Consider the following 91,867-nt stretch of genomic DNA (forward strand, 5'->3'; position numbering starts at 1 on the left):
TGCGTGGTGTTGGTATAAAGCGTGAGCCATCAAGGGGTATTGCGAACCTTGTCCGGTGAACAAAAACGCAACTTCTGGAGCAGCATTTGCCGAAGATTGTTCAACAATAATGGGACTAATCAGTTGCGAAATCAGTGCTTCTCTACTCACACCACTAAACGTTTTATGCACACCTTTAAGCGGCACTTGCTCGGCATTTTGTGCGCAGAAGTCATCAAATGCTTGAGGAGTCAAACTCGACAATCGTTCACTATAGTGACCAGCAAGTTGCTGCAATGCAGCTTTAGATTTAGCAGCGAGAGGCAATAGATAAAACGAAGGCGGTGTTACTTCAGCTTGCGTGTCGGGTTTAGGCGCAGGCGCTTGTGCGCAGATCACATGCGCATTAGTACCACCAAAACCAAAGGAGCTTAATCCAGCGGCTCTTATTCCCCCATGTTCTGCAGGCCATGTCTGCATGTTTTGCGGCACCATAAACGGGAGCTTTTGCCATGGAATATGTGGATTTAACACCTCACTATAACGCTGCGCAGGAATTTGCCCATGCTGTAAACACAGTAGCGTTTTGATAAGCCCAGCAATACCCGCACCGGACTCAAGGTGACCAATATTCGCTTTTACCGCACCGAGAATAACCGGATCATGACGACTATGGTGTTCTCCATACGTGCGGTTTAATGCTGTGATCTCGATAGGATCGCCAAGCTCCGTACCCGTACCATGGGTTTCCACATAGTGAATATCTCCCGCCAGCATCTTGGCATTACCAAGGGCTGCATTGATCACAGCCTGTTGCGCGGCACTATTCGGCGCGGTAATGCCATTGCTGCGGCCGTCTTGATTAATTGCACTGCCTTTGAGTACACCAACAATCGGGTCGTTGTCTGTCATGGCTTGTTGTAGCGGCTTTAACATCACCACCCCAACACCTTCACTTCGCACATAGCCATCCGCTGCCTGTGAAAAGGTTTTACAATGGCCGTCAGCTGCCAACATTTGTGCGTTTTCACAGGCCTTAGTCACATCATCGCTCAGAATTAGATTAACGCCCGCCACCAATGCCGCGTTTGTTTCTCCATTTCTTAGAGCTTGAATTGCATGATGAAGCGCCACCAGCGATGACGAGCACGCCGTATCAATTGCCACACTTGGGCCGGTAAAATTAAAACTATAAGAAATGCGGTTTGCAGCAATGCTCAGCGCAGTGCCCGTGCCTAAATACGCGGTACTTTTTTGCTGTTGTTGCGACAATAAAAAGTAGTCATTTTGCGATATACCAACATACACGCCAATATCGCTACCAGCGAGCGTGGCGGGTTGGTAGCCAGCGTGCTGTATGGCGTGATAAGCCGTTTGAAGCAATAATCTATGCTGTGGGTCGATATGCTTAGCTTCGAGTGGCGAGATACCGAATAATGCAGCGTCAAACTCATCGACATTCTCTAAATAGCCACCGAGTCGGTCAGCTTCAAGGTTAAGGCAAAGCTGCTGACGCTTAGGATCTGGCGTAGTGATCCCATCGCCCTGCTGGCATAACAGCTGCCAAAATGCATCGAGTCCATTTGCTGAAGGATAACGACAAGCCATGCCAATCACGGCAATATCTGTATCCGCAATATCTTCAGTTCGGCGAGAGGCTTGCGTCTTATTCGCTTGCTCAGTGGCGCCTTTCGACTCGTTAAGCTCTGTCTGCCCTAGAGCTTGAGTAAGCGTACTAAACTGACTTAGATACTGGGCTAGTTCGCGAATTGAGGGATATTCGTAAAGTACCGTAGGCTCAAGATCTAGCTCGTGTACTTCCATTAATTCCCCTGAGATCCGTACCGCTTTCATCGAATCCACACCTAATGCCAAGAATGGCGCGTCGATATCCAAACTACGCGCGGGCTTATCTATTTCTTGTGCGACTAAATCTTGTAATAACCGCTGAATTTGCTGTAGTGACGACGAGGACGATGGCGCCTCAGCTTGTTGTCGCGTAGCTTCTTCACGGGCGCGCGCAATGACTTCAAAGTTATCGGCTAAATAACTGCGCTTATTCTCTTGGCGCTGAATTTTACCGCTCGATGTTTTATGAATGCGACCGGGTTTTATCAATACGATGTCATAAGGCGTAATGCCGTGGTGCTCAACGATCGCAGCGGTGATCTGCTGTAATACCTGCTCAGCATTTAACTTTCTTAGCGCAGTACGCTTTACTTGTTGCACGATAACCAAACGCTCTTCATCGCCATTGGAAGCTACCGAAAACGCCGCACCGCCATTTTGCTCTAAGCTATCGCTTGCTTCTGTAACCGTAAGTTCTATATCTTGCGGGTAGTAGTTTTTACCACGGAAGATAAGCACGTCTTTGGCGCGTCCTGTAACGAACAATTCCCCACGCTGGATAAAGCCTAAATCACCGGTACGCAGATAAGCCCGCTCGTCAACACCTTTAATTCTGGCATGAAACGTAGCCTCGGTTGCCGCTTGGTTATTCCAATACCCCTTTGCTACACTTGGGCCAGTTACCCAAATTTCTCCGGTTTCACCATCATTGCAGGCTTCAAAAGACTCAGGATTAACAATCGCAATACAATGCTCGCCCCAACTCACGCCAGAAGATACGGCGTAATAAGGCTGCTGTTCATCAGCCACATCTAACGCATAAAACGTATCTACTGTATCTTCATCTGCGACTCGTTCGGCTTTACCCTGCTGTAGCTTGGTCGCATCAATACGTAATATCCTTGGCTGTTCTAGAAGACGTCCACCAGATGCAAATAAGGTGGTTTCTGCCATGCCGTAACAAGGTGCGATACTCTCTCTTTGTAAGCCACACACTTTAAACTTTTGATAAAAACGCTCTAATGTGCTGGCACGCACTGGTTCTGCGCCATTTAATGCCGAGCGCCAATGAGACAAATCTAAGTCTTTAAGATCTTCATCTTTGACGGTGTCCACACACAAGTCATAGGCAAAGTTTGGCGCACTTGACGTTAATGCTTTGGTTTGTGAAAGCAGTTTTAGCCAACGTAGTGGTTTTTGCAGGAAATAAGCCGGATTCATCAGTGCCGCTGTCGCACCGATGTAGATTGGGTGCATAATGCCAAAAATCAGTCCCATATCATGGAAATGAGGCAACCAACTTACAATCGAAGAGTTGCTATCGTGACCAAACGCTTCTTTCATTAGCGCCTGATTATCAAGAATATTGTCGTGGGTTACCATTACGCCTTTAGGTGTGCCCGTCGAGCCTGAGGTATATTGCAAAAATGCCAGTTGCTCACCAAGGAGTTGTGCACGAGGCCACTGTTGAGTGGTCGATTTAAGTGCAATGTTATCGGTAGTAAATAGTGCTAACTGCGCTAGACTTGGCTCAGAATCAAGCAATGGCTTGGCGATTTCATTGATCTTTTCACTGGTAAGCGCACCTTTGGCACCTGCGTCTTCGATGATGGCACGCAGACGATCAACATTTTGATTCTTTTTAGGGGGATAAACCGGTACCGCAATTATCCCTGCGTATAAACAAGCAAAAAAAGCTTCAATAAATTCAAATCCAGAGTTGTACAGTAATAATGCTCTGTCACCCGGTTCAAAATATTCACTCAATGTCTCAGCAATAGAGGCTGCACGCTCATGCAGTTCTTGGTAGGAAATGGTTTTACTTGGTAATGCCTCATCGTAAAAATACTGATAGGCAATATCTTGAGATCGAGTACGCGCTAAACCCGCGAGTATAGTAACAATATTTGTATTCATGCCATCCCCATAACTTGGTTGGGATTCCTTTGGCAACAGCGCGAGCAGTATCAATTTGGCTTGCGACAGTTAACCATCAGTAACGTTGTAAAAAACCAATCAATTACTTAACCGCAACAAACACAGTACCCACTTAAGTAGGAAAACGTTTGTAGGGTATATCTATAAAGGTTAACTAACCGCTAAAACCGCGAGCCAAGTTAATCAACAGCACCTTTTGCTATTTGCTTGCAGCATATATACAACATTGCTGTAATCACTCACTGTCACTTTAACGCTTGAATATGGCAACTTTTTTACCATCCTTGTACGCGAGGGTGACGACATCAAAGTCTCAAATAGAGTTATAAAAAAGACCATACTGAAGCTGGTAAATCACACACAACTTGTGTGGCTTTACATCAACGACTCATGATCTGTACTGAAAAAGGCTAGCACAAGAAACTGATAAATAAACCGCTTTATTAACAAAAAAGTAAATTTATCCATTACACAAGATTACACCGAACCGTTTTTAGGAATTTTTTATTAGGTAGTAACAGGAAAGTCAGAACGATTTGTTTACTTATTGAACAAACCTCTGTTTTAGAAACACTTTTGGTAAAACTCAGAAATACAATTTAGTCTGATATCGAGGTAACGAAAATAAAACCAGTGCAAGTTTTATATTTATTTACACTGGTCTTACAGCATCAAACTATTACTTTTGTAATGTACTTAATATTACTTTAGCGAAGGCGAGGTAGTGAACGGCTTCACTCCAATCGCTTGGTAAATTTCAGCAGGCTTAAACGCTTGCTCACCTTTGATCACCAATGTCGCTTTTTGCAGTGCCGTAATGTCCTTAAGTGGATCGCCGTCTATCAATACTAGATCTGCCACTTTACCCTTGGCAATTGAACCGGTTTGATGTGCAACGCCCATCAATTTGGCGCTTTCTAGCGTTGCCATATTCAGCACATCAGCCGCTGGAATGCCCGCATCAACGTAAAGCGCCAGCTCACGGATCAAGGTAAAGCCTGCAATATTATCCGTTCCAGGTACCATTGGAACACCAGCATCATAGAGCTTTTTCAGCATTTTTTGCATTGCTTCACCCGACTCTTGGTAGCTCAGCTTAAACTGTTCATCAACATGCATCTCAGCCCCTTTTAAACCACGAGCGAATGCAATTGGCATATGCTCTGAAATAGCAGCAAATTCCGGATTGATCTTTTGATCTTCTGCCATCAATAAACTTCTGAAGGTAGATACAGTAGGATCCACAACAATGCGCTTATCACTTAGTAGCTTGATGAATGCATTCATCTCTGGACTATCAAGTGATAAGCCTGAAGCTTGCTCTCCCATCAGTGAAAACCGTTTTTGTGTTCTGGTATCCACTTCTTCACCAGCAAGGAAATTAAGGAACAGCATATTAATGTGCTGAATCTCATCATAGCCATTTGCAATGGCTTGCTCTGCCGTCATAAACGCAGGCACGTGACCGCTAAGTCTCAATCCACGACTGTGCGCACGTTCAGAAATAGGCTTTACCCAATTCGGATCGATAGAAGAATATAGCTTTACTTGAACATAGCCATTATCGGCAAAGAAATCGACCGTCTCGAGTGCTTCTTCCAATGACTTCACACTTAAGCCCGCTGAGTTTTCGCTGTATTTATCCATAAAGCCAGCACGGTACACTCGAGAGCCCAGCACCTGATTGGTGTTAAAGAGCGCTTCAATTTCCATAATATTGTCGTGCTCGTTACCCATGTCCCTAACGCTGGTAACACCGTTCGCAATATTTAAAATACCGTTCTCTTTTGATAAATGACCGTGCATATCCCAAAGCCCTGGGATCAAGGTTTTCCCTTTTCCATCAAGGCTAACCACGCCATTTTGTTTTTTAATATGTTTAGCGATTTCTACAATCTTGCCACTTTTAATCAACACATCATGGTTTTTCAGCAGTTTTTTCTGCTCACCATCAAAGACGGCAACATTTTCAATCAGTAATACAGGGACATCATGTGTCAGCTTGCTTGCGAGGTTTTCTAAATGCTGCTGTTCGGCTTGTTTTTGGATAGCCTCAAGTTCTTCGAACTGTGCTTTGGTGTAGCCGTCGCGCAAGACATACATTGGCCCCCAACTTTGTGCGAAGTAGTTACCATCGTCGTCATACCATGCAAAATTAGGAGTAAGACTAAGGCCACTCGTTACTAATAGATGAACGGTTTGCTCCCCTAACTTCATCGTTTTCATTTTTTCGATAAGCATTTTACCTTGAGGGTAAACATCTAATTCGTATTTATTATTTTTTAGAACATAACGCATCGTCGCGTTATCTAGTGCAAGGTGGTTATTAGACGGTACGTAGAAATCGAGTGTCGCATCAGCCTTAATGCCTGATTCATTGACACTTTTCCACTGCGCAATGCCTCTGTTATAGCTAAACGTTTCGTCAATTGTGGAGCCAAAAGCAGAACGTCCTTTAAGACTAAAATTGATGGGTAGTCCTTTTTCATTCAACTTTAAGGTTTCATCAATTAAGATCCGACGATTGTTCCAGCCAAACTCAATTTTGGCTTTATAGTTTTGCTCGTCGATTTTTTCTTGGGTTAGTGTGCCTGCTAAGCCCTTTTCTGAGTAAACATTATTGGTAATGGTGTCAGCAAATACCACCCAACTTTGGGTAGTTAAAAGCGCCGCAACGAGTGTCGACAAGGCACTTCGCTTTGTTATTATTTTTGTCATGTTCTTGTTCCTTAAATTTCCGTTTAACAACAATGATATTACATCAAGATAACAAAAAGCGAAGCGCTTTAACTGTTACAATTCGTGTTGATTTCACCACTCAATCAGGCTTTTAGTAACCTGCTGCTTGGCCATCTTTCCTTGTTTCAGATGCACCATAGTACGCTCCAGTTTTACCATCTCGCATAATCGCTTGATAACCGCCATAGGGACCAACTGCTTCTTGTAATTTGTGACCCTTTTTTATCAGCTCTCTACGGGTTTCCATGGAAAAACCAGACTCGAGACTAACATACCCTCCATCAGTCATGATTTCACCGGTTGGTTGCGATGAACCACTATGCAAAATTCGAGGCGCATCGCCCGCTTCTTGTAGATTCATACCAAAATCAATCATGTTAATGAGGATCTGCGCATGCATTTGCGGTTGAGTCGCGCCTCCCATCACGCCATAACTCATCCATGGTTTACCATCTTTTGTGACAAAGGCTGGAATAATGGTGTGAAAAGGTCTTTTTCCCGGCGCATAACCGTTGTAATGATTTTTATCTAACGCAAATAGCTCGCCTCTATTTTGCAAGACAAAGCCAAGCTTAGCTGGCGTCATACCCGAGCCCATACCACGGAAATTACTTTGGATCAGCGACACCATATTCCCTTCTTTATCGGCTGTCGTGAGATAAATGGTATCCCCTTCTACAGGCCCTGCATGATCGCGTTTAGCTGCTTTATTTGGATCAATCAATGCACGCCTTTCGTCAGCGTATGCTTGCGAAATAAGCGTCGCGACGGGTATCTCATTAAAGTCTGGATCGGCGTAGTATTTTGCCCTATCTGCAAAGGCAAGTTTTTTTGCTTCAACAAAGGTGTGAATATACTCTGGGCTGTCGAATCCCATTGTCTTGATATCATAGCCCTCTAAAATATTGAGAATTTGCTGGGCGGCAATGCCCTGACCATTAGGAGGTAGTTCCCATAACGTGTAGCCGCGATAATCAGCACTTACGGGGTCAACCCACTCACTGTGGTGCTCAGCCAAGTCTTGGTAACTTAAGTATCCACTATTGGCTTTCATGTAACGGTCAATTTCTTTAGCAATTTCGCCTTTATAAAAGGCATCGCGGCCTTTTTCTGCAAGTAACTCATAGGTATTAGCGAGTGCCGGATTCTTAAATATCTCTCCTTTTTTAGGCATTTCCCCCTCTGGCATAAACACTTCTTTAAATCCGGAATATTGCTCACGGGCCGACACCGAGCGCTGCATATAATAAGCAATCAACTCAGAAACTGGAAAGCCGCTTCTAGCGTAGTCGATACTGGGCTGAAGTAACTGTTTCATTGGCAGTTTGCCAAATTTGTTGTGCAGTTCAAACCAACCATCGACCGCACCAGGTACAGAAACGGGAAGCGGCCCATAGCTTGGAATTGTATCGCCTTGCTGCTGTAATTTTGCTAGCGAAAGGCTTTTTGGTGAGCGCCCAGAAGCATTGAGACCAAATAACTTTTGTTGCTTCGCGTCCCACACAATCGCAAATAAGTCGCCACCAATACCGCAACCTGTAGGCTCCACTAAGCCAAGCATGGCATTGGCTGCAATTGCAGCATCTATGGCGCTTCCGCCTTGCTTCAATACCTCTATTGCGACTTGGGTTGCCAGTGGTTGAGAAGTTGCCGCCATGCCCTGAGTTGCAATCACTTCAGAGCGGCTAGCAAAAGCTTTTCCGGTGATCCTGTCATAAGCGAGAGCCGCTGAGCTTACTGATGCACAAAGCATACTAACCAGCGTGCATTTAACTACCTTATTCATTATTTTCTCTTTTGTTGTTTTCTTTTTAACCAATATAAAAAGCCAAATTGCTTACAGCAATTCATTTGCGGTCAAAGCGAAAGAAAACGAGATTGGACCTAATGCGAAAACTCAACAATCCATTGCCATAGCACTCGCTCTACCACGAGAATATTCGCCCAAATTTGATACAGGTTTTTGCAGCTGGACTACACTAGTGATGGATCACTCTGCAGAAAAAAGTAAACGCGTAAGAGCAAGAACCACAGCCTGGGTAATGGCATTGAAATGAAAACCCTAATCGGGATCGGGGTAATTGAATTGGTTATTTATGAGTAATCGGGTTATTTCTATAAATTTAAAACAAACGCTGACTTGGGGCACGGTACTCTGTGGCTTGGTGATCTCGTCTCTTATCATCTCCATTTCATATGTTAGCCAACGAGACATGCTGCTCGAAAGCTATGAGACCAAACTAAGACAAAATTTAACTCATTTAGGTAAACATCTTTTTACTGAGTTTGTGGAAGGCAACAATAATCAAGTTAGCCTGACTCTCGAGGATTATTATTCTGACAGTAAATATAAAGCACTCTTCCTTATTCAAGGAGAAACGCTCATCAACGAGACCCAACACTCGGCGATTGGACTACAAGTATTTAATCAAGTTATCAGTCAGGCGCAAGCGACAGCAACACTACGCACACTTGATCTCACTGTAACATTTGACCCTAATCAGCAGCACTTTCTCGCAGCCATTCCCATTTCACCGAAAGTGCCCGTCGCTGAGTCCGCTGATGTAGTTAGGCTGGTTGCTATTTATGACGTAAGCACCGTTTTTCTTTCGTTAAAGCAACAATTGATAACGAAGGCGAGTATTTTAGCGGTGTTTTTGATACTCATCATTATTGCGCTACTAAGCTTTACCCATTACTTCATTCATAAACCAATCAAAAGACTGATCCAAGTAGGCGATGCATTATCCACAAAGTCTTTGAGCAGTAGAGCCGACATCGTGGGACATGGCGAGCTTGGAGTCCTTGCTAAGCAATTCAATGTCATGGCACAAACGTTAGAGAAAAACTGGCAACAACAATTACAAAGCACTCAGGAATTACAGCGCCGTCACGCTCTTATTAATAGTGTTTTTGAGGCTTTACCGGATATTTTCTTTATAATCAATACGGACGGTACCATCTTAGAATGCCATACCGGAAAATCAGACGACTTGTATATGTCGCCAGAGCAGTTTATCAACAAGAAAATGGCGGAGGTACTGCCCTCCCACGCAGCTAAACAATTTAGCCAAGCCATCAAGTCTGCCAATCAGCGCCACCAATTAACCCAAATAGAATATCCACTGACAATTGCTGATCAAGCGAAGCTATTCGAAGCTCGGTTATCTCCTATTCCAGGAACAGATCAACTAGTAATCGCAGTGCGCGATATCACCGAGAAAAAACGTCAAGAAGAAGTCATTTTACATCACGCTTTTTATGATTCATTGACCGATTTACCAAATCGCTTTTTAGCGATGGAGCGGCTAGCACAGCAACTGTTTGATGCCGAACGCAACGATGAGCTTGCGGTAGTGTTTTTTATTGATTTAGATGATTTTAAAAGGATCAATGATTCACTCGGTCACGAAACGGGGGATCAAATTCTCATCGCTTCAGGAGAAAGGCTCAAGCAATCGCTACGTGAGCAAGATACCGTGTCACGGCTTAGTGGTGATGAGTTTATTGTGTTGATGGGAGGGTTTAAGCACACTGCAGACATTACCTCTGTTGCCGATATGCTCATCAAACTTTTTCACCATCCCATTATTGTCGACGATAAAGATTTTAATATTTCAGTCAGTATAGGCGTTGCTATCTATCCTTTAGACGCGAACTCCCCCCAAGAATTACTTAGCTGCGCTGATACCGCGATGTACAATGCCAAAAGTAATGGTCGCAACAACTACTGTCTATTTAATCAAAAGATGAGTCAACAGTTATCTCGACGCATTGAAATTGAGGAAGCACTGCGCGTAGCACTGAATGAAAACGAGTTAGAAGTGTTTTACCAACCTCAATTTTATATTGAAGACAGTGATGTATTTGGCGCGGAAGCTTTACTCCGCTGGCACAGTAAAACACTGGGTAATGTCTCTCCTGCGGAGTTCATTCCCGTCGCAGAACAAAGCGGTTTGATCATCGACATCGGATTGTTTGTACTCTCAACTGCTATTAACCAAGCACACCAATGGCAGCAACACTTAGACTCCGACATCCGTATCGCAATCAATTTATCACCTAGGCAGTTTAAAGATCCTAACCTATTGAAACAGATAGAGCTATTAGTAAAAGACATCCCGATTGCCAATCGCTTTATCGAGTTGGAGATCACAGAAGGCGTATTGATCTCAGGACAGGCACAGGTAAAACAGACCTTAACCCAATTACATCAGTTAGGGTTTAAATTATCTTTGGATGATTTTGGTACGGGCTATTCGTCACTGAATTACCTCCGTCATTACCCCTTCGATTTACTCAAAATCGACCGCAGTTTTATCAGCGATATGCTCGCCACTCACGAGTCTAAAGCGTTAGTTAAAACCATTATTGCCATGGCGCATAATTTATCGATGAAGGTAGTCGCCGAAGGCGTGGAGACGCTGGAGCAATTGCGTTTATTGCAGCAGCTGGAATGTGATTTTGGTCAAGGATATCTGATCAGCAAGCCGCTTTCTGCTGCACAGTTTGAATCCTTTTACCATACTAAGATCGAACCAGTTAAGCGCTCTTCTTAGCAAGAAAAACAAAGTGTAAAAGCAACATCGCGCCCGAATATACACTTGAGATAATAAATCAGGGTAAACACAAGACTAATAAAAATAATATGTTAGTATTGCAAGGCAGTGTAAGGATTTTGAATCATGAATATAGAGTTACTAGTTAGCAAAGCCAAGCAAGTATGTGACAACCGTGGTGCACGATTTACTCCAATTAGAGAAAAAGTATTTAGACTACTCGCCTCTAAACAAGGTGGCGTTGGCGCATACGACTTACTTGAAGAGCTCAAGTTGACGGAAGCGGCTGCAAAACCCGCTACCGTATATCGTGCCTTAGACTTTCTTTCTGAGTTGGGTTTTATCCATAAAATTGAAAGTACAAATGCGTTTATGCTTTGCCACCACTTCGACCACACACATCCAGTGCAGTTACTGATCTGTGATAGTTGCGGTAACGTTCAAGAGTTACACTCAAACACGATTTCGCATGAACTGAACAACCTAGCTGCTGAGACTGGATTTGTGGTTACAGAGCAAACCATCGAGGCTCATGGCCGTTGCGAAAAATGTAAAGATTAAGTGCAGTGAGCAAAAAAGCCCACTACACTTATCACTAAGAGCGACACTAATTTATTAAAAATGCGTAAGGGAAAGTCCATATGAATGTAGAGTTCATCAACCCCTTTTTATCATCTCTAATCAATGTATTGGCTACAATGGCGCAAACAGAATTGACGCCGGGTAAGCCAAAAGTGAAGAAAGACGAAGTCGCACAAGGTGATGTATCGGGTCTGATTGGCATGGTTGGTCCACAGACGAAAGGGTCATTTTCGATCACCTTTGAAGAGAACTTAGCGCTAACCATTATGGAGCGTATGCTTGGTGAACGCCCAGATTCCATAAATGAAGACGTCACTGATATGGTTGGTGAAATCACCAACATGGTCACTGGCGGTGCTAAAAACCTGCTCGGCGAAAAAGGCTACGAGTTTGATATGGCAACACCGGTTGTCGTTTCAGGCCCTGGCCATACCATCACCCATAAATGTGATGGCCCTAAACTTATTATGCCGTTCACCTCTCCTGACGGTAATGCCAATATTGAAGTCAGCTTCGACAAACTCGCCTAATAGTTAAAAGCACACGTTACTTTATGAGTTGGACTCAAAAACAAATTACCTTGAAGCCTCGAAAACGAGGCTTTCACTTGGTAGACGACGAGATTATCTCTCAGCTTCCAGAATTACATGACTATCGTTTAGGGCTGCTGCACCTGTTTATACAACACACCTCCGCCAGCCTAACAATTAACGAAAATGCCGACCCAACGGTACGCATGGATATGGAAAGCCACTTTAATCATTTTGTACCACAGAGGCAAAGCTACTACCGACATGACTATGAGGGCGATGACGATATGCCGGCACATATCAAATCCAGCACTTTAGGATGTGAAGTAACCATTCCCATTTCTGAGGGCCGCTTACATTTAGGTACTTGGCAAGGCATTTATCTCGGTGAGCATCGTGACCATGGCGGTGCCAGACGCGTTATCGCAACGCTTCAAGGTGACAGAAAAGGCTAAGCGCTTAGCCTTCGATGTATTCGTAGCTTACTCTTGGGGTGACGTTACACAGCAGCTCATATGGAATAGTATCTGCACATTGCGCTATTTCTTCTACGGGCAGGTTTGGTCCCCACATTTCTACTTCATCACCAACTTGAATGCCATTAGGATTATCACCAATATTCACACTGATCATATCCATAGACACGGTGCCGACTATGCCATAACGCTGGTTACCAATAACCACTGGAGTGCCAATTTTGGCGTGTCTGGGATAACCGTCTCCATAGCCAACACCAATAACGGCAAGATAGGTATCCTGTTCACATTGCCAACGTCCGCCATATCCCACCGCTTGATGCGCTCTCACCCGCTTGATGGCAATAACTTTAGTGGTCAAGCGCATGACTGGCTTTAAACCGTGTTGCTGGCCAACACGCGCAAGCATAGGTGAAACGCCATAAAGCATTAGGCCCGGACGGATCCAGTCGCCATGAGATTCTGGCCAACCTATGATCCCCGCGGAGTTTGCCAAACACAATGGTGCGTGACTTTGGCCAACTAACGACTTAAATAGTACTTGCTGTACTTCGGTTTTATTGTCTTTGATATCATCGGCACAAGCAAAGTGTGTCATTAAGTGGATTTTATCAGCAACATTTTTTGAGCGCTTAAGGCGGGCATAGAATGCTTCAAACTCTTCAGGCTCAACGCCGAGACGATGCATACCGGTATCTACTTTTAGCCACACAGTAAGCGGTGCATCTAAATTAGCACGCTCAATCGCTTCAAGCTGAGAAATGTCATGCACTATAGTTTGCAGATTATTGGCAAGTAGAATAGGTAAATCAGAAGGGTGAAAAAAACCTTCTAACAAGACAATTGGTTTAGTGATGCCACCTGTTCTAAGCGCGAGCGCTTCATCAACTCTCGCCACAGCGAATGCATCCGCATCTTGCAAATGCTGAGCTATTTTAACCAAACCATGACCATAAGCATTGGCCTTAAGTACCGCCATAATCTTACTTTTTGGCGCCAGTTTTTGCGTTAGCTGTAGGTTTTCTCTCAGCGCGGTTAAATCGATTTCAGCACTCGCTAGTCGCATTTCACTACTCAATTGACAGTTAATATTCGTCGTCCATTGCTGGACCCGCATAGTTATCGAATCGAGAGTATTGACCTTGGAAGGTTAACCTAACCTTACCGATCGGACCGTTACGTTGCTTACCTATGATGATTTCGGCCGTGCCTTTGTCTGGGCTATCGTCGTTGTAAACTTCATCACGATAAATAAACATGATTAAGTCGGCATCCTGCTCGATAGAGCCTGATTCACGTAAGTCGGAGTTTACTGGGCGTTTATCTGCACGTTGTTCTAGCGTACGGTTAAGCTGAGAAAGCGCGATAACTGGACACTGCAGCTCTTTGGCTAGCGCCTTTAATGAGCGAGAAATTTCAGCAATTTCAAGCGTACGGTTGTCCGAAAGGCTCGGTACGCGCATGAGCTGCAAGTAGTCCACCATGATCATGCTGATCCCACCATGATCGCGTGCAATTCGTCTCGCGCGTGAACGAACATCCGTTGGCGTAAGACCAGATGCATCATCTATGTACATCTTGCCCTTTTCCATCAGTAAGCCCATGGTGGATGACAAACGTGCCCAATCGTCATCATCTAATTGACCGGTACGTACCTTGGTTTGGTTGATACGGCCGAGTGAGGCGAGCATCCTCATCATGATCTGTTCTGAGGGCATCTCTAGCGAGTAGATCAGTACTGGCTTATCTTGCGTCATCGCGGCATGCTCAGCCAAGTTCATCGCAAATGTGGTTTTACCCATCGACGGACGCGCTGCAACAATGATCAAATCAGAAGGCTGCAGTCCTGCCGTCATCTTGTCTAAATCGCCGTAGCCTGTACTTACCCCAGTAACACCATCTTGTGGAGATTGGTAAAGTTCTTCAATTTTATCAACGGTTTTCTCTAGGATGCTGTGAATACTTTGCGGACCTTCAGTGCTTTTAGTGCGCTGCTCAGCAATCTTAAATACCTTGCTCTCAGCTAAATCTAACAGCTCATGGCTATCTCGTCCCTCAGGATTAAAGCCAGCCTCTGCTATTTCATTCGCCACACCAATCATTTCGCGAACAACCGCACGCTCACGTACGATACTCGCGTATGCATCAATATTTGCAGCACTTGGCGTGTTTTTAGCAATCTCAGCAAGATAGGAGAAACCGCCTATGATTTCTAACTGGTTGTTCTTTTCTAGATTCTCAGAAATCGTGATTAAGTCGATAGGTTGACTAAGCTCTACCAGCTTTTCCATTGCTTCAAAAATCAGCTTATGGGTTCTGGTATAAAAGTCATGAGACACCACCAATTCCGCAACACGGTCGAAGGCTTCATTATCTAGCATCAAGCCACCGAGCACAGATTGCTCAGCTTCAATTGAGTGCGGTGGAACTTTTAAGGTATCGACTTGTATATCTGGTTTAGCCATATCACAACATTGAGAAATTGAAGGCCCTCTATTGTATCTGGTCTACCCATAAGTGCAAATAACAAAAGGCCAGAGTTTGGGGGAAACTCTGGCCTTTTGTTATTTGATGAAAGCGCGTATTAGTTACGCTTTAGCTCAATATTGCCGCTAACGGTATCGATTTCTACATCTGCATTACCACCGTTAAGCACAAACTCAAGTGAACGAGCTGGGCCATATTTGGCTTTTTTAACTTGATCTGAACTTAGCTCATTGGTGATATGGCCGCCTGAATGCGCGTTGATTTCAAACCTTGCTGATACATCCGTAGGGAAATAAAGCTCAATATCGCCACTAACGCTGTCCATATTTATATTGGCGTTGTCCAGTAACTTTGCTGCATATACTGCTATTTCGCCGTTAACGGTGGATAAGCGTAAGTCTTTTAACTCTGCCATCTTCAACTCGACTTCGCCATTGACGTTTTCTAAGCGCAGCTCGGTTGCAGTGGTTTGCGTTTTAATTTCGCCATTAACCGCGTTAAATCTTAGCTTACCGCTCGAAGCGATATCCTCAATGTCCCCATTGACGGTTTCAAACTGAATATTGCCATCTAAGTCACGACTATCAATATCACCATTTACCGTTTCTAGTGCAATTTTACCGCTGATTTTACTCGCTTTAATATTGCCGTTGACCGTTTTGATACGGGCGCCCGCAGTTAAATCAGCAGCTTCAACGTCAACTACCACTCCTTCAAAATTTAATTCGCTGCTACGAGGCATGTAAATAGTGAGTTTAGAGCCATCACCACCGCCCCAACTTTTATAGCGTCTTGGCATCTTCACGATAAACTCGGTTACCTCACCAGAGGTTTCTAGTTTATAGCCCTCGGCTTTATCGTCTAACTCGCCAGTCACTTTAAAAACGTCTTTATCCCATGTTTTTATCGTTACGTCACCGCGCTGATTCTCGATGACAACTTTACCATTTGCAGGAACAGACAGTTCTTTATCGATAGATTCTCCAGCGAACACCATCGCAGGTAGCGCCGCTAGTCCAATAATTAATGCTTTCATCCTAATTCTCCTAAATTTGTTGCCAACGAGGTTGGTGAACCTTATTGATTAAGTCGAGTTGCTGCTGATAAATCTGAGCTAACATTTTTAACAGCGCAGCATTCTCAGGATCTTGCTTTAAAGACAACTTAATCGCTTGTTCCGCCTGCTCGAGCTCTTGCAATTGTGTCTGCCAATCAGAAGTCAGCGCTGGCTGCGTTTCATATTGAACCAGTAAAGACTGCTTTTGCTGCTCAAAAAAAGCGCTAATATTAGCCAGTGAATCTTGCTTAGGCTGATTCATAATGACTTGCCAAGCAAGTAAGCCCGCAATAGTACACGCCGCAATACCAGATAACTTTTGCCAATTATTTTGCTTTGGCGGCTGCATCGGTTGTGCTTGATTGATTGCACGCTCAACGCCTTGCCACAAGTCACGTTGTGGCTTTGGCTGCGACTGTTCGTCATTCAGTGCGGTATGCATAAATTCATCAAAAGATGGTTTAGTCATTGTTGTACCACTCCTGTAATAAGTTACGTGCTCGGTGATATTGCGATTTACTCGACCCTACGGCCATGTTTAACATATTGGCAATTTCCTCGTGGCGATACCCTTCGACAGCATGTAATACGAAGACCAACCTGGCACGTTCCGGCAATCTGACAATGAGTTTATCAAGGCCATTTAGCTCTCCTAGCTGCTCAGCTCCTTGCTCATCCAGTCCGGATTGTTCAAAGCTTACGACCTTTTGTAACCAGTTTTTTTGCTTTCTAAGATAGCTAATAGCAATATTACTGGTCACACTATGAAGCCAAGTCGTAAATTGTGATTGCCCTTTAAATTGGTCTATCTTTTGCCACAGTTGCACAAAAACTTCCTGACATGCATCTTCTGCATGGGCGGGCTCAGCGAGCAATCTAAGACATAATGCATATACGCGACGGTGATGTTGCTCAAATAGTTCGCGAAATGCACCTTGGTCCCCTTGCTGGCACCTAGCCACTAGCGCATCGGTTTGTTCTTGTGTAAATGCCTCTTTGGCATTAATTATCATGCGTCTGTTCCTTTGGGTTGATTCCTTCATCTTCGCATATCGAATGAAACAAACAAAGTCACCAACGCTCAATTGCCAATTTCTACTTTTTATAAAGTACTTATTTAGACGCAGGCGAAATCGGAAATGGTTTAAAAGAGTTGAAAAAAATTTTACTTTTTTATTTAGCAGCAAAAAGTGGAGCCTGACGCTCCACTAAGGAAAGTTACTCAGCGCTTTTAGCTTCACTCTCATCGGCAATTTGGTAGGGTTTATAGTGCCAGCCCTTAAAGACCAATGTCGGCTTTTGTCCCGGAGGCTGTACGCCAATACCTGCATTTTTTAATGCTTGATCAAAGTGGATCCCTGTACCACCGGTACCAGTAATCGATGCCCCTCGAACTGTGCCGTACAATTGCCCACTGCCATTCAACAGAATAGAAGTTAACGGTGAATAAATGGCAGCATATAGTGACGATGCGCCGCTAAATACAAAACCATTAGGACCATCAAATGAAGAATACACACTAAATACCGGCAGTTTGCTCTTCTTGGTTAAGCCTTCTTGCTCAGCAATAACCTTAGCACTTGCGCCAATAGAAACTTTGCCAGTGGTGAACACGGTCAGAGAACTTTCTTTTTCTATCCAGATATGGGTATCGCCAGTTAATGTGAGGTCACCATCAATCAACCAAATCACATCGCCACCTGAGATCTTGATTTTGCCATCCGATCCTAACTTCAACCCTTTAAATGGAAATGCGAGCTGCGTTTTTTCTGTCGCTGTGCCGAGATTCTGATCTACCCCTTGGAACAAATAAATGGTGTGCTCTTTTGCAACATACACACTCGAGCCATTACGTTCATACACTGCCTGTTTTGGTTTAAAGTGTAAGATTTGTTGCGCGCCTACATTTAGAGGAGTGAATCGATTACGAGGATCGATAATGCTATCCATATTAAAAGGCAACGCCAAAGGATCACACTCTTTATTAGGCTTTGCAGGGTCATAGTCGGGAGAATCTGGATCGTACACTTTTACCGGCTCAACCACTAAGTCAGCGACTCTAAATTTAGCATCGGAGTAATGCACACCATCTTGAACTTGCAAGCCAGTATCTTTGAATTGACCACTGCCAGTATATTGAATATCGAACGCATCGCCACTTTGGTTTATGATCTCAGCGCCCCACTCCATTTTCGCGTCACCCATGGCACGCACATAACCTTGGACCTTGCCGCCTCTATGCGTAAAAAAGCCGCGGCTGTAGACATTACCTTCCACTCTAATACCGCTTGATGACGGCGAAATATCTACCCCTGTATTTGACCTAACGTCACCCAAAATCGGTGAAGAACCTTTTAAGTAAATCACACCAGATGCTTCAACATCGCCTTTAATCGGAGAGTGGCCTGATAGCACCACATCTGCATCGCCTACCACAGTGTGTACATCACCATCATGGCTTTTTGTTTCTTCGTAAGTGCCTTTCGATGAGTCGTAGCTATCGACAGAGCCACTACCAGATAGATTCACCCCTTTACAGCCAGTCACCGCATTTTGGAATATGGACTCTTTCGCCGCTGGCTGTAACTCAAAGCGCGCAACTAGCCGATGGTTCGCGTGCTCACCATGACGTTGACCTAAGCTTTCGATTTCAAACTCATTGCCATTGGCATTAACCGAGATCTGATATTGCGAATCAGGAACTGCACCGCTACCCGTTTTGTTTATACCATTTATCAGCACATTGACGTCTTGCGGATTGCCACTTAACGCCGCATCCAGCTTTTGACGATACTCTCTGATCCCTTGTTCAGCCACTAATCTTGCATTAATGTCTTTTTGGAAGTTACCACTTAATCTTTCTTGTACAACACCTTCCTTGAGGGAAGCGAATACCACAACGCTAGCCATGCCGCCGAGCAGCATCACTTTAACCAGTGTAAAACCTTGTTGTTGTTTCATTGTATTAGCTACCTAATCCAGCGTAAAAATTCATCTGTATGCCTGCACCGTATTGTGTCGGAAAACTACTACCCTGTATTGTGACTGTAATTAACTGACCACTGGCATCGGTTGCAAATGTGAGTCCAGTTACCCCCTTCAAAAGATTGATATCACCCGTGCCGCGATCGCACACTAAATACCCATCTTGTAAAAAATAGCGCTCAGTGTAGTCAACCATGGGGACACTGCCATCACAAGCGGGGACCCCTGCCAATTGGCGGATCGTAATATCGGTCGCCGTCACAGTAGGGACTTCCTGAGTTTGCTTGATGCTGCGCATCATCACTCGATTGGTATAGCGAACAATCTCTTGCGATGTTGCAAGCTGCTGGCTTGTCGTCACCGTTTCTTTTATCGACGTGTACGACGTTGCAATCCCCATAACCAATACCAACCCCACAACCATAGCAACCATGAGTTCCAGTAAGGTATACCCATTTATCTGTTTCATGAGCCCCCTCCTGCCGGCGGAGAACAAGTATCCGCAACCTCTGGGTAACTGGTAGTTAAAGAAATTTGGTTTTCAGCAGGGTTTTTTACTCGCTTATCTTCCCAGTTCACCGTAAGCTGCATGTTATTGCTATAGGTCGCAGGCAACACTAACGTAAAGCGACTATCCGCAGGATGCAGCTGTTGAATAAGTGGATTGGCGAGCGTCATATCATTGTTGTTATGTTGCAATTCACATAACAACGGCCATATTCTCTCAATTGCGTTTTGACCATGAATTAACGCCATTGTGTATTGAAAGCTATTGGAGGCAAACTGTAATGACTTAAGCTGCGTCGCAGCCAAACCAAGCAACATTAACCCAGCCACCAACATCGACACCACGACCTCAATGAGAGAAAACCCCTTACTTAACTGCAATTTTGTTCCGCCTCAGCTAACCAACTTTGACCGCTAACCAGCACACATAAACGATAATCCTGGGTATCGGTAATGTTGTCGGTGATCAATATATTGTTTGTCTCCAGCACTTCGCCACTTTCACGTACAACTTGGTCAGCAAGAGCAACTTCTATCGAGCTATGTTTAATGGAAAACCGCCCCACTTCGGTCAGTTGGCCATTTTCATTGGTTTTCACAACCCAGTCGCTGTCCTCAACGACCAGTGACACCTGCTGCTCACGTCGAACCGCTTCACTGCGGGCCAAGCGGTATACCGCCTGCAGTTGGTTAGCATGCGTCGTGAGTCGGTCTTGCTGAATTTGTTTTATAAAACTGGGCGCTGCTACAGAAGCCAATATTGCAAGTATTGCCATGGCAATAAGCAGCTCAAGCAAGGTAAATCCTAAATTTCTATTGCCAGCAATCATTGTTCTTCGGTCCCTGTTCACCAAGATGATTGATACTTAGTGCACCACACTTATCAGTCGCCTGTGCTTTTCCTGCTATTGGCGTGGCTGTAAATTGGTATCCCAAGTTACGGTATTGCCCAACTGCGCCATTTGGTTTATCAATGGGAATATATTTAAACGTGTAAAATTTAGATTCCGGCAGATCTGTAAGTAAACTCGCATCAGGATAGCCACTATTGCGGCTGTATATGCGTTCGATCACCCCCGCCATTTCCAACATTTGCTGCTGTGCTTGCGAACGACGCCCGTCCTGAACGTATTCCACATATGACGGATATGCCACGCTGGCTGTGATCGCCACTATTGCAACGGCAATTAATAGCTCCGTAAGCGTAAAACCTTTATTTACAGACATTTAATTATTCCACCACTAAATTGATAGCGCTGTCATTTTATTCCACTTTATGACAGACAAAAGACAAAGAAAAGGATTAACCTATAATATGTAAACATAACATGGAGCGAAAGTTTCTAAAAAGGAAACTTATTACACCACATTACAACAGTATTACCTTTTGATATAAGGCAAACTTTGAGCGAGAGGATCATCCATGTCACACCTTAAATTGGTATGAATAAGATTATTATTATGATTTTCTTCGAGGGGTTACTTAATTCAACCTAAGATTGGGATAACAACAAAGCTAATATTTTTAAATTCAATACATTCAGCATTAAGAACATCTGTTAGCTAAGCTTTTACTATCCGGTATACGGGCGCATTTAGGTAAATTAAGTGAATAAAAAGCCGTGCATAAAAATACACGGCTTTTTTAAGCTCAATTAAAAATTAAGCTTCAGCAATTACGATTACTTTGATCGTAGCTGTAACGTCAGAGTGTACTTGGATAGCTACATCGAACTCGCCAGTCTCACGGATAGTACCAAGAGGTAGACGAACTTCTGACTTAGATACCTCAACACCTACTGCAGAGATAGCATCAGCAATATCGCGAGTACCGATAGAACCGAATAGCTTACCTTCGTCACCCGCTTTAGAAACTAGAGTTACTTCAGCTAGTGCTTCTAGTTTTTCAGCGCGTGCCTGTGCAGCAACTAGCTCTTCAGCGATTTTCGCTTCAAGCTCAGCGCGACGTGCTTCGAAAGTTTCAATGTTAGATTTAGTTGCAGGAACTGCTTTACCCTTAGGGAATAAGAAGTTACGTGCGAAGCCAGATTTAACATTAACCTGATCACCTAGGCTACCTAGGTTTGCAATTTTGTCTAGTAGAATAACTTGCATGTCTCTACACCTTTTAAAAACTAGTAATCAGCTGCTTACTTGTGTAAGTCAGTGTATGGAAGAAGGGCTAGGTAGCGAGCACGCTTGATAGCAGTTGCTAGCTGACGCTGGTATTTAGCGCTAGTACCTGTGATACGGCTAGGTACGATTTTGCCACTTTCTGTTACGTAGTTTCTAAGAGTAGCCAGATCTTTGTAATCAATTTGTTGTACGCCTTCCGCTTTAAAACGGCAGAACTTACGACGTCTGAAATAACGTGCCATGAGTAATTTCCTCAATTAATTCTTTCAATATGTTGTGCGTGCAATACCAGCTGACTCAAGCCATTTCGGCTCTCGTGGCGATTTATAAAACCGCGAACTTGTAATGCTTGCCCAACGTATAAATGCTCAGTTTGGTTTCGGAACTGTTCTCCACTGGCAACCACTTGAATACGCACGTAGGCATTTCGAGTAAGGTCAGCCTCTAATTGCATTGATTTGTGCTCAAGTACAAATATGCAATGTGGGATCCCAGCTGGGCTTTGACTAAATTTAGGTGTTTTACAAATCACGCCCGAAAGCAGATATTGATTGGTATACAGGTCAACCTGATTACTCACCATTACCTCGAAAGGTTAGTCAAATCCGAAATCAACAACGATTAAGCAGAAGCTGCTTCTTTTTTCTCTTCTTTTGCAAGAGGAGACGCTTCAGTTACCGCGTTTTTAGTACGCATAACTAGGTTACGAAGCACTGCATCGTTGTAGCGGAAAGAAGTTTCAAGCTCGTTGATTACTTCAGTTGGTGCTTCAACGTTCAATAGAACATAGTGTGCTTTGTGAAGCTTTTCGATTGGGTAAGCCAGTTGACGACGACCCCAGTCTTCTAGACGGTGAATAGTACCGCCAGCTTCAGTGATAGCACCAGTATAACGCTCGATCATACCAGGTACTTGCTCACTTTGGTCTGGGTGAACCATGAATACGATTTCGTAATGACGCATGGATATTCCTTACGGTTAGTATAGCCTTGTCCCGTTTCGGCCAGTCGGGGTAAGGCAAGGAACGATAATAGTAAGGCCGAAAGAGCGCGTATTTTACGCGTAGCATTAAAATTAAGCAATCAGTTTGTTATGAAAAATTGGTGGAATAAGACTATATCTGCAAGGTTTTTTTAGAGTGATTGAAAAACAAGGATATTTAGGAGAGTTGGAGCGGCACACGAGGTTCGAACTCGTGACCTCGACCTTGGCAAGGTCGCGCTCTACCAGCTGAGCTAGTGCCGCATCACAATATTTAGCTCTGAATTTGTCGGTAACTACGCTAGGTCGCGTCCTTACCTGTAGCAGCTGAGCTAGTGCTGCGTCATATTTTTTAGTTTATACACCTAAAGTAAGTGTTTGGAGCGGCACACGAGGTTCGAACTCGTGACCTCGACCTTGGCAAGGTCGCGCTCTACCAGCTGAGCTAGTGCCGCATCACATTTTTTAGTTTATACACCTAAAGCAAGTGTTTGGAGCGGCACACGAGGTTCGAACTCGTGACCTCGACCTTGGCAAGGTCGCGCTCTACCAGCTGAGCTAGTGCCGCATTCCATAGTTAGCCCATTATGTTGTCGGTAATTACGCAAGGTCGCGTTGATTACCTACTGCAGCTGAGCTAGTGCCGCATCACATATTTAGCTCTGGATTTGTCGGTAACTACGCTAGGCCGCGTCTTTACCTGTAGCAGCTGAGCTAGTGCCGCATTTCATTTTTAGTTTATACACCTAAAGCAAGTGTTTGGAGCGGCACACGAGGTTCGAACTCGTGACCTCGACCTTGGCAAGGTCGCGCTCTACCAGCTGAGCTAGTGCCGCATTCCATAGTTAGCTCATTATATCGTCGGTAATTACGCAAGGTCGCGTTGATTACCTACTGCAGCTGAGCTAGTGCCGCATTCCGATATAGCTCTTAGTTTTCCGCTGGGCGCAACCTTGAGGTCGCGTCTAACGTTTTAGCAGCTGAGCTAGTGCCGCATCACAATATTTAGCTCTGTATTGTTCGGTAACTACGCTAGGTCGCGTTTTACCTGTAGCAGCTGAGCTTATACTGCTTTAATAATGCTCAAGACCCCCCGCAAGGCTTGTCATCTCAAGCGGGGCAGGATTCTACAAGATAAAATTTGCTTTGCAAGTGTTTTTTAAACTTTGAAGAATTTTTCTTGGTAAACTTTCAGCTCCATGATGGAGTCTTTGATATCATCCAGTGCTAAGTGAGAGCTTTTTTTCTTTATCTCACCCAATAGCTCAGGCTTCCAGCGTCTCGCAAGTTCTTTTATCGTACTGACGTCCAAATTGCGATAGTGGAAATAAGCTTCTAGCTCTGGCATGTATTTGTTGAGGAATCTACGGTCTTGACCAATAGAGTTACCACACATTGGAGAAGCACCTGGCGGCACCCACTCTTTAAGGAAATCTAGTGTTTGCTTAACTGCATCTGCTTCCGTGAACTTACTCGCTTTACAGCGAGCAGTCAGACCTGAGCGACCATGTTGATTGGTGCACCACTCATCCATATTGTCCAACAGCTCATCACTTTGATGAATTGCCACTACTGGACCTTCAGCTAAAACATTGAGATCACCGTCTGTGATCACCGTCGCGATTTCTAAGATTTTATCTGTTTTCGGTTCTAGCCCCGTCATCTCTAGATCGAGCCAGATCAAGTTTGATTCATGAAAAGTCATACTTTACCTTAGCGGTACTTTCCTTTAGATCCAATGCAATTAGATATATCATATTAGTTTAAACACTCGACCTAAAGCTTTTTTTACCATGCGCGGCGTTTTATTGATTTATAGCCTAAATTTGAACGCTCTGCACGCCTAAGCTTAAACAGATTATAAACATGGCAAAGAAAAAGAAACTCAGTAAGGGCCAATCCCGTCGGATTAGAGCCAATCATCAGAAGCGAATCGATAAAGCGAAAGAGACAGAAGTATCTGATGTTTCATGGCAAAACGACAACTTAGGGCCAACAGAAGCCGCAGTGGTGATCAGCCGCTTCGGCCAACATGCGGATATAGAAACCACAGACCAAGAGGTTTTGCGTTGCAATATCCGTCGTACCGTAACAAGCTTAGTTTGCGGTGATGAAGTCATTTTTCGTCGTGCCAAGGTCAGTGATGGTGACTTAGCCGGCGTAATTGAGGCTGTACATGAAAGGCGCACACAGCTCACTCGTCCGGATTTTTATGACGGTGTTAAAGTTGTCGCTGCGAATATTGACCAAATATTGATGGTGTCGGCCGTTGTGCCCGAATTTACCCCTCAAATCATCGATCGCTATTTAGTCGCGTGTGAGGATATGGGGATAGAGCCGATTTTATTACTCAATAAAATTGATTTGCTTGACCAAGAAAGCCTCGAATATATTGATGAAGTCTTAGATATATATCGTGAGCTTGGTTATCGCGTACTGTTAGTCAGTACAAAATCAGGCGAAGGCATTGACGAGCTAAAACACATGCTTGAGGACAAAAATAACATTTTTGTTGGTCAATCAGGGGTTGGCAAATCAACGTTGGTCAATACCGTACTGCCCAATGCAGATATTCTCACCAAAGAAGTCTCCGAAAATAGTGGCTTAGGGCAACATACAACCACAGTATCGCGCTTACACCACTTACCGTCCGGTGGAAACCTGATCGACAGCCCTGGGATCCGTGAGTTCGGCCTATGGCACTTAGACGTGGAACGCGTCACTTGGTGCTTTAAAGAATTTAGAGAGTTTATTGGCGGCTGCCGCTTTAGAGACTGTAAACACCTGAACGATCCGGGATGCTTACTTCGTGAAGCCGTAGATGAAGGTAAAATCAGCGAATTACGTTTTGAAAGTTACCATCGTATTTTAGAATCTATGGCCGATGGCCGCGCAGGTGCGCGCGCGCCTAGAGTCTGATAATATTTGCTAAATTGGCTCAATGACTTGAGCCCGATAGCCACTTCGCAATACAAAAAAGCGAAAGTGACAAGACTAATAATTAGGAACTGTTAAAAGTGAATTTGGATAAACTAAAAATTGCCATGCAATATGCATTACCTAAACATGCGGTTTCTCGTTTGGTTGGTAAGCTTGCCGCAGCAGAAGCTGGCGCCTTAACCACAAAGCTAATTAAGCTGTTTATCAAACAATATAAAATCGACATGAGCGAGGCATTGCACGAAGATCCAGCTCACTATAAAACCTTTAACGAGTTTTTTACCCGTCCACTGAAGCCGGGGATCCGCCCTTTGGCAGAAGAGAGCGATATCCTTGCCCACCCAGTTGATGGTGCAATCAGCCAACTTGGTGATGTCGTCGATGGTCAGATTATCCAAGCTAAGGGTCACAACTACAGCTTACAGACGCTGCTAGGCGGTAAAGAAGAAGACGTTGCGCCTTATGTTGGTGGTAAGTTTGCAACGATTTATCTAGCACCGAAGGATTATCACCGTATCCACATGCCGGTTGATGGTACACTTCGTAAAATGATTTATGTACCGGGCGACTTATTCTCAGTAAATCCACTTACCGCGCAAAATGTGCCTAATTTATTTGCTCGTAACGAGCGAGTTGTTGCTATTTTTGACACTGAGATTGGTCCGCTTTCTATGGTATTGGTTGGTGCAACTATCGTCGCGAGTATTGAGACGATTTGGGCCGGTACAGTGACACCACCAGCCGGAAGAGATGTCTTTACTTGGACATATCCAGCAGAAGGTGACAACGCGATAACGCTGAAAAAAGGCGAAGAGATGGGTCGCTTTAAACTTGGCTCTACCGTGATCTTAGCGTGGGGGGCAAATAAGGCTGAGTTCTTAGATGGCCAAAACCCAGAGACCGTCACACGCATGGGTACGCCTTTCGCAAAAATAGCAGAGTAGACTAATTGGTATTAGTGGCTTGAAACTATCTCAAGCCACAACATTCACACTCGGGGTTTTTACTGAGCCCATACAGCTTTTGCTGCAAACTCATACCCTCTAGCGTACAAAATACACTTCCTTGATGATGTCCAAGTAGCACATTTATGGTCAATAAAGCTTGCTGCGCGCCGATCACTCCCAGTAATGGACTAATGACGCCAAAGTTGTCACAACTCTCCACTGGTGTTTGCGAACCCTCAGGGAAAACGCAAGCATAACAAGGTGACTCAGCCCTAAAATCAAAGCACATGAGTTGGCCTTGTGTAGCGATAGCAGCGCCTGCTATCAACAACTTGCTCGCTTGATGACAATACCTATTGAGCAAATAACGGGTAGTAAAGTTATCGCTGCAATCCAAGACAATATCGGCATCACGGAGCAACTCGGCGACGTTCTTATCAGTCAGTCTCGCATTTATTGGTACTAGTGCGATCTCGTTATTAAGACTTGCCAGCACCTTTCCAGCTGCTTTGGCTTTTTGCTGGCCAAGGTGGTTCACCTTATACAGAATTTGCCTTTGTAAGTTAGACAATTCCACGTCGTCGTCATCAACAAAAGTAAGCTTACCAATGCCACTCGCCGCTAAGTAAAACAACGCAGGGCTTCCCAGCCCACCGCAGCCAACCACAGCCACATGCGCCTGTTTCAATGCGAGTTGGCCTTGCTCACCGACCTCTTTTAACAGCAAATGGCGACTATACCTCAACCGCTCTTTGTCATTGAGTTCAGTCATGTTGCGCCATAGCTTGCTTTAATTCAAGTACAGCCTGTTGTGGATCTTGGGCTTCAGTGATGGCTCTTACAACCGCAATACTAGATACGCCAGTTGCAGCCACTTCTGGCACGCGACTAAGATCAATGCCACCAATAGCGACGGTTGGATAGCTACTTTGCATCAAAGGTACAAAATGTGTCAGCTTTTCCAGCCCTTGGATTTGGCCGGTCATGTCTTTAGTCGTGGTTGGGTAGATAGCACCAAAAGCCAAATAACTTGGGCGATAGTTATGTGCCCGGAGCATTTCATAAAAACCATGGGTTGAAATACCTAAGCGCAGCCCTGCCTCTTGGATGACAACAAGATTAGCTTTATCGATATCCTCTTGGCCTAAATGAATTCCATAAGCGCCGTGTTTAATCGCTAACTGCCAGTAGTCGTTAATAAACACCTTCGCATCGTATTTTTGTCCAAGTGCAATGGCGGTTTGTATTTCAGCTTCAAGATTAGCTTGCTCTGGATCTTTAATTCTCAGCTGCACCGTATCGACACCTAATGCGAGACATTTTTCCACCCAATCAGCGCTGTCCACCACGGCATAAAGGCCAATAGGGTCGTCAACGCTGGCAAAGCCTGCGGCAAAATTAAACTCCTCAGGTAATGCAAACTCTAGTTCATCAGCAAGCCAAGAGCCCGCTTCTATCACTTGCGGGTAATCATTGAGATCAACAGGAAAACTCGTATGCGCAACAGGGCCCACGCCTTCACCATAACGTATCGCCGCTTTTAGCCCTGCATTGATGTATGCCTTAGCGAGAATAAAAGCATCTTTAAATGGGTACTCCTTGGCCATACATGCCGCGATCACTGACGATAAACTACACCCAGTACCATGGCTATGCGGTGTTTGAATTTTCTCATTGCCAAGCCAATACTCGGTATCATCCGCTAAGCCATAATCAATGCAGTAGCCTTTTGGGTAATCCCAATGACCGCCTTTAATGATCACCGACTTTGCACCGAATTCACGCAATTTGGCAGCAGCCTCTTTGACAGCATCAGGACCTATCAAATACACGCCTGTCAGCAGCTGAGTTTCATGTGTATTGGGTGTAATGATATCCACCAGCGGTAATAAATGGGTTTTTAACGCATCCACCGTGTCTTCTTCGGTTAATGAATCCCCGCTCGTCGCGATGGCTACTGGATCATAAACCACAAGCGGCGGCTTTTCCCATGTTGCTTTATAATGCTCGAGGTGTTCAGCAATCAGTTGGATCTGCTGAACATTGGCGAGCATGCCAATCTTTATCACCGTTGCAGGCATATCTTGCGAAAGCGCCGTCAGCTGAGATTCGATAACCGTGGTCGAAACCGGGTTTAACGCTTCCACTCCTAAACTATTTTGCGCCGTCAACGCAGTTACTACGGTACAACAATGAACATTAAAGCTCTGCGTTGCTTTGATATCCGCTTGAATACCAGCGCCGCCGCCAGAATCAGAACCCGCAATACTCCAAACGATGTGTGACAAAGAGAACTCCTTATGTAGTTATCCGCAATTCAAGTTAGTTTGCGTGCCAAAAAGGCATGCCTAAGGTTGGCGTAGAAGGTGATGCCACCTCTTTTTGTGGCATTGCTTTTGCCAAATAAGATAGACGCCCTGCAACCGTGCTGGCTTCAAACGCTTTTGCCATGGTGATAGGACAGCCCGCCCCTGCCACTGCCGAATTCAATAGTACGGCATCATAACCCAGCTCTAGAGCTTGGCAAGCATGAGACGGCAAGCCGAGTCCCGCATCAACAATCAAGGTTTGATGGGGCAAACGTGTGCGAATGGTTTGCAGGTTATATGGATTTAACAGCCCTTTTCCCGTACCAATTGGTGCGCCCCAAGGCATTAAAACTTCACAACCAAGTGCATCTAAACGCTGACACAGCACCAAATCATCAGTGCAATAAGGCAATACCTTAAACCCGTCTTTTAGCAAAACCTCGGTGGCTTCGAGCAGTGCGATTGGATCTGGCTGTAAGTTATATTCATCACCAATGAGTTCAAGTTTAATCCAATCCGTGGCAAACACTTCCCGGCACATCTGCGCCAAGGTCACCGCTTCTTTTACGCTGTGACAGCCTGCCGTATTTGGTAAGACTCGTAGTCCCATCTCTTTGATAAGCGTCCAAAAGTCATCACCCGCCTGCTTAGTTTGCTGGCGTCTCAGCGACACAGTAACAATTTCAGCACCCGAGGTGGCGATAGCCCCCTGCATTACCTCTGGAGAAGGATAAAGTGCTGAGCCAATTAACATGCGGCTAGTAAATTGTTCACCATAAATAGTGAGCTTAGTATCAGTCAAAGACTGCATATTTATCCCCCTTGAATTGGCGATAAAAGCTCAATCTTATCGCCGTCGCTCAATGTCACGCTTGGCAGCTCCGTGCGGGAAACAAAAGTACCATTAAGCGCGACGGCAAAAGGCGGCTTGGCACCTCTGGCTTCAATAAATTCCTGAATATTTTGCTCGCGGTTGATATTAATCGTTTCGCCATTAAATTCGACTTTCATAATAACTCCTTAGATAGTGCTTGTTTCACGATAAGCGGTGCCAGCAGATAACCGTGTCTATATAAGCCATTGATACTGATCACATTACCTTGTTGCTCAATTTTGGGGTGATTATCTTTAAAGGCAGGTCTAAGCCCTGCTAATAAAGACAATACTCGCGCTTCGGCAAACCCACGATGAACCGAATAAGCAGCAGAGAGTAATTCGAGTGTAGAACGTACCGTTATCTCACCATTATCTTGCGACTCAATTTCCGTCGCACCAATAACAAACTGATGGTCTGGCTTTGGCGCAATGTAAATGGGGTATCTTGGGTGCATCAAGCGCACAGGTCGAGTCAAGGTCACTTCTGGGGCATAAATTCTCGCCACTTCGCCGCGTACGCCACGAAGCCCATTACACGAGGCTTTCGCACCAAGACCACGACAATCAATTACCCAGTCATACGCTTGACTAAGCTGCGCCTTTTGCCCTTCATCACAATGGACACCGTAGTTAATCTCTACCCCTTGCTTCGTCAATGTTGCCGCACTACTTTGATAAAACGCCTGATTATCAAGCTGGCCTTCGCAAGGTAAATACAAGCCTTGATGGAAGACACCACCAAGCTCTGGTTCAAATTGTGCGATCTGAGTACCATTTACCACTTCCGCGCTATGATCTCTTAACGGTTTTAAGCGCTGCTGAAAACTCACTAAATCACCACGGTCTTGACCATGTGCCACAATAAGAGAGCCTTGCTGCTGGAAAAATACCGGGCTTTCCAGCTTCGCCAGTAATTGTGGCCACAGTTTCATGGACTCCAGCCCTTGCAGCGCCAATGCTTCATCGCATATCACAGACTCAGCCAACGGCGCTAACATGGCCGCCGCCACACTACCTGCTGAGCTCTCCGTACCTTGCTTTGCTTGTTCAAATACGCTGATTTGATAACGCTCAGCGAGCATCAATGCAGCGATGCGCCCAGTTAAGCCAAAACCCAAGATAGCAACACGTGCTTGAGTAGACATAGCTACACTCCTAAAATTAACCACCCGACGGGCATCAAGGTGGCTATGATGGGATGAGTTATACCAATTTGCTTTATTAAGTGATCTATTTTGAGGCAAGAAAATCTTGTCGATAACAAGGCAAAAGTTTTGCTATTTAGTTGTTCTAAATAAGAAACTTTTAACGCAGTTAGCGTCAGATTTACTCCCTCAAATTGAGCAAGTATTAAGACAAAGTGGTATCATAAGGCTTTGTGGTAAAGCTCAGAGCCTGATTGCTTAAACTCTTCTGATTTTGCTTTCATCTCGGCTTCAACATCCACCATTTTAATGCTGATCTCTTCGCCTACATTATTAGGATCAATGCCTCGCGCTTCTAACTCTTTTGCATAGTCACGCACATCCTGAGTGATCTTCATCGAGCAGAATTTAGGACCACACATAGAGCAGAAATGAGCGACTTTGCCCGACTCTTGTGGCAAGGTCTCATCGTGATATTCACGAGCACGCTGCGGATCTAGACCGAGATTGAACTGATCGTGCCAGCGGAACTCAAAACGCGCTTTAGACAAGGCATTGTCACGAACTTGAGCGCCCGGATGGCCTTTCGCCAGATCCGCTGCATGCGCCGCGATCTTGTAGGTGATCAAACCTTCTTTTACATCTTCTTTATTCGGTAAGCCTAAGTGTTCTTTTGGTGTCACATAGCACAGCATCGCACAACCATACCAAGCAATTTGCGCCGCACCGATCCCAGAAGTGAAGTGATCATAACCCGGAGCGATATCGGTTGTGAGTGGACCAAGCGTGTAAAACGGTGCTTCATCGCAGTGCTTTAGCTGCTCTTCCATATTCTCTTTGATCATATGCATCGGCACGTGTCCTGGGCCTTCAATAAAGACCTGAACATCGTGTTTCCACGCAAGCTTAGTTAACTCACCAAGGGTACGCAGTTCGCTAAATTGTGCTTCGTCATTGGCATCGGCAATAGAACCCGGACGCAAGCCATCACCTAACGAGAAACAAACATCGTATTGCTTTAAGATTTCACAGATGTCTTCAAAGTGCGTGTAGAGGAAGTTTTCTTTGTGATGCGCTAAACACCACTTCGCCATAATTGAACCACCGCGAGACACAATACCCGTCACGCGTTTCGCCGTCATTGGCACGTAACGCAGTAGTACTCCCGCATGGATGGTAAAGTAATCCACGCCTTGCTCAGCTTGCTCAATCAAGGTATCGCGGAAGATCTCCCACGTTAGATCTTCGGCAACACCATTCACTTTTTCTAGTGCCTGATAGATTGGTACCGTACCGATAGGCACTGGAGAGTTACGTACCACCCACTCGCGGGTTTCATGAATGTAACGCCCTGTCGACAGATCCATTACGGTATCTGCACCCCAGCGAGTCGACCATACCATTTTTTCCACTTCTTCTTCGATAGAAGAGGTCACTGATGAGTTACCAATATTGGCGTTAACTTTGACTAAGAAGTTACGTCCGATGATCATCGGCTCAGTCTCAGGGTGATTGATATTGTTTGGTAGTACGGCACGGCCACGGGCAATTTCATCACGCACAAATTCAGGCGTAATAAACTCAGGAATACTGGCTCCAAACGATTGGCCTTTGTGTTGCTGCGCGAGTAATTCTTCACGCAACTTAGCGCGTCCCATATTTTCACGGATCGCCACATATTCCATTTCAGGCGTCACTATGCCTTGGCGGGCGTAGTGCATTTGCGTGACATTTTTACCCGCCTTAGCACGGCGAATTTTAGGTAAATGTTCAAAGCGGATATGATCAAGTCCTTCATCCGCCATACGCTGCTGAGAAAACTGTGACGTCACCGACTCTAGCATTTCGGTATCATCACGCTCAGCTATCCACGCCTCTCTAAATTTAGGAAGACCAGCACGAACGTCAACCGGCACTTCAGGATCTGTGTATGGACCTGAAGTATCATAAACACGAATGGGATCGTTTGATTCAAATACCGGATTTTCTTCGGTGCCACCGACAAACGAATCACTTAGTGTGATCTCACGCATACCAACGCGTACGCCTGCTTGTTCACCCTCCACATAAACTTTATGTGAGTTTGGAAAAGGTTGGCCTTTAAGGTTATGGATAAATTCTGCCGCGGCTGCTCGCGCTTCACGACGACTTAGCTTGCTACTATTGTTTGACATGACGTCCCTCTTGTTTTCATACAAAGGTGTCTTGTCAGATCTCCAACAGGAGAGAGACGAGGATAGTCCTCGGGTAAGGTGGATAGCAATAAACTACTATTGCTACAGACAAACGCAGCGCGTTTGCTGTCTTGTTCCCTACGCAGGCATTAACCTGATCAGGTCCACGGATCCCGCAAAATGCGATCTCAGCCCGACTATCTGCAACAAATTTGCTGCAAAAATTCAAGGCACTCCGACAAGTAACGAATTAGCGCCAGTCTACTTGCTAACACGAAAGCTCGCAAGCACTGACACTGGAATTCTTATTTTCAGCTTATTGTTTAATAAAACTAAACTGAGGTTTTCCTTTTAAGGTCAACTTATTAGCATTTACTTCAAGCAAGACACCAATTTGTAATTGGTTAATAAGCTGCGATTCAACCTGAGCGATTTCTTCACCACAGTACTTACGCGTCATGCCTAAGCTTTTAACTTTTAACTGCCCTTCGACAATTTCGCCTTCGCCAAAAAAGCGATTACAACCCGCAAAACCATTGACTTGCAGTGCATCGATAAAACGAATATCAATAGGCTTTTCACCAAGTCCAGCGTCTGATTGTAATTGCGTAATATGTTGGCCATTAATACTCTGTAACTGCCAAGCGGAATACTTAAGCGCTTCCGTGTCTACCTTCCCTGTCGATATACATCCACTAAGCGCCATTATTGCGCCGATTATGCTGATGAATTTCATGGTAAACCATCTATTTTATGCCCTGAGTTTATTATAACGTTTCAAGATACAAAAATAGCAGTAAAATTCTGTAAAAATCACTCAATTGAGTATTTTACCGTCGCCATGTTTACATATCGTAGTATTTAGGGCCTGACTTGAAAGATAAACAGGCCCTAATTAAATAAGTGTGTAATAGCGTCTGGTAAAAACGGTCTACCGCGCTCATTCACCGAAGTTCCAGTGACCACAGCATCAAGCATGAGTTTATTGTCATGCGCTCTTATCACTTTTTGCTTAAATGCAAACTTTACTCTGCTTTCACGCTCAAGTGCGACTTCAACATAAAACTCATCGCCTGGACGTAACGAGTCTTTGTAATTCATTTCGCTACGAATAACGACTAAGTTCACTTTTTGCTCTGCAAGCGCTGCAAAATCAACGTTATTCGCCAATAAAAACTCATGTCTTGCATGCTCTAAATAATTAAAATACACGCTGTTATTAACTATTCCCTGTAAGTCACACTCATAGTCTCGGACTTTAAAATCAACTTTAAAACTCATATCTGGCCTATTTGTTTAACATTTGCGGGCTAACATATAACACAATTTCACTGTCAACTGGTCTGGCTTTTGTTAAACTGTGCCCAATTAAAAATGGGACAAAGATTAAGCATGAAGTTAAAACTCTCTACGATCACCTTGGCACTGCTGCCATTTTTCTCTCATCAGGTACTTGCCGACGATAACCTAGAAACCATTGTCGTCACTGGCGATTTTCAGAATGAAACTATCCAGACATTAAGTGCAAGCGCTTCGGTGGTTGACGAACTCACTATCGCTAAGCGTGGTGCGCAATATTTAGATGAGATACTAGGTGCCACCGCTAACGTTAACTTTACGGCAGGTGCGTCTCGTGGTCGCTTTATGCAAATCCGTGGTATCGGCTTACGTTCACAGTTTGTTGATCCTATTTATCCCAGCGTTGGCTTATTAATTGACGGTATTAATTATTCTGGATTAGGCGCAAGTGCGCTGCTTTTTGATACTGAGTCAGTGGTGGTGTATCGCGGCCCTCAAGGCACTAAATTCGGTTCAGATGCTCTAGCAGGAATCGTTGAAGTAAATACCCAAGCCGCTACCACAGCGCCATCTTTAAAAGTGAAGTTAGGCGCAGGTAATTATGGTAGCTACGAAGCAGGCCTTGCGGCGGGCACAGGATTAAGCGACGACACCGCTGTGCGCGTCAGCCTTTATCAACGAGAGTCTGACGGTTACGTAGATAACCTCTACCTAAACAAACCCACTCAGCAACAAGACGAGCAAGTAGCAAGAGTGAAACTTAACTCTCAAGTGAGCGATAATCTCGCACTAGAGTTTGCTTATCACCATATTGATACTGAAAACGGGTACGACGGTTTCACCCTGGATAATTCACGTAACAGTGTTGCTGATACCCCAGGCCAAGACAACCTCAGCTCCGATGCGTTTTCACTACGCGGAATTTATACTCGCTCAGACTTATTCAATGTGGAATTTAAAGTATCTGGGCTAGATGCTGATACTTTATATAGCTACGACGAAGATTGGGTCTGTAATGACGCAGCTCAGCCAGCGCTATGCGCAGCAGGATTACACCCTGAAGGATATAGCTCAACCGACGCCTATGAGCGTAACCACGAAAAAGGCAACATAGAGTTTTTACTCAAAGACAAACAAAATGATTGGGTTGTGGGCGTTTTTGCAAAGCGTAACGATGTTGATTTAACCCGTCACTATACTTGGCTTGATAGCCCATTTACGTCTGCCTACACCGTAGAAAGCAAAGCGATTTTTGGTCAATACGTGCATCACCTTTCAGACAAAACTCGCCTAATCGGTGGTCTTCGCGCAGAGCAATATGACGCTGACTATTTAGATAGTAACGGCTTTAGTATCGAAACCGATGATGTAATGTGGGGCGGAAAAGTCGCACTTGAATATCAAGTTGTACCGCGCACTATGATCTACACCAGCCTTACTCGCGGTTACAAAGTCGGCGGTGTAAACGGCGAAGCACTGGCAAAAGCCAAAGATGAAGGTTTAAACATTCCGGCCGAACACCATTACTTTGACCCTGAGTATGTTTGGAACGCTGAGTTTGGTGTAAAAGGTGAGTCTGAAGACAAGCGTCACCTTGTGCGGGTTACCGCGTTTTATATGCAACGCGATGATATCCAGTTAAAACAATGGCAAGTTTCTAACCAGCAATTTGCAGGCTACATCGACAACGCCAGTAAAGGCAGTAACTACGGCCTAGAAGTTGAAGGTAACCTGCAATACACGGACCGTCTTGGTTTTAGCTACAGCGCAGGCTATTTAGAGACCGAGATTGAAGACTTTGTGGCTGCCAGTGGCCTCAACCTTGATGGTCGCAACCAAGCACAAGCGCCAAATTATCAATACTCGTTTGCCGTCAATTACGAGTTAATGGATAACCTAGTGGTTGAATTAGGTGTGGAAGGCAAAGACAACTATTACCTCTCGGATAGTCACAACGAGCAAGCGCGCAATCATAACCTGATCAACGCAAGCCTTAGTTACTATGGCGACAACTGGTCATTAACGGCTTGGGGTAGAAACCTTGCAGACGAAGACATTGTGGTACGTGGCTTTAGGTTTGGTAATAATCCACTAGACGGTTGGCAAGACAATACCTATGTACAATACGGCGAGCCACGCGTTTATGGTTTAAGTTTTACTTACGAACTGTAGTACGACCCGTTTATCGCCTACACATAAGGCGATAAACACGCACAAAAAGAAAAAAGGGGGAACGTAAAATTAGAGTAAAACGTTCCCCCTCACCGCAAAAACTCAAAAAGCAATTACCTTTATAGTTATTCCATGCTTGGGGCACTGGAATACACCAACTCAACCAGATTATTCATCGTTTTTGACTTCTGCATGTAAGCCTTTTCCATATGGGCAAGCTCTTGCAGTTCAAACAAAGTTGTTTCCACCAGTGCTAACCATTTAGTTGTAGTGTCTGGCACCTCGTCACCCTGCCTTGCCGCCTTCTTGAGGGCATCGTAATAAATCGTTAAGTCATGATATTGGCGTAGATAATCCATATTGCTCTCCAACATGTCACTTTATTTCACACTAAAGTAACAAAAGCTTCGAGCAAAAATCTGCGCGAAGAAAATTTTTTTGAATTTATTTGTAAATTAATTAAAAACGCCAAAATCATCATCGCAACACCTCAGTTAAATAATGAGTTACTCATCTCAGGCTTCGCCTAAAAAATCGAGCGAAGACTCATTAAATGCAACAAAATGTTCATTTTTAGACGGACTACTCTTGAAAAAGAAATTTTCTACGATAGACTCGCGTTTACGGTTTAGATACAAAAATGCAACTTGGTTAAGCGAATAATAGAGACAAACAAATAGCGTACATCCGGCTACATAGGGACTGATGCTGTTTGTGACGCGAGTGCGACAGGCAAAAAGGATTGAGTTGGTGGGGAAATTTGATAAGCGCTTTACAGGAGACGACCTGCGCCGCATGCGCAAAGTCGCTGGCAAAACCACGCAAGAAATGGCTAATTTGGTCGGCGTGGAGCGTGGCACTTACGAAAACTACGAAAAAGGCGTAAGCAAATTTCCTTACGAATATTTTGAAGTATGGTGCGACGCCTGCGGCATCAACCTCAATCCACTTAGAGAACAAATCCTTGCCCTAAGAGACAAAATTGACGACGCCAAATTGTGGCGCAAGTCTCCAACACCGCGAAATAGCAAATCAAGTAACGAGGATAACGGCTAATGAAAGACGCGCACTTTCATTGCCCCTCACCACAATGGCAAACAATAAAGTTACGAATAACGTTCATTTGCAACACAATGTTTTCAACTTTATTGTTAAGGAGTAAAGTGGAGTGGAAACTAAACACCGCAAAACTTAACTTAGAAAGGACGTCATTATGCGCTTTTTTATAAAAAATATAGCTAACCGACTCGTAACTTTAACAGCACTTTCCCAAAAACAAGCTAACAGGGTATCTGGTGGATCGCTTGGGCCAAAAGTAAAAGACCCAAAAGTCGAAAGTGACTCAGCAGCGCCAAGTAGAAAGTTATCACTGAATATAAATTCGATCAATCAAGTGACTGGTGGAAGTCATGGAGATAAATTAGATGATCCAAAGCTCGATAAGCCCTCATCTCGCGGAATTACAACTAGTCCATTACTAAAGGGAAATAAATGAAAAACTCTTGGTACTTTTTTCTATTGGTAATCTTAATGACAGCTGCATTTGCAGCTATTCATTATTATACTGATTTTGCCTACCAAATTCACACAATGGTACTTTTGGTTGTTTTGACATGTCTCTCTCGTCAGTTAGTGAATTTGCAACATATATCAGCGGTGCTCCTTGCAATTACAGCCGTTGAATATGTTTTAATCAAGTATATCTTGGAATTAAGTGCCTCAGGGTTACCTGCGTATCAAGGAAATGGTTTTATTTTTGGGAGCCATTTTATTGTAGACTTCGTGACTCTGTTATTTCTTAAATATCGAGTTAGCTTGTCTTTACGCTATATCAAGCATACTAGTTCAAATAATTGGCGTTCCATATATATGACTCATGCAGACCCTATCCTATATGGCATTTACTTTGCGTTTATTCTAGTTGACCTCGCGGCCTTCGGTGAAAATATTATTCGTAATTTAGAACATTTCGGTGTAGATGAAAGCTTTGCCAAACAATTCTGGAGCTGGGGCTTAATATACTATAACTACGAAATCCTAAAGTCGATTTTACTTTCCTGCGTAGTCACCACCATACTGGCTACTATCTTTGTCGAACGGCAGCGCCCTGATACGCCTGATGAGGAATCAGAAAGCGAATCTTAGTGACTTTATAACTGTCACCTTATAAGCAGGCACAGTCGTGCTCTATGCGCTTATATGATGACTTAACAAGAAATTTCAGACATTAAAAAAGGCGCTTGCGCGCCTTTTTTAATACCTCAATTTACCGCTGATTATTCAGTTTCTGGTAAATTGCGACCGTAGAACACTTCCTGAATTTCACGATTCAGCTTAAGACGAATTTCTTCTTCTTCGTCTGCATCTAAATCATCAGTACTAATTCCAAATAGATATGCATTTAGGTCTGTTTCCTTAAGCATCATCTTAGTATGGAATAGGTTCTCTTGATACACGTTTACGTCTACCATGTGGTATGCGTCTTTCGTATCTTCCGTCATGTAATTCTGGATCGAGTGAATTGCGTGGTCGATATAGTGTTTAACACCATTAACGTCACGAGTGAATCCACGAACACGATAGTCAATCGTCACCACATCTGACTCTAAAGAGTGAATTAAGAAGTTAAGCGCTTTAAGTGGCGAAATAATGCCACACGTTGAAACTTCGATATCCGCTCTAAAAGTACAAATGCCATCATCAGGGTGTGCTTCAGGATAAGTATGAACACAAATGTGACTCTTATCTAAGTGTGCTACCACTGACTCAGGAAGTGGACCTGGTGCTTCATTACTATCAAAAGTCTGTTGATCAACAGGCTCTTCTGATACTAATATCGTCACACTCGCCCCTTGTGGTTCATAATCTTGACGTGCGATATTCAGTACGTTTGCACCGATGATATCCGTTACGTCTTTTAGAATATCCGTCAAACGATCAGCACTATACTGCTCATCAATGTATTCTAGATATTCTTTACGTTGCTGCTCGGTCTTGGCGTAGCAAATATCGTAAATGCTAAAGCTTAAACTCTTAGTTAAGTTGTTAAAGCCATGGAGTTTAATTTTATCAAAGGGCTTGTTCACGATAGACCCACCTTAATACAAAAAATCTGCGCTGCAGAAACAAAAGTTCGCGGATTTTATACGAAAATAGCGCTATGAAAAAGCGTTATTTTTCGTCAATTTCAACCACTTCATGGCTATGCGTAATTTCTACTGCTTTTTCAAGCATTAATGCCACTGAGCAATACTTTTCAGCGGATAAACTTACGGCTCTTTCTAGGTGTTTTTCAGAGACATTACGCCCTTTCACCACGAAGTGTAAATTGATCTTGGTAAAAACCCTAGGTGCGCTTTCTGCGCGCTCTGCGGTTAATTTTACTTCCACGTCGGTAACATCCTGACGCGCTTTTTGTAGAATGCTGACTACATCGACTGACGAACAACATCCCGCTGACATTAATACCATCTCCATTGGACTTGGCGCAGCACTATCAGAACCGGCATCAAATACCACATTATGTCCCGACGCAGAGCGACCGATAAAGGTATCTCCTTCAACCCATTTTACGCTAGCTAACATAGTTATCCTCTATAAAGCATAACACCGCCAAATGGCGGTGTATCTTAAACCTAGAATTGCCTCTAAGTGTGTTTTCTACACTGTCGATAGTGATTGTGCCAAGCTATACAGCAGAATCAAACAGGTTTTTGACCAAACCCGCGAATTCTTCGATAAATTCTTTTTGTTCTACGGTGACACGTCTATCAACAACACTTGATAGCACTTCTTGTAAGTCGTACACAATGCCATCTACCTCACGCACGATCATGCTGCGCTGCTCTGTAGATAACTCTGTGTGCTGCTCGCATATACGGATAACGTTTTCAGCGATCACATCTTCGATTAATTCCATGACTGTTGGAGCCCCTGGTTCAACCGTCCCAGACTTCTCAAACAAGGCTAAGTTTTGCGTCAAATACATGACTAAATCATCGTACCCTTGTTTATCTAAAACCATACTTTGCTCACCCGAACCTATCAAAGACATCTCCTATTGATTTAAGCAGAAAGTTTTTTCGATTGCTACTTTTGTAGTCAACTAGACACAAAAAAGCAGCCGAAGCTGCTTTTCTTATCAATTTTTATTGAGTAAACCTCAATATTGGCATTTTAATCCAAAGATAAACCTGGGCTCAAGCTAGAAGGTAAAGTTACCTTTTCTAGTTCCACAGAAGCCACAGGGTATGCACAGTAATCTGCCGCGTAGTATGCACTTGCACGGTGGTTACCTGATGCACCGATACCACCAAACGGAGCTGCACTTGAAGCGCCAGTGATTGGGCGGTTCCAGTTTACGATACCTGCACGAATACGACGTAAGAAACGATCGTAGTCAGCTTCGTTGTCGCCAAGCAGACCTGCTGATAAGCCAAAGCTTGTCTCGTTCGCTTTTTCGATAGCCGCGTCAAAGTCTGTGTAGCGGAATATTTTTAACAGCGGACCAAAGTGTTCTTCATCAGGGAAGTCTGCAATGTTAGTACATTCGATGATCCCTGGCGTCACAAAGCCTGTGCCTTCTGTGTGTGTCAGCTCGATAAGCGACTCACCACCAAGCTCAACAAGCTGTTGCTGTGCTTTTACCATGCCAGCGGCGGCAGCATTTGAGATCATTGAACCCATGAACGGTTGATCTGCATCGTCAAAGTTACCCACTTTAATCGCTTTAGTTGCTTTGATCAGTTGCTCAAGGATTGTGTCACCTTGTTCACCTGCAGGAAGGAATAGTTTACGAGCACAGGTACAACGTTGACCACTTGAGATAAACGCAGATTGAATAATGTCGTGTACTGCCGCTTTGGTATCCGCTACGTCTTTTACGATAAGTGGGTTATTACCACCCATTTCAAGCGCTAGGATCTTACCCGGTTGACCTGCATATTGTTCATGTAGCAAGTGACCCGTACGAGAAGAGCCTGTAAAGAATAAGCCGTCAATACCCGCGTGTGACGCAAGTGCTTTACCTGTTTCAACTTCACCCTGAACTAGGTTAATCACGCCAGCAGGAAGACCCGCTTGTTGCCAGTATTTAAGCGTTAGCTCAGCAACATAAGGCGTCAGTTCAGATGGCTTAAAGATAACCGTGTTACCAGCAAGTAGCGCAGGTACGATGTGGCCATTAGGTAAGTGACCTGGGAAGTTATATGGGCCAAATACAGCAACTACACCATGTGCCTTGTGACGGATCACGGCACGGCCAACTGGCATTGGATTTTCAACAACACCTGTACGCTCTTGATAGGCTTTCTCAGAAATCGCGATTTTACCTACCATAGCACCCGCTTCTGTACGAGTTTCCCAAAGTGGCTTACCCGTTTCTTTAGCAATTGCGATAGCCAGCTCTTCGCTATTTTCTTTTAGTACTTCAGCGAAACGCTTAACAATTTCTAGACGCGCTTCAAAGCTCATGTCGCTCCATGAATAGAAAGCTTCACGAGCCGCTTTTACTGCGCCATCAACTTGCCCAGCAGTAGCTGCGTTTGCGCTCCAAATAACGTCGTTGTTTGCTGGGTTTACAGAGCTAAAGCTTGCGCCTTGTCCTGCAATCCACTCACCATTTATTAGTTGTGCTGCATGTGTTGTCATAATCTGTTCCCAATCTTAAATCTTTACTAGGCTTACTTGATCGCCTTCTTCAACTTTTAGCGCCGCGGCAACATGTGGAGCAAGCGTCACTTCATTGCTATCAGTCAGGGCTAACTCGATTACCGCCGCGCGATAATCAACAAGTTTACCATTTGCGACCATAACAGGGAATCCACCGTTGCTTTCGCCTATTTTCACAGTACGAGTTTCACTATTGCGAACCGTGCGGATATTCCCCACTTTTGCTTCTACCGTTGGACCCGCGTCGAAGATATCAACATAACCATTAAATGTGAAACCTTCGCTTTTTAGTAGCTCAATAGCAGGACGCGTATTGTCGTGAACTTCACCAATCACCGCTTGTGCTTCTTTACTAAGCAGGTTTACGTAGATTGGGTACTTAGGCATTAATTCAGCAATAAAGACCTTTTGGCCAATCCCCGTTAGATAATCCGCTGTCGGGAAATCCATCGAGAAGAAATGCTCTTCAAGCCATTGCCAGAACGGACTTTCGCCTTGCTCATTAGAAACACCGCGCATTTCCGCGATAACGGTTTCAGCAAAACGATCACGATGTTGGTTGATAAACATAAAGCGAGAGCGAGATAGCAATTTGCCGTTTGCGCCTTTGCGATAGCCATCTTTCAAAAACAGGGTGCATAATTCCGTCGCGCCAGTGTAGTCATTACAGAGCGTTAAAATATCCACTGCTTTATAAACATCGAGTGTGCGTGAAGAGTGGATCACTTTGCTTAGGTGATAATGATAAAACGCATCATCTAAACCAACCGCAGCTTCGATACCGCTGGTACCAACCACCTCGCCTGTTTCAGTATCTTCTAATACAAATAAATAACCTTCATCAAAAGGCTTGTCAGCTTGCTTGCCAAATGAAGCAACTGAGCGTGCAATCTTCTTCTGTAATAGCTCTTCGTTTACAGGCAAAGAGGTAAAACCGTGACCTGATTCGTGAGCAATGTTTAAAAGCGCTGGATAATCGCTTTCTTGGATTGGGCGAAGGATCATCATGAGCCCGCTTACTCCTCAAAAATGTGGATAACAACAAGGCCACCAAAAGGTGACCTTGCAACCAGTATTAAGCGTTGTTAGCAACTACCGCAGCAACGGCTTTTTCGAAGCGTGCCATCCCTTCGCGGATGTCAGCTTCTGGAATAACAAGAGATGGAGTGAAACGTACTACGTTTGCACCTGCAACAAGTGACATCACGCCTTGCTTGATACCTTCAACCAAGAATTCTTTTGCTTTGCCTTCGTACTTTTCAGTGACTACACCACCAAGCAATAGACCTTTACCACGTACTTCGGTGAATACGTTGTACTTTTCGTTGATGTCGTTTAGTAGTTCACGGAACAGCTGCTCTTTTGCTTTTACGCCATCAAGTACAGCTGTTGTGTTTACTGTGTCAAATGCCGCTTCTGCAACCGCACACGCCAGCGGGTTACCGCCGTATGTAGAACCATGAGTACCTACTTTTAGGTGCGCAGCAATCTCTGTTGTTGTGATCATCGCGCCGATAGGGAAACCACCGCCAAGCGCTTTAGCCGTTGTTAAAATATCAGGGGTTACGTTTAAACCTTGGTATGCATACAAGTCACCAGTACGGCCAACACCAGTTTGCACTTCATCAAAAATAAGTAGCGCATTGTGCTTGTCACACAGCTCGCGAACACCTTTTACAAACTCAGCAGTTGGTGAAATGATACCACCTTCGCCTTGTAGCGGCTCCATCATCACGGCACAAGTGTTGTCTGAAATAAGCGCTTCAAATGCCGCTAAATCGTTATAGTCTGTGTGAACGATGTCGCCCGGCTTTGGACCAAAGCCATCAGAGTATGCAGCTTGACCACCTACAGTTACAGTGAAGAAAGTACGGCCGTGGAAACCTTTGTTGAAAGAGATGATTTGCGACTTTTCAGCACCAAACTTATCTAGTGCCCAACGGCGTGCTAACTTAAGCGCCGCTTCGTTCGCTTCTGCACCAGAGTTTGCAAAGTAGACTTTCTCTGCGAACGTCGCATCAGTTAGCTTTTTCGCTAAACGTAGTGCAGGCTCATTAGTCATCACGTTAGACAGATGCCAAATTTTCTCGCCTTGCTCTTTAAGCGCGCCCACCAAAGCTGGGTGACAATGACCTAGACAGTTAACTGCGATACCACCAGCAAAGTCGATGTACTCACGACCTTCCTGATCCCATACTCGAGAACCTTCACCTTTCACTGGAATTACCGCTGAAGGTGCGTAGTTAGGTACCATTACGTCGTCAAACAATTCACGATTGATAGTCATTTTATTTCCTCATATTTGGTGAGTGAAAGTGCAAACAAGGAGTCATTTCCTTTTGGAGGTCGGCGCGTTGCCGCCACTTGATAGGATATTTATTCACACCAATTCGGTGCTATGTATTTTGACCCGCCCCTTGATGGCACAAAATTCATACGCTCATTATTCCAGAAAAAGCGCCATTTGTCTCACTTATACCACGTTCTCAGCCCTTAGTATTCAAGGGTTTAACATATATTCTCAACTCAAGTGAATAACTATCTAGGGCAGATATTTAGGGCAAAGCAAGCCCCGTGCAGCCTTGCACAGATCATTTAAGATTAGGTTTTGAATGAATAGTCGCAAAAAAAATTTCAATTTTTTTTACAAAATCGTCAACTGCAGGTTATGGAACGCACATTTTGCCAATTGCTGACGCATTTCCTCGGTAAGTTCTAAATGATTGAGCAAAATCTCGGCTTCGTCATCTTCAATTAACTGACTATCTTTTAAAACAAGTAGTTGTGCGTAGCCATAGGCTTTTTGCATCACTTGTGTCAAAGGTAATGGGTCGGCAATGTTTTTATGCGCATTTGGTAGATAAGTTTGCGCATACTCTTCCATGACGGCATTAAAGGGCAAATAACGTAACTCCATTTTTTCAATTAGCTTACGTGATATCTCTGCCGAATGTTCTATCAACAAGTTACGTAAAAATAATGGATCAGGAGATAACTCCATTAATGCGGTGTGTAGGTCTTTTTGCTTTTTGTCTCGTGCTATTTGTACCTTGGCTTGCCACACTTTTTCGAAGGTGCGTAAATAAAGACGGATCAAGGCCACTTTCCCAAGCTCTAGTAACATGCCTAAAGTAAACGCATGCTGTTCTTTTACCCCAAAAAATGGTGCCAGCTCTTTTGCCGCAATGGCTGTGCTCATGCTCAGCTCGCGTAATTTACGCTTCATTAAGCCAAATGGTTCTGTAGCATGCGGCATCCAGTGTCTTACCGCCATTGTCGGGATCACCATTTGCAAGTTCTCAAGGCCTAAATACCTTAATGCTAATGCCGGCGTGTCGACCTTAATGGACGTGCCTTTACTGTTTTTTTTGCGATACTGTGGCAAGTTGACTAGCGAAACCAGCTCACGACCCAACCAACTTAAGTCATTGACCAAAGGTTCTAAACGCCCAACCGAAGCTGAGCGCACGGCTAGAATATCTAAGATCGCAGGAACGGAGTCTTGAATGCCAATGACTTCATGATAGATGTTATCAAGGTCATGCAGTTGCTTTGTGATAGCTTCTTCGATAACGGAATGTAGATGCTTACTCGCTTTGGCAATATATTTGTGATGACTTGTGCTGCTTTCTTGGCGTTTTGCAGCCGCAGCAATTTCCACCTCTAGCATAGTGCGCTGTGCGATATTCTCACCATAGCTGATATCAAATGTATGGATATAGCCTATTTGCTTCTGCGCAAAGTTGAGGCTGATAAGGAGGTCATGGGCACGCTCGGATAGCGCTTGTGCCATTCTAATTTGCTTATTTTCTTGCGTCATGCATGCTACTTATCTAAAAGAAAAACACTGAGTTAAGCACTCAACAGAATCGTCTTACTGATTAGTATTATACCAGTAAAAGCAATATTATGATTTGATATTGCGCACAATAGAATCAAAAAGTTATATATCAAAAGCCAGTCTAACCAACGAAAGCGCAGCGAATATGGATATATTACACCTAGGCGAAACCCTGTTGGTTTTGTTTAAACTTTAGAAGCGTTTTATAAAGTTATCAAGTAATGCTAAGCCGTGTTCCGTGAGGATAGCTTCTGGGTGAAATTGCACACCTTCTAGCGCTCTATCGGCAGCCAAGAGTCCCATAATTTCATCACGTTCACCCTCTTGTGTCTGTGTCCAAGCCGTTACGGCTAGAGCATTTGGCAGGCTACTTTGTTCAACAACCAAAGAGTGGTAGCGGCATACTTCGTATGGTGATGGCAGGCCTTGAAATACGCCTATATTGTTATGATGAACTTGAGACGTCTTACCATGCATCACTTGTTTTGCTCGAATGACTTTGCCACCTAAAGCTTGTGCAATAGTTTGATGACCAAGGCAAATGCCAAGAATAGGAATTTGTCCCTGTAGACGTTTTACTACTTCAAGCGAGATCCCCGCTTCATCAGGACTGCAAGGGCCAGGAGATAGCACAACATATTTGGGATTAAGCTGCTTGATTTGTGAGGCGCTGATTTCATCATTCCGCTTTACCAGCACGTCCACGTCTAAGCGCTGAAAATACTGCACTAGGTTGTAAGTAAAGGAATCATAGTTATCAATCATCAACAGCATGTAGGTACCACTAAAAGAACCAAGCAGCCTATTCGCCACTGGGGTAAAGATGTTCGTTATAAGTCTATTTTATCACGAACTCAACAGGAGGGTTTTCTTATATCTAGTATCTGCTTTAAGCCAAGGGGCTATCGCCCCTTGTAATACAAAAAGACACCATAAATGGTGTCCTTTCTTTGTGTTTTATTAACCGCGAGGAATAAAACCGACGGCGTCATACACAGCTTTAAGCGTTTTCTCGGCACGAATACTTGCTTTTTCCGCGCCTTTTTTCATGATTTCGTTCAGCAGAGTTTGATCTTCACGGATTTCTTTAAAGCGCGCTTGAATAGGCTCAAGCATATTCACTACCGCATCGGCAGTGTCTTTCTTCAAGTGACCGTACATTTTGTCTTCGTACTCTGGCACTAACTCTTCAATTGAGCGTTTAGTTGCAACACTAAGTAGAGTCAGTAAGTTGGATACACCAGGTTTTTCAACACGATCAAAGTAAATGCGTGCTTGCTCATCTGAATCCGTTACCGCTTTTTTCAGCTTTTTCTCTATCTTCTTAGGTTCATCCAACAGCATCACAAAACCATTTGGGTTTTCGTCTGATTTTGACATCTTCTTGCTCGGATCTTGCAAGCTCATAACACGAGCGCCAAACTCTGGAATATAAGGTTCTGGGATCTTAAAGACATCGCCATACAGGTTGTTAAAGCGCGTTGCGATATCGCGGGTCAACTCAAGGTGCTGCTTTTGGTCTTCACCAACCGGTACTTGATCCGCTTGATACAATAAAATATCCGCAGCTTGCAATACTGGATAGGCGAATAAGCCAACGTTTACGTTATTGGCGTGCTTTGCTGATTTATCTTTAAACTGCGTCATGCGGTTTAATTCACCCATTTGTGCATAACAGTTCAGCACCCAACCTAGCTGTGCATGCTCAGGAACCTGTGATTGTACAAATAGTGACGATTTATCTGGGTCGATGCCGCAAGCGGTATATAGTGCTACGCCGTCTAATACGCGATCGCGTAGTTGCTGCGGCTCTTGGCGAACCGTAATGGCATGCAAGTCAACCAACATAAAGTAACAATCATGATCATTTTGTAGTTTAAGCCACTGGTTAATGGCACCTACGTAATTGCCTATTGTCATACCACCGGTTGGCTGAATACCACTTAATACTACAGGTTTACTCATGTCGTTCCTTTATTTCTTCATTGAATTAACGTTGATTGATAATGGGAATAATATCTAAGAATCCATCACAAAGGTACTGTGGATTGAACTCTTTCAAATCGAATCCCTGATTATACCCATAATTTAGCGCAATCACAGGTATCTTAGCGCCCTGAGCGGCCAAAATATCGCTTTTAGAATCTCCAACCATAATAAGCTTATCCGCTGGTATACCAAGACGCTCGGCAGCCAGCAATAGCGGAGCTGGTGATGGCTTTTTGTCAGTATCATCACCACAGACGATACAATCAAAATGCGATGTGAGATTTAATTTATCTAGCAGCTTTAGCGTAAATGCACGATTTTTATTGGTCACGATGGCTTTTGGCACTGCGGCAAATGCAGATAACCCCGTCTCAACATACGGATATAAACCTGCATACTGACCAACTAATTCATCATAATGCACTTTAAAACGCTCAATGGCGGTGTGCGCTAAACTTTCGGATAGCGCTTCGCTAACTTCATGGCTACCGCTTAGGCCTCTTTTTACTAACATATCGATGCCGTTACCTACCCATTCACGCACCAGAGCATGACTAACAATTGGATGAGCAAGCTCAGACAGCGTTAAATTGAGCGCCATGTACATATCCTCGACGCTATCAACTAACGTGCCATCGAGGTCAAATAAAATACCCTCAAAACGCATTATTTTACCTTTGCTAATTCTTGACGCATGGCGTCTATTACCGCTTTGTAATCGGGTTGATTAAAGATAGCGGAACCCGCAACAAACATGTCTGCACCGGCTGCTGCAACTTCAGCAATGTTGTCCACCTTAATCCCCCCATCCACTTCAAGACGAATATCGCGACCGGACGCGTCAATGCGTGCTCTCGCTTCTTTTAATTTTTCAAGTGTATGTGGGATAAAACTTTGGCCGCCAAAACCAGGGTTTACCGACATCAAGAGGATTTGATCAATTTTATCCATCACATGATCGAGATAATGCAGCGGTGTGCCTGGGTTAAATACCAAGCCAGCTTTACAACCTGATTCTTTAATCAGCGCAAGGCTTCTGTCTATATGCTCGCTAGCCTCTGGGTGAAATGTAATAATGCTCGCTCCGGCTTTAGCAAACTCGGGAATTAAACTGTCTACAGGCTTTATCATCAAGTGTACGTCGATAGGAGCTGTAATTCCGTAATTTCTTAATGCGTCACAAATCATTGGACCAAAAGTTAAATTTGGCACATAGTGATTATCCATTACATCGAAATGAACCACGTCGGCACCTGCTGTCAGTACCTTTTCAACATCTTCGCCTAACCTCGCAAAATCTGCGGATAGAATGGATGGTGCAATTAAAAAATCAGACATACTTTTCCCCTAAACGTAAGACCGCGATACTGTACCGTAAATAGCCCAAAATGTCTGCGATTTAAGGCGCTTTATGATTGTGCAATAAACGAACATTGTGTATCATTATGTGATATCTAACTTCTGGGGATAGGGTTATGGTTTCTAGATATAAAGCACGGATTGCTCTGCTTGGGACGGTATTAGCCGTGTCGGCAGGGGTATTTTCTTTCGACAATGATGAAAGTCTTGCCGCAAATTACTCCGCATGCACTTGTAGCACTGGCAATTTAAGTAGTCGAATAAATGCAGTGGAATGTCAGCAAGAAGCGCACACAAGTTGGGCTGCGTGGTTGACTGGCGGTAGTTCGAGTGGCCAATTCCATTATTTGGATTTGCTTGAGCTATTACTTGGCTCTAAAGACAATCAAAGCAGTAGTAAAGTTTCATCTCCTTACTAATACCAGTTGAGCCAATCAACTGGTAAGAGGTAAACACTATGGCTTCTTCCAATAGTAAATTCGCATTAGTTCAAAGTGTCTGTGCAGCAATGTTTGGTGTGCAGAGTGGTCAAAAACAAGCATATGACTTTAACAAAAAGCATTTTTGGCCGTTTGCTTTTGCAGGCATCGTTTTTGTCGCCGCCTTTGTCATTGGCTTAATTTGGTTTGTGAATGGTGTGGTTTTGGCTTAGTCCTTTATGCCGCAGCAAATTACGGACGGTGATATAACGCCATTAGTTCGTCAACTTTATTCCGCCCATTACCTTTAGGGCTAATTGTACGTTTCACCTTGATCACATCTAGCTTCGCTTGATTATAAATCTTTCGTGTCCATACCGTGTCGTGATTGGAGATTAACACTGGCGTTTGTTTTTCAAAAGCCGCGGTTTCCGCAAGATTCGCCAATTGCGCTTGGTCGTCTAAGTTAAAGCCGCCTTTTGCATAGCTAGTAAATGATGCTGTTTTGCTCAAAGGCACATACGGTGGATCGCAATACACTACCGCATTTTTTGGCATAGTTTCAAATACTTGGCTGTAACCTTGACAGGTAAAAGTAGCCTGTTGAGCCTTTTCAGCAAACACATATAACTCACGCTCTGGAAAGTAAGGCTTTTTGTACTTACCAAAAGGGACGTTAAAGATCCCCTTTAAGTTATAACGACATAAACCATTGTAGCCATGGCGATTCATATATAGAAATAGAATCGCACGCTCATACACATCAATGCTTTCGTTAAACTGTTGTCGATACGCGTAATAAGCATCTGGGTGGTTATTCAACTCGACGAATAGCCTTTTAGCATCACTGATAAATTCATCAGGAATACGCTTCAACTCTTTATACAGGTTGATAAGATCAGCGTTAATGTCATTTAAGACATAATGCTTAAACTGAGTGTTAAGGAAAACAGATCCCGCTCCAACAAAAGGTTCTACTAGCGTGTCGGCTTCATTACTTGCTGCTTGTAGGCGCTTAGAAATATCTTCTACTAAGCTGTATTTTCCGCCTGCCCATTTTAAGAAGGCTCTAGTCTTTTGTTGCATGCTCGTTCTATGTCGTGAGTGGTTGCGCGATTTTACACTAAATGTGGCTAATTACCGAGAGACTGAGTAATTTCTTGTTTAATTTTACTCATTCTCTTAAAAAATGGCTGACCTTTTCGTAGCGCCTCAGGCAATACCGCCTTTGCTTGCTTCGCTGAGGCCAAACTCTCATAAGCATCAGTAGTAACTACAAACCAAGTTCTGCCGTTTCTTAAGACAGTAAACTGCTGTGTCACTACCTCGTTATGCTCCGCCATAAACCCAGCTGCAATCTCACTTTCTGTCACCGCAAGTAACTGGATCACCCATTCATCATCTGAACGACTGAGATACCAAGGGTTTCCCGTCAATGGTTCAGGCTCTGCGTACTGAGGCTCTTTTACTGGCGATAAAGTGGCCGGAGTACTACCAACATTGGCTTCTTCAGCTTCAGTCGCTTGCTCTGTTAGTGCGTTATTGTTGTTTGTAGTAGTTTCTTTTGCTTCAGTTAATGCAGATAAAATACTACCAACAGGCGCTGTTTCAATTTGCGTTGGCGCTTCGGCTGGCAACTCTGGTTGTGCGTTGTTTTCAACTTCAACTTTTTCAACTGTAGTAGTTGGCGCTTCAAATACAGCTTGCGCATCAATAGCAGTAGCGACGGCTTCTTCATTATCTTCAGTTGGCGTCAAGTATCGTTTTAATTCTTGCTTATACACTAAAGCAACCATTAACGCGGTCAGTATCAAACAAAGCGCAATGACATACCATTGCCATTGTGATTTGCTACCCACTTTGGAACTTTGTTCACGTAAATTCAGACTCTGTTGCTGCGGCTGCCAAGAAAGTAAAACACTCGGATTACCTCGAGCTTCAGCAACAAACGTATTAAAAATAGGATCTTCATCAGGCGGTAAGTCTTTGTAAAACATGCTCATCAAACGCTTGCTTTCAAGCATGGATAAAGGCTCGATATGAATATCCAAACTTTCAGGGATCAACTGAGGCTGCTGCGCCGTAGCGAGTATGTAAATTGTTTCGCGAGAAGATTTTGCGAGCTTTTGTAGTTGTTCCGCAAGCTCTTGGGTTAAATGCCTAACGTTGTCTAAAACCCATAAGCATGGTCCACAAGCTTGTTCATCGTGGAGCAACATGAAGTTTTCACTTAGAGATAACTTCTGATCAATGAGAGGACTGCGAAAGCTATGCTCAAGCAGTTGCCGCACTACATCAAACTCTTGAGTATTTGCAGTCAGCTTTACAAACGCTTTGTTAAAGTCTGGATACTTATCGGTAAGAAACGATTCTGCAAGGTAGCTTTTACCAAGACCCGAAGAGCCGACTAAGGTTATCAGGTTTTGGCCATAGTCGAATTGCATAGCAATTCTATCTACCAATGCAGCTCTGCTTGGTAAAATTTGCGACTGCATTTAACGACCTATTAGAGTTACCACGGTTTCATCGCTAACATCATCCACTAGCGCACATTGACCTAGTTGCGTTGGCAGAATAAAGCGAATTTTGCCTTGTTTGTTCTTTTTGTCTTTGCGCATATGTTGTAAAAACTGCGCAGCGGTCATCTCGCTTGGCGCTTCTGTCGGTAATTGATAAAGCGCAATAACGCGACGGATCTTTTCAACATCAGCAGTACTAAGCGCGCCACGCTGGCAAGCTAGGTTTGCAGCTATCATCATTCCAGCAGCAACAGCCTCACCGTGCAACCAATTACCATAGCCCATTTGCGCTTCAATCGCATGGCCAAAGGTGTGACCCAAATTAAGTAATGCACGCAATCCTGCTTCGGTTTCGTCTTTGGCGACGATCTCAGCTTTTATTGCACAACACTTATAAATAACTTGTTGAAGGCTTTCAGCACCTAGTGCGCTGAGCTGAGGGTGCTGATCCGTTAATGTATCAAGAAAAGATGCATCATAGATCAACGCATATTTAATGACCTCAGCCATACCTGCAGCAAACTCTCTTGCAGGTAATGTACTTAAGGTCTTAGTGTCGATAAAAACCGCTTTTGGCTGATAGAAAGCACCAATCATGTTTTTACCTAACGGATGATTTACCGCAGTTTTACCACCAACTGACGAATCTACTTGTGACAACAAAGTCGTAGGGATCTGAATAAACGGAACACCACGCTGGTAGCATGCCGCAACAAAACCAGTCAAATCGCCAACCACACCGCCACCGAGGGCAATCAAACACGTATCTCGACCACAATTATGCTCGAGCAAAAAAGCAGAGATTTTTTCAAACCATTCTAGCGATTTATATTGTTCACCATCAGGAATGACAAAATGTAGCGGTTTTTGAGCGTCAAATATCGCTAACAGACTATCTAAATATAGAGGTGCTATGGTGGTGTTGGTGATGATAACAGGACGACTTTGCCCAACATACTGCTTAAGTCGCCCTTCATCTGATAAGAGATGTTCACCGATGAAGATGGGATAGCTTCGCTCGTTTAAATCAACCTTTAATTCAAGCATGGCTTCCCTCCTACGGTGTTGTTATTAGAAATCTAATTTTTCAATAATTTGGTTTGCAACTACTTTAGCGCTTTGCTCATCCGTACGAACAACGTGATCTGCCACTTCTCTATATAGTGGTTCACGCTCATCGGCTAAGCGCTCTAGTACGTCACGTGAGTCTTCACTGGTTTGTAGTAATGGACGACGCTTATCACGCTGAGTACGAGCTACCTGTTTTTCGATCGGCGTTTCTAGGTAAACAACAATACCGCGCGCAGACAACTTGTTGCGCACTTCTTTGCTGATCACAGAGCCACCACCTGTCGCTAACACAATGCCTTGCATTTCTGTTAGGTCAGAGATGACGCTTTCTTCACGCTTGCGGAACCCCTCTTCGCCTTCAATATCGAACACCCAAGAAATATCGGCACCTGTGCGGCGCTCAATTTCCTGATCCGAATCGAAAAATTCAAGGTGTAATTGATCTGCAATGTGACGACCAATCGTGCTTTTACCAGCCCCCATCGGGCCTACTAGAAATATATTACGTTTCTCAGCCATATCTTTTTAGTACAAACGAACTCTAAAATTTGAAATAAAACCCCGCCTAACGACCTGGCCCCAAAATTAAGGAGGGGATTATCTCAGTAATCCGTGAACAATTTCAAGTCAAACCACGCAAAAAGCGTAATACTTTTACTGTCAACGGGCCTATAAACTGTCTTGAATGATCTTAGGTGTCACAAATATCAGCAATTCTCGCTTCTCATTAATATCACGAGAGTTCTTAAACAATAGACCTAAATATGGGATGTCGCCCAAAATTGGGATCTTACTTACTGCTGTTTTCACTTCTTGCTGATAGATACCACCCAGTACGATAGTTTGACCATTTTCGACCAGTACTTGTGTTTGGATCTGTTGGGTATTGATTGCCGTCGCCGGGCCATTTGGCGTTTGCACGGTATCACCTTTAGTGTCTTGTGTAATCACTAAGTCGAGAATTATTTTATTATCAGGTGTAATTTGCGGTGTCACCTCCAAGCTTAAAACCGCTTTTTTGAAACTCACCGTCGTTGCACCACTTGACGATGCCTCTACGTAAGGAATTTCTGTACCTTGCTCGATACGCGCCTTTTTCTGATTCGCCGTGGTGATACTTGGCGTCGCAATTATCTCGCCTTTGTTCTCTTGTTCCAAAGCTGACAACTCGAGATCAATCAGTGTGCCATCCGCCAATTTAGCAATGTGCATACCAATACTACCAGCAGGAACCCCTTTCACGCCTAAATTAACGTTTAAGCGATTTTCCAAAGACGGGATGTTACCATTGGACAAAGCATCAGCGCCTTCCAGCGTACCAGATATAGCATCGCTACCTTGCTGGTCGCTAAAGCCCCAGCGGACACCTAAGTCTTCTTGTACGGTATCATCCACAGTAACCATACGCGACTCAATACGCACCTGTTTTACTGGCACATCTAAGGTTTCCACCATCCGGCGCACACTTTCAATACTGCGCGAGGTATCTTTAATTAATAAAGTATTGGTACGTTTGTCAACGGACACACTACCACGATGGCTAATAATAGAGTTGATATCTGTTTTAAGTAAGTCAGCAAACTCTTCCGCTTTCGCGTAATTAAGTTGAATATACTCGCTATATAATGGCTCTAGCTCTTCCACTTGCTGACGCGCTTGTAATTCTTTGGCTTCTCTCGCTGCGAGTTCTTCTGATGGTGCAACCATCAAAATAGAACCATCCATACGCTTATCTAGCCCTTTCACACGTAACACAACATCAAGCGCCTGATCCCAAGGTACACCGTCTAAACGTAGGGTTATATTGCCAGATACAGTGTCACTCGTTACTAGGTTAAAGTTGTTTGTATCTGCGATGATCTGTAGTACAGAGCGAATTGGAATATCCTGAAAATTCAGCGTGATTGGCTGACCTTTATACTCTTTTTTATCGCCAAAGGTTTTATTACCTTCGTCTTTCTCAACTGATAACGTAAAGATGTTATCAAGCTGCTGATAGGTAAACTTGAATGCCGCATTTGGCTCAATCACAATGCGGCTTTTATTGTCTTCTTTAAAGGTCTCGATACGAGATACCACAGTGCCAAAATCTAACACATCAAGTTCATATAACAGGTCTTCCGCAATATCAATATGGTGGAAGTCCGCAATGATTTTGCCACCGCGCTCTTGTACATCAATAGCCGCTTGATTGTGCTCTAGAAACGCTAGTACCTTCGCCTCACCTTTCTCACCGCGACGAAAATCGATAGCTTGAATTTGGTTAATAAATGCGGTGACTTTTTGACTTTGATCTTGTTCGGAGACAATCGGTTTGTTAGATACTTCCACTATCACAAGATTATTCTTAACCTCGGTTTTATATAGCTTCAACTCATCCATGTTGATGGAAACGGCAAAACCGCCATCTCTGAGTTCACTGGTAATGCCTTGAATGCCAGCCTTGTTAATGCTCAATGCTTTTAAGCTTTCTTCAAACTCAGCCTGCTGGAAAAATAATTCAATACTAGCACTTTCGCCAACAACTCGAACTTTTGGCTCTGTATTGAGTTTTTCGTCAAACACCAGTTGTAGCTGGGTTTCCCCTGTTGGCACAGGGTTATAGCGAATGTCATACAACATAGGAATGGCATGCGCTATTGACGAAAGGCCAACTAAGGCAACACCGAGCACGGAACGCCATAGTGTTCGAGTGCTTTTAATAGTTGATTTTATAACGTTATTGTTAGTATTCACTCGCGCCACCTTGTTCCGCTTCTAACATTTCCACTTTTGTTAGCCTTTCTTTCCAACATCCCGTTCCATCTGGGATCAATTCTAATAATTCTAAATGATCGGCATGTACACTTAGCACTTTGCCATGATACAAACCCATATATTCGCCACGTTTAACACGATATAACCCCTGCGTTGCCGCTTCGATTAGCGCCCAACGACCGTCAGACTTGGCGATAATGCCTTTCATACGCAGATTATCCAATGGAAACTTCTCTAACGGATAGCGATCTCTATCTGGATCTGGATGTAAGCAGTTTTTAATTTGAACTAGTTTATTTTCAATCACTTCGGGCTGTGGCGCAACAAAAGGACTACGTAACTCCGAAGCGCTATACTTAAACGGTTCATAATTTTGCATTTCAGGTATAGGCTCGATTTTTGGCGTTGAGCTTGCTTTTACCTGATCAATAAATTCTTTTTGTTCTGCCGTACTATCATTACAACCAGAGATGAACATCAATGTGGTCACGCAGAGCATCAGTCGGATCATTTCTGACCTCCTTGCTCATAGCGATAAGTTTTTGCCACAACACTAAATACCAGCTCGCCGTTTCCTGCATTTTCGATTCTAAAATCGTGTAGGCTGACTATTCGAGGTAACTCAGATACTTTACTCACAAACTGACCAAATTCATGATATTTACCTATCACTTCTAACTTAATAGGCAATTCAGTATAAAACTCTTTGCGTACCTCTGGCATCCAGCCAATTTTTAGGAAGGTTAATCCGCTTGAAGTACCAACGTAAGTCAGATCATCAAGTAACCCAGGCGTTTCGTTGGAACTTGGCAGTCGCCTCAACAGCTCTGTAAATTGCGCTTCCATATCAATCATTTGCTGTTTATAAAGCTCTAGATTGTTTGCTCTTGCGTATTTTATTCGGTAGCTCGTTCTTAGCTCCTGCTCTTTTTTAACCGCTTGATCGTAGCGGTCAATTGAGCTTGAGACCATCAGGTTATAACCCAATACCATCATTAATAAAACCACGAGAATGGAACATAAAACTTTTACAGGAAAAGGCCAATGACCTATGTTGTCGAGCTCCAGCTCATTCCAATCGATTTCTTTTAAACTGTTTAAGTCAAAATTCATGCACTGTGCCTCCGCCCTATTTCGCTTTATCGGCTAAGTGGATGTCTTCATGAGACTTAACATAAAAATGCATCGTAAAATCACTCAGTAATTTTGAACTTTGCTCACCGGCTACTATGCCCTGGATCACAGGTCGCTCTAATAAATAAGACGATTCAACTTGTCGTAGCATTTGCGATAACCGGTTATTTGATTCACTACGACCAATGACTTTGATCATATTTTCTTGCCGCTCAAGACTGGTGAGATAAACCCCAGCCGGAACTACTCGCGCTATTTCATCGATAATTTGCGTGCCGAGACTACGGTTGAGTTGTAACTCTTCAATAAGCCGAATACGGCGCTGTAAATTTTCTTTTTGCTTATTCAGATCGTTAATCGCGGCTATTCGTGAATCTAGTTGAGAGATCTCACTTTCGAGATAACGGTTTTTAACTTCTTGTCCGGTTTTTAAGCCATCATAAAAACTACCAAGCATGTACATTATCAATAGACAAGCCGCGATGATCACCGCAATGATAGTCAAAAAGATTTGTTGCGACGCTTGCCTTTGCTGCTCGCGCCAAGGTAGCAAATTTATATGTGGCATGATGAAAAGCTCCTTAGTGCCAAGCCTGTCGCTAAGGCAAACTGCGCTTTATGCTTTTGCAGCACATGCCTATCTACTTTTGGTGCGATCTCCATGTCGGTAAACGGGTCTGCCACGATTGTGTGGATCCCAAGCTCATCAATGAGCAGTTTATCTAAGCCACTCACCAAAGCCGTTCCCCCCGTCAACACGATGTAGTCTATATGATCTTTACCACTGGTTGTCATGAACATTTGTACCGCTCGACGAATTTGCTGCAGCATAGAAGTTTGGAAAGGAGCTAAGACTTCAAAGGTATAGTTTGGCGGTAAATCTCCCGTTGTTTTCGCCAGTTCAGCTTCATCGTAAGTTTTGTTGTAATAAGCAACAATACTGTTGGTATATTGCTCACCACCAAACACTTGGTCACGGGTATAAATCGTTTTCCCAGATTGAATAACGCTTATCAACGTAAGCACCGCGCCAATATCTATCATTGCTACGATTTTATCAAAGGCATCATTTGGCAGTTCAGGGTAAATGACGTCCATGGCTCTACTTAGTGCGTAGTTTTCTACATCAACAACTTTCGCTTTGAAACCAGCTTCTTCCAATGCGCCTACCCGTGCTTGCACGCTTTCGGTACGAGCCGCAGAGAGCAGCACATTCATTTTTGACGGATCGGCTTCGTTTACTCCAATTTTTTCAAAATCTAGACTAACTTCATCTAACGGGTAGGGGATCAGGCTATCCGCTTCAATAGCTATCTGGGACTCGAGTTCAGCATCAGTTAATGACACATCCATAAAGATCACTTTTGTAATCACGGTCTGACCGGATACGGCAACTGCTGCATATTGCGTGAGCTTTGGAATGCGCCGCTTCATTTTAGTTATCGCGTTGCCGATCGCTTCAATGTCTTGAATGGCCCTTTCATTTACTGCTCCTTTCGGAATAGGTTCAATCGCAACGGCTTCTACTCGGTAGCTGGAACTTGTCTTCGACAGCAACACCGCTTTGACACAATGGGAACCGATATCGATCCCTATCATCAGAGGTGCTTGTTTTTTTAGTAGTTGGCTCAGCATGTGAAGCGCCCGTTTCCTTTTAAGACTGTGTACCATAAAAATTTAGCACACAAAAATATTAATCGTTTTTTAATCAAGATATACTAGCAGTGTCTACCTGTAATTGGGAGTCTAACTAGGGATAATTCCGTGAAATTATTGAAAAGATTTTTACAATTCGTTTTTGTTTGTACCCTTTTAGGCGTGTTGACACTTATCAGTCTTTATTATTATGTCAAATCTGACATACCAAGTGTAGAGGTTTTGAAAGATGTTCAACTACAAACACCCATGCAAGTCTTTACACGAGACGGAAAACTCATCAATCAGTTTGGTGAAAAGCGCAGGATCCCTGTACGTTTGCAGGATGTTCCACTCCCCATGCGCAAGGCATTCTTAGCGACAGAAGATAACCGTTTTTACGATCATTTCGGTATTGATCCGATAGGTATCGTCCGCTCCGCTTTAGTGCTTATCACCACAGGGCAAAAAAAGCAGGGAGCCAGTACGCTCACCATGCAACTTGCCAGAAACTTTTTCTTAACAAGAGAGAAAGCCTATATTCGTAAAGTGAAAGAAATCTTTATTGCGTTGCATATTGAGCAGCTATTAACGAAAGACGAAATTTTTGAGCTTTACTTAAACAAAATTGAACTGGGTAATCGCGCCTTTGGTATCGGTGCAGCAGCACAAGTCTACTACGGTCGCTCACTATCAGAATTAACTTTAGCAGAAATGGCAATGATTGCAGGCCTGCCAAAAGCGCCTTCTGCGTTAAATCCAATTCGTAACCCAGAGCGCGCGCAATTGCGCCGGAATGTTGTGCTCGGACGAATGCTTGCTGAAAAGTATATTACCCGCGCAGAATATGATGAGGCGACACAAGCTCCTATCACGGCTAAATTCCATGGCGCCGAAATTGAATTATATGCACCTTATATTTCTGAAATGGTTCGCGCCTATATGGTTGAACGTTATGGTACTGATAAAGCTTATAACTCTGGCATGAAAGTTTACACCAGTGTGGAATCTGACATGCAACAGGCTGCTCAGCATGCATTAGTTGATAATTTACATGCCTACGATATGCGTCACGGCTTTAGAGGCGCAGAAGAAACCTATTGGCATGCTGAGACGGAATCGCCGCTCAGCCATGAAGGCATTATTACTCGCCTTAAAAAGGTCAATGAAATTGGGCCGTTAAAAGCCGCTGTAGTGCTAAACATTGCAGAGAAAACGGCCGACCTGCTCTTAAAAACCGGTGAGCAAATTACATTGGAATGGTCAGGCTTAAGTTGGGCCAGACAATACATCAGTGAGACGCGTCAAAGCTTACCACCAAAAACAACCGCAGATATCCTCGCGCCAGGCATGCAAGTGTTTGTCCGTAAACAAGACGACGGCTGGATGTTAAGTCAGTTGCCACAGGCATCCAGTGCCCTTGTCTCACTCGACCCACAGGATGGGCGTGTAAAGGCGATTGTGGGTGGCTACAGCTTTGAGCTTAGCCAATACAATCGCGCTACTCAAGCTAAGCGTCAGGTGGGTTCAAACATCAAACCCTTTATTTATTCATCCGCATTAGAAAATGGCTATACCCTAGCCACCATTCTTAATGACGCCCCGATTAATCATTGGGACAGAAGCGTTGGCGTGGCTTGGCGTCCGAAGAATAGCCCTGAAGTGTATAACGGCCCGATCCGTATTCGCCGAGCGCTTGCACAATCGAAAAACGTGGTATCTGTTCGTTTGATCAAAGGCGTTGGCATAAATAAGGCCGCTGATCATTTGCTTAAATTTGGTTTTCAAGACGCAGATATTAATCGCAGTGAGTCATTGGCGCTTGGTAGTGCTGCACTGACTCCTATTGAAATGGCGCGCGGCATGGCCACTTTTGCCAATGGCGGTCACCTCATTGAGCCGTACTTTATCGATAGAATTACCGACTCATTCGGCACTGAACTGGGGGCGGCAGAACCGTTATTAGTCTGCGACGAGCAGCAGCTGGAAGAACAACCTGAGCGCTGTGCACCGCAAGTGATTTCGGAGCAAAACGCATTTCTGATTGCCGATGCACTTCACAGTGCTATCTGGGGTGGTGGTAGCTGGAAACACGACACGGGCTGGAGCGGCACAGGCTGGCGTGGTCAGTGGTTAAAACGTCGTGACCTTGCTGGAAAAACGGGTACCACCAACGACTCCGTAGATACTTGGTTTACGGGCTTTAACCGCAACGTTCTCACTACAGTTTGGGTTGGCTTTGACGATGCGAGTAAATCCTTGGGTCGTGCGGCCTACAACGCTAACCTTGGTGATAATCAACTTGTTGGGGCAGAAGCCGGCGCAATTTCAGCACAACCAGCTTGGATAGACTTTATGCGTGAGGCACTTAGAGATGAGCCTTTGGCCCCGATAGAGCCGCCTCCAGGGCTTATTTCAACTCGGATAGACTTAAAGACAGGGCTTTTGTCTCGTAAGAACGACTACACATCTCGGTTTGAGTATTTCGAACAAGGTACGGCCCCAACCAAATACGTATTAGATACGGATAGCAGCACACCGTTTGACGATACCGCGCCGCTACCAACTCACGAAGAGTTATTCTAGAATAAAAATGCCGATACAGATGTATCGGCATTTTTGTCTTATACTAGTAGTTATTATATCTATTTTCTTAATAGAGCTATTTTAGATTTTGCGTTAGCCAGAATAAATCGGAATGTATTCCCGCTGCTGTCACTTCTTTACCTGCCCCCGGGCCTTGGATCACCAGCGGGTTTTGTTCATACCATTTAGTGTGGATCACAAAAATATTATCACCCGGCGTTAAATTCGCGATTGCCGAGCCATTTGGTACCTGTGCAATGCCTACTTTTGCAGACACTTTACCATTGCTTGCAATTTCAAGCGCACCAGTATAGCGAAGCGCAGCGTCATTCGCAGTGGCCTTTGCATAGTGTGTCGCATAAAAGTCATCGAGTTGCTGGCGATTTTCTAAAAACGTTTGCCATGAACCCACACTCAAGGACTCAGGCATTAATGCCTCTAATTCAATATCTTCAAGCTCAAGTTCAATGCCTAACTCTCGTGCTAAGATCAAAAGCTTACGCTGCATATCACGGCCAGATAGATCTTCGCGCGGATCGGGCTCGGTAAAACCAAGTTCTTGCGCCCCAAGCACTAGCTCAGAAAATGCTTCAGAACCATCATAGCGACTACAAAGCCAAGATAAAGTGCCGGAAAAGACGCCTTCAATTCTCACCACTTCATCGCCACTATTTTGCAGATCAGCCAATGCAAAGTTAATGGGAAGACCTGCGCCAACACTGGTATTGTAACGCCATAACAGGTTACGCTCTTGTAACTGCTGACGCAGCTTTGAGTACCAACCTTGTTGTGCCGTGCCGGCATATTTATTGGCGCTGATCAAATGGCAGTCATGTTCAACAAACAGCGGATACAACTCACTGAAACGCTCGCTCGCAGTAATATCGACCACCACTTTATGCTCGTAATCTAGCTCTTTAATACGAGTGAATAGCTCTGCTTCATTGTATTCGATGGCCTCATTTTGCCATTGCTGTTGCCACGATGCTAAATTCAACCCGCTTGGACAGAACAACATTTGCTTAGAACGCAGTAAGCCAACCAACTTAAGATCAAAGTGCTCACTCAGCTTAGCGACTTGGTTTTTGCATTGTTCGATGAACACTTCACCCACATTGCCAACACCCGCCACTATCACAGCAAGCTCCCTGCCTTTATTCACCAAACGTTCGTGCAATATAGCAAGTAGATCGCTATCAATAGCTTGATCGGTTAACACTAAGCTGTAATGACGCTCTTGCAGCACAAAACGGGTGACAATCGCATGTTCGTCCAATAATTCCAGAGCTTGCTGATGCAACCCAGCAATATCCTGACTTGGGGCAACAATAGCAAAGCCTTGTACTTGCGACTCAATAATATTGGCTCGCGAATCCAGCGCTTTGATCACAACATGGCTAAACTCAGATGGCACCAGTAAGTGTGCCTCTCCACCTTTAACAAAATGATGGATGCTATGCTGGATAAGCTGGCTTAGCTGTTTCACTTCTCCACTTTTTAACTGTTCAACACGTAACAGGTCAAGTTGTCCAAAAGTGGTAATAAAGCGCTTCTCTTTGCTATAGCCTGCCTTTACTATCTCAGTGCCAAGCGCATCGGCATCAAAGCTGCTACGAACTTGTAGTTTTATGTCGGTATCTTTAAGTGGAGACAGCGTTTTTGCATGCAGTACCGGATTACCTAATCGTGCGAGTAATTCAGCTTGGCCACGACATACTTTAGTGTATTTTATGGCATTAGCGACTTTACGTGGATCTGTGCTGAACACACCAGTTGTATCCGTCCAAATTGATACTTGAGCCGCATCAAGATAACTTGCCAACAAAGTTGCGCTATAGTCACTGCCATTTCGGCCTAAGGTCACCGTTTCACCTTGTGCATTTGCAGCAATAAAACCGGTAACGATATAGATAGCGTGATCATCAATGGCGCGATAGCACGCTTCTTTGTTATGGGCGTGTAGTAACACCCCCTCTTGTTGTACAAATAACCTACGAGCGTCGATAGCTTTGGCTTCAACACCTTGAGAGCTTAGGTAGTTTGCTAATATACGAGCCGACCATAGCTCTCCATGTGCAAGTAAACTCGCGTAGTGAAGATGTTGCTCTTCTCGCCCTAAAGCGATTGCTTGCAGCTCATTGACAAGCTGTTTGAGTAACACACTGTGTTGTTCACCTACAAACAAGGCATCAATTAATTCACGTTGATGATTTTCAACTTGTAACAAGACATCGTTGAATGCGCGAACATCTTGCTGCTCAAAGCTTTGCCATAACTTCACTAGGGTATTCGTTGTTTTTCCTGCAGCAGAAACCACAACACTGTCACCTAGCTGACATTGCTCTAACACTATCTTGGCAACCGCCTGATAACGCTCTGGCGAGCTTAAACTCGAACCACCAAACTTATGTACTACTTTTGCCATTTACTCACCACAACGCTACTGTATGTGCAGGCGTTAATTTGAATGACTTAGCATCATCACTCGCCTGACTTTCATCAATACATGCAAATCCTGATTCCAGATCTGCAATGAGATCCTGTGCATCTTCAATGCCTACAGAAATACGAATCAACGTGTCGCCCACTCCCGCTTCTAAACGCGCTTGCGGATCCATACCTGCGTGTGTCATCGTCGCTGGATGGCAAATAAGACTCTCAACCCCACCTAAAGATTCTGCCAATGAAAAGTGCGTTAGAGACGTTAAAAACTTCGCTGATGTTTGCAGATCGCCTTTGATATCAAAGCTCACCATGCCACCAAAGCCGAGCTGTTGTTTTTTCGCAAGTTCGTGTTGAGGATGCGACTCAAGGCCAGGGTAATAAACTTGGCTAACATACGGCGACTTTTCTAAATACTCCGCAATAAGCTGAGCATTTTCTTGATGTTGGCGTAAACGCACGTTTAAGGTGCGCAGTCCACGTAGAGTAAGGTAACTATCAAAAGGTGCACCGGTAATACCGATATTATTCGCCCACCAAGCTAACTCATCACCCAACTCCTGTGTACGCGCGATCACCGCCCCCCCCACGACATCAGAATGACCATTGATATATTTAGTAGTTGAATGCACGACTACATCTACGCCAAAAGCAATGGGATTTTGTAGTGCCGGAGACAAGAAGGTATTGTCGGCGGCGACCAAAGCCCCCACAGCGTGTGCTGCATTTACGACAGCTTCTATATCCGTTAGCCTTAATATTGGGTTACTTGGTGTTTCAATCCAAACTAATTTAGGTTTGATCTGCTGCAGCTGTGCAAGACTTTCTGATTGTGTGAGATCCAAGACGGCTAATTTGAGCAATCCACGCTTAGCAAGCGATGTAAACAAGCGATAGCTACCACCATAACAGTCATGTGGAATAACCAGCGTATCGTCATGGTTAAGTAGCTGAGTTACTAGGTGAACGGCAGCCATGCCAGTCGCGGTAATAATGCCACGAGCACCACCTTCAAGTTCGGTAAGTGCCTGTGCAAGCACATCACGATTAAAGTTACCACTGCGGCCATAATCGTAGTCGCGTTTGGTATCAAAATCGGCAAAAGAATAGGTGGTAGAAAGGTAAAGCGGTGGCACTACTGCCCCATGTGCTTTATCAGCTTCTATACCATGACGCACTGCAACCGTCGATTTGTTAACTTGACTCATAAGGTCACCTAGATAGTTGGATGTTTAGACGTCTAAAAGGTTAGAACAACAGAAACTAGAAGTCAAAACATTTATACTGCTAAATGGCTAAATAACTAGTATTTGACTATCTTTTTTAAACCGATAAAATTTCGCCACTCTAGGCGTTGCTAATACGACTGAGTTATTGAAAACTATGGCAGAGATTCTTCTATCTCGCTATGGCGGATTAGTTTATTCATCTATTTGAGTTTGGGATTTATCTTTAATTCGTAAGGTTATCCCTATATTCATGCGGTTGGTGAATAATGTAGACCAGAACCCAGTCATATTGGCATTGATGTAACTGAGGCAAGTACACAATTATGGCAAAATGGAACGGTGAGTATATTCACCCATATGCAGAACACGGTAAGAAAGCAGAGCAAGTAAAAAAGATCACGGTGAGCATACCTCTGAATGTACTCAAAGTGCTAACTGATGAGCGTACACGTCGCCAAGTGAATAACTTACGTCATGCCACGAACAGTGAGCTTTTATGTGAGGCGTTTCTACATGCCTTCACAGGTCAGCCACTGCCGAGCGATGAAGACTTGAGAAAAGATAACCCAGAGCGTATTCCGTTAGAGGTAAGACAAATAATGGAAGAGCGCGGTTTGGAGATCCCAGAAATAAACGAAGAGTGATAACTACTCTTTCTCTGTGGACATACAGACACAAAAAAAGCCTCAATCGAGGCTTTTTTCATTTGGATAATACCAATGGTACTATTCCATATATCCAGCTGGCATATCGATTTGTGCCACACCTGATTCAATTGCAGCTACCGCTACCGCTTTTGCGATACGAGGTAACAAACGCGGATCCATTGGTTTTGGAATAATGTACTCAGGACCAAACTCAAGACTATCCACATCAGCCGCTTTTAACACTTCAGCAGGCACAGGCTCTTTCGCAATCGTTCTAATTGCTTCAACCGCTGCAATCTTCATCTCGTCATTGATAGCGGTTGCACGTACATCAAGCGCACCACGGAAGATAAACGGGAAACACAGCACGTTATTTACTTGGTTTGGATAATCTGAGCGACCTGTCGCCATGATCAAATCATTACGTGCACCGTGTGCAACCTCAGGGCTGATCTCTGGATCTGGGTTAGAACAAGCAAATACCACTGGCTTGTCAGCCATTAGCTTTAGATCCTCAGCAGAAAGTAAGTCTGGGCCAGAAACACCAACAAATACGTCCGCATCTGCAATCACGTCTTGTAACGTACGCTTATCCGTGTTGTTTGCAAACAGCTCTTTGTATTCATTTAGGTCATCACGACGAGTATGGATCACGCCTTTTCTGTCCAGCATATAGATGTGCTCACGTTGAGCACCGCATTTGATCAGTAATTCCATACAAGCAATAGCGGCTGCACCCGCGCCAAGACACACAATAATCGCATCATGAATATCTTTACCCTGGATTTCCAACGCATTCAGCATACCCGCAGCGGTTACAATTGCAGTGCCGTGCTGATCATCATGGAATACAGGAACGTCACAGCGTTCAATTAGCGCGCGCTCAATTTCAAAACACTCTGGCGCTTTAATATCTTCAAGGTTAATGCCACCAAATGTGTCTGCGATATTTGCCACAGTATTAATGAAGTCTTCGGTGGTGTTGTGCTTAACTTCGATATCGATTGAATCAAGGCCCGCAAAACGCTTAAATAATAGCGCCTTACCTTCCATAACAGGCTTTGACGCCAAAGGACCTAAGTTACCTAAGCCAAGAATTGCCGTACCATTACTGATCACCGCAACCATATTTCCTTTACCCGTGTAACGGTATGCATTCGCCGGATCAGCCGCGATTTCACGTACTGGCTCTGCAACACCTGGGCTGTATGCAAGTGCTAAGTCTTTTACGGTCTCGGCAGGTTTAGTGAGTTCAACACTGATTTTACCTGGAACGGGCTTCTCGTGATAATCTAGAGCTTGTTGACGAAAGTCTGTCATGGCGCGATATTTTCCTACGAAGTTAATGTGAGAGTGTGGTAAACGTTCGCATTCTGAATGTTGGCAACCTAGCTAGCTGGTTACAGCAACACACAGTGCGATTAACTATATGAGCGACGACATTCAACCACTCAACAAGCGTATGTGCTTTGCTGTCGCGGTATGTCAATAGGACATATAGTTAATCGACCGTATTCACACAATACCGAGTTTTGCTCATTATTCAAGTAAAATCAGGTCTATCCACTAGCACGGCATTTTCTATACTTTTCCGAGAAGATAAGCTCAATTTTAAGAAATATTTCACAAATAAAATGACTAAAACTTAAAAAACAAGACGCTAAAACCAGCACAAAATGTATAAAATTAGCACAAATGTACACCAACTATAAAAACAATAAGAAAATTGCAACTTAACTAATTTTAACGTCAAGATACCGACATTTAATCGCAATATACTGACTTTAGTTTATATTAAGTGCTCATACCTGATACTAATTACTATATGAGCTTTGATTATTTTCACAACTTAAGCTCGTAAATGTTCAATATTTATCTGCTAAATAGAGTTTTTACTCTACCCAAGAAATCAGTAAAGTTTTGCTGCCAAACTGGCAAGTTTTTTATTTTAGAAGAATAAAAGACACAATAAGACGGGATGACTGACGGTCTGTCTGTTGATGCAGAATAGGATGTATAAATCGGGAAGGTATTTTCAAACAGGCACAAAAAAAGCACCATAGGGTGCTTTTTTCGACTAGACCAACAAGATTACTTCTTGCTGCTAAGTGCACCGAAACGCTTGTTAAAGCGATCTACACGGCCACCTGTGTCAAGGATCTTCTGCTTACCAGTGTAGAACGGGTGACATGCAGAACATACGTCTAGGTGAATATCTTTACATAGCGTTGAACGAGTTTCGAACTTGTTACCGCAAGAGCACGATGCAGTGATCGTCTCGTAATTAGGGTGAATACCTTCTTTCATAGCAACCTCTAGTTAAGGCCGTATCGCTCTCCAAACCCGAAGTCTGGCACCATACGTAGTTATACAAAAATGTGGACGCGTATTTTAGTGCCTAACTGAACAATCTACAAGCAATATTTCAGAGTTTTTTATCACCGCCTCTGAGTACGTTTTCAATTCGTACCACCTTAGGTATATACTTCGTCACTGCGCTCACTTTATGGAATTGTAATACATGCTCATTCTTGAAGTAGCTTTAAAGCTGCCACTGCACCGAACATTCGACTATTTGCTAGCACCAACCATGCAAGTTGAAGCAGGAATGAGAGTCACCGTCAATTTCGCCAACCGTCGCTGCACAGCGATTGCGCTTGCTAAAAAAGACGACACCGATGTACCAAAAGAAAAACTCAAGCAAATTATTGAGGTGTTGGACGAGCATCCTGTCTTTAGCCAAGCACAACTTAGCTTCTTACACTTTGTCTCTCAGTATTACTGTCATCCAATTGGCGATACCTTATTCACAGCACTACCGGCAGTGCTTAGAGAGGGTGGAAGCCCAGACAAAACTCAGATCCCTGTCGTCAGATTAACGGAAAAAGGGCAGAAACTACCAACACTGCGAGCCAAAAAGCAACAAGCACTGCTTTCTCAATTATATGAAGGTGGCGCAATAAAATTAAGCGAACTAAAAGCGCTCGGATTTGCTAGCCAAACAATTAAAGCATTGGAAGAAAAATCGCTTATCTCACAATCTATTGAGCATGATAGCGATTGGTCGCAAAATGAATTACAGCTAGGCGAAAAGCCACGCCTAAACGACCAGCAAGCGACTATCTGCAGCGCCGTCAATGCACAAGTCGGTTACCGTACCTTTTTAATCGAAGGTGTAACGGGAAGTGGTAAAACCGAAGTCTACTTACAGAGCCTTGAAAACATAATAAAAGCGGGTAAACAAGCACTGATCTTGGTGCCTGAAATTGGACTTACACCACAAACGGTCAACCGCTTCAAAAAGCGCTTTAATAACCTGCCCATTGATTTATGGCACTCAAATCTAACCGATAACGAGCGCCTACATACTTGGCGTCGCGCCGAAAAGGGTCTGAGCGCCTTGGTTATCGGTACTCGCTCGGCCATTTTTTTGCCATTTCAAAATCTCGGCATGATCATCGTTGACGAAGAGCACGACAACTCGTTTAAACAGCAAGAAGGCCTGCGCTATCACGCCAGAGATCTCGCTGCATTTCGAGCGCATCAGGCACACTGCCCTTTGCTTTTGGGAACAGCAACACCGGCATTAGAAACATTACACAAAGCCATTACCAACAAATACCAACTCGTCACACTGAGTAAACGAGCGCAGACCCAGCACGATAACCAATTTCACCTTGTAGACATGAAAGGTCAGCCAGAACAAGGCGGGTTTTCACCAATGAGTTTACATTGGATGGAAAAAACACTCGCTCGCGGTAAGCAGGTTATGGTGTTTCTAAATCGTCGGGGGTTTGCACCAACATTGATGTGTCACGAATGCGGATGGCTTAATACCTGTAAACATTGCTCTACCAGCGCCACGTACCATAAAAACATGAACCGCTTGGTATGCCATCATTGCGGTGAGCAGGACTTTGTACCGCGACAATGTCCAGATTGCGGCAGCACCCAAATTATGCCCACAGGGCTTGGTACAGAACAACTCGAAGGCTTTTTAAGCGAACGCTTCACTGATATTCCCGTCACTCGCATTGACCGAGATTCTACGCGCCGTAAGGGCAGCCTTGAAAGCGCCCTTGAAGAAATTAATCAAGGTGGCACGCGAATTCTGGTCGGCACTCAAATGCTTGCCAAGGGCCACCATTTTGCTGATGTCAGTCTTGTGATTATCTTGGATGTGGACTCAGGACTTTACTCTTGCGACTTTAGAGCAACCGAGCAAATGGCGCAGCTTATTACGCAAGTTGCTGGACGAGCCGGACGCGCCGGTGAAGCGGGAACCGTGTTATTGCAAACGCATTTTCCAGAACATCCATTATTGCAAGATTTAATCAATAATGGTTATGGCGACTTCGCGCGATATGCCTTACAAGAGCGTGAAGAAGCTATGCTTCCCCCCTTCGCACACTTAGCTATCATCCGCGCCGAGGCAACAAATATAAATACAGTATTGCGCTTTTTGTCGGATTTGGTTCCAGCTACCCCCTATCCTGGTATACAATTGCTGGGTCCAATTCCAGCACCACTTGAACGAATAGCTGGAAAGTTCAGATATCAATTACATATACACGCACAACAACGCACTGTGCTGCGGGACTACCTTTCGCAACTTGCGCGCTATATTGCTACGCATGAGTCTGCCAATCGAGTACGCTGGAGCATAGATGTTGATCCAATGGATAGCTATTAAAATCAAATAACCTATGGCACAGCACGATTACATCAATAAGAAACCTAAAGGCAAGGGGAAAGACAAGCCAGAAAAATCGGCAAAATTTCCTGTTATTGCTGCTATTTTTGCATTTCTACTGATCGGTGGGTTTGCCTACGGTCTTTGGTTTATAAAAACCAATGCCGATCCTAAAGAAGTAGAGCAAGCCAAAAATCCGCACCCAGTTGCCGAGCAAAAGGTTAGTAAACCAAAGCCTCGCCCACCTGAGTTCATTGAAGAAATTAAAAATCATGAAATCAAGGTCGAAGTTAAAGAGATCGAGAGCAAAGGCCCCTATCAAATGCAGTGTGGTTCATTTAGAACCCATAGCCAAGCCGAAGCCATGAAAGCCAAAGTTGCGTTTGCTGGATTAATCGCAGAGATCCGTCGTACCGAAGGGAGTAACGGTGTCTGGTATCGTGTCCGTCTTGGTCCCTACGATACCAAACGTTTAGCCGAGAGCGATAAAAACAAATTGCAACGTGTTGGGATATTTGGCTGCGGGATTTGGGGCTGGACTTGATTTTTATAAGTCTACCCATATTTCCTACTAATCTAGAGTTACACGGGCACAGGCCCAAATAAGGATTACTATGACTACCATCGTTAGTGTTCGTCGCGATGACAAAGTGGTTATCGGCGGTGATGGCCAAGTTTCGCTTGGTAACACAGTTATGAAAGGCAACGCACGTAAAGTTCGTCGTCTATACAATGGTAAAGTACTGGCAGGTTTCGCTGGCGGTACAGCTGATGCATTTACATTATTTGAACGCTTTGAAGCAAAGCTAGAGATGCACCAAGGCCATCTCACTAAAGCAGCCGTAGAAATGGCAAAAGACTGGCGTACCGACAGAGCATTAAGAAGGCTTGAAGCCCTACTTGCGGTAGCCGATGAAACCGCCTCGCTAATCATCACAGGTAACGGCGATGTGGTGCAGCCAGAGCATGATCTTATTGCTATCGGCAGTGGTGGTAACTTCGCACAGGCGGCTGCAACCGCACTACTTGAAAATACAGACTTAAGTGCGAAAGAAATCGTGGAAAAGAGCCTGAAGATCGCTGGCGATATCTGCGTATTTACCAATAATTTCCAAACTATCGAAGAATTGTAATAGGACTCGTCATGACAGCTATGACTCCAAGAGAGATTGTGCACGAGCTTGATCAACACATTATCGGTCAGGACAAAGCCAAAAAAGCCGTCGCGATTGCACTGCGCAACCGCTGGCGTCGTATGCAGCTTGATGAAGAGCTGCGTGCAGAAGTTACACCAAAGAATATTTTGATGATCGGCCCAACGGGTGTGGGTAAAACTGAAATTGCCCGCCGTTTAGCAAAGCTTGCTAACGCGCCATTTATCAAAGTAGAAGCGACTAAGTTCACCGAAGTGGGTTATGTTGGTAAAGAAGTTGAAACCATCATCCGTGATCTAGTCGAAGTTTCTTTTAAACTAACACGTGAACAGCAAACCAAGAAATTCAAATTCCGCGCTGAAGAAGCCGCCGAAGAACGTATTTTGGATGCACTTTTGCCACCAGCAAAAGACGCTTGGGGTGAGTCTCAGCCAAATGAAAATTCGTCAACACGTCAAGTATTTCGCAAGAAACTACGTGAAGGTCAGTTAGACGACAAAGAGATTGAGATCGACATCGCAGAAACGGCGCCTCATGTTGAGATCATGTCACCTCCTGGTATGGAAGAAATGACCAGCCAGCTACAGAGCATGTTCCAAAACATGTCGGGTGACAAGAAAAAGAACCGTAAGCTGAAGATTAAAGAAGCACTTAAGCTATTGATTGAAGAAGAAGCTGCAAAGCTTGTTAATCCAGAAGAGCTTAAAGAGCAAGCTATTGAGTCAGTTGAACAAAACGGTATCGTGTTTATTGATGAAATCGATAAAATTTGTAAGCGTGGTGAATCTTCTGGCCCAGATGTTAGCCGTGAAGGTGTACAACGCGACTTACTACCACTTATCGAAGGTTCAACCGTTAATACTAAACACGGTATGGTAAAAACCGACCACATTTTATTTATCGCGTCAGGTGCGTTCCAAATGGCCAAGCCGTCGGATTTAATCCCTGAACTACAAGGTCGTTTACCTATTCGCGTTGAACTAGAAGCACTGACTGCGGGTGATTTCAAACGTATTCTAACTGAGCCAAATGCATCTCTTACAGAGCAGCAACAAGCGCTACTGAAAACAGAAGACGTCACTATCGACTTTACCGATGACGCTATCACCAAACTGGCTGAAGCTGCATATCAGGTCAACGAGAAAACTGAAAACATCGGTGCGCGCCGCCTTCACACAGTGATGGAAAAGCTGATGGAAGAGATTTCATTCGATGCCAGTGAAAAGGCCGGTGATACCTTGACGATTGATGCCGCCTACGTTGAACAGCATTTAGACATGCTTGTTCAGGATGAAGATTTAAGCCGCTTCATTCTGTAAATTAAAATCAAAAGCGGAGCCTTGCTCCGCTTTTTGAGTTATACCAATTATGTATCAAGTCACCAAACTTCATTATCATACGCTCAGTAAAGTGCTCGATGTTTATTTTGAGGACGGCCGCTGTTTTGCGCTAAGTGCCGAATTCTTACGAACACATTCACCATCCGCCGAAGTGCAAGGACATAGTCCGGCGCAAAAGCAACTCGTGCTAAACAAACAGAATGTCGCTATCAAGACAATTGATCCCGTTGGTCACTACGCTGCACGCATTGTTTTTGATGATGGCCACGACTCTGGGCTTTACAGCTGGCAATACTTAGACACTATAGCCACGCAACACGATGCGCTGTGGCAGGAATATGTAAACGCGGTAGAAGAGTATAAAACCCAAAAGGACAGCGTACCTATCAAGTTTGTGCCTTAAATTTACTGTTGATAAGCAGCCTGATACGAAGATTTGACATTATCGACCAAGCTATCTAAAACCTTTAAATTCATCTTATTAGGGAAGAAATCAGCTTGTGCCGCTAGCTTGTTACGCATCTTCATTAGTGTCACTCGATCTTCTTTTAAAAACGCAACACTCGCGGCTATATACTCTACCCAAAGGAACTCGGCAGGATTATTCTTCGCAGAGAGCAGAAGTGCCTCTCCAACCTCTATCGCCTGTTCTCGCTTTCCCGCCATAGCGTGATTCTGAAATAAATGCCATTGCAAACTTGCTTGCTGCTCTCCAGTCATGGTTTTATATTGCTCAATGAGCATTGCAGCTTCTAAATAACAACCCTGATTATACAGTACTCGCCACCCAGAGTTAGGTGTTTGATCAAAGCTTTTATAATTCATATTAGTCATGTTATTGCGTACAGTATCGAAGCTATCTCGACATAACATCGAAGCTTGAACAGAAAAGTTTCCCATAGCCAAAAGTAAAAATAGCCCCCGGATACAAGAATTACGTGTGGAGAGTTTCATTTAAATATTCCTTTTCAACATGTGATTTTCTCTTTATAAAACATACCTTTTAAAGATGCAAACCCCTACCTAAGACGATCCGGAAAATTTCTACAACAGTACATATTACTCACGATGTTGAATAGAGTCACCTTAAATGCAATACGCTTCTCAATATTCAAAATGACAATCAACCTGAACCTTAAAAATAATAAGCAAGCTCATTTCTTATCCGAGCCTCAGGTTTAATAAAAAGCCCCACTATAAATAAAGTGGGGCTTTGACATTAAGAACCTCAGGTTGAATTGGTGTTTATACCTGATACTTAGCCACGGCTTCGTGTAATACGCGCGCTTGTTCTGCGACTTCTTCACTACTTTGCGCATTAGAGCGAGCATGCTCTGACGCACCTTGCGCAATGTCTCTGATTTTAACCACGTTTTTATTCACTTCTGAAGCAACTTGGTTTTGTTCATCAATTGCCGTCGCGATATGCGTGCTCATTTCCATAATCGTTTGCACATCTTGGGTGATCATGCTGAGCAACTCCCCAGCCTTTTCAGCTTGCGACACACTTTCATTGCCTTGCTCACGACATTGTTCCATGATGTTCACCACTTCTCGTGTACGCTGTTGTAGTGTAGAAATGATGCTTTCGATTTCTTGTGTGGAGTCTTGAGTACGCTGCGCAAGTGACCTAACTTCATCCGCTACAACAGCAAAACCTCGACCTTGCTCACCTGCGCGCGCAGCTTCAATAGCAGCGTTTAGCGCAAGTAAGTTTGTTTGCTCTGCAATACCACGGATCACATCCAATACCGAGCCAATGGTTTCACCGTCACGCTCTAACTGAGCAACAACGCTTGAAGCACCACCTAACGATTCCGATAACTGCATGATGTGCTCAATTGTTGCTGTAACCTCACGGCGACCTTGTTGCGCATTTTCATTCGTTGTCTCGGCTTTATGCGCCGCTTCACCCGTATTATGAGAAATGTCTTGGATCGTCGCTTGCATTTCGGTCGCTGCGGTGGCGACCATATCTGCTTCATGCAACTGCTCAGCCATTCCAGTACTCGTTTGGGCAGTGGTTTCCGTTAAATGATCCGTGGCTTCATTAATGGTTGCCAACGCTCCATTCACATCCGCTATAAGATCTCTAAAGTCAGAAATTAAGCTATTAAAATCACGGGTCATAATCGTGATTTCGTCATTACCGCTTTGTTCAATTTGTAGACTTAAATTATTTTCACGACGAATGCGCTCAATGGTTTGGTAAACACGCTCTACGGGCTGAATAATTGAGCGACTAGTCGATAACACCAAAGTCATCACAATAATACCAGCAGTCACAAACACACCAATGGCGAGCATCTGAGTTTTATCAACGTTTTCTTTGATCTCTGTTTTTGCCTGTTCAACAACCTCAGAGACCACAGCATCACTTTTTTCAACACTCACTTTCATTTTGCCTAGCGCACCGCTCGTCAAATCTAAGCCAAGTGCCTCTTGTGCTCGAACTAAACCCGCAAATTTGGATTGATAGGTGCTCAATAAACTAAGCAGCTTAGATTGATATTGAGCGTTAAACCCAGCACTACGAATTTCCTGCGAAAACTGTGCAACAAGCTCGTCAAAACGCTTAAGATATTTGGTATCAAAACGTAACATAAAGTCTTTTTCGGCTCGGCGAAGCTGCAGCATGGTTGAAAGGAGTTGATAATTCTGCTGCTCTTTTAGTAGTGTTTCTACCTCGTGTACCGCACCACGAAGCTCACCGTAAAGAGCATCCTTTGGATGCAAACCAATTGTTTTTTGTAATTGCACCACTTTTTGAAAGTCATCGTAATAACTTTTTGCTAAACGTTCAAATTCGTTGATCCGACCTAAATCGATATCAAAATCAGAAAAAGTACCTTGCAACAAAGCGAGCTTAGTTTGCAACTCACGATACTCGTTTTCAAACTCATCAAGTGAATCCACCTGCTTGTAAAAAAGGAAATTTTTCTCGTGTTTGCGCATTGCTAATTCATGAATGTCGAGCTCTTCTGCATATTGAATGGTTTCATTCAATTTCAGCATAGTACGAGCTTCGTACATGATCATAATTAACATAACAACCAAGGCAATCCCTACCACTAATGCATTCACTTGCAAACGACGTCTGATAGTCAGATTTTCTAATACCGCCATCGGCTTACCTACAATGTTAATAGACTGGCTAAAGTATAGCTGAAGCCTTTCTGCCTTGCCTCATAATAGGTAATTATTCTGGGTTCATATTACAAATTAATATATTTACGCCGCTTTTACATACAAATTATTAACACCGTTCCAGAGTTGATTGTGTAATAAATCAATATTATGCCATTGACCTCCCATCAACCACTCCACTAGCAAGCTAGGATCGGATGGAAAATAAAACGATGCCTTCGCGTCTGTTTGCAGCCACTCTTCCAGCGCGCCAGCATTGAGATAATTCATCACTTGGGCATGACCGAGCTCCGCTAGCGTCTGCGCATTATTCTGCTGTTCAAATTGACCATCTAATGGTTTAAGTAGCAGTTTCTTACCGAGTTTTAATGCTTCACTAGAAAGCTCAAACCCAGCATTTGCAATCACGCCACTGGTATTTCTTAAGTCTTGAATAAACCCAGAACGACTCGGTTTTCTCAGGTGAATATGTTGCAAAGAAGCATTGTCGGCATCCGGGTGATAGCAATAAAACTCCTTATCAGGGAAATCTTTTAACAACTCAATAATGCTATCCAAAGCTTCAAACGGCAGATAAACCAAAACTTTGTTAATTATCGATGCACATTGCTCTTGCTCAGCCTCGTAAGGAATAAAAGGCGGAATAATATGCTTATCAAACGGTTGCCAGTGCACCCCAAGATGAATATCAGCTGGTGCAAAATACCGGATCAGGGCTTTGTGCCAAGGCTGTACGGCAAATTGTGGGACAGCATCATATAAATATGACGCTTGATGACTCATTGCTATCACCGGAACCTTTGCCAGCTTTCCTGCCCACGCACTGACAGGCTCAAAGTCGTTAAAGATCAAATCATAACCTGATACATCTAATTTTCTAACATCGCGAATAAACTCACCAAACTTGAGCGATTGGAAGGTTTTTATGCGATTTAACTGGCCGCGCTCGGTAACGAATGACAGCCCTCGGCAACTGCGATAATCACCAAAATCATGCATATCGAAATAGTTTTCCGAAGGACGTCCAGAAAAAAAGTAGTCAACAGAAATTCCCATGTTGCGAAAGCAATTTGCCATTACCCGAGCTCGAGTCGTATGGCCATTTCCCGTTCCTTGAACACCATATAGTATTTTCATACGCTTCCTAATATCACTATCGCTAAACTTGCACAGGCAACACCCATTGCCGCACCAAGCACCACATCAAGTGGATAATGTACCCCTACAATTACGCGTGACAATGACACTCCTGAAGCCCAAATCATCAACGGAAACGCAGCCAGTGGAATTTGCTCCATCAAGCAAGTCGCATATAGCCAAGCGCCAGCACTATGCCCCGAGGGCAGACTAAATTTATCGCTCGGCGTCAACAAGGCTTTCACTGCGTAGCAGTCACATGGTCGTAATCGTGCAAAACGATTTTTTAGATAGAAGTAAAGCGGCCTTTCAATTGCAAAGGCCAAAATCACGGTGAGTGCAAATTGCTGACCTAACTGCTCCAAAAACAGAGCACACGCAATTGCGACCAACACATAGAGTCCACCGTTGCCACTTTTGGATAGACCTAATGCTATCAATCTAAACCAGTTTCTTGGTTTAGGGCAAAACACCACAAAGTATAATGCAGCGTCCAGCTCGGCTAGTTTTGCTTTCATCATTCGAGTCACGCCTAATTGCTCACAATATCAGCATAGAAGAGCAAAATAACAAATGGGTGACACTTTTAAGACACAAATATGTAAGTTGAATCAAAGCATTGCTAAGCACAAGTATGAGAGTATACTGGTTATCGACAATCAATATTCGAGGATTCAATATGGAATACAGCACTTCTGATCTTTGCGACCACTTTGCTGATGTGGTTGATGTGCTAGAGCCTATGTTCATCAATTTTGGCGGCCAGACGTCATTTAGTGGTCGTATCACTACCGTCAAATGTTTTGAAAACAATGAGCAAATCCAAGATGTACTACAACAAGACGGTACTGGTCGTGTGCTGCTCGTTGATGGTGGTGGTTCAACTCGTCGTGCACTGGTTGATATTGATTTAGCTGAGCTGGCGGTCGAGAACAACTGGCAAGGCATCATCGTTTACGGCGCGGTGCGCCATGTTGATGAACTAGAAGAAAGCGATATTGGCATTCAAGCTATCGCTTCTATCCCTGTGGCAGCAGATAGCAGTGGCAGCGGCGAAGTCGGCATTCCCGTTAATTTCGCAGGTGTCTCTTTTTACGAAGATGATTTTGTTTACGCCGACTCCACCGGCATTATCATCTCTGCAGAAGAGTTAGTTTTAGAAGACGATAACGAAGACAATTAAGCGCTAGAAGTAACAGTCATGAGTACAGCAGTCCGTATATATGATGAAAGTAATATTGCCACTTTTGTCAGTGCAAGAGCCGGTGAAAACAGAATTTGGCAAAGCATAAGCTTTTTACAATGCGATCATGACTACGCGGCTTCGCTTAGAGACGCGGCCCAATTTGGGATCCGTTATGTGTTGTTGGGGATCCCTGAAGATATAGGTCCGCGCGCCAATTGTGGGCAAGGCGGCGCCGAGCTTGGTTGGCGAGCCTTCCTCAAACGCTTTTTAAATCAGCCCGATAACCAGTTTTTGTCGGGCGATAAGATTTTGTTGCTAGGCGAGGTGGATACCCAGGCTATTCAAACGCGCGCACTATCGCTCGATAACACTAATAGCGAACAGCTAGCGCTGTTACGCGCTCTCTGTGCCGACCTCGACAACCAAGTTATTGCAACCCTAGCACCTATCTTTGCTGCAGGCTTGGAGCCAATTATCATTGGTGGTGGTCACAATAATGCTTTTGGTATTTTGCAGGCACATTTTGAGGCCAGCAAGCGTGCCGCTGGTGCCATCAACTTTGACCCTCATGCTGACTTTCGAGCTTGTGAAGGTAGACACAGCGGTAATGGCTTCAGTTACGCGCATCAAGCTGGTAGCTTGTCGCATTATCATGTCATCGGCTTGCACGAGCACAAAAATAACCAAACAATCCTTACTCAATTGCAAAACGCTGGATTCGGATTTTCAAGTTATCAAGCGATAAAAACCAGACAAACTCTGAGTTTATCCACATCACTAGACAAAGCGTTGGCAACGATGCCAAGCGACATTCCATTAGGCGTAGAGTTAGACGTTGATGCCATCGTCGGTATGCCTGCAAGTGCCCTGACCTATCAAGGCTTCACAACTAGCGATGCCGAATATTTTGTTTACCGTATGGCTCAGGCTCGACATGCTAAATATTTGCACTTATGTGAAGCAGCCCCGGCTAGACACCCACTTGGTGAGCAGGCGGGTATCGAACATTGTGGCCAAATACTAACGAACCTTGCGAACGCTTATTTAAGTACCCGTCAACAGAGGCGCTAAACACTGTAACAGCCAAAATCCATGTAAAGGTAAGGCGCACCTAGTTATTGAGGCAGCCTTTGTTTCAGCCAACTGATCAAAATATTACTGTTCTGTGGTCGAGAAAAGTAAAACCCTTGCGCTGCCACCGTGCCAATGCTTTTTACAAACTCGAGTTGCCCGAGAGATTCAATACCCTCGCCAATCACGCGACAGTGCTTTTCTTGATGCATCTCTACAATACCTTTTACCAAGGATTTGGTATGCCCCATATGCTCAGGCTCTTGCGTCATATTGCGCGACAGTTTCACGTACTCAAAACGCAGTGCCGGTAATTTAGCTAGCACCAGCGGCGCATCACCAAAACTATCGACACACATTTTTACACCCAAGTTCTTCAAACGACTGATCATCGCAATTTCTTGCTCATCTAGTTCGGCAAGCATACTAGCTGGACACTCAATAATGATAGCACCTGGGCTTAATTGATGGTTGAGCATGGTGTAGTCAATAAACTCGATAAAGCTTTCGCTCAACAGCTCAGCACCAAAGACATTTATACTGATGGGAACGCTGATCCCTTCCATCTTCAGTGCTAATGCAATTTCGCAAGCACGCTCTAGTACATATTCAGCAACAGGAATAGCAAGTCCAACTAAACGAATATCATCAATAAACTCATTGGCACTTAAAATCCCTTGCTTTGGATGCTGCCAGCGCAACAGTAATTCCACAAACTCAATGCTGTTATCTTCATGACGAACGACTGGATGAAAATAGAGCTCAAATTCAGATCTAAAGTTGATTTTAGCTAACTCCGACAACCTAACTTGTTGCTCCAGCCGATGAATTTGCATACGTTGTTGATACGGCACGACTTGTTGATGGCTATGCTGATGCGCTTCTGATTGTGTATCTAGCGCTAAAAACACGCAAGAAATCAGGTTCTCAAGTTGCCCCATTTCTTCATCGCAATTCACGTAACTCGCACGCATCATGATCTCTAACGTACAGCTACCAACATTGAATGGCTTTAAAGTGCTGTTTGATATTTCCTCTATCAGCTGCTCATGAAAGTGCTTACCATGCTTTAACGAACAGACAAACGCAAAGTTAAGACCACCTAGATGCGCCATTTTCGCAGTTTCATTGCCATGAGTGATGGCCATAACATCACCGGATTGCAAACATTGCGCAATACGATTAGCCGATTGAGCTAACAGCAAATCACCAAACTCACGCCCTAAATGAAAATTCACCTGCTCGAAACCCATGAGACGGACTAGCACGAGCATACAAGGGCTCCCTTCCGTTTGGCGATATTCATTAAAAGCACGTTTAAAACTTTGCCGACCAGGTAACCCCAAACTTTCATGCTCGGTGTGGTCATCATTGTGTTCTTTCAATTCAAATTCATTTGCGCTGCTATACGCTTGATAGGCAAGGAAAAGAATATACATAAACACAATGACAATTGCGCCATGCTGGGCAGGAAATGTCCATAGATATTCAGACACAGTCCACATTACCAAAGTGATTATCGCCGCAGCACTTATCAACAATAAGCCACTTTTGTGCTCCTGTAAGCCATGGAATAAATACAGGAGTATCGTCAGAGTAAGTAAATGTAATGTAGTGATATTGCCCGTAAAGGCGAGCAGTATTGCAAGTGTTGCACTGCTAAGGTGAGCCAGCTTGAGCATACCTGAGGGGCGCTGCAGCATTAATGCTAACGCCCCCATTACAATGGCTCCAGCCATGCCAGCCATCATTGGCGTAATTAGTATCGCTATTCCTTCAGACAGCAATAATTCCGTGGCTCCGCCACTAGCTGTTGAAAATGAAAGCATAATTTGTTGCTTATAAATGGATCATTACTGATTAAGTTTACCCAAGATCCACAAATTTGACAGGTCCGCTACACCAAATTGATAACTTAACTGTGCAGGATGGGTAATGTCCCATAACGCTAAGTCCGCCCGCGTTCCAACTTTCAATACTCCACGGTCGTTCAACCCCAAGGCTTTCGCAGCATTAACCGTAACACCGCAAAGCGCTTCTTCCGGTGTCATTCTAAATAATGTGCATGCCATATTTAGCATTAATCGCAGTGAGCACAAAGGCGCAGTACCTGGATTGAAGTCGCTAGCGAGTGCCATTGCTACTTTGTGCTTTCTGAGCAAGTCAATTGGTGGTAATTGCGTTTCTCGTAAGAAATAAAAAGCACCAGGTAAAAGTACCGCAGTAACGTCCCCTTTCGCCATTGCTTCCACACCTGCTTCATCAAGATATTCAATATGATCCGCTGAAAGCCCTTTAAACTTTGCCACCAGCTCGCTGCCATGCTGATTAGATAGCTGCTCAGCATGACATTTAACCTGTAATCCCAACTGTTGTGCTCGAGTAAATACTTGCTCAGTTTGCTGATAGGTAAATCCGACGTTCTCACAAAATACATCAACAGCCGTTGCTAATTGGCGCGAAGCAACTTGTGGCAGCATCTCATCACAGACTAAATCAATGTAGGCTTGGCTATTATCTTTGTATTCTGGGGGTAATGCATGTGCGCCCAAGAACGTGCTATGCACATCAATCGGGTGATGCTCATTAAGTAGTTGATTAATTTCTAGCAGTTTTAGCTCATTTTCAACGTCGAGGCCGTAACCCGATTTACTTTCAACCGTGGTAACCCCTTCTTTGAGTAGACTATTCAAGCGGTTCTTACCGTTAACATACAGCGTTTCTCTGTCTGCCAATCGTGTCGCCTTAACAGTACTTGCGATACCACCACCTTGCGCGGCAATCTCTTGATATGACGCCCCCAGTAATCGTTGCTCAAATTCGTTGGCCCGAGAGCCTGCAAATAAAATATGCGTGTGGCAGTCGATTAACCCTGGGGTCAACCATTGGCCATTGGCTTTATGAATAGGTGTTGCAATGGCGTCAACCTCAGGTAATTCACTACGAGGGCCTAACCAATTAATTTTGCCATCTTTAATGGCGATCGCTGCGTTTTCTATCGCACCATAAGGGGTATCCAAATTGGGATCCATAGTTGCAATATTGACATCGATAATAAGCAAATCGGCTTCTAACATCATACTTGTCCTAATCTAAATCAAATCCATATGCCAACACATTGAAAGAAACTCGCTCACTGCGAGATTTATTCATTGAGTCTATCAGGGATACTTGTATATACAAGAGAAGTGTGCCATCTTTATTTACATAAATATGAACTCGAGACAACAATTGTGCCTGAGCTTCCTAAATTTGCGCTGATAAAACAATATATTATCGATAATATTCGCGCCGCGCGCTGGCTCGAAAACGAGCGCGTGCCGTCGGAAAATGAGTTAGCTGACCAATTTAATGTTAGCCGAATGACCGCAAGACGAGCACTAAGCGAGCTAACTGAAGCCGGAATTTTAACTCGTAGCCAAGGTCTAGGTACTTTTGTTGCCAGTTTTAAATCTCAGTCTTCGTTACTTGAGATCCGCAATATTGCCGACGAGGTCAATGCACGCAATGGCAAATACTCATGCACCGTACTAACGCTTGAACTTATTGCAGCAGTAGCGCCTATCGCCATTGCACTCGGTGTAGAAGCGGACGCGCCAGTCTACAGAAGCGTGATTGTACATAATGAAAATGAACAACCACTGCAAGTCGAAGAGCGCTTTGTCAATCCACAGTTGGCACCGGAGTATTTAGACCAAAACTTTGAACTGACTACCCCTCATGAATATTTATCTCAAGTCGCACCGCTCACAGAGGCTAGACACACCGTTGAAGCTGTTATGCCATCACGAGAGGTTTGCCAGTGGCTTGGGCTTTATAATGAAGAACCATGCTTACAAATGATCCGCCGAACTTGGTCTGCAAAAGGCATTGTTAGCTTCGCGAGGTTAATTTCGCCAGGCAGTAAATATCGCTTAGGTGGTCATCTCACCTTTAAGCAAAGGTCGTAACACATAAAGTGTCGCCAAACATCGCGACAGGTAAATCAAAACGACATGGCGGCCTAGATTGCCATGCAATACAAATAGACTAACAACCTAGCGAAACTAAGCAATCGCAACAACTAGACGTTTCACTTAGGTTGTATATACAATAGGAGAGAGCAGAATGAGTGACAACCCAAGATTAGACCTTAGCCGCGAGATCCGCGCGCCACGAGGTGCAGACATTACCGCAAAGAACTGGCTTACTGAAGCCGCAAAGCGAATGTTGATGAATAACCTTGACCCTGAAGTTGCGGAGCACCCAAATGCACTAGTAGTTTATGGCGGTATTGGCCGCGCCGCTCGCGACTGGGCATGCTTCGATAAAATCGTCGAAACGTTAGACCGCTTAGAAGAAGACGAAACCTTACTGGTGCAATCAGGTAAACCTGTTGGCGTATTCAAAACTCATAGCAACGCTCCTCGCGTCTTAATTGCTAACTCAAATTTAGTACCACATTGGGCTAACTGGGATCACTTCAACGAACTCGATAAAAAAGGCCTGATGATGTACGGCCAGATGACCGCTGGTTCTTGGATCTATATTGGCTCACAAGGCATAGTGCAAGGCACATACGAGACCTTTGTAGCAATGGCAAAGCAACACTTTAATGGTGAGGCGAAAGGCAAGTGGATCTTAACGGGTGGCCTTGGCGGGATGGGCGGCGCACAACCACTCGCGGCAACAATGGCAGGCTTTAGCGCCCTCGTTGTTGAGTGTGATGAGTCACGAATCGATTTTCGTCTTAACACACGCTATGTGGACCGAAAGGCAACCACACTTGATGATGCATTAGCTATTATTGATGAAGCTAAGGCTGCTGGACAACCAGTATCGGTTGGCCTGCTGGGCAATGCCGCGGATGTGTATGCTGAATTGGTTGAGCGCAATATCACGCCTGACGTAGTGACCGATCAAACTTCTGCGCACGACCCACTAAACGGCTACTTACCGCAAACGTGGACTATGGCTCAGGCAGCCGCGCTTCGCGAAAGCGATCCACAAGCAGTTGTAAAAGCCGCAAAACAATCTATGGCGGTGCAAGTACAAGCCATGCTAACGCTGCAATCGCGCGGGGCCGCGACAACTGACTACGGGAATAACATTCGCCAAATGGCCCTAGAAGAAGGGGTTGATAACGCCTTTGATTTCCCAGGCTTTGTTCCAGCCTATATTCGTCCACTGTTTTGCCAAGGCATAGGTCCATTCCGTTGGGTTGCGCTGTCTGGCGATCCTGAAGATATTTATAAAACAGACGCGAAAGTTAAAGAACTTATCCCAGACGACCCACACCTTCACAATTGGTTAGATATGGCGCGCGAGCGCATTCAATTCCAAGGCCTGCCAGCTCGTATTTGCTGGGTTGGACTGAAGGACAGAGCGCGTTTAGCACGAGCATTCAACGAAATGGTCAAAAATGGAGAACTCAAAGCACCGATTGTGATTGGTCGTGATCACTTAGATTCTGGCTCTGTAGCCAGTCCAAACCGTGAAACGGAATCGATGATGGATGGTTCAGATGCAGTATCAGACTGGCCGTTACTTAATGCCTTGTTAAACACGGCTGGCGGTGCAACTTGGGTCTCGCTGCATCACGGCGGTGGTGTTGGTATGGGTTTCAGTCAACATTCGGGAGTCGTTATTGTGGCAGATGGCACAGACGAAGCAGACGCCCGTTTATCTCGCGTACTATGGAATGACCCAGGTACCGGTGTAATGCGTCATGCCGATGCCGGTTATGACATAGCCAAAGACTGTGCAAAAGAACAAAAACTAGATTTACCTATGCTGGAAGGAAAGTAAGTATGTACTCACTAAATTTAATCCCAGGCCAACTGACTTTAAACACGTTACGACAAATCAATCAACAGCCTGTTCATCTCAGCTTAGACGAATCAGCGAAAGCCGCTATTGCTAACAGTGCAGACACAGTTCAGCAAGTAATCAAAGAAGGGCGCACCGTTTACGGCATTAATACGGGTTTTGGCTTGCTGGCCAACACCAAAATTGCAAAAGACGAATTAGAGTTGCTACAACGCTCTATTGTACTGTCGCACGCAGCCGGTATTGGCGAGTTAATGGACGATAGCACCGTTCGACTCATGATGGTGCTAAAAATCAATTCACTCTCTCGTGGTTTCTCTGGGATCCGCTTGGATGTAATTGAATTCTTAGCAGCCTTGGTTAATGCCGAAGTCTATCCTTGTGTGCCCAAGAAAGGCTCAGTCGGGGCATCAGGCGATCTCGCACCGCTATCGCATATGTGTTTACCGATCCTTGGCGAAGGCCAGGTTCGCTATCGTGGTGAGCTTATCGATGCCATCGATGGGTTAAAAATAGCAGGGCTTGAACCACTTACTTTAGCTGCAAAAGAAGGTCTCGCACTACTTAACGGTACACAAGCATCTACTGCTTTTGCACTGCAAGGCCTATTTAGAGCAGAAGATCTTTATGCGCAAAGCTGTGTCGTTGGTTCAATGAGCATTGAAGCGGCTATGGGCAGCCGCTCGCCATTTGATGCGCGTATTCACGAAGTCCGCGGCCAGCAAGGCCAAATCGACACCGCACTGGCGTTTAGAGATATCTTACAAACTCGCTCAGAAATAAGTGATGCTCATGTTGATTGTGAAAAAGTACAAGATCCTTATTGCTTACGTTGTCAACCACAGGTGCTTGGTGCCTGTTTAACTCAGATCCGCCAGGCCGCTGAGGTGATCCTTGTAGAATCCAATGGGGTAACAGATAACCCGCTGGTATTTGCTGATGCTGGAGATATTATTTCTGGCGGCAACTTCCATGCAGAACCTATCGCGATGGCGGCTGATAACCTAGCGCTAGCCATTGCTGAAATTGGTGCATTGGCTGAACGTCGTATCGCACTGCTTATTGATTCGAGCTTATCAAAACTACCTCCCTTCTTAGTTAACAATGGCGGTGTAAACTCGGGCTTTATGATTGCGCAAGTCACTGCTGCGGCACTGGCCTCTGAAAACAAAACACTCGCACATCCTGGCAGTGTTGACAGCCTCCCAACCTCAGCAAACCAAGAAGACCATGTTTCCATGGCAACCTTTGCGGCAAGACGCTTACAGGAAATGGCTGACAACACCCAAGGTGTACTCGCAGTTGAATATCTTGCTGCAGCGCAGGGGTTAGATTTTAGAGCGCCACTTAAGCCATCTGACAAAGTGGCTACAGCTCAGCAAATATTACGAACAGTCGTGAGCTTTTATGACAAAGATAGGTATTTTGCACCTGATATTGAAAGTGCTAATGCGTTATTGGGTCAAGCTGCACTGGCGCACCTGCTACCAGCACAACTCTTACCTTCAGCCTAACTCAGATTCATTAACAATCGGATGATGATAGGCAAAGCCGAGTTCGGTAATACGCTCGGCTTTGATAATACGCGCTTCTTCTTTTGACGAAGCGAAACTTGGCATCTCACTCCCTAACTTTTCACAGTGATATTGATAAAACGCCTGTCTCGTGGGGTGCACTGGATAGCAAACATTATAAATGTCTGCAGCATCCTGCCACTGCGCGATCACGGTATTGATTGCAGTAACAACATCACCGCGATGAACCATATTCACTCTACCATTCGCTGAGCTAGACAAGGCCTTTCCTGCTACAAATCGCCCAGGCTCCCTACCGGGACCTTGAAGACCTGCTAAGCGCACCACTTTACCGCCTGCGTTAAGCACCATCTCTTCAGCAGTTCTTAATATATCAACACGTCGGTTGGCTTTATCCGCTAACTTACCTTGTTCATCATATTCACCATTTTCGGTGCTATAAACGCCAGTGGTCGAACACAATAAGAAGCCTGCTGCTGACATCTTCTTTGCAAGTAACAATGCCTGTTCTAACGTTTCTAAATAGTTACTATCGACATGCCTCGCTCTTGGTGGGATCGCACACACCCAATACGCGTTGTGTAAAGAAATTGAGTGCGCTAAGGTGCCATTTTCAGTCAAGACCAGCTGCCTTGACCAGCTATGCATCTCGCTAGCTTGGGTTCTGGTGCCTTCTATTTGCCACCCTTGCAACTCAGCTTCGCGACACAACGCTTCACCGAGCCAACCCGCGCCCAGTACCACCAGACTGCGATTTAATACTTTCATATGAATATTACCTTAACCAAGAAGTTACCTTGTATTATCTATGTAAAAGAAGTTAACGCAAACGGTGGCGTTCTCCTGTTATCTATGGTTTGATTACCGTTTGCATAAGCTAAAAATAAGAAGTGTCATGCTTGAGAATTTATCCCTTAGAAAGAAAATATTGCTGCTAATTGGCGGCACCATTTCCGTATTATTAATTATTGCATCAAGCTTTTTCGTCAGCCATATTGCAACGCTCTCTCGAGATGGAATTGAACGAGAAACGCAAAGCTATATTCAAGCCGAAAAATTGGCAATGGAAGCATTCTTTGGCCAATACGGCAAAGTGGTTGAAACCTTTGTTTCTACGCCTCACAACATTCATTGGTTTGAAAATTATAATACCCGTGGCGCCGATCTGACTAAAGATAAAGACTATCAAGAGGTCAATGAAGACTTGGTTAGGATCGCCAAAGGTGATGAAAATATTCTCTCAGCATTTATTGCCTCAGCAAACACAGGTGAATATTTTAAAGAAAATGATCGTACATCAGCATATTCAGATGGTCGACCTTACTACGCCTATCAGCGCCCATGGTGGCAGGATACGCTTGATGTAGGTAGATTGTATGTTGGTCCAATTGCAACCGATATCAATACCGGTGCGGTGTCTGCTGTGATCCGTCAACCTATCTACAATAACGCCGGCAAACTCGTCGCCATGGGTGGCGTCGACTTACAGATCAATAAATTGAACGATATGGTTGAACGTATCAAGTTTCAAGATAAAGGTTTTGGCTTTTTGCTCGATGGTGATTTAAATGTTGTGCATTTATCCAAGCGTACTGGTCATTCACTCTCTACCACAGATGAAGGCGAGAAAGGCAAAGAAGGTTTAGATGGTCTTGAATCCCAATTTGCCAATACATCAGGCTTTGACGCTCTAAATGCCGCTATCAAGCGTAACCCCGTTGGCAATAGTACGGTCACGTTCAAAGGGGAAGCGTATTATGTTGTTTATGACAATGTGAAATTAGACAACCCCCTATTGGATTGGCACGTTGGCCTACTTATTCCAGTGTCGCTGATCGAAGCGCCTGTAAATGACGCCGTAATGAGCACAATCACTGCCTTGATTATTATCTTAGCCATTATCGTGGCAATGATCTTGCTCGCCACGCAAATGATCACCAAACCGATTGTAGCGCTTACCGAAACCATGCGAGACATCGCCTCGGGTGAAGGCGACCTAACTAGACGTATCGATATCACCAGTAAAGATGAAGTCGGTCAACTTGCGCTTCATATGAATACCTTCATCGATAAACTTAGAGCAATGATGCTCGATACCGCAGCACAAGCGGAGCAATTAAGTAATGCTTCCGCCCAATTGCGTGAAGTATCAAACAATACTAACAGCGAAATTCAGCGCGAAAAAGAACAGGTCGATAGCGTAAGTGCGGCAGTGACCGAGATGGCAGCTACAGTGACTGAAATCTCACGTAATGCACAAGAGACCAACCAAGCCGCTGATGTCGTGCAACGTATTACCAATGAAGGTGCAGGACGTTCATCACAAGCTCAAGAAGTCATGACTGAACTAGCACTTCATATTGGCGAGGCTGCAAAAGTGGTTGCCGGACTTGAACAAGAAACCAGTAACATAGGTGCCGTTATTGATGTGATTAACGGTATTGCTGAACAAACGAACTTACTGGCACTCAATGCCGCCATAGAAGCCGCCAGAGCGGGCGAGCAAGGCCGAGGTTTTGCGGTGGTCGCTGATGAAGTCAGATCGCTTGCAAGCCGTACGCAAGAGTCTACCGATGACATCCGCAATATGATCTCTCGTTTACAGCAAATTGCCCAACAAGCTTCAGTGATGATGCAGCAAGGTCAAGACCGCGCAGAGGGAACCGTAGGGGAAACGCAAGCCGTGCTTGATGCCTTGAAAGAAATCACAGAGTCGGTCACGACAGTACAAGACCAGAGTCATCAAATTGCGACATCAACAGAGCAGCAAACCGTTGTTGCAGAAGATATTAACAATAGCCTTAACCAAATTAATGAGCTCGTTAATAGCACGGCCAACCACGCCAATGTACTGGCAGATGAAGCCCGTGACTTGAACGACTTAGCCAAGGCGCTGAACTCAACAGTAAACCAATTTAAGCTTTAATCAAACACCAAAACACGTCGCAATCGCGGCGTGTTTTGATCTGAGGCAAATCTAACCTAGACGGTAAAAAGTACACTAACACTCTTAATAAAACTCAAGAGTGCGTATCGTGATTAATTTACCTATTTGGAATGATTCCCTTATCAACAAGTACAATATATCTGGTCCTAGATATACTTCATATCCAACGGCCTTATCGCTTGAGTCTGGTTATAGCCAAAAAGAGTTACAAGCGGCTATTACTGGTTCTAAATCTCGTTCACTCTCGCTGTATATTCATATCCCTTTTTGTCATCAACTGTGCTACTACTGTGGCTGTAATAAAATCATTACTCGTCATCAATCCAAAGCTGACGTTTACCTAGATTACTTAGCACAAGAAATCGCAGCAAAAGCGCCGCAATTTTCTGAGTATCGTGTAGAACAACTTCATTTAGGCGGTGGTACACCAACTTTCTTAACTACCGAGCAAATGACACGTCTAATCGAAATGCTAAGTAGTGCATTTAACTTCTCTCAAAGTGCACAGCGTGGTATTGAAATAGACCCAAGATCACTTGCACCAAATATGATGCGTCACCTACACGAGCTCGGATTTAATCGTGTGTCTTTTGGCGTACAAGATTTTAATGATGAAGTGCAAACCGCAGTAAACCGCCCACAGCATCTAGACGAAGTGCTGGCTATCTTAACTGAAGCGAGAACACTCGGTTTTAAATCTATTAATATGGATATGATCTATGGGTTACCATTTCAAACAGTAGAGAGCTACAAGCAAACGATTGAGCAACTTATCGCGCTTTCTCCCGATAGAGTCTCTGTATTTAACTATGCCCATCTTCCGGATAGATTTGCAGCACAGCGAAAGCTAAAAGAAGCCGATATGCCAAGTGCGGGAGAAAAACTTGAGATCTTTAAGCAAACACTGGAACAGATGACCTCCGCTGGGTATCAATTCATCGGTATGGATCACTTCGCCAAAAAAGACGATGAACTGGCTGTGGCGCAAAATGAAGGGCATCTACACCGTAATTTTCAAGGCTATACCACTCATGGCGAGTGTGACCTGTTAGGTCTTGGTGTCTCATCCATTTCCCAAATTGGTCACATGATTTTGCAAAATGAAAAAGAGTTAAAACCTTATTATCAGGCTTTAAGTGATAAAAAGTGTGCAATCACTAAAGGGATAACTTTAAGTGGTGATGATGAAATACGCGCGGCTGTGATTCAACAGCTTATTTGTCATTTTGAGTTAGATAAAAAGGTGTTCGAGCAACGCTATGATATAAATTTTGACGAATATTTTGCTCAAGCACTTAACGCTCTAGAACCGTTAGCAGCAGATGAACTGGTAGAGCTGAATGAACACACTATAAAAGTCACCAGTAGCGGTAATTTGTTTATTCGCATCATCTGCATGTGCTTTGATGCCTACTTACAAAGCCAAGTCAAAAACACCCGCTTCTCTCGCGTTATTTAACCACCTTACTCTAAGTTACCACAACCTCCCATAATACTGTGTTTATAGTGGGAGTGAGTGCGCCTCGCGAAGTTTTTTTAATTTCAAATCTCTATAAGCAAAAAACCTGTCGCATTACTGCAATGGGTTTTTATGTACATGGTTTTTTTGCCGGAACTTCATTGCAACCTATCGGCGGGCAAACCACTTCCTACCATGTTGCACTGTGCTGATAGTGTGGTAGGAGTGAGTTCATCTCGCGAGATTTTCAAATCACACATAGCAAAAAACCCGTCGCATTTCTGCAACGGGTTTCTCTTATTTGGCCCTGGCGATGTTCTACTTTCACATGGGTAATCCACACTATCATCGACGCTGTTTTGTTTCACTTCTGAGTTCGGCATGGGGTCAGGTGGGTCCAAAACGCTATAGTCACCAGGAAATTCT

At 44.2% G+C, this 91,867-nt stretch carries 84 protein-coding genes, 4 tRNA genes, 1 rRNA gene and 1 riboswitch (1 of these 90 cut by a window edge); of the genes, 26 read left to right on the forward strand and 63 right to left on the reverse strand.

Annotated features, from left to right (window positions below; genetic code table 11):
* The 3 genes from MHN30_RS05670 to ggt form a co-directional block, all read right to left on the reverse strand.
* Positions 1-3,744, reverse strand: partial view of a non-ribosomal peptide synthetase/type I polyketide synthase gene (locus MHN30_RS05670; RefSeq protein ID WP_239358886.1) — the 5' portion only. It extends 6,183 nt beyond the left edge of the window; the window shows 3,744 of its 9,927 coding nt (coding positions 1-3,744); it begins with the start codon at positions 3,742-3,744; the stop codon falls past the left edge of the window.
* 723 nt (positions 3,745-4,467) lie between these two features.
* Positions 4,468-6,483 carry an amidohydrolase family protein gene (locus tag MHN30_RS05675; protein ID WP_130164921.1) on the reverse strand — a complete coding sequence of 672 codons (2,016 nt, stop codon included), beginning with the start codon at positions 6,481-6,483 and terminating at the stop codon, positions 4,468-4,470.
* A 112-nt stretch (positions 6,484-6,595) separates the two neighbouring features.
* The gene (gene ggt / locus MHN30_RS05680) at positions 6,596-8,290 is read right to left on the reverse strand and encodes a gamma-glutamyltransferase (RefSeq protein WP_239358888.1); all 1,695 of its coding nucleotides are present in this window, start codon (positions 8,288-8,290) and stop codon (positions 6,596-6,598) included.
* Between the two features lie 310 nt (positions 8,291-8,600).
* Here ggt and MHN30_RS05685 point away from each other — a divergent pair, with 310 nt between their 5' ends.
* The 4 genes from MHN30_RS05685 to MHN30_RS05700 all read left to right on the forward strand — a co-directional run bounded on the left by MHN30_RS05685 (position 8,601) and on the right by MHN30_RS05700 (position 12,630).
* Entirely contained in the window at positions 8,601-11,063 is a 2,463-nt protein-coding gene (locus tag MHN30_RS05685; RefSeq protein WP_239358890.1) for an EAL domain-containing protein, read from the forward strand.
* 126 nt (positions 11,064-11,189) lie between these two features.
* Positions 11,190-11,624 (forward strand): zinc uptake transcriptional repressor Zur, encoded by a 435-nt coding sequence (gene zur / locus MHN30_RS05690; protein WP_039494096.1) that lies wholly within the window; start codon positions 11,190-11,192, stop codon positions 11,622-11,624.
* 80 nt (positions 11,625-11,704) lie between these two features.
* Positions 11,705-12,175 (forward strand): chemotaxis protein CheX, encoded by a 471-nt coding sequence (locus tag MHN30_RS05695; RefSeq protein ID WP_010607100.1) that lies wholly within the window; start codon positions 11,705-11,707, stop codon positions 12,173-12,175.
* 23 nt (positions 12,176-12,198) lie between these two features.
* Positions 12,199-12,630: a secondary thiamine-phosphate synthase enzyme YjbQ gene (locus MHN30_RS05700; RefSeq protein WP_239358892.1), complete on the forward strand. Its 432-nt coding sequence runs from the start codon at positions 12,199-12,201 to the stop codon at positions 12,628-12,630.
* Between the two features lie 4 nt (positions 12,631-12,634).
* Here the strand turns inward: MHN30_RS05700 and alr are convergent, their stop codons facing one another.
* The 19 genes from alr to orn form a co-directional block, all read right to left on the reverse strand.
* Complete coding sequence (alr, locus tag MHN30_RS05705; protein ID WP_045987983.1) at positions 12,635-13,717, reverse strand: alanine racemase; 1,083 nt, start codon at positions 13,715-13,717, stop codon at positions 12,635-12,637.
* A 19-nt stretch (positions 13,718-13,736) separates the two neighbouring features.
* A complete protein-coding gene (gene dnaB, locus MHN30_RS05710; protein ID WP_039494088.1) occupies positions 13,737-15,116 on the reverse strand; it encodes a replicative DNA helicase in 1,380 nt (459 codons plus the stop codon).
* 119 nt (positions 15,117-15,235) lie between these two features.
* Positions 15,236-16,174 carry a DUF4097 family beta strand repeat-containing protein gene (locus MHN30_RS05715; protein WP_130164925.1) on the reverse strand — a complete coding sequence of 313 codons (939 nt, stop codon included), beginning with the start codon at positions 16,172-16,174 and terminating at the stop codon, positions 15,236-15,238.
* A 10-nt stretch (positions 16,175-16,184) separates the two neighbouring features.
* Positions 16,185-16,664 carry a hypothetical protein gene (locus MHN30_RS05720; protein WP_130164926.1) on the reverse strand — a complete coding sequence of 160 codons (480 nt, stop codon included), beginning with the start codon at positions 16,662-16,664 and terminating at the stop codon, positions 16,185-16,187.
* Complete coding sequence (locus MHN30_RS05725) at positions 16,657-17,208, reverse strand: RNA polymerase sigma factor (protein WP_010368802.1); 552 nt, start codon at positions 17,206-17,208, stop codon at positions 16,657-16,659. The genes MHN30_RS05720 and MHN30_RS05725 overlap by 8 nt, the downstream gene beginning before the upstream one ends.
* Positions 17,209-17,413: 205 nt before the next feature.
* Complete coding sequence (locus tag MHN30_RS05730) at positions 17,414-19,156, reverse strand: polymer-forming cytoskeletal protein (RefSeq protein ID WP_239358894.1); 1,743 nt, start codon at positions 19,154-19,156, stop codon at positions 17,414-17,416.
* A gap of 4 nt (positions 19,157-19,160) precedes the next feature.
* Entirely contained in the window at positions 19,161-19,649 is a 489-nt protein-coding gene (locus MHN30_RS05735) for a prepilin-type N-terminal cleavage/methylation domain-containing protein (RefSeq protein WP_010607094.1), read from the reverse strand.
* Entirely contained in the window at positions 19,646-20,068 is a 423-nt protein-coding gene (locus MHN30_RS05740; protein ID WP_130164928.1) for a prepilin-type N-terminal cleavage/methylation domain-containing protein, read from the reverse strand. The genes MHN30_RS05735 and MHN30_RS05740 overlap by 4 nt, the downstream gene beginning before the upstream one ends.
* Positions 20,059-20,517 carry a GspH/FimT family pseudopilin gene (locus MHN30_RS05745; protein ID WP_130164929.1) on the reverse strand — a complete coding sequence of 153 codons (459 nt, stop codon included), beginning with the start codon at positions 20,515-20,517 and terminating at the stop codon, positions 20,059-20,061. The genes MHN30_RS05740 and MHN30_RS05745 overlap by 10 nt, the downstream gene beginning before the upstream one ends.
* Complete coding sequence (locus MHN30_RS05750; RefSeq protein WP_239358896.1) at positions 20,501-20,914, reverse strand: type IV pilin protein; 414 nt, start codon at positions 20,912-20,914, stop codon at positions 20,501-20,503. The genes MHN30_RS05745 and MHN30_RS05750 overlap by 17 nt, the downstream gene beginning before the upstream one ends.
* Positions 20,915-21,349: 435 nt before the next feature.
* Complete coding sequence (gene rplI / locus MHN30_RS05755) at positions 21,350-21,802, reverse strand: 50S ribosomal protein L9 (protein WP_010368808.1); 453 nt, start codon at positions 21,800-21,802, stop codon at positions 21,350-21,352.
* 35 nt (positions 21,803-21,837) lie between these two features.
* Positions 21,838-22,065: a 30S ribosomal protein S18 gene (gene rpsR, locus MHN30_RS05760; protein ID WP_002962753.1), complete on the reverse strand. Its 228-nt coding sequence runs from the start codon at positions 22,063-22,065 to the stop codon at positions 21,838-21,840.
* Positions 22,066-22,076: 11 nt separating this feature from the next.
* Entirely contained in the window at positions 22,077-22,406 is a 330-nt protein-coding gene (priB, locus tag MHN30_RS05765) for a primosomal replication protein N (protein WP_010368809.1), read from the reverse strand.
* A 38-nt stretch (positions 22,407-22,444) separates the two neighbouring features.
* The gene (gene rpsF, locus MHN30_RS05770; protein ID WP_010368810.1) at positions 22,445-22,786 is read right to left on the reverse strand and encodes a 30S ribosomal protein S6; all 342 of its coding nucleotides are present in this window, start codon (positions 22,784-22,786) and stop codon (positions 22,445-22,447) included.
* A 206-nt stretch (positions 22,787-22,992) separates the two neighbouring features.
* A tRNA-Gly gene (locus tag MHN30_RS05775) sits at positions 22,993-23,068 on the reverse strand.
* Positions 23,069-23,183: 115 nt separating this feature from the next.
* Positions 23,184-23,259, reverse strand: a tRNA-Gly gene (locus MHN30_RS05780).
* 37 nt (positions 23,260-23,296) lie between these two features.
* Positions 23,297-23,372 (reverse strand) — tRNA-Gly (locus tag MHN30_RS05785).
* Between the two features lie 192 nt (positions 23,373-23,564).
* A tRNA-Gly gene (locus MHN30_RS05790) sits at positions 23,565-23,640 on the reverse strand.
* Between the two features lie 323 nt (positions 23,641-23,963).
* Positions 23,964-24,509: an oligoribonuclease gene (gene orn / locus MHN30_RS05795; RefSeq protein WP_010607090.1), complete on the reverse strand. Its 546-nt coding sequence runs from the start codon at positions 24,507-24,509 to the stop codon at positions 23,964-23,966.
* Positions 24,510-24,670: 161 nt separating this feature from the next.
* Between orn and rsgA the strand changes: the two genes are divergently transcribed.
* Complete coding sequence (gene rsgA / locus MHN30_RS05800) at positions 24,671-25,723, forward strand: small ribosomal subunit biogenesis GTPase RsgA (protein WP_010607089.1); 1,053 nt, start codon at positions 24,671-24,673, stop codon at positions 25,721-25,723.
* A 98-nt stretch (positions 25,724-25,821) separates the two neighbouring features.
* Positions 25,822-26,688, forward strand: coding sequence for an archaetidylserine decarboxylase (asd, locus tag MHN30_RS05805; protein ID WP_039494070.1), 867 nt, complete (start codon positions 25,822-25,824; stop codon positions 26,686-26,688).
* Between the two features lie 25 nt (positions 26,689-26,713).
* Here the strand turns inward: asd and MHN30_RS05810 are convergent, their stop codons facing one another.
* The 8 genes from MHN30_RS05810 to MHN30_RS05845 all read right to left on the reverse strand — a co-directional run bounded on the left by MHN30_RS05810 (position 26,714) and on the right by MHN30_RS05845 (position 34,476).
* Complete coding sequence (locus tag MHN30_RS05810) at positions 26,714-27,463, reverse strand: HesA/MoeB/ThiF family protein (RefSeq protein WP_130164939.1); 750 nt, start codon at positions 27,461-27,463, stop codon at positions 26,714-26,716.
* Entirely contained in the window at positions 27,456-28,979 is a 1,524-nt protein-coding gene (gene thiE, locus MHN30_RS05815; protein WP_239358898.1) for a thiamine phosphate synthase, read from the reverse strand. Before thiE ends, MHN30_RS05810 begins: the two co-directional genes overlap by 8 nt.
* Positions 28,980-29,013: 34 nt before the next feature.
* The gene (locus tag MHN30_RS05820) at positions 29,014-29,811 is read right to left on the reverse strand and encodes a thiazole synthase (protein WP_239358900.1); all 798 of its coding nucleotides are present in this window, start codon (positions 29,809-29,811) and stop codon (positions 29,014-29,016) included.
* A 2-nt stretch (positions 29,812-29,813) separates the two neighbouring features.
* A complete protein-coding gene (thiS, locus tag MHN30_RS05825) occupies positions 29,814-30,011 on the reverse strand; it encodes a sulfur carrier protein ThiS (protein ID WP_010368823.1) in 198 nt (65 codons plus the stop codon).
* Positions 30,008-31,021, reverse strand: coding sequence for an FAD-dependent oxidoreductase (locus MHN30_RS05830; RefSeq protein WP_239358902.1), 1,014 nt, complete (start codon positions 31,019-31,021; stop codon positions 30,008-30,010). The genes thiS and MHN30_RS05830 overlap by 4 nt, the downstream gene beginning before the upstream one ends.
* A 221-nt stretch (positions 31,022-31,242) precedes the next feature.
* Complete coding sequence (gene thiC, locus MHN30_RS05835) at positions 31,243-33,195, reverse strand: phosphomethylpyrimidine synthase ThiC (protein WP_239358904.1); 1,953 nt, start codon at positions 33,193-33,195, stop codon at positions 31,243-31,245.
* Positions 33,196-33,313: 118 nt separating this feature from the next.
* A riboswitch (TPP riboswitch) is annotated at positions 33,314-33,443 on the reverse strand.
* Between the two features lie 68 nt (positions 33,444-33,511).
* On the reverse strand, positions 33,512-33,931 hold the full coding sequence (locus MHN30_RS05840) for an META domain-containing protein (protein ID WP_239358906.1): 420 nt from the start codon (positions 33,929-33,931) through the stop codon (positions 33,512-33,514).
* A gap of 155 nt (positions 33,932-34,086) precedes the next feature.
* On the reverse strand, positions 34,087-34,476 hold the full coding sequence (locus MHN30_RS05845) for an acyl-CoA thioesterase (RefSeq protein ID WP_045962603.1): 390 nt from the start codon (positions 34,474-34,476) through the stop codon (positions 34,087-34,089).
* 111 nt (positions 34,477-34,587) lie between these two features.
* Here MHN30_RS05845 and MHN30_RS05850 point away from each other — a divergent pair, with 111 nt between their 5' ends.
* On the forward strand, positions 34,588-36,666 hold the full coding sequence (locus MHN30_RS05850; protein WP_239358908.1) for a TonB-dependent receptor: 2,079 nt from the start codon (positions 34,588-34,590) through the stop codon (positions 36,664-36,666).
* Between the two features lie 125 nt (positions 36,667-36,791).
* Here MHN30_RS05850 and MHN30_RS05855 read toward each other — a convergent pair whose 3' ends face one another.
* On the reverse strand, positions 36,792-37,025 hold the full coding sequence (locus tag MHN30_RS05855; RefSeq protein ID WP_010607079.1) for a hypothetical protein: 234 nt from the start codon (positions 37,023-37,025) through the stop codon (positions 36,792-36,794).
* 346 nt (positions 37,026-37,371) lie between these two features.
* Here MHN30_RS05855 and MHN30_RS05860 point away from each other — a divergent pair, with 346 nt between their 5' ends.
* The 3 genes from MHN30_RS05860 (at position 37,372) to MHN30_RS05870 (ending at position 38,811) form a co-directional block, all read left to right on the forward strand.
* Positions 37,372-37,722, forward strand: coding sequence for a helix-turn-helix transcriptional regulator (locus tag MHN30_RS05860; protein ID WP_010607078.1), 351 nt, complete (start codon positions 37,372-37,374; stop codon positions 37,720-37,722).
* A gap of 157 nt (positions 37,723-37,879) precedes the next feature.
* Positions 37,880-38,161 carry a hypothetical protein gene (locus MHN30_RS05865; protein WP_239358910.1) on the forward strand — a complete coding sequence of 94 codons (282 nt, stop codon included), beginning with the start codon at positions 37,880-37,882 and terminating at the stop codon, positions 38,159-38,161.
* Positions 38,158-38,811, forward strand: coding sequence for a hypothetical protein (locus MHN30_RS05870; RefSeq protein WP_239358912.1), 654 nt, complete (start codon positions 38,158-38,160; stop codon positions 38,809-38,811). The genes MHN30_RS05865 and MHN30_RS05870 overlap by 4 nt, the downstream gene beginning before the upstream one ends.
* Before the next feature lie 131 nt (positions 38,812-38,942).
* Here the strand turns inward: MHN30_RS05870 and speD are convergent, their stop codons facing one another.
* From speD to rpe, 11 genes are all read right to left on the reverse strand, one after another.
* Positions 38,943-39,752 carry an adenosylmethionine decarboxylase gene (gene speD / locus MHN30_RS05875; RefSeq protein WP_010607075.1) on the reverse strand — a complete coding sequence of 270 codons (810 nt, stop codon included), beginning with the start codon at positions 39,750-39,752 and terminating at the stop codon, positions 38,943-38,945.
* Between the two features lie 85 nt (positions 39,753-39,837).
* Positions 39,838-40,251, reverse strand: coding sequence for an OsmC family protein (locus tag MHN30_RS05880; protein WP_010607074.1), 414 nt, complete (start codon positions 40,249-40,251; stop codon positions 39,838-39,840).
* 103 nt (positions 40,252-40,354) lie between these two features.
* Positions 40,355-40,690: a DUF3802 family protein gene (locus tag MHN30_RS05885; RefSeq protein WP_029215895.1), complete on the reverse strand. Its 336-nt coding sequence runs from the start codon at positions 40,688-40,690 to the stop codon at positions 40,355-40,357.
* Between the two features lie 152 nt (positions 40,691-40,842).
* Positions 40,843-42,315: a succinylglutamate-semialdehyde dehydrogenase gene (gene astD, locus MHN30_RS05890; RefSeq protein WP_239358914.1), complete on the reverse strand. Its 1,473-nt coding sequence runs from the start codon at positions 42,313-42,315 to the stop codon at positions 40,843-40,845.
* 15 nt (positions 42,316-42,330) lie between these two features.
* Entirely contained in the window at positions 42,331-43,344 is a 1,014-nt protein-coding gene (astA, locus tag MHN30_RS05895; RefSeq protein WP_010368879.1) for an arginine N-succinyltransferase, read from the reverse strand.
* Between the two features lie 67 nt (positions 43,345-43,411).
* Positions 43,412-44,623 (reverse strand): aspartate aminotransferase family protein, encoded by a 1,212-nt coding sequence (locus MHN30_RS05900; RefSeq protein ID WP_206472683.1) that lies wholly within the window; start codon positions 44,621-44,623, stop codon positions 43,412-43,414.
* Positions 44,624-44,980: 357 nt separating this feature from the next.
* Positions 44,981-46,156: an HDOD domain-containing protein gene (locus MHN30_RS05905; RefSeq protein WP_010607070.1), complete on the reverse strand. Its 1,176-nt coding sequence runs from the start codon at positions 46,154-46,156 to the stop codon at positions 44,981-44,983.
* A gap of 213 nt (positions 46,157-46,369) precedes the next feature.
* Positions 46,370-46,951, reverse strand: a complete 582-nt coding sequence (locus MHN30_RS05910; RefSeq protein WP_045990222.1) for an aminodeoxychorismate/anthranilate synthase component II — start codon at positions 46,949-46,951, stop codon at positions 46,370-46,372.
* Between the two features lie 186 nt (positions 46,952-47,137).
* A complete protein-coding gene (gene trpS, locus MHN30_RS05915) occupies positions 47,138-48,142 on the reverse strand; it encodes a tryptophan--tRNA ligase (RefSeq protein ID WP_039494036.1) in 1,005 nt (334 codons plus the stop codon).
* Between the two features lie 25 nt (positions 48,143-48,167).
* The gene (locus tag MHN30_RS05920; protein WP_239358916.1) at positions 48,168-48,833 is read right to left on the reverse strand and encodes an HAD-IA family hydrolase; all 666 of its coding nucleotides are present in this window, start codon (positions 48,831-48,833) and stop codon (positions 48,168-48,170) included.
* Positions 48,833-49,504, reverse strand: coding sequence for a ribulose-phosphate 3-epimerase (rpe, locus tag MHN30_RS05925; RefSeq protein ID WP_010368892.1), 672 nt, complete (start codon positions 49,502-49,504; stop codon positions 48,833-48,835). The genes MHN30_RS05920 and rpe overlap by 1 nt, the downstream gene beginning before the upstream one ends.
* A 137-nt stretch (positions 49,505-49,641) precedes the next feature.
* Between rpe and MHN30_RS05930 the strand changes: the two genes are divergently transcribed.
* On the forward strand, positions 49,642-49,944 hold the full coding sequence (locus MHN30_RS05930; RefSeq protein ID WP_010368894.1) for a hypothetical protein: 303 nt from the start codon (positions 49,642-49,644) through the stop codon (positions 49,942-49,944).
* Between the two features lie 38 nt (positions 49,945-49,982).
* Positions 49,983-50,177 carry a DUF2970 domain-containing protein gene (locus tag MHN30_RS05935; RefSeq protein WP_010368896.1) on the forward strand — a complete coding sequence of 65 codons (195 nt, stop codon included), beginning with the start codon at positions 49,983-49,985 and terminating at the stop codon, positions 50,175-50,177.
* Between the two features lie 19 nt (positions 50,178-50,196).
* Here the strand turns inward: MHN30_RS05935 and MHN30_RS05940 are convergent, their stop codons facing one another.
* The 9 genes from MHN30_RS05940 to MHN30_RS05980 form a co-directional block, all read right to left on the reverse strand.
* A complete protein-coding gene (locus MHN30_RS05940; protein ID WP_239358917.1) occupies positions 50,197-51,030 on the reverse strand; it encodes a Dam family site-specific DNA-(adenine-N6)-methyltransferase in 834 nt (277 codons plus the stop codon).
* Between the two features lie 47 nt (positions 51,031-51,077).
* Positions 51,078-52,439 carry an AAA family ATPase gene (locus MHN30_RS05945; protein WP_239358918.1) on the reverse strand — a complete coding sequence of 454 codons (1,362 nt, stop codon included), beginning with the start codon at positions 52,437-52,439 and terminating at the stop codon, positions 51,078-51,080.
* Complete coding sequence (gene aroB, locus MHN30_RS05950; protein ID WP_239358919.1) at positions 52,440-53,510, reverse strand: 3-dehydroquinate synthase; 1,071 nt, start codon at positions 53,508-53,510, stop codon at positions 52,440-52,442.
* 24 nt (positions 53,511-53,534) lie between these two features.
* Positions 53,535-54,053 (reverse strand): shikimate kinase AroK, encoded by a 519-nt coding sequence (gene aroK / locus MHN30_RS05955; RefSeq protein WP_010607062.1) that lies wholly within the window; start codon positions 54,051-54,053, stop codon positions 53,535-53,537.
* Positions 54,054-54,203: 150 nt separating this feature from the next.
* Positions 54,204-56,270: a type IV pilus secretin PilQ family protein gene (locus tag MHN30_RS05960; RefSeq protein WP_017217255.1), complete on the reverse strand. Its 2,067-nt coding sequence runs from the start codon at positions 56,268-56,270 to the stop codon at positions 54,204-54,206.
* Complete coding sequence (locus MHN30_RS05965) at positions 56,260-56,802, reverse strand: pilus assembly protein PilP (protein WP_010368907.1); 543 nt, start codon at positions 56,800-56,802, stop codon at positions 56,260-56,262. Before MHN30_RS05965 ends, MHN30_RS05960 begins: the two co-directional genes overlap by 11 nt.
* Entirely contained in the window at positions 56,799-57,404 is a 606-nt protein-coding gene (locus MHN30_RS05970; RefSeq protein ID WP_010368909.1) for a type 4a pilus biogenesis protein PilO, read from the reverse strand. The genes MHN30_RS05965 and MHN30_RS05970 overlap by 4 nt, the downstream gene beginning before the upstream one ends.
* 16 nt (positions 57,405-57,420) lie before the next feature.
* Positions 57,421-57,993 carry a PilN domain-containing protein gene (locus tag MHN30_RS05975; RefSeq protein WP_130164949.1) on the reverse strand — a complete coding sequence of 191 codons (573 nt, stop codon included), beginning with the start codon at positions 57,991-57,993 and terminating at the stop codon, positions 57,421-57,423.
* A complete protein-coding gene (locus tag MHN30_RS05980) occupies positions 57,981-59,060 on the reverse strand; it encodes a pilus assembly protein PilM (protein ID WP_045990228.1) in 1,080 nt (359 codons plus the stop codon). Before MHN30_RS05980 ends, MHN30_RS05975 begins: the two co-directional genes overlap by 13 nt.
* A 129-nt stretch (positions 59,061-59,189) precedes the next feature.
* On the opposite strand from MHN30_RS05980, the gene MHN30_RS05985 reads away from it, so the two are divergent.
* On the forward strand, positions 59,190-61,646 hold the full coding sequence (locus MHN30_RS05985; protein ID WP_239358920.1) for a PBP1A family penicillin-binding protein: 2,457 nt from the start codon (positions 59,190-59,192) through the stop codon (positions 61,644-61,646).
* Positions 61,647-61,722: 76 nt separating this feature from the next.
* Here the strand turns inward: MHN30_RS05985 and metL are convergent, their stop codons facing one another.
* Together metL and metB are read right to left on the reverse strand one after the other, a co-directional pair.
* Complete coding sequence (gene metL / locus MHN30_RS05990) at positions 61,723-64,071, reverse strand: bifunctional aspartate kinase/homoserine dehydrogenase II (protein WP_239358921.1); 2,349 nt, start codon at positions 64,069-64,071, stop codon at positions 61,723-61,725.
* Positions 64,072-64,075: 4 nt separating this feature from the next.
* Positions 64,076-65,296 carry a cystathionine gamma-synthase gene (gene metB / locus MHN30_RS05995; protein WP_069020523.1) on the reverse strand — a complete coding sequence of 407 codons (1,221 nt, stop codon included), beginning with the start codon at positions 65,294-65,296 and terminating at the stop codon, positions 64,076-64,078.
* A 344-nt stretch (positions 65,297-65,640) separates the two neighbouring features.
* Here metB and metJ point away from each other — a divergent pair, with 344 nt between their 5' ends.
* Positions 65,641-65,961: a met regulon transcriptional regulator MetJ gene (gene metJ / locus MHN30_RS06000; protein ID WP_010368921.1), complete on the forward strand. Its 321-nt coding sequence runs from the start codon at positions 65,641-65,643 to the stop codon at positions 65,959-65,961.
* An 81-nt stretch (positions 65,962-66,042) separates the two neighbouring features.
* Here the strand turns inward: metJ and MHN30_RS06005 are convergent, their stop codons facing one another.
* Positions 66,043-67,284 carry a malic enzyme-like NAD(P)-binding protein gene (locus MHN30_RS06005; protein WP_069020522.1) on the reverse strand — a complete coding sequence of 414 codons (1,242 nt, stop codon included), beginning with the start codon at positions 67,282-67,284 and terminating at the stop codon, positions 66,043-66,045.
* Positions 67,285-68,055: 771 nt separating this feature from the next.
* A complete protein-coding gene (gene rpmE, locus MHN30_RS06010) occupies positions 68,056-68,271 on the reverse strand; it encodes a 50S ribosomal protein L31 (RefSeq protein WP_010607053.1) in 216 nt (71 codons plus the stop codon).
* Between the two features lie 214 nt (positions 68,272-68,485).
* Between rpmE and priA the strand changes: the two genes are divergently transcribed.
* From priA to MHN30_RS06035, 5 genes are all read left to right on the forward strand, one after another.
* Positions 68,486-70,657: a primosomal protein N' gene (gene priA / locus MHN30_RS06015; protein WP_130164952.1), complete on the forward strand. Its 2,172-nt coding sequence runs from the start codon at positions 68,486-68,488 to the stop codon at positions 70,655-70,657.
* Between the two features lie 13 nt (positions 70,658-70,670).
* Positions 70,671-71,201, forward strand: a complete 531-nt coding sequence (locus MHN30_RS06020) for an SPOR domain-containing protein (protein WP_010368930.1) — start codon at positions 70,671-70,673, stop codon at positions 71,199-71,201.
* Between the two features lie 70 nt (positions 71,202-71,271).
* Positions 71,272-71,790: an ATP-dependent protease subunit HslV gene (gene hslV, locus MHN30_RS06025; protein WP_010368932.1), complete on the forward strand. Its 519-nt coding sequence runs from the start codon at positions 71,272-71,274 to the stop codon at positions 71,788-71,790.
* Positions 71,791-71,801: 11 nt separating this feature from the next.
* The gene (hslU, locus tag MHN30_RS06030; protein WP_010607051.1) at positions 71,802-73,130 is read left to right on the forward strand and encodes an HslU--HslV peptidase ATPase subunit; all 1,329 of its coding nucleotides are present in this window, start codon (positions 71,802-71,804) and stop codon (positions 73,128-73,130) included.
* 49 nt (positions 73,131-73,179) lie between these two features.
* Complete coding sequence (locus tag MHN30_RS06035) at positions 73,180-73,554, forward strand: DUF971 domain-containing protein (RefSeq protein ID WP_130126989.1); 375 nt, start codon at positions 73,180-73,182, stop codon at positions 73,552-73,554.
* A 2-nt stretch (positions 73,555-73,556) separates the two neighbouring features.
* On the opposite strand, the gene MHN30_RS06040 is transcribed toward MHN30_RS06035, so the two are convergent.
* The 4 genes from MHN30_RS06040 to MHN30_RS06055 all read right to left on the reverse strand — a co-directional run bounded on the left by MHN30_RS06040 (position 73,557) and on the right by MHN30_RS06055 (position 77,956).
* Entirely contained in the window at positions 73,557-74,105 is a 549-nt protein-coding gene (locus MHN30_RS06040) for a hypothetical protein (protein ID WP_239358922.1), read from the reverse strand.
* Between the two features lie 291 nt (positions 74,106-74,396).
* Positions 74,397-76,277, reverse strand: a complete 1,881-nt coding sequence (locus MHN30_RS06045; protein WP_130164956.1) for a methyl-accepting chemotaxis protein — start codon at positions 76,275-76,277, stop codon at positions 74,397-74,399.
* A 105-nt stretch (positions 76,278-76,382) separates the two neighbouring features.
* Positions 76,383-77,435, reverse strand: a complete 1,053-nt coding sequence (locus MHN30_RS06050; protein ID WP_222242204.1) for an MJ1255/VC2487 family glycosyltransferase — start codon at positions 77,433-77,435, stop codon at positions 76,383-76,385.
* On the reverse strand, positions 77,432-77,956 hold the full coding sequence (locus MHN30_RS06055; protein ID WP_010368944.1) for a phosphatase PAP2 family protein: 525 nt from the start codon (positions 77,954-77,956) through the stop codon (positions 77,432-77,434). Before MHN30_RS06055 ends, MHN30_RS06050 begins: the two co-directional genes overlap by 4 nt.
* 158 nt (positions 77,957-78,114) lie before the next feature.
* Between MHN30_RS06055 and rraA the strand changes: the two genes are divergently transcribed.
* Both rraA and MHN30_RS06065 read left to right on the forward strand, forming a co-directional pair.
* Entirely contained in the window at positions 78,115-78,618 is a 504-nt protein-coding gene (gene rraA, locus MHN30_RS06060) for a ribonuclease E activity regulator RraA (RefSeq protein WP_010368946.1), read from the forward strand.
* Positions 78,619-78,636: 18 nt separating this feature from the next.
* Positions 78,637-79,692, forward strand: coding sequence for an arginase family protein (locus MHN30_RS06065; RefSeq protein WP_239358923.1), 1,056 nt, complete (start codon positions 78,637-78,639; stop codon positions 79,690-79,692).
* Between the two features lie 44 nt (positions 79,693-79,736).
* On the opposite strand, the gene MHN30_RS06070 is transcribed toward MHN30_RS06065, so the two are convergent.
* A complete protein-coding gene (locus tag MHN30_RS06070) occupies positions 79,737-81,521 on the reverse strand; it encodes a GGDEF domain-containing phosphodiesterase (protein WP_130164959.1) in 1,785 nt (594 codons plus the stop codon).
* A 24-nt stretch (positions 81,522-81,545) separates the two neighbouring features.
* The gene (gene hutI / locus MHN30_RS06075; protein WP_130164965.1) at positions 81,546-82,769 is read right to left on the reverse strand and encodes an imidazolonepropionase; all 1,224 of its coding nucleotides are present in this window, start codon (positions 82,767-82,769) and stop codon (positions 81,546-81,548) included.
* A gap of 111 nt (positions 82,770-82,880) precedes the next feature.
* Between hutI and hutC the strand changes: the two genes are divergently transcribed.
* The 3 genes from hutC (at position 82,881) to hutH (ending at position 87,014) form a co-directional block, all read left to right on the forward strand.
* Positions 82,881-83,642 carry a histidine utilization repressor gene (gene hutC / locus MHN30_RS06080; protein WP_010368955.1) on the forward strand — a complete coding sequence of 254 codons (762 nt, stop codon included), beginning with the start codon at positions 82,881-82,883 and terminating at the stop codon, positions 83,640-83,642.
* Positions 83,643-83,799: 157 nt separating this feature from the next.
* Entirely contained in the window at positions 83,800-85,479 is a 1,680-nt protein-coding gene (hutU, locus tag MHN30_RS06085) for a urocanate hydratase (RefSeq protein ID WP_130164960.1), read from the forward strand.
* A gap of 2 nt (positions 85,480-85,481) precedes the next feature.
* Positions 85,482-87,014, forward strand: coding sequence for a histidine ammonia-lyase (hutH, locus tag MHN30_RS06090; protein ID WP_130164961.1), 1,533 nt, complete (start codon positions 85,482-85,484; stop codon positions 87,012-87,014).
* Here hutH and MHN30_RS06095 read toward each other — a convergent pair.
* Positions 87,006-87,803 carry an NADP-binding protein gene (locus tag MHN30_RS06095; RefSeq protein ID WP_239358924.1) on the reverse strand — a complete coding sequence of 266 codons (798 nt, stop codon included), beginning with the start codon at positions 87,801-87,803 and terminating at the stop codon, positions 87,006-87,008. The genes hutH and MHN30_RS06095 overlap by 9 nt on opposite strands.
* 127 nt (positions 87,804-87,930) lie before the next feature.
* Between MHN30_RS06095 and MHN30_RS06100 the strand changes: the two genes are divergently transcribed.
* Positions 87,931-89,961: a methyl-accepting chemotaxis protein gene (locus tag MHN30_RS06100; RefSeq protein WP_239358926.1), complete on the forward strand. Its 2,031-nt coding sequence runs from the start codon at positions 87,931-87,933 to the stop codon at positions 89,959-89,961.
* Between the two features lie 109 nt (positions 89,962-90,070).
* Positions 90,071-91,441, forward strand: coding sequence for an oxygen-independent coproporphyrinogen III oxidase (gene hemN / locus MHN30_RS06105; RefSeq protein ID WP_239358927.1), 1,371 nt, complete (start codon positions 90,071-90,073; stop codon positions 91,439-91,441).
* A gap of 305 nt (positions 91,442-91,746) precedes the next feature.
* Here hemN and rrf read toward each other — a convergent pair.
* A 5S ribosomal RNA gene (rrf, locus tag MHN30_RS06110) occupies positions 91,747-91,860 on the reverse strand.
* Between the last annotated feature and the right edge of the window lie 7 nt (positions 91,861-91,867).

This window comes from Pseudoalteromonas sp. OF7H-1, from assembly GCF_022347825.1.
Lineage (GTDB): Bacteria > Pseudomonadota > Gammaproteobacteria > Enterobacterales > Alteromonadaceae > Pseudoalteromonas > Pseudoalteromonas maricaloris.

Coding starts and splice junctions, on each gene's coding strand:
- MHN30_RS06070 (WP_130164959.1), bottom strand. CDS start 81,521: ATGCTTTCATTTTCAACAGCTAGTGGCGGAGCCACGGAATTATTGCTG.
- rpmE (WP_010607053.1), bottom strand. CDS start 68,271: ATGAAAGAAGGTATTCACCCTAATTACGAGACGATCACTGCATCGTGC.
- MHN30_RS05845 (WP_045962603.1), bottom strand. CDS start 34,476: ATGAGTTTTAAAGTTGATTTTAAAGTCCGAGACTATGAGTGTGACTTA.
- aroK (WP_010607062.1), bottom strand. CDS start 54,053: ATGGCTGAGAAACGTAATATATTTCTAGTAGGCCCGATGGGGGCTGGT.
- MHN30_RS05745 (WP_130164929.1), bottom strand. CDS start 20,517: ATGATTGCTGGCAATAGAAATTTAGGATTTACCTTGCTTGAGCTGCTT.
- hutH (WP_130164961.1), top strand. CDS start 85,482: ATGTACTCACTAAATTTAATCCCAGGCCAACTGACTTTAAACACGTTA.
- MHN30_RS06040 (WP_239358922.1), bottom strand. CDS start 74,105: ATGAAACTCTCCACACGTAATTCTTGTATCCGGGGGCTATTTTTACTT.
- MHN30_RS05730 (WP_239358894.1), bottom strand. CDS start 19,156: ATGAAACAACAACAAGGTTTTACACTGGTTAAAGTGATGCTGCTCGGC.
- MHN30_RS05840 (WP_239358906.1), bottom strand. CDS start 33,931: ATGAAATTCATCAGCATAATCGGCGCAATAATGGCGCTTAGTGGATGT.
- dnaB (WP_039494088.1), bottom strand. CDS start 15,116: ATGGCTAAACCAGATATACAAGTCGATACCTTAAAAGTTCCACCGCAC.
- MHN30_RS05720 (WP_130164926.1), bottom strand. CDS start 16,664: ATGACTAAACCATCTTTTGATGAATTTATGCATACCGCACTGAATGAC.
- MHN30_RS05905 (WP_010607070.1), bottom strand. CDS start 46,156: ATGACGCAAGAAAATAAGCAAATTAGAATGGCACAAGCGCTATCCGAG.
- MHN30_RS05725 (WP_010368802.1), bottom strand. CDS start 17,208: ATGATAATTAATGCCAAAGAGGCATTTACACAAGAACAAACCGATGCG.
- MHN30_RS06035 (WP_130126989.1), top strand. CDS start 73,180: ATGTATCAAGTCACCAAACTTCATTATCATACGCTCAGTAAAGTGCTC.
- MHN30_RS05920 (WP_239358916.1), bottom strand. CDS start 48,833: ATGCGTTTTGAGGGTATTTTATTTGACCTCGATGGCACGTTAGTTGAT.
- MHN30_RS06095 (WP_239358924.1), bottom strand. CDS start 87,803: ATGAAAGTATTAAATCGCAGTCTGGTGGTACTGGGCGCGGGTTGGCTC.
- rpe (WP_010368892.1), bottom strand. CDS start 49,504: ATGTCTGATTTTTTAATTGCACCATCCATTCTATCCGCAGATTTTGCG.
- MHN30_RS05935 (WP_010368896.1), top strand. CDS start 49,983: ATGGCTTCTTCCAATAGTAAATTCGCATTAGTTCAAAGTGTCTGTGCA.
- MHN30_RS05945 (WP_239358918.1), bottom strand. CDS start 52,439: ATGCAGTCGCAAATTTTACCAAGCAGAGCTGCATTGGTAGATAGAATT.
- MHN30_RS05860 (WP_010607078.1), top strand. CDS start 37,372: ATGCTGTTTGTGACGCGAGTGCGACAGGCAAAAAGGATTGAGTTGGTG.
- MHN30_RS05685 (WP_239358890.1), top strand. CDS start 8,601: ATGAGTAATCGGGTTATTTCTATAAATTTAAAACAAACGCTGACTTGG.
- MHN30_RS05750 (WP_239358896.1), bottom strand. CDS start 20,914: ATGTCTGTAAATAAAGGTTTTACGCTTACGGAGCTATTAATTGCCGTT.
- thiC (WP_239358904.1), bottom strand. CDS start 33,195: ATGTCAAACAATAGTAGCAAGCTAAGTCGTCGTGAAGCGCGAGCAGCC.
- aroB (WP_239358919.1), bottom strand. CDS start 53,510: ATGCTTGAATTAAAGGTTGATTTAAACGAGCGAAGCTATCCCATCTTC.
- MHN30_RS05700 (WP_239358892.1), top strand. CDS start 12,199: ATGAGTTGGACTCAAAAACAAATTACCTTGAAGCCTCGAAAACGAGGC.
- MHN30_RS05675 (WP_130164921.1), bottom strand. CDS start 6,483: ATGACAAAAATAATAACAAAGCGAAGTGCCTTGTCGACACTCGTTGCG.
- hslV (WP_010368932.1), top strand. CDS start 71,272: ATGACTACCATCGTTAGTGTTCGTCGCGATGACAAAGTGGTTATCGGC.
- priB (WP_010368809.1), bottom strand. CDS start 22,406: ATGGTGAGTAATCAGGTTGACCTGTATACCAATCAATATCTGCTTTCG.
- astA (WP_010368879.1), bottom strand. CDS start 43,344: ATGATGATCCTTCGCCCAATCCAAGAAAGCGATTATCCAGCGCTTTTA.
- orn (WP_010607090.1), bottom strand. CDS start 24,509: ATGACTTTTCATGAATCAAACTTGATCTGGCTCGATCTAGAGATGACG.
- MHN30_RS05695 (WP_010607100.1), top strand. CDS start 11,705: ATGAATGTAGAGTTCATCAACCCCTTTTTATCATCTCTAATCAATGTA.
- MHN30_RS05965 (WP_010368907.1), bottom strand. CDS start 56,802: ATGATCCGACTGATGCTCTGCGTGACCACATTGATGTTCATCTCTGGT.
- hutI (WP_130164965.1), bottom strand. CDS start 82,769: ATGTTAGAAGCCGATTTGCTTATTATCGATGTCAATATTGCAACTATG.
- hutU (WP_130164960.1), top strand. CDS start 83,800: ATGAGTGACAACCCAAGATTAGACCTTAGCCGCGAGATCCGCGCGCCA.
- MHN30_RS05900 (WP_206472683.1), bottom strand. CDS start 44,623: ATGACTATCAATCGTGAATTGTTTGACGACGTAATGGTACCTAACTAC.
- MHN30_RS05855 (WP_010607079.1), bottom strand. CDS start 37,025: ATGGATTATCTACGCCAATATCATGACTTAACGATTTATTACGATGCC.
- MHN30_RS05865 (WP_239358910.1), top strand. CDS start 37,880: ATGCGCTTTTTTATAAAAAATATAGCTAACCGACTCGTAACTTTAACA.
- MHN30_RS06020 (WP_010368930.1), top strand. CDS start 70,671: ATGGCACAGCACGATTACATCAATAAGAAACCTAAAGGCAAGGGGAAA.
- MHN30_RS06005 (WP_069020522.1), bottom strand. CDS start 67,284: ATGACAGACTTTCGTCAACAAGCTCTAGATTATCACGAGAAGCCCGTT.
- MHN30_RS06100 (WP_239358926.1), top strand. CDS start 87,931: ATGCTTGAGAATTTATCCCTTAGAAAGAAAATATTGCTGCTAATTGGC.
- alr (WP_045987983.1), bottom strand. CDS start 13,717: ATGCGACTAGCGAGTGCTGAAATCGATTTAACCGCGCTGAGAGAAAAC.
- trpS (WP_039494036.1), bottom strand. CDS start 48,142: ATGAGTAAACCTGTAGTATTAAGTGGTATTCAGCCAACCGGTGGTATG.
- thiS (WP_010368823.1), bottom strand. CDS start 30,011: ATGAAAGTCGAATTTAATGGCGAAACGATTAATATCAACCGCGAGCAA.
- rpsF (WP_010368810.1), bottom strand. CDS start 22,786: ATGCGTCATTACGAAATCGTATTCATGGTTCACCCAGACCAAAGTGAG.
- priA (WP_130164952.1), top strand. CDS start 68,486: ATGCTCATTCTTGAAGTAGCTTTAAAGCTGCCACTGCACCGAACATTC.
- rsgA (WP_010607089.1), top strand. CDS start 24,671: ATGGCAAAGAAAAAGAAACTCAGTAAGGGCCAATCCCGTCGGATTAGA.
- MHN30_RS05830 (WP_239358902.1), bottom strand. CDS start 31,021: ATGTCTACTCAAGCACGTGTTGCTATCTTGGGTTTTGGCTTAACTGGG.
- MHN30_RS05910 (WP_045990222.1), bottom strand. CDS start 46,951: ATGCTGTTGATGATTGATAACTATGATTCCTTTACTTACAACCTAGTG.
- MHN30_RS05970 (WP_010368909.1), bottom strand. CDS start 57,404: ATGAATTTTGACTTAAACAGTTTAAAAGAAATCGATTGGAATGAGCTG.
- hslU (WP_010607051.1), top strand. CDS start 71,802: ATGACAGCTATGACTCCAAGAGAGATTGTGCACGAGCTTGATCAACAC.
- MHN30_RS05820 (WP_239358900.1), bottom strand. CDS start 29,811: ATGCAGTCTTTGACTGATACTAAGCTCACTATTTATGGTGAACAATTT.
- MHN30_RS05850 (WP_239358908.1), top strand. CDS start 34,588: ATGAAGTTAAAACTCTCTACGATCACCTTGGCACTGCTGCCATTTTTC.
- MHN30_RS05735 (WP_010607094.1), bottom strand. CDS start 19,649: ATGAAACAGATAAATGGGTATACCTTACTGGAACTCATGGTTGCTATG.
- MHN30_RS06050 (WP_222242204.1), bottom strand. CDS start 77,435: ATGAAAATACTATATGGTGTTCAAGGAACGGGAAATGGCCATACGACT.
- MHN30_RS06065 (WP_239358923.1), top strand. CDS start 78,637: ATGAGTACAGCAGTCCGTATATATGATGAAAGTAATATTGCCACTTTT.
- MHN30_RS05885 (WP_029215895.1), bottom strand. CDS start 40,690: ATGGTTTTAGATAAACAAGGGTACGATGATTTAGTCATGTATTTGACG.
- MHN30_RS05715 (WP_130164925.1), bottom strand. CDS start 16,174: ATGAAAGCATTAATTATTGGACTAGCGGCGCTACCTGCGATGGTGTTC.
- metB (WP_069020523.1), bottom strand. CDS start 65,296: ATGAGTCAAGTTAACAAATCGACGGTTGCAGTGCGTCATGGTATAGAA.
- MHN30_RS05975 (WP_130164949.1), bottom strand. CDS start 57,993: ATGCCACATATAAATTTGCTACCTTGGCGCGAGCAGCAAAGGCAAGCG.
- metL (WP_239358921.1), bottom strand. CDS start 64,071: ATGGCAAAAGTAGTACATAAGTTTGGTGGTTCGAGTTTAAGCTCGCCA.
- metJ (WP_010368921.1), top strand. CDS start 65,641: ATGGCAAAATGGAACGGTGAGTATATTCACCCATATGCAGAACACGGT.
- MHN30_RS05940 (WP_239358917.1), bottom strand. CDS start 51,030: ATGCAACAAAAGACTAGAGCCTTCTTAAAATGGGCAGGCGGAAAATAC.
- rraA (WP_010368946.1), top strand. CDS start 78,115: ATGGAATACAGCACTTCTGATCTTTGCGACCACTTTGCTGATGTGGTT.
- rplI (WP_010368808.1), bottom strand. CDS start 21,802: ATGCAAGTTATTCTACTAGACAAAATTGCAAACCTAGGTAGCCTAGGT.
- MHN30_RS06045 (WP_130164956.1), bottom strand. CDS start 76,277: ATGGCGGTATTAGAAAATCTGACTATCAGACGTCGTTTGCAAGTGAAT.
- MHN30_RS06055 (WP_010368944.1), bottom strand. CDS start 77,956: ATGATGAAAGCAAAACTAGCCGAGCTGGACGCTGCATTATACTTTGTG.
- MHN30_RS05880 (WP_010607074.1), bottom strand. CDS start 40,251: ATGTTAGCTAGCGTAAAATGGGTTGAAGGAGATACCTTTATCGGTCGC.
- MHN30_RS05980 (WP_045990228.1), bottom strand. CDS start 59,060: ATGCTGAGCCAACTACTAAAAAAACAAGCACCTCTGATGATAGGGATC.
- rpsR (WP_002962753.1), bottom strand. CDS start 22,065: ATGGCACGTTATTTCAGACGTCGTAAGTTCTGCCGTTTTAAAGCGGAA.
- MHN30_RS05870 (WP_239358912.1), top strand. CDS start 38,158: ATGAAAAACTCTTGGTACTTTTTTCTATTGGTAATCTTAATGACAGCT.
- MHN30_RS05810 (WP_130164939.1), bottom strand. CDS start 27,463: ATGACTGAACTCAATGACAAAGAGCGGTTGAGGTATAGTCGCCATTTG.
- ggt (WP_239358888.1), bottom strand. CDS start 8,290: ATGAATAAGGTAGTTAAATGCACGCTGGTTAGTATGCTTTGTGCATCA.
- astD (WP_239358914.1), bottom strand. CDS start 42,315: ATGACAACACATGCAGCACAACTAATAAATGGTGAGTGGATTGCAGGA.
- zur (WP_039494096.1), top strand. CDS start 11,190: ATGAATATAGAGTTACTAGTTAGCAAAGCCAAGCAAGTATGTGACAAC.
- MHN30_RS05930 (WP_010368894.1), top strand. CDS start 49,642: ATGGTTTCTAGATATAAAGCACGGATTGCTCTGCTTGGGACGGTATTA.